Here is a 114071-nt window from a genome sequence, read left to right on the forward strand (position 1 = left end):
TTGTCCAGCGAGGGCGTCTCCTGCTTCTTCGGCGGAGGAGTGGCAGCCTCACGGAACTGGCGGCGTGGAGTCTGCAGATCCATCAGCTGGGTGGTGTCACGCCCGAAGACGAAACCGAGCACCCAGTTGCCCACTACGCGGGCCTTGCGCTCGAACATGGGCATTGCCATGCCGTGGTAGCCGCGGTGTGCAAGCCACGCGGGCAGTCCGCGCATGCCGAAGCCCATGATGTTGGCTACGCCCTTGTACTGGCCGAACCCGGCAACCGCACCGAGGTTCTTGTGCCTGTATTCACGGACGCGGCCCACGCCGTAGCGCTCAGCGTAGATGTTGTCGGCGAGAAGCTTGGCCTGCCGCACAGCGTGCTGCGCGTTCGGGACGCAGAAACCGCCCACGCCGCCGCCGGAGAGATCGGGCACTGCGGAAACGTCACCGGCCGCCCAGGCGCCGTCCAGCGGGCCATCGTCGCCGGTGATGCGCAGTTCAGCGCTGGCGCGGACGCGGCCGCGCTCGTCAATCGGGAAATCGGTGTTGCGGACCACGGGGTTGGCCTGCACGCCGGCAGTCCATACGAGGGTGTCTGTCTCGAATTCATCCGCCGGGGATTTGTCCGGCATATTGATGAGCTTCAGCTTGCCGTCCTTGGCGCTGGCCAGCGAGGTGTTCAGCTTGACCTGCACGCCGCGGGCCTGCAGGTGCTGCACAACCCATTTGGCCTGCTCTTCCGTGACCTCGGGCATGATGCGGCCCATGGCCTCCACCAGCACAAAGCGGATGTCAGAACGCTGAAGGCGCTTGTTCTTCTTGACGGCAGCGCGTGCGAGGTCTTCCATCTCTGCAAGCGCCTCGATGCCGGCGAACCCACCGCCGACGACGACGAAAGTCAGCGCGCGGTCACGCTCCGCACCCGGCTCCATCAGGGATCCGGTCTCGATGCGCTCGAGGAGCTGGTTGCGCAGGGCGACGGCCTCCTCGATGGTCTTGAGGCCGATCCCCTCCTCCGCCAGGCCCTCGATCGGGAACGTGCGGGTGATGGCGCCGGCCGCGATGACGATGTCACGGTAGTTCAGCTCAAAAGGCTCACTGCCGTCCGCGGGTTCAACGGTTGCCGTGCGCGAGGAGTGGTTGACGCCCGTGACCTTGCCCGAGATGAGCTCGGTGTCAGTCAGGTGCATGCGGTGGGAGACGACGGCGTGACGCGCCTCAATGTTGCCACCGGCCACCTCGGGGAGGAACGGCTGGTAGGTCATGTAGGGCAAAGGATCAACGAGCGTAACAATGCCACCGTGATCCTTCACCTTCTTCTGCAGCTTGTGGGCTACGTACAGACCGACGTAGCCGCCGCCGACAACAAGGATCCGGGGACGATCAGAAAAGTTGGAGGTTTGAGCCATGAAACCAGCGTACCGGACTTTGTGAAAATCTTCACTAACTGTTGTCGCCGTCCGTTTCCGCGCCACCCTGCCGGTACACCCGGATGACCTGATACGTTCCGCCGAGCAGGATACAGAGGATCAGCCCGCCGAATCCGAACACGATGAAAGCGGGCAGCGATGTGGCAGCTGACGCACGCTCAGCGGCAGCCGGCACGGTCGGTTCAGGGATGTCGGGCAGCGGCTCTTCGGCCGGTGCCGGTTCCGGCGGAGGAGGCGGCGGCACCTCGCCGCGCCGGTACGTCTCGATGTACTGCGCCATGCTCACCACACCGCCCGCCCCCAGCAACAGTTCTTCAGGAACTGTGAGGTCGGCATTCACCGCCGCGGCGGCGTCGAGAATCCCGTGACCGTAGATGGTGTCCTTGCCGGGTATGCCGGCATCGCGTGCGGTCATGATGATCCGGTTGATGACCTGCGGAGCTGTCAGGTCCGGGTACTTGGCACGGATCAGTGCCGCGACGCCGGAGACCAGCGGCGCAGCACCGGAGGTTCCGGACCACTTGCTTGCGTACAGCCCACCCGGCAGCGCCCCGACGAGGTTCTCGGCCGGCGCCGCAATGCCGATGCTGATGCCCTCGGATGATGACTCCCGACTCGCCGCACCCTCCGCATCCAGCCCGCCCACAGCGAGAACACCGGGCATGGTGGCCGGCGCACCTACCTGCACGGACCCGCCGGCGCGGTTGCCGGCGGCGGCGACAATGACGACGTCGTTCTGTTCGGCATAGAGGAATGCCTCGTCCCAGCTCTCCGGCCAGGTGGGAGACGTGCTGCCCAGCGACATGTTGATCACGGACGCCCCGTTGTCCACCGCCCACCGCACAGCGTTCGGGATCTGTTCGTCAATGCTGACCCCCGCGGGATTGGCGCCCGTGGACTCGCCGCCGATCCAGAGCGAGACGGCAAGCAGCTCTGACTCCGGTGCAACCCCGACGACGCCGTCCGGCCCCCGTCCGGCAGCCTTGACTGCAGATTCCCCGGCCTTGGCAGACGCCTCAGCAGATGCCTCAGCTTCAGCAGACGGCGGTGCGGAGCCCGACGGCTTAGCCGATGGCGATGCAGTGCCGGACGGTGTGGCGGACTGGTTTGGTTGAGGCTCTTCGGGCTCGTGCCCACGGCCGGCAATTAGGCTGGCCACCAGTGTGCCGTGCTCAGGCACCTCGCCGATACCGCGCTGCCCGTTGGGCGCTCCTGCTCCGGAAACATCGGTTCCGCCGGTGACAACGCCTTCCAGGTCCGGGTGGCTTCCATCCACCCCGCTGTCTATCACCGCGACCGTCACTCCGGCACCCTTTGTGTCCTCCCACGCCTCGGTGATTCCGTAATCTTCCAGCCAGTATTCACGCTCGCGGATCTCCCCGCCATGGGCCGCAGCGCCTCCCACCGGGATGATGACGCCGGCGGAAAGACCCACTGCAAGCACGACGGCGGCAATCGACCGGGGAACAAGGGCGCCGGACGGCACGGGACGCACTGTCATCCATGTTCCCTTCGGGAGACGGCGCTGAGGGCGATTCCGTCCAGAATGTCATGCTCACTCGCCACTGCGCTCTGCACGCGGCCTTCCGTGGCGTCGGCAACCCGCCGGACGATTGTCCGCCAGATCAGGGCGCCGGCTCCGATCACGTCCACGCGGCCGGGGTGCATGTAAGGCAGGGCCGCGCGTTCGGAACGCGACAGGTGGAGCAGCGAGGTGGTGGCGGTATCGATCTCGTCAACCGTCAGGGACGTGCCATGGATCCGCTCCGACTGGTACTCCGGAAGTTTTAACGCGTGCGCTGTCACGGTGGTGATGCTCCCTGCAACGCCGATGACGCCGTGGACGGAGGCAAGGTTGACGTCGGTGTTTGCCTCATCGATCATCCTGCCGATCTCTTCCTCGGCAGCGGCGATCTCCTGCTCCGTCGGCGGGTCCGAGCGCAGGAACCGCTCAGTGAAACGGACGCAGCCCATATCCGTGCTGCGCGCCGAAAGAACCTGGTTACCGGTGCCGACGACGAATTCGGTACTTCCGCCGCCGAGATCGACCACGAGGACAGGGGCGTCGTTCTCCCCTGCCAGCACGCTCGCGGCCCCGGAGAACGACAGCTCCGCTTCCTCGCCGCCGCTGACGACCTCCGGTTCGATGCCGAGCCGGTCCCGTACGCCGGAGACGAAGACGTCGCGGTTGCCCGCATCACGGGTAGCCGACGTCGCCACGAACCGGACGCTCCCGGCGTCGTGCTGCTTGATCAGTGCAGCGTACTCATCCACGGCCTCGAACGTCCGCTCCAGCGCTGCTTCGGAAAGCATGCCGGTGGCGTCAACTCCCTCGCCGAGGCGCACCACCCGCATCAGGCGGACGACGTCCGTCAGCCCGGTACCGCCGTCGACATCCGCGATCAGCAGGCGAATCGAGTTGGTTCCGCAATCAATGGCTGCAGTACGCATGTCAGCCCTTCCCTTCGCTCGTTCGACGTTCGGCACGTTTGGCATCCAGCTCTGCAGGGCTGAGGCCCTGGGTCTTCACATGCCGGCTGAGATCGCGGTTCGGCGCGTGTCCGCTGGTGTCCCACGCGCCTACGCAGCGGCACTGATCCGCAGTCCACCATTCCGCGATGGCAGCCAGCGCCTCATCTCCCAACGGATTCACACCCGGACCGGCCGCGAGGGAATGACCGACCAGAACGTGAAGGCACTTGACGCGTGAGGGCATGCCGCCGGCGGACACGCCGTCGATCTCCGGCACTGGACCGATGCCGCTGCGCTCCCCGATCTCGGACCGCGCGCGGAGGTACGCCTCGTGGGCCTGCCGGTAGCGGGCCGCGAGAGCGGTGTCCTGTTCGAGCCGCTCCGTCATTTCGGTCATGGTCCCGCCGGCTTCCAGGCGGGACACCGCCGCGGTGATGACCGGATGCGTGAGGTAGTAGGTCGTGGGGAAGGGGATGCCGTTACTGAGTCGCGGGGCGGTGGTCGCCACCAGCGGATTGCCGCAGACGCACCGGGCACCGATCTCGACGACGTCCCGCACCGGGCGGCCCAACTGCCGGCTGAGGGTCTCGAGATCAGCCGGTGTGGGGGCAAGCGGATTCGATTCCGTCACTGCGGTCCTTCCTGAACCTTGTCTACCTCCGGCGTTTTTGTCGCCTGGTTGCGGTTTCGGAGTGCCTTTGACAACAGATAGGCGACAAAAACTTCCGCATACCAAGGTTAGTCGGTGGCAGCCCGCTCCACAGATTCCCAAAGGGCGTCCGCCCACGGAAGATCCTCCGGCGCCGCGGCGGACTGCTGTTCCGCCGACGTCTCCACGCCCGTTCCGCCCTTGACCAGGTAGCGGGTTTCTCCGGGCATCACCAGGAAGAGGCGGTCGCGGGCCTGCTGCTTGATGTACGCCGGATCCTCCCAGCGGGCAATCTGCGTTTCGAGGACGCCCTGCTCCTGCTGCAGCGCCGCGATGCGATCCTGCAGGGCTTCGGTTTCCGACTGCTGCTGCAGGTAGGTGCGCACCGAGGGCGCCAGCAGCACGATGATGGTCACCAGCACGACGGCGAGCGCCAGCAGGCGGCCGGAGAAGGCTTTGGCGGGGATCGGTTCCGCGTCCTCCGCCGGCACAATCACTCGATCCGAGGGCTTGCGGAAGGGTGCGCTCGCGGTCCGGATGGCTCCCGCCAGTTGGGAGCGTTCCGCGGCCCTGGCTTCGGACGGGGAGGATTTTTTGCGCGGTTCGGGCGATGCCGGAGTACGCGCTGCCCTCTGCGGTGCCGGCGGCGTCTCCGTCTTGCGGCCCGCACCCGACGGCGTTGAACGCACTGAAGCGCCCTGGTTGCCAGGGCGCTTCAATTGCGGCGTCTGCTGCCTCTGCCCGTCAGTGCGCGCTCGCGTTGTACGCGGAACGCTGGGGCGTCGGGTGGACATCGGACTCCTCGCTCACGCTGTGTTCTGCCGTCAGGTCAGGGGAAATGCCCCGACAAAGACGGTTACCTGCTTAACGAGGGTAACGCCCCATGAAGGACCAATCAGGCAGTGAAACGCGGGAAGGCCGAACGTCCCGCGTAGCGCGCGGCGTCGTCCAGTTCTTCCTCGATGCGCAGCAGCTGGTTGTACTTGGCTACGCGCTCCGAACGGGCCGGTGCGCCCGTCTTGATCTGCCCGGCGTTGGTTGCCACGCAGATGTCAGCGATGGTGGTGTCTTCGGTCTCACCCGAGCGGTGGGAGGTGATCGTGGTGTACCCGGAACGCTGGGCCAGGGAAATGGCGTCCAGTGTTTCGGTGAGCGTGCCGATCTGGTTCACCTTTACGAGCAGCGAGTTGGCTGTGTCAGCCTTGATGCCGCGCTCTAGCCGGACCGGGTTGGTCACGAAGAGATCGTCGCCGACGAGCTGGACCTTGTCACCGATGGACTCGGTGAGTGCCTTCCAGCCGTCCCAGTCTTCCTCGTCCAGCGGATCCTCGATCGAGACCAGCGGATAGTCGCGTACCAGCTCCTCGTAGTAGGCGCGCATCGCCGCGGAATCGAGCGTCTTGCCCTCGAAGGTGTAGCTGCCGTCCTTGAAGAACTCGGACGCGGCAACGTCCAGCGCGAACGCGATGTCCGTGCCCGGGGTGTAGCCGGCGCGCTCGACCGCGGTGGTGATGAGGTCGAGGGCATCGCGGTTGGAGGGAAGGTTAGGAGCGAAGCCGCCCTCGTCGCCTAGGCCGGTTGCCAGGCCCTTCTCGTTCAGGACCTTCTTGAGCTCGTGGTAGACCTCGACGCCCCAGCGGAGCCCCTCGGAGTAGGACTCGGCTCCCAGGGGAACGATCATGAACTCCTGGATGTCGACGTCGGAATCGGCATGCGATCCACCGTTGAGGATGTTCATCAGGGGAACGGGCAGCACGTGCGCGTTGGGACCGCCCAGGTAGCGGTACAGGGGCAGTGCGGAGGATTCAGCGGCTGCGCGGGCAATCGCGAGGGAGACGCCGAGCATGGCGTTGGCGCCCAGGTTCGACTTGTTCTCGGTGCCGTCCAGGTCAATCATGGCCTGGTCGATGGCGCGCTGGTCTCCTGCATCGAAGCCGAGCAGTGCCGGCTGGATCTGCTCGATGACGGCTTCCACTGCCTGGAGTACGCCCTTGCCGAGGTAGCGGTCCTTGTCGCCGTCGCGGCGCTCGTTTGCCTCGAAGGCGCCCGTGGAGGCACCGGAGGGAACAGCCGCGCGGCCGAAAGTGTCGTCGTCGAGCAGTACCTCGACCTCAACCGTGGGGTTGCCGCGGGAGTCGAGGATTTCACGTGCGTGGATGGCGTCAATGATTGCCATGGAAATGCTCCTGTTCGTGTCTGTGGAGTTTCTTCGGACGGACAGCGCAACGTGCTCAGCTCTAAAAAGCTGATGCGTCTGCGCGGGGATTCGTACTCAGCCTAATTGAAAGCGGCCGTCGATGGCCGACCGTGACGGGCTCTTTTCACTTGGGGACGACGGGCACGGCCGAGCCAGACCGCGCGAGATGTTCATCCTGGTACCTGCGCACAGCAACGCGCAGCGCCCGCTCCGGATCCAGCCCCGCGTCAACTGCACGCCCGACGACGGCGAGCAGCACCCGGCCGACCTCGTCCTCCGACGCCGGGTCCGCTTCAACCGACGGCTCGACGACGCCGCCTTCCTCTCGCCCGGAGGTTCCGTTGCGGCGTGCGCGCTTCAGCGTCTTCGCCGCCGCTGCGAGCGCCGGAAGCCCCGCCGGGATGCTCGCAAACGGCGTGGAGTCGGGCTGTTCCTGCGCCTTGATGCTGTGCCACGACGCTTCGATCTCCGCAATCGAGGAGGCCGGTACGTCCCGGAGACCGCCGTCGGGAGTGAAAACGTGCGCGTTCCGCCGAATCATCTTTGCTGTGAGTCCGTCGATGACCTCCGCCAGGGCGAACGATCCGCTTTCCTCCTGCAGGCGTGCGTGAAGCACCACCTGCAGGAGGACGTCCCCGAGTTCGGAGCGCAGTTCAGCAACGCTGGCCGGCCCCTCAAGCACCTCCAAAAGCTCGTAGCACTCCTCAAGCAGGTACTCGGCGAGCGATTCGTGGGTCAGCGTACCCATCCAGGGGCAGCGCTCCCGGAGCTGCCCGATGACGTCGACCAACCGCTCGAGGGCCGCTCCCGCCCGCTGGGCGCTTTGGGTCATGCGCCGTTGGCGCCGTCATACCCCTGCGCGATGAGCTCCGCGAGAGCGGTGCGGCTGTCGAGGGGGATGAACGCGGCTTCCACGGCGTTGAGGGTCAACTCAAGCAGGTCATCGAGGTCATAGTCGAAGGTTTCAACGAGGAGCTCGAACTCCTCGGTGAGCGTGACACCGCTCATCAGGCGGTTGTCCGTGTTGACGGTGACGTTGAAACCGAGCTGGTACAGGAGGTCGATCGGATGGCTCGTGATGTCCTTGCCGAAGGCCTCGATCGCTCCGGTCTGCAGGTTCGACGACGGGCAGACCTCGAGGGGAATCCCGCGGTCGCGGACCCACGCGGCCACCTGGCCCAGGCTGGCCATGCCGACCGGGGCGTCCGAACCGCCGTCGTCATCGAATTCCACCGTGATGTCCTCAGCGATGCGCACGCCATGGCCCAGCCGCTGCGCGCGTCCGCTGACCAGCGCATCGACGATGCTGTCCACTCCGGCAGCCTCACCGGCGTGCACCGTTGCGGGGAACTGGTGCTGCGCTAGGTAGGTGAAGGCGTCCGCAAAGCGGGCGGCGGGGAAGCCGTCCTCGGCGCCGGCAATGTCGAAGCCCACGGCGCCGCGCTCGCGGTGGCGGACCGCCAGTTCGGCGATCTCCTGACCGCGGTCCGCGTGCCGCATGGCGGTGATCAGCTGTCCCACCTGGATGGTGCGGCCGCGTGCGGCAACTGCCTCCACGCCGGCGTCGAGACCTTCCTGGACCGCCTCGACAACCTCATCGAGGGACAATCCCCCGGTGAGGTGCTGCTCCGGTGCCCAGCGCACTTCTCCGTAGACCACGCCGTCGTCTGCCAGGTCTTCCACGAACTCCTGCGCCACGCGGGATAGACCGTCGCGGGTCTGCATGACCGCGATGGTGTGGTCAAACGTCTCCAGGTAGCGCACCAGGGAACCGGAGTCTGCGGAGTCACGGAACCACTGGCCCAGTGCAACCGGATCGGTCGAAGGAAGCTGGTGGCCTACCGCTTCGGCGAGTTCGATGATGGTCGCAGGCCGGAGTCCGCCATCCAGGTGATCGTGCAGCGAAACTTTCGGCAGGGCACGGATGTCGAAGGTGAGGTCAGGAGCAAGGGAAGTCATTGGTTCAGTCACAGGCCAAGACTACGCGAGGCCAGTGACTTCGCTGCGGGTTCCTCCAGGCTGTCCGGTTCAGGGGTGCGTGGGTGCAGCGGCTCCGGGCGCGGCCTCGTGGGGGTCGAGCCGCGCACAGCGCTGATGATGCGGTCAACGATGAAGCCGAGGACCACGGCGATCGCTATCGCAACAGTGACGCCCAGGAGGTGGTTGTCTTCGAACCACGCGCCGGCAAGGGCGCCGATCCCCACCGAGTAGCTCCCCCAGGCCAGGGCGGAAATACCCGTCAGCGCAACGAAGCGCCGTCGTGAGTAGCCGGTTGCGCCGGCCGTGAGATTGACCGCCACGCGTCCGAAGGGAATGAAGCGTGCAACCAGGATCAATGATGCCGCCCGCTTCTCAAGTTCGTAGCCGGCCCATTCGAACGCCTTCTGCGAGCGTGGACGGCGCATCCAGCGGAAGCGCTGGGTACCGACGCCCCTGCCCATCAGGTAGGCGATATTGTCACCGGCAAACGCCCCGAGGGCAGAGACAAGGATCAGGAGCCAGGCGTTGGGCACGCCCTCGGTGATAATCAGCGACGCGAGACCCACCACCACTGACTCGCTGGGGAACGGCGGAAAGAACCCGTCAACCGTGCAGCAGATGAACACCAGCAGGTAGACCCAGGGCTGCTCGGCGGTGCTGAGAATGAAATCACTCAGTCCATTCGTGACAGCATTAATCGCGTCCACTACCTGCGCTCCTTGGATTGTGCGGATCGGCTCCGGTTGCCGCCGCCCCAGGTGGGTCAGTGACCTTCTATAAGAACCATGCCAGCCGTGGATCAGGAGGGTCCATGGGGTATGCCCCTGTAGAACCCCTGATCCAGCCTTTTTCCAAGGTTATGGTTTGACCCGCTCCCGCCGCGTCGCCCAATGGGGTGATGTTCCCGGTACGGGACTCGTCCCCAGGTAGTAGGTGAGTACCCTGACAGGGGCCCCTGAGAGGGCCCCTGATGTCAGGCGGTTCGGCTCAGGCGATGCGGTCGATGATGAGCTGCTGCGCCGGGCGCGCACCGTCGGGTGCAATCACGACGGCGGTTTCCAGCGCTTCACGCGCGCGATCGAACTTTTCGGGGGTGTCAGTCAGGAGGGTCATCAGCGGCTCTCCCGCGCGGACCATAGCGCCGGGCTTGGCATGCAGCCGGATACCCGCTCCGGCCTGGACCGCATCTTCCTTGCGTGCGCGTCCGGCTCCCAGGCGCCAGGCAGCAACACCGACGGCCAGGGCATCGAGCCCGACGAGGACTCCGTCGGCCGGTGCATAGATGGTCTCGGACTCCCGGGCGGCGGGGAGCGCAGCGCGAGGGTCCCCGCCCTGCGCCTCGATCATGCGGTTCCAGACGTCCATCGCACGGCCGTCCCTGAGCGCCTGAGCGGGATCAGCATCGCGTACGCCGGCAGCAGTCAACATCTCCTCCGCCAGTCGGACAGTCAGTTCGACGACGTCCTGCGGCCCGCCGCCGGCAAGTACCTCAACAGATTCCTCAACCTCGATGGCGTTGCCCGCCGTCAGCCCGAGCGGGGTAGACATGTTGGTCAGGAGGGCAACGGTCTTCACCCCGGCGTCCGTACCGAGGGCCACCATGGTTTCGGCAAGCTCGCGGGCCTGGGCCTCGTCCTTCATGAACGCGCCGCTGCCCACCTTCACATCGAGGACCAGCGAACCCGTTCCCTCAGCGATCTTCTTGCTCATGATCGACGACGCGATCAGCGGAATGGCCTCCACTGTCCCGGTGACATCACGCAGCGCGTACAGCTTCTTGTCGGCAGGAGCCAGCCCTGCGCCCGCCGCGCAGATGACGGCGCCGACGTCGGCCAGCTGGGCCATCATCTCGTCGTTTGACAGCTGGGCGCGCCAGCCCGGAATGGACTCGAGCTTGTCAAGTGTGCCTCCGGTGTGGCCGAGGCCGCGCCCGGAAAGCTGCGGCACGGCGACGCCGAAGACGGCGACCAGCGGCGCGAGCGGGAGGGTGATCTTGTCTCCGACACCGCCTGTGGAGTGCTTGTCACTGGTCGGCTTGCCAAGGGCGGAGAAAACCATCCGCTCGCCGCTGGCGATCATCGCGGCCGTCCAGCGTGAGATTTCCGTGCGGTCCATGCCGTTGAGCAGGATCGCCATATTGAGCGCGGCCATCTGCTCGTCCGCGATCGCACCGCGGGTGTAGGCGTCAATGGTCCAGTCGATCTGGGCCGGGCTGAGAGTGCCCCTGTCACGCTTGGTGCGGATGATGTCAACGGCGTCGAACTGTTCGCTCATTCGGTGCTTCCTGTCTCTGTAGTGCCGGCGGCTGACCTGCCCGCGTCTGCGAGGTGCTGCGGGCCGAACGCGTCGGGCAGTACCTCGTCCATGGTCCGGATTCCGCTCACGGTCATCAGCTGCATGCCCGGCGCCCGGAATTCATAGAGCAACTGACGGCAGCGGCCGCACGGCATCAGTGCGTTGCCGTCCCCGTCCACACAGCTGAAGGCGACGAGCCTGCCACCGCCGGTCATCTGGAGCTGGCTGACCAGCGAGCACTCCGCGCAGAGGGTGAGCCCATAGGACGCGTTCTCCACGTTGCAGCCGGAAACAATCCGCCCGTCGTCCGTCAGGGCGGCAGCCCCCACCGGGAAGTTGGAGTACGGGACATATGCCTTCCGCATTGCAGCGGTTGCCGCTTCGGCGAGAGCCTCCCATGGGAGGTCAGCGGCAGAGCCGGCCGCCGTCGTCGTGCTTTCATCCATGGTTCCCATGGCTCTACTCCTTGACGTAGGGGATGCCGCCGGCTGCCGGCGGGCGGGACCGCCCCACCAGGCCTGCGACCGCCAGGATGGTCACGATATACGGCAGCATGGCCAGGAACTGGCTCGGGACGTCCGTCCCGATGATGGACAGGACAAAGCGCAGGTTGGTCGCGAAGCCGAACAGCAGGGCCGCGAAGAACGCGCCGATCGGGTTCCAGCGTCCGAAGATGAGCGCGGCGAGGGCAATATAGCCCTGACCCGCGGTCATGTCCCGGGTGAACGTGCTCACCGAAACCAGCGTGAAGAACGCACCTCCGAACCCGGCAACAGCACCGCCCAGGAGGACATTCCAGAACCGCGTGGCGTTGACCTTGATGCCCATGGTGTCCGCGGCCTGCGGGTGCTCGCCCACGGCCCGTACGCGCAGCCCCCACTTGGTGCGGTACAGCCCGAGCCAGATGATAATGACGGCGGCGTACATGAAGTAGCCGACGATGGTCTGCTGGAACAGGATCGGCCCGATGACCGGAATGTCCGCAAGCAGCGGGATGCGGATGTCCGGCAGGCTCGGCGGGGAGTTGAACGTTGCCGAGTCACGGCTCAGGAGCGTGGAAGCGAGGAAGCCGGTCAGTCCGGAAACCAGCACGTTCAGAACCACGCCGACAATGATCTGGTTCACCAGGTACTTGATGCTGAAGATCGCGAGGATCAGCGAGACCAGGACGCCGGCGAAGGCGGCGGCGATCAGTCCCACGTAGACGCTGCCGGACACCGATGCGGCAACGGCTGCGGCAAACGCTCCGGAGAGCAGCTGGCCCTCGATCGCGATGTTGACGACACCGACGCGCTCGCACAGTACCCCGGACAGCGATCCGAAGATCAGCGGGATGGCCAGCGTCACTGATCCTGCCACCAGGCCCGCTAGGGAGATGGTTGGGCGATCAGCAATCCCCACCACCCAGGTAAGGAATCCGACCACGAAGAGGAACGCGTAGGCGATGCCGGCCCAGCGGTTGATGCTCGCGCCGCGGCGCACCTGCAGGTATGAGTAGACCGTGATTGCGATGAGGGCGATGGCCACAACCCAGCCGACCACGTTCGCCGGCAGCGCGATGTCCGCGAGACGGAAGCGGTCGGAATCATCCGAGACCCGGAAGACAGCGGTGGTCGCCGGCCCGCCGAGTGCGAAGACGAACAACGCCAAAAGGGCTCCGACACCGAATCCGATCGGCGCCTTCCAGCTCCTGGTCGATGATCCCGTGACCCGTGAATCAGTCACCGATGCTGCGATGCTCATGCTGCACCTCCGGATGTGGTCGCCTTCTGGTTCTTGCGGGACGGCTTTTCCTTCCGGTCAATCCGGAAGATCGCCTTGACCAGCGGCGGCGCGGCGATGAAAAGGACAATGAGTGACTGCACCACGAGGACAATGTCGATCGGCGTGCCGGTGAGGGTCTGCATCTGCACGCCTCCCGCACGGAACGCACCGAACAGCACGCCCGCGAAGAACACACCCCACGGATGGGATCTGCCCAGCAGCGCAACGGTAATCGCATCGAACCCGAAGCTCGCCGCAATACCGCTGGTCAGCACCTGCTCGGTTCCTGCCACCTGCGCAACTCCGGCCAGGCCGGCGAGACCGCCGGCAAGCATCATGACGACGACGTAGCCTTTGGTCACGCTGATGCCCGCGGTGCGCGCAGCGAACGGGTTGGCGCCCACGGCGCGGAGTTCGAAGCCGACGGTGGACCGGTTCAGCAGCCACCAGACGCCGTAAGTTGCAGCGATCGCCACCAGGAAACCGAGGTGCAGGCGGAACTGCGGACCGAGGATCTGGGGGAACAGCGCCGTTTCGTCCAACCGCGGGCTGATCGGGTTAGCCGATCCCGGATTCTGGAAGGACGGGGTGGTCAGCAGATATCCGACCAGGTAGATGGCGATGTAGTTCAGCATGATGGTCACAATGACCTCGTGCGCACCGGTGCGCGCCTTGAGGATGCCGGGAATGAACCCCCAGAGGGCGCCGCCCACGAACCCAGCGAGGACAACGAAGACCAGATGCAGGCCGAAGGGCAGGTGCCAGGAGAATCCGATCCAGCCGGCAAACATGGCGCCGAGGATGATCTGCCCCTGTGCACCGATGTTGAACAGCCCGGCACGGAAGGCGACCGCCACGCCAAGGCCCGCGAGGATGAGCGGCGTTGCCACGGTGAAGGTCTCCGTGAGCGGGCGGAACATCAGGGCAAGGGAATCGGCGCGCGGGTTGAACACCGCACCCTGGAACAGCGCCACGTACGCGCTGCTTGCCGCTTCCCAGGCTGCCACGAGGGTGTCAGTAGGCCGGGTGAAGAAGTACGACGCAGCTGCGGCGACGTCCTCGTCCGTCAGCGCGATGAGAATCCCGCCGAGGACGATCGACAGCACGACGGCGAGAATCGCCACGAGCGAGGAGCCGGTGACAATGCTCTTCAGAATTCCGCGGCCGCGGTCCTCGGAGTCCTCGGGTGCCGGCGTTGTATCACCGGTGCCCGGTGCCGGCGGCGGCGCAGCAGTGTCCTCGGCCCCGGCTTCGGTACCCCTGTTCGCGGCGCTCATCGGTCTTCCTCCCCGGTTCCCCGGTGCTGGCCCTGTCCCAGGGCCTCTTCGGCCGTCATCCCGGCCATCATGAGTCCGAGCACGTCGCGCGACGTGTCGCCGGGCACCACGCCCATAAGTTCTCCTCCGTGCAGGACCGCAATGCGGTCCGCAAGTTCACTGATTTCATCGAGTTCGGTGGATACGATCATCACCGGTGTGCCGCTGTCGCGCTCTGTCACGATGCGTTTGTGCAGGAATTCGATCGAGCCGACGTCCACGCCGCGCGTGGGCTGGGAGGCAATAAAGAGGTTCAGCGGCCGTGACAGTTCCCGGGCCAGAACCACCTTCTGCTGGTTGCCGCCGGAGAGCGTGCTGACGGGCGCTTCGGCGCTCTGGGTCCGCACGTCGAACTCCGCGACTTTTTCCCGGGCATTCTTGAGGACCACTGACGGTTTCATGGCCAGTCCCTTGGCGAAGGGCGGCTCGTTGTACCAGTTCAGGATCATGTTCTCGGCGATCGAGAAACTGCCCACCAGGCCGTCCACCTTGCGGTCTTCAGGAACAAAACCCACGCCTTCGCGGATGATGTCCTTGACCTTCATTCCGAGCAGTTCCTTGCCGTTGAGCTGAATGGATCCCGAGGCATGCGGGTGCAGCCCGAGGATCGCTTCCGTGAGCTCCGTCTGGCCATTTCCCTGCACGCCGGCGACTGCCAGGATCTCGCCCTGTGAAATCTCGAAGCTGACGTTGTCCAGCAGATTTTGCCCACCGGGCCCGGGAACGGTGAGGTTGCGCACGGTGAAAGTGGTTTCACCGGGCTTGGCGGGCGCTTTGTTGAGGTTGAGACTGACCTGCCTGCCCACCATCATCGTGGCCAGTTCTCCGGTGCTGGCGGTGGGTTCAACCGTTCCGACGACGGCGCCCCTGCGGATCACCGTAATGACATCGGAGACTGCCTTCACTTCACGCAGCTTGTGCGAGATGAACACGATGGCCGTGCCTCCCGCCTTCAGCTCCTCGATGATCTGGATCAGTTCGTCGGTTTCCTGGGGAGTGAGCACGGCAGTGGGCTCATCCAGGATCAGCACCTCCGCCTTGCGGACCAATGCCTTGATGATCTCCACCCGCTGCTGCACGCCCACGGGGAGGTCTTCGACGAGGGCATCGGGATCAACGTCGAATCCGTAGCGGTCGGAGATCTCGCGGATGCGTGCGCGGGTCTTGTCGAGGTCGAGGATGCCGCCGGCCTTGGTGTGCTCATCGCCCAGCGCCACGTTCTCGGCGACCGTGAAGACCGGGATAAGCATGAAGTGCTGATGCACCATGCCGATACCGGCGGCCATGGCATCACCCGGCCCGCGGAAGGTGACCGGCTTTCCGTCCACCAGGATGCGCCCGTCACTGGGTTCATACAGTCCGTAGAGGACGTTCATGAGGGTCGACTTGCCGGCACCGTTCTCGCCGAGGAGGCAATGCACCTGGCCGGGGTTCACCACCAGATCGATATTGTCATTGGCAACAAGGGAGCCAAACCGTTTGGTGATTCCCTGCAGTTCGAGCTTCACAACCCCAACCAACCTGTCCTTTGTGGGAGCTGGGCAGCGACGGTGAGGAAACACCTCGTCCCGTCCGCCGGCGCCAGCATGCAGAATCAATTCAACCGTAACGCGAACGCGCCGCCCGCTCCTTGCAGGACCACAAGAACCATCCTGGGAGCGGGCGGCGCGTTTTCGAGCGGTGTTACTGGGGGCTTGCCTCGGACTCGACCGTGATCTCGCCGGAGATGATGCCTGCCTTAATCTCCTCAAGTTCAGCCTTCATCTCGTCGGAGACGGCTTCCTCCTGGTCGTGGAACGGGGCAAGTGCAACGCCGCCGTTCTCCAGGGTGCCGACGTACGGCTCGTTGCTGAAGTTGCCGTTGACGTCTTCGGTGATGACCTGCTCCACTGCTTCGCCCATGAGCTTCATGACGGAGCTGAGGATGTACTCGGTGCCGCTTTCAACGGTCTCGAAGCCGTCCGAGTCAACCCAGATCACCTTGTTGCTGCCGCCGTCTGCGTTGGCTTCCTCAACGGCCTCGATGGTGCCGAGGCCCACGGGTCCGGCCACCGGCATGATGATGTCCGCGCCCTCGTTGATGAAGTTCTGCGTGTTGGTCTTGCCTGCAGCCTGGTTGGAGAAGTCACCGATGAACGTGCCGGTCTGTGCTTCCTTGTCCCAGCCGAGGAGCTGGACGTCGGCGTCCTTCTGCTCGTTGTAGTAAGCAACACCTTCAGCAAACCCGTCCATGAAGATGGTCACGGTGGGGATCTGGATACCGCCGTAGGTGGCAACCTTGCCGGTCTCGGAGGTACCCGCGGCCAGGTAGCCAGCCATGAACGCGGCCTGCGCCGTGTCGTAGATGATCGGCTTGACGTTCGGCAGGTCGATCTGGTTGTCGTCAACGATGGCGAAGTTGGTCTCCGGGTTTGCTTCCGCTGCCTCGGCAGTGGTGGCAGACAGCAGGAAACCGACCGTGACGATCATGTCGCAACCCGAGGTGACCATGGAGTTCACGTTGGGAGTGAAGTCGGTCTCAGCCTGCGACTCTGCCTGCTGAATCTCGATGCCCAGCGATTCTTCGGCGGCCTTGATGCCCTCGTAGCTGGACTGGTTGAACGACTGATCGTCGAATCCGCCCGAGTCGGAAACGATGCAGCCGGTGTAGTCGGTTGCCTCGGCCGCGGGATCGGATCCGCCACCTTCGGTCTCGGCCGGCGGCGCGCCGCAGCCGGCCAGGAGAAGGGCCGCAGCCCCCAGTGCTGCAACGGACATGCCGGTGCGGCGCTGAATCAAGCTCCGTGAATTCTTCAATGTTCCTCCGATAAGAAGTAAGCCCACGAACAAGAGATCAATGAGTGTCCGTCTGCACTGCCCTGAAGCGGGGATACAAGCTCTGTTTTCATTGATGTTCGTGGCGCCGGTCCCGCCTCAAATTCGGGACTCGATGATGAAGCTTACTCTAACGCGGAGTGACCGGGCACACTACCAAAGCGCCGCCCGGTTTCTACATTGTTCAAGTTTTGTTACCAACGGGTAGGTAGACCTATCCGGCGGCTGGAGCTTGCGCCGGCACCCTGCCCCACACCTCCGCAATGGAAGTGAGGGAATCAATGCGGGAGTCGACGTCGTAGGTTGTTCCGGTGATCATGAGTTCCTGGACTCCCGTGAGTTCCACCAGCTCCTCCAGGCGCGCGGTCACCTGCTGGACAGTCCCGACCGCCTTGATTGCGGGCAGGTGATCGAGCATCATTTGCTCCTGGTCCGTGAAGGTGCGTTCGGCGGCCTCCTGGGGCGGTACGATCGGCGCCGGCCGGCCGGAACGCAGCGACAGCGCCATCACCCTCGCCGGTCCCGCAAGGTATTCGGCTTCTTCCGCGGTGGCGGCCGTCAGCGCCGACGTGGCCAGCATTGCGTACGGCTCCGCGAGGGCGGGCGAGGGTTGGAAGTTGGAGCGGTAGAGGCGCATGACCGCGGCCGGGTCCTCATTGCCAAAGTGGTGGGCGTAGCTGTAGCGCAGGCCGAGCATCCCCGCCAGCTGCGCGGAGTAGCCGCTCGAGCCGAGCAGCCACACATCGGGGAAGGACGACGCCGCCGGCGTGGCCGCCAGCCGCATTCCACGGTCAGGCGTCCGGTTGTCACCCAGGAGCGCGAGGACTTCGAGGACGTGCTGGGGGAACTCTTCGACGCCGAGCCCGTCGGTCTGGCGGCGCAGGGCCATGGCTGTCATCTGGTCCGTACCCGGTGCCCGGCCGATGCCGAGGTCGATCCTGCCGGGGTGCAGTGCCTCCAGCAGCGCGAACTGCTCTGCGACCACGAAGGGCGCATGGTTCGGCAGCATGACGCCGCCTGACCCCAGCCGGATCTGCGACGTCTTCGCTGCAAGGTGCGCAATCAGCACCGAAGGGCTCGTTGAGGCGACGGACGGCATGTTGTGGTGCTCGGCCACCCAGAAACGGGTCAGTCCCAGACGGTCTGCGGCCTGGGCAAGCCTCGTGCTGTCGGCAAGGGCATCGGAACTGGAACGACCGGATCCGACGGTAGCGAGGTCGAGGACGGACAGGGGCACGCGGGGACTGTTGGAGCTGCTCACGCTAGGTGGCAACCGCAGCGGGCCCGTGTGAATTCCCGGGCCCGATTCCCGGGCTTGGCCGACTAGCGCCGAAGACTAGTGCCGGAGACCGAGGACTGCCCGCATGGCGGCAGCTGCCATGACGCGCACGCCGCAGCCGATCGCCTGCTCATCAGGCCGGTAATCCCCGCGGTGCAGATCATAGGTTTCGCCGCCCGGGGTGCGGGTGCCGAGGCGCATCATGGCCCCGGGCACCTTCTGGGTCATCCAGGCGAAATCCTCCCCGCCCATTGACTGCGGGGTGAGGACCACTGAATCGGGGCCGAGTTCCGCGCGGGCGGCTGCCTCGATCAGCCCGGTCTCCGCCTCCGTGTTCACCACGGGCGGGACTCCCCTGGTGTGTTCGATCTTCACATCCACCCCGAACGGAGCAGCGAGTTGCCGCACGGTTTCATCCATGAGGTCGCCCGCCGCTTCCCAGGCCTCGCCGTCGAGGCACCGCATGGTGCCGGACATGAAGCCGTGCGCCGGGATGGCGTTGGGAGCGGAGCCGGCGTGCATCTGGCCCCACACCACTGAGACGGCGCTGCGCACATCGATACGCCGGGACAGGACGGCCGGGACATTGGCCGCGATATGCGCGAGGGCGAAGACGAGGTCCTCGGTGAGATGCGGCCGGGACGTGTGCCCGCCGCGTCCGCTGAGCTCCACGCGGACGGTATCCGACGCCGAGGTGATGGCGCCGATGCGGGTTCCCACCAGTCCGACGTCAATACGCGGATCGCAGTGCAGCGCAAGAATCCGGGGAACTTCGGAGAGGACTCCCTGGGCGATCACGTCCAGGGCTCCACCCGGCATGGTCTCTTCAGCGGGTTGAAAGATCACCCGCACCCGGCCGCCCAGCGGAGTTTCCGCGTCGATCTTCGCCAGCACCAACGCAACCCCCAGCATGACGGTGGTGTGGATGTCATGGCCGCACGAGTGGGCGATGCCCGTCGAGCCAGAGGCGTAGGGCAGCCCGGTCTCCTCAAGAATGGGCAGGGCGTCGATGTCTGCCCGCAGGCCGATCCGGATGTCACCTTCACCGATGTCCACGTACAGGCCAGTTTCCTCGAGGCGTTGCGGCCTCAGTCCGGCCGCCTCCAGCCGCTCAACGAGCCGGTCAGTGGTGCGGTACTCCTTGTGGGACAGTTCCGGATGGTTGTGGAGATCGCGCCGAAACCCCGTCAGCTCATCCAGCATCGGAGCGGTCCACACACCGATGTGTGGGACTACGGGAGCTTCAGTGGAAGTTTTCTGCACTTCACCAGCGTAACGAACCTGCGGACAGCCGCTTCAACCCCGCGTCATTGAGCGACTCGCAGCTCCGTTGACCGCGACCGTCCGAAGCGTGCAGTCAGAGGACGTCGACGTCACCGCTGGCGCGCAACGACTCCACCGCCTTCTTCACTTCCTGCGCGTGTTCCTTGGTTGTCACCAGAAGTGCGTCGGGAGTGTCCACAATAACGACGTCGTCAATTCCGATCAGCGCGATCACACGCTTGGTATCCGACACCACAATTCCCGACGCGTTCTCAGAGAAGACACGTGCACCCTCTCCCATGACGGTGAGTTCACTGTTCTCCATGGCCGGGTTGAGGCGGCCGATCGCGGCGAAGTCACCGACGTCATCCCAGCTGAAATTGCCGGGAATCATGGCTACATCTCCGGCCGCTGCAGCGGGTTCGGCAACGGCGTAGTCGATCGCGATCTTCGGCAGGGTGGGCCAGACGCGGGCTGCAACTTCGTTGCGGGACCGGGTGTCCCACGCGGCGGCGATTTCCATGAGGCCGGCGTAGAGCACGGGCTCATTCGCTTCTAAGTGCTTGAGCATGAGCGCCACCGGAGCCACGAACATGCCCGCGTTCCAGCTGTACTTACCGCTGTCGATGTACTCCCGGGCAACTGCCACCGAGGGCTTCTCCACGAACTCGATCACCGAATGGGCACTCGGCGCCGCGTCGATCTTCAGCGGCTCTCCGGCCCGGATATAGCCGAACCCCGTGGATGGATGGGTAGGCAGGATCCCGATGGTCACGATGTAGCCCTCAGCAGCGGTATGGACGGCTTCGCGGACCGCTGCCTGGAAATCTTCGGCGGGCGCGATCACTGCGTCCGCTGCGAAGGAGCCCATGATGATTTCCGGATCCCGGTGATAGAGAATTGCCGCGGCCAGGCCGATCGCGGCGGCCGAATCCTTTGGCTCACTCTCCAGGACGAGGTCCGGGTCCTTCAGCTCCGGCAGCTGCGCGCGCACAGCCCTGCGGTGCGCCTTGCCCGTGACGACCATGATCCGCTTGCCGCTGAGCGGCTGCAGCCTCTCGTAGGTTGCCCGGATCAGGGTGCTGCCGGAGCCGGTCAGGTCATGCAGGAATTTCGGTGCGGCCGCACGGGACAGCGGCCACAGCCGCGTGCCGGTTCCGCCTGCCGGGATTACACCGTGGAAGCGGTCCAGGGGGCTGTGCTCATGAGTACTCATCGCTCCCACATTAACCCAGCGGGAACACAGCGCTTCAACCGCCCCGCATATCACTTGTAACAACCCTCTGTTAACAAGGTCACAACGTAGGGCTGCCTAAATTGAACACCCCATCGGCCGGGCCTAGATTAGGCTTGTGGAAAGAGTGCTCTCGCGGGGCGACATTCCAGCGTTGAAGACGCGCTAACGCCCCTGCGACACAGGGAGGTTTTTCAGTGTCGAAGACACCAGCAGGCACCCTCTACCGCGGCCGTGAAGGCCAGTGGTCCTGGGTTGCGCATCGTATTACCGGCGTCGTGATCTTTTTCTTTCTACTCGTGCATGTGCTGGACACCTCTTTGGTGCGGGTTTCGCCCGAGGCCTATGACGCCGTTATCGAGTCGTACAAGAATCCCATCATGGGTCTCGGAGAACTGGGACTGGTAGGCGCCATTGTCTTCCACGCGTTCAATGGCCTCCGCGTTGTCCTGGTGGACTTCTGGAAGAAGGGCCCCCGGTACCAGCGCCAGATGCTGTGGGCCGTCGTCGGGCTCTGGGCAGTCACCATGATCGCCTTCTCCATCCGCCATCTCGCCGTTGTTTTCGGAGGTCACTAAGCCATGGCTGCTCCCGTCGTTGAATCTCCCCGTTCCGGACGCATTTCACCGCAGTACCGGCGCAGCGGCAGTTCCAAGGGAAACTTCGAGATGTTCGCATGGTTGTTCATGCGGCTCTCGGGTGTGGTCCTTGTGGTGCTGATCTTCGTCCACCTGTGGACCAGCCTCATCGCCGGAGACGGCATTGAGGGCGTTGACTTCGGCTTCGTCGCCGGCAAGTGGGCGGATCCGCTGTGGCAGGTCTGGGACCTCGTCATGCTCTGGCTCGCCATGCTCCACGGCACCAACGGTGTCCGCGTCATCATCAATGACTACGCGGAAAAGGACTCCACCCGGTTCTGGCTGAAGAACGTGCTGTACGTCTCCACGGTCGTCATCGTTGTGCTCGGCACCCTCGTGATCTTCACCTTCGATCCGTGCCCTGTGGTCAACGGAGTCCCGCACGTCGCCGACTACTGCCCGGCGCCGTAATTTTTCGGCCGCTGGTCGCCAAGGCACCAGGGCGGTCCGCTTCACCACCAGTTTCAACAGAAAGAGCACAGTATGCAGGTCCATAAGTACGACGTCGTTATTGTGGGCGCAGGTGGCGCCGGCATGCGCGCCGCGATTGAATCCGGCCAGCGCGCAAGGACGGCTGTACTGACCAAGCTCTACCCCACCCGTTCACACACGGGTGCGGCGCAGGGTGGCATGTGCGCCGCCCTCGCCAACGTCGAGGAAGACAACTGGGAATGGCACACCTTCGACACCGTGAAGGGCGGCGATTATCTGGTTGACCAGGACGCCGCTGAGGTCATGGCGAAGGAAGCAATCGACGCCGTGCTGGACCTCGAGAAGATGGGCCTGCCGTTCAACCGCACGCCCGAGGGCCGCATTGACCAGCGCCGCTTCGGAGGTCACACCCGGGACCACGGAAAGGCCCCTGTCCGGCGCTCCTGTTACGCCGCTGACCGCACGGGTCACATGATCCTGCAGACGCTGTACCAAAACTGCGTGAAGCACAACGTCGAGTTCTTCAATGAGTACTACGTACTCGACATGCTGACGGTGGACGAGGAGTTCACCGTAGACGGCGTAACACGCATCCGGAAGCGGGTTGCCGGCGTCGTCTCCTATGACCTCGCCACCGGTGAGCTGCACGTCTTCCAGGCCAAGTCGGTTGTCTTCGCGACCGGCGGTGTCGGCAAGGTCTACAAGACCACCTCCAACGCGCACACGCTGACCGGCGACGGCATGGGCATTGCCTTCCGCCGCGGTATCCCACTGGAGGACATGGAGTTCTTCCAGTTCCACCCCACCGGCCTGGCCGGGCTCGGGATCCTGCTCTCCGAGGCGGCCCGCGGCGAGGGCGCAATCCTTCGCAACTCCGAGGGTGAGCGTTTCATGGAGCGGTATGCTCCCACCATCAAGGACCTCGCACCCCGTGACATCGTGGCGCGTTCCATGGCCAACGAGGTGCGCGAGGGTCGCGGCGCCGGGCCCAACAAGGACTACGTCCTCCTGGACCTGACGCACCTCGAACCAGCGCACATCGACGCAAAGCTGCCGGACATCACGGAGTTTGCCCGTACCTACCTGGGCGTGGAACCGTACACCGAGCCGGTGCCCGTGTTCCCGACCGCGCACTATGCAATGGGCGGTATCCCCACCAACATCAAGGCTGAGGTTCTGCAGCACAATGACACCGTTGTCCCCGGCCTCTACGCCGCGGGTGAGGTTGCCTGCGTTTCCGTTCACGGCTCCAACCGCCTCGGGACCAACTCGCTGCTGGATATCAACGTCTTCGGCAAGCGTGCGGGAATCGCCGCGGCTGAGTACGCCGTCACAGCCGAGTTCGTTGAGATCCCGGACAACCCGCTGGTCGAGACCGAGCGTCTGCTGGACACCATGCGCAGCTCAGAGGGCGGCGAGCGCGTTGCCCAGATCCGCCAGGAACTGCAGGACATCATGGACGCCAACGTCCAGGTGTTCCGTACCGAACAGACCCTCAAGGAAGCCCTCGAGGTCATTGACAAACTTGAGGAGCGCTACACCCGCGTCACTGTCCAGGACAAGGGCAAGCGTTTCAACCTTGACCTGCTGGAAGCCGTTGAGCTCGGGTTCCTGCTGGATATGGCCAAGGTCATGACGGCAGCTGCCCTGCATCGCCAGGAATCCCGCGGCGGCCACTTCCGCGAGGACTACCCCGAGCGTGATGATGAGAATTTCATGACCCATTCCATGGCCTACAAGGATCCCTCCGCCACTGAAACCAGCGGGGTACGCCTTGAGACCAAACCGGTAGTCTTCACCCGTTACCAGCCCATGGAGCGTAAGTACTGATGAGCACCGAAACAGTCGAAAAAGAACCGGCCTCGAAGGTTGACCTGGCACCCGGAGTAGGTGGCGGAGGTGAGATTCCAACCTTCGACATCACCCTCAAGGTGCGGCGTTACAACCCCGAGGTCTCTGATGACGCGCACTGGGACGAGTGGAAGCTCACCATGTACGGCACGGACCGCGTCCTGGATGCTTTGCACAAGGTGAAGTGGGAGCATGACGGCACCGTTTCGTTCCGCCGTTCCTGCGCGCACGGCGTCTGCGGTTCCGATGCCATGCGCATCAACGGCCGCAACAGGCTGGCGTGCAAAACCCTGCTGAAGGATTTGGACACCTCCAAGCCCATCCTGGTCGAACCGATCAAGGGCCTGCCGGTGGAGAAGGACCTCATTGTCGACATGGAACCGTTCTTCCAGTCGTACCGCGAGATCATGCCCTTCCTCATCAACCGCGGCCACGAGCCAACCCGGGAGCGCCTGCAGTCGTCGGAGGAGCGCGAGCGGTTCGATGACACCACCAAGTGCATCCTCTGCGCAGCGTGCACTTCATCCTGCCCGGTCTTCTGGACAGACGGCCAGTACTTCGGGCCGGCGGCCATCGTCAACGCACACCGCTTCATCTTTGACTCACGCGACGACGCCGGCGACATGCGTCTGGAGATCCTCAATGACAAGGAAGGTGTGTGGCGCTGCCGCACCACCTTCAACTGCACAGAGGCGTGCCCGCGCGGCATTCAGGTCACGCAGGCGATCGCCGAGGTCAAGCAGGCCATCCTGTCCCGCAAGGTCTAAAAGCGCTTCTACTGCGGACGAAACGGCGCGGCTACCGAAAGGTGGCCGCGCCGTCGTCGTTCCCGGAAGTTTTGCGCAGCTCAGGCGACTTCGACGCCGGCCAAGTCGCTTTAGGTGCCCGAAAGTTCCGAGGTTTTAGCCGCCGCCGCCCTGCTGCGCTGGCGCAGGGACCGTGCGCGGCCGCCGCGTGCGCGGGAGCGGGCGGACTGGGCATCTGCCGCACCGATGGCGCCCCAAGCCGTTGCCAGCAGGTAGACCTGGCTCAGCAGGAAGAACCAGACAAACAGCCCGATGATGACGGCGAAGGGAGCGAGCAGCGGGTTGCGGTCCACTCCGGCCAGCAGGAGGGTGCTGAAGGTCCGCAGGACGGTGCTGCCCACTCCCGCGATGAGGGCAGACTGAAACAGGACGGCCCGGGGCATCTGGATGGCGGAGGCCGAGTGGAACAGGATGACTGCGACGAGGGTATCCAGCAGGAGCGTGACCGTCGTGCCTGCGATTTGCGTCAACGGTTTGGCAGCACTATCCAGGCCCAGCCATTGAAGGACCAGATCCAGGACGGTATTGGCAATCAGCCCGACAGCGGTGGTGACGATGAGCGCCACCGCAAGCACAAGCAGAATCCCAAGGTCCTTGAGCTTGACCAGGATGGGATTCGCCTGGACCGCGGGCAGGTCGAAGATACCGCGCATCCCCTCGCGTACGCCCCCGATCCAGCGCAGCGACGTGAAGAGCATGACAACCGTTGAGATGAGCAGGGCGAGGCTGAGCCCGGACTCCAGGTCGAAGAGCTCTTCGGTTGTGGCGAACCCGGTGCTGCTGGTGCCCTCCCCGTCAGTGTCGATGAGCCCGGGTGTGGTTCGGTCCACTGCACGGACGATCATCTGTTGCAATTCGGTGTTCCCGGCGACTACCAGCCCTGCGATTGAGAAACCAACAACCAGTAATGCGGCAATGGCGAAAAACATGTTGTAGGCGATCCCTGCGGCCATGAGCGGACCGTGGCGACTGGTGTAGAGCTGGAAAGCCCGCATGGGACGGAAAGCGTTCAGCTTGGCCAGCAGATACTGGAAGGTGGCCAGAAGAACGGGTGCTCCCCCGCCCTTTTCCCGCCGGGCCCGGCCGAGATCGCGGCGGGCTTGCAGAACCTTCAGCTTGAGCTTCATCCGCTCCGTTGGGAACGGGTTATCAGGCGCCCGGTTTTTCGCCGGCGGTAGCGTTCTGGCCAAAAGCGAGCTCTTCCCGTAGTTTCCACACGCCCGTGACGTCGTGCTCGTACAGTCCCATGGTACGTACCGTAAAGGATGCCTCGAAGTCGTCGAGCTGCACCTCGGCCGAATCCATGTTGGCTTCGCTTACGTCATGGGCCACGGTGACGTGTGGGTGGAAGGGGTACTCGAGGTCGCGGGCGAGGGGCCCGGCCTGTAGCCGCCGGTGCAGGTCAACGCAGGAATCAAAACCCTCGGTGACATTGATGAAGACCACAGGGGTGAGCGGACGGAACGTGCCGGTGCTTTTCAGGGTGACCGTGAAGGAACTTTGCGCGGAGGCCACCTCACGCACGTGGGCGATGGTCGACGGCCAGTCCGCGGCCGGGGTGGTGGTGATCAGCGTGATGTGCGGTGGGACGAGAGCAGCCATCGGATCGCCGAAGGAGGCCCGCCAGCGTTCGAGCTCGCCTGCAATGGGCTCCGGAAGGGCGATGACCACTCCCACGAGCTTGCCCTCCACAGCACGCCGGCCCACTACGTAGGTCGGTTGGTGCTGCTCGGTGTCGCTGAGGGGGTGGCTCATGATCCTAGAAGGCACCCGCCGGTCCGCGTCCGCGCGCAGGGAGGAAACCTACTTTGGAGAACACATCTGCCAGCGTAACCGACGCAATTTCCCGCGCCTTTTCCTCGCCTACCGCGAGCAGCCGGTCAAGCTCGCCCGGATCGCCGAGCAGCTCCAGCGCGCGTGCCCGCACAGGCTCAAGGCGATCAACCACCACGTCCGCAAGCTCCACCTTCAGGTGACCGTACATCCGGCCCTCAAAATGCCCGACGACGTCCTCCAGGCTCTTCCCCGTCATCAGTGAATAGATGGAGAGCAGGTTGGAGACGCCCGGCTTCTCCTCGCGATCGAAGCGAATTTCCGTGCCGTCATCCGTCACTGCCGATTTAATGCGCTTGGCGGTGACTTTCGGTTCATCCATGATGTTGATCAGTCCCGCCGCGGAGCTTGCGGACTTGGACATCTTGGCGGTCGGATTCTGCAGGTCATAAATTTTGGCCGACTCCTTCTGGATGAACGGCTTGGGAACCACGAACGTCTCTCCGAATCGCGTATTGAAGCGCTGCGCGAGGTCCCGGCTCAACTCAATATGCTGGCGCTGGTCCTCACCGACGGGAACGCCTTCCGGCTGGTACAGCAGGATGTCCGCGGCCTGCAGGATGGGGTAGGTGAACAGGCCTACCGACGTGGAATCGGTGCCCTGCTTGAGCGACTTGTCCTTGAACTGGGTCATGCGGGAGGCCTCGCCGAACCCGGTAATGCAGTTCAGCACCCAGGCCAGCTGCGCGTGTTCAGGCACGTGTGACTGCACGAAGAGCGTGCACTTGTCCACATCCACACCGCCGGCAATGTACTGCGCGGCGGTCAACCTGGTGCGTTCAGCGAGCTCCGCCGGATCCTGCGGCACGGTAATGGCGTGGAGGTCGGGAATGAAGTAGATCGCGTCATAGGAGTCCTGCATCCGAACCCACTGCACGAGGGCTCCGAGGTAGTTGCCCAGGTGGAGGGAACTGCCCGAGGGCTGCATACCGGACAGAACCCGCTGACGTGTCGCTGTGGAGGAGGTCATATCAGTCCTGTGGTTGTAAGAGCTTGTAGTCGACGACGAGCGGCGCGTGATCCGAAAAGCGCGCTTCCCAGGAGTGGGCTCGATCGACGACGGCGGTGGTGGCGGCTGTTGCCAGTTCAGGGGTGGCGAGGTGGTAGTCGATGCGCCAGCCGGCGTCGTTGTCGAAAGCCTTGCCGCGCCAGGACCACCAGGTGTAGGGGCCGTCAACGTCCCCGGCAAGGTCACGGTGGACATCAACCCAGCCCACCGCATCGCTGAAGAAATGATCGAAGTAGGCGCGTTCCTCCGGCAGGAAGCCTGCCTTCTTCAGGTTGCCCTTCCAGTTCCGGATATCCCGGGTGGTGTGTCCGACGTTGAGGTCTCCCACCACCAGGGCGTGGTCGCGGGTGCCGCGCAGCTCGGTGAGCCGCGCCGACATCAGGTCGAGGAACCGGTACTTGTCCTGCTGCTGCGGCGAGTCCGCCTCCCCTGAGTGCACGTAGGCGCTGACCACGCTGAGGGTGGTTCCGTCCAGGTCGAAATCAGCTTCCACCCAGCGACCAGCGGAGGCGAAGTACTCGTCACCGATGTGCTCGCGGGTCTCCGTGGGCTCCAGACGGGAAGCGACGGCGACGCCGGCACGGCCCTTGGCCGCGGCCTCAGAGTGCAGAATGTGCCAGGAGTCCCCAAGGAGCTCCCGCACCACCTTGTCCGGTGCACGAACCTCCTGGAGGCACAGGATGTCGATGTCCCTGTCCTCAAGCCACTCCTGCATTCCCCGTCGGTAGGCTGCGCGGATTCCGTTTACGTTCACGGTGGCAATACGAAGGGCTTCTGGGTGCTTGCTGCTTATCAGGGTTTGTGCCGAACTCACCCGATCAACCTTACCGGAGCGCTAGTCGACGACAGTGCCCTCAACCGGACCGTCGTCGTCGTTTTTCATCATGCTGCGGGCATTGTGGGAAGTGATCTCGATGGTTTCCAGCGCACGGTCCACCATGCCCTGGTCCGTGCCGAGATGATCGCGGATCACGCGGGCCTGGACCTGGACGATCTTGAAGCTGTGATCGAGCTTCTGATCCCTCATTGCGGCGCTTGTACCGGCCGGGCCTCCGCCCGCCATGCCCCCGCCGGCGGCCCTGTTGAACTCGTCGATCCGGGCGCTCGCCTTGCGTGCGGCAGAGCGCACCGTAAACACCACGAAGCTGAAAATCAGCAGCCACCCAAGGGAGATGATCACCACCAGCCAACCGACGACGTCGTTTTCGTTGGCCGCGAAGACCACAGCCACCAAAAACACCACCAACATGATGGCCATCCCCACGCCGCCCATACGCAGGCTCAGTCCCTTGCCCGCGGTTTTTCCAGAAGTTCCCAGTGGTTGCATGCCTCCATTGTCGCAAACCGGCAGCATGGGTATGGCTGCTTCCACCACTGGCGAAAAGGGAGTCCCGGCACCCGAAGGAGGCGGACAGAAATTTAATTCAGATCACACCCATCCGTGATGCAACCCACGCCGAACTAAGGTCATGCGCACCCCATTCGGTGCGCGCCCCATTCGCACCATGGAGGAATCATGAACAAGAAAGCTCTTTTCGCAGTCCCGACCCTCGCTATGGGTCTGTTGGCAATGGGCGGCGCACCCGCCATGGCTGCCCACGCCGATGGAACGTACACGTCCCAGCTGGGCCAGCTCAACGGCACAACCGGTACCGGCAACATCACGGTGACCATCAATGACAAGCAGGCAACGGTCAGCCTGCAGGTTTCCGGCCTCGCCGAGACCTTCATGGACGGACCCTACCCGCACGTCCAGCACATCCACGGCGGCGCCGAGGGCACCTGCCCCACGCCTGCTGCTGATGCTGACGGCAACGAGATCGTGGACACCACCGAAGGTGCTCCTTTCTACGGTGACATTCTGACCACGCTGGGCACCAGCGGAGACACCAGCCCGGCTGCAGGTCTTGACCTTGCACTGGGTGGCCAGGGCGGTACCTACACCATCGAGCGCACCTTCGAAATGAATGACGCAACCCTGGACGCGCTTGACGCCGGAACCGCTGTTGTAGTGGTTCACGGTCTGGATCCGGCAACGGCAACGGGAACCGAAGAAGCCTTCTCCTCCCCGAGCAACCTGAACCCGGACCTGCCGCTCGGCGCAACCTCGCCTGCTCTGTGTGGCACCCTGGTTGCTTCACAGATGGGCGCAATGCCTGAGGGTGGCGCTGACACCGGCGTTGCTCAGGAGACCGGCTCCAACCTGGGCATGATCGCCCTCGGTGGCGGCCTGGTTCTGGCAGCAGCAGCCGGCGGCACCTACGCTGTCCGTCGCTCAACCACCAAGTAAAGGACTGATCTGATCTCATGATCAGCTCCAACTCCGGCCGCCGCAGAAGCTTTGCAGTTTCTGCGGCGGCCGCCCTTTTGATACTCACCGGTTGCGGCACAGGCACCGGCAGCGAGGGTGCTCAGGCCCCAACGACGACGACGGCGCCGGCTACCTCCGTGCCGGCAACACCGGCCCCTTCCGCGAGCCCCGAAACGTCCCCCTCCGCGGAGCCTTCCCAGACACCCGCCCTTCCGCCGGTGCTGGAAGCTTCCGAACCGGTCTCCTTCTCGATACCCACCATCGAAGCGGGTTCCGAACTGCTCTCGCTTGGGCTACGGGAAAACGGGTCCCTGGAAGTGCCGCCGGACGGACCCGGAGCACCAGCCAGTTGGTACAACCAGTCCCCCACGCCCGGCGAGCGCGGACCGGCTGTCTTGCTGGGCCATGTCAACGCCACCGGCGGCGGCCCCGGCGTCTTTGCGGACCTCAGGGCGCTGAAGGCCGGCGACCTCATCGAGGTCAAGCGCAAGGATGGGTCCACCGCCACTTTCGCAGTGACCAAGGGCGAGCAGTACCCGAAGGACAACTTCCCGACCCAGAAGGTGTATGGGAACACCGAGGGCGCCGAGCTCCGGCTCATCACCTGTGACGGCTATGATCCGGAAACCGGGCTCTTCGACGACAACTACGTGGTGTACGCCGAACTGGTCACCTGAGGGTCCGTTAGCAAGCCGTGCCTACCAGCACACGAGGCAGAACGGGTGGCCTGCCGGGTCCAGATAGACCCGGTAGGTGCCCGTCCCCGACTCCAGACTGGTAGCCCCTAGCGCGAGCACCTTCTGCTCCGCGACGTCGAGGTCTTCCACCCGGATATCGAGATGCACCTGCTGCGGGATCTCCTGGCCCGGCCACCTCGGCGGCATGTATCCCTCAACCTGCTGGAAGGCCAGTGCCGGACGGTCCGGGGCATCACCGATGGTGATCCACCCGTTGTCATCATGCTGGACGCGGATCATGCCCAACAGGTCCTCGTAGAAGGACGCCAGCTGGTCCGTGTTTGAGCAGTCGAAGACGGTTGCGTGCCATTTCCCAATCATGGTCCCAGTATCTGCCGTCTCCACCGCGAATGGTAGGCAATCGCGGACACCTTCCGTCCTTACGCGTTCCTACTTCAGAAACAGCTTCCGGAGGCGCGTGGTGGTCAGGACCATCCCCACGAGGATCATCACCAGGTAATAGGTGATATGGACTGCCGTTGCAGGGGTGAAGATGCCAATACTGAGTTGACGCAGCAGTTCAACGCCGTGCCAGAGCGGCAGAGCCTGGATGAACCACTGGATCCCCTGCGGGTAAACACTCAATGGATAGAACGTCGCCGAGAACAGGAACATCGGCAGCATCACGAAATTGATCCAATCCATCTGCTGGAAGGTCTTCATGTAGCTGGTGATGCCCATGCCGAACGACGCGAAGCCAAAAGCAATCAGCACGGACGCCGGAACCATCAGCAGTGCCCACGGCGTGGTGATCAGCCCCATCAGCCCCATGACCGCGGTGAAGCCCGTGGCGTACAGGGCGCCCCGCAGGAGCGCGAGGAAAATCTCGCCGATCGCAACATCCAGCGGCCCCAGCGAGGTGTACAGCATGCCCTGGTAAAGCTTTGCGAAATTCATCTTGAAAAACACGTTCCAGGTGGAGTCATAGACCGCGCCGTTCATCGCGGAGACTGCAAGGAGCGCCGGCGCTATGTAGGCGGCGTAGCTGATTTCCTCTCCGCCGGGCCCGACGACGGTGCCCACCAGTGCGCCCAGGCCCACCCCCATGGAGATGAGGTAGAGCACCGGCTCGAAGAACCCGGACACCATGATCAGCCAGTTGCTGCTCTTGGTGGCCATGAGTCCGCGCGCAATCACTGCTTTGGCATTTCGTGCGTACAGCGCACTGAACGGGCGGTCCTTCACCTGGACCCGGTAGTCCTCTTCAGTGAGAATGTTGCTCACTTGCCCAGCCTCCGTTCATACATGCGGCGGGCCAGGACCCAGCCGAGCAGTGCCAGCGCCACCAGATAGAGGATGTGGATTGCCGAGAGCCAGAGCGGCTCGTCATACCCGTAGGTCAGCACCCGTCCCAGTTCCGTACCGTGCCACAGCGGGGAGATCCACCCGATCCAGCGTAGGAAGATGGGCAGCGTTTCGAGCGGGAAGAAGGTGCCGGAAAACAGGAACAACGGAGTCACGATGAAGCGCATGACCAGCGCGAACTGGCCCTTGTCCTCGGTGACGCTGGCCGAGTACGCCATGAGCGGGAGCCCGAACGAAAGCCCGCAGACAACGGCGACGATGATTGCCACCGACCCCCAGGCAGATGGCGATGCACCGAAGGCAGCAACGATCGCGAAGTAGATCGCGGACATCAGGAAGAGCCTCAGTGAGATCGCGATGATGTATCCGTTGACGATCTGGTGCACGGCCAGCGGCGAGGCATGCGGACCGTAGTAGACGCGCCGCCACTTGAAGCCGTCCATGACGGGATAGGTGAACTCCGTGGCGGCCGTCATGATCGTGGCGGAGGACAGGAGCGCCGGCGCAATGAACGCAAGATAGCTAACGCCGCCGAAAGCGCTCTCGGCGCTGTTGCTGTCCACGAGCGTGGCGAGGCCGACTCCCATTGCGAAGAGATACATCACGGGATTGCCCACGCTGTAGGCGAGCAGCGTCCAGCGGTAGCCGTTCATCACCTTAAGGGCGTGTTCGGCGTAATACCAGGAGCCGAACTTCCGGGCGCGTTCCGCCGCGACCATCGGGGAATGGGCAGCGCGGACGGCCTGCTCATTCTTCGTATTTCCCGTTTCCCGGCGGCCGCCCGGTGCGGGCTGATCCGGGGTGCCGGTGTGCTGGCTAGTCAACGAGGCTCCTACCGGTCAGTCGCAGGAAAACATCTTCAAGGGAGGACCGGCGCACAAGGGAGGTAATGGGATGAAGACCGCGGGCGGTGACCTGCTCAAGGGCAGACTCGCCGTCGTGCGTGTAGATCAGCACGCGGTCCGGCAGGGACTCGAGCCGTTCACCGATGCCGGCCAGATCCGCTGCCACCGTTGTGTTCCTTTCCGAGCCGAAGCGGAGCTCGAGCACCTCACGGGTGGAGTGCTCGCGGATGAGTGTGGCGGGAGATCCCTCAGCCATGATCTGCCCCTTGTCCACCACGACGAGGCGGTCGCAGAGCTGCTCCGCCTCATCCATGTAGTGGGTCGTGAGGATCAGGGTAACCCCGGACTCCTTCAGACGGAACAGCCGGTCCCAGAGAATATGCCGCGCCTGTGGATCGAGGCCGGTGGTGGGCTCGTCCAGCAGGAGGATCTTCGGCTCGTTGATGAGAGACCGGGCGATGGTCAGGCGCCGCTTCATGCCGCCTGACAGCGAGTCCACCTTCGCCTTTGCCTTGTCGGTGAGCTGGGCGAACTCAAGCAGCTCATCCGCCTTGGGTTTGAGGTAACTCATCGGCAGGCCGAAGTAGCGGCCGTAGACCAGCAGGTTGTCCCGGACGCGCAGTTCCTCGTCCAGATTGTCCTGCTGCGGCACGACGCCGAGGTGCGCCCGAACCTCCGGACCATGCTGCTCAGGATCCAGACCCATGATGGTCAGCTTCCCGGAGGTGCGCTGCGAGACGCCGCCGATCATCCTCATGGTGGTCGACTTGCCGGCGCCGTTGGGACCGAGCAGGCCGAAGGACTCCCCCGCTGGTACGTCGAATGAGATGCCGTCGACGGCAGCGAAATTCCCGTAGTGCTTGGTCAGCCGGTCAGCGGAGATGACGTAGTTCGGAATAGTTTGGTTGGGCACCAGAACAGCCTAGAGCCTACCCTGGGAGTTGTAACTAGCTGGTGACGCCCGCCTGACGTTCCGCAGCCTCGACAACGTTGGCCAGGAGCATCGCGCGCGTCATGGGGCCCACTCCCCCGGGGTTGGGCGAAAACCAGCCGGCGACGCCGGCTGCGTCCTTCGCGACGTCGCCGCGCAGGATGGCCTTGCCGGTCTCAGGATCAGTCACCCTCGTGACCCCCACGTCCAGGACGATAGCGCCGGGCTTCAGATGTTCAGCCGTGATCATCCCGGGCAGGCCCGCGGCCGCCACGACGACGTCGGCCTCGCTGAGGTGCCGCGGCAGGTCCACTGTGCCGGTATGCGCCAGCGTGACGGTCGCGTTGATCGCACGCCGGGTCAGCAGCAGGCCAAGCGGCCTACCTACAGTCACCCCACGTCCCACGACGAGCACGTTCTTGCCCTTGAGCTCGATGTCATGGCGCAGAAGCAGCTCGACGATGCCATGCGGGGTGCACGGCAGGGGCGAGTCCATAGGTCCGTTGACATTGAGGACGAGCTTCCCGAGATTGGTCGGGTGCAGTCCGTCGGCGTCCTTGCCCGGCGTCATCCGCTCCAGGATGGCATGTGCGTCGATGTGCGCAGGCAGAGGCAACTGGACGATGTAACCGGTGGTGGCGTCGTCGTCGTTCAGTTCGTCAATGACCTTTTCGAGGTCCTCCTGGCTGATGTCCCCCGGCAGGTCGCGGCGGATCGAGTTGATGCCCACCTGCTCACAGTCGCGGTGCTTTCCGGCGACGTAGGAATGGCTCCCAGGGTCATCTCCGACCAACACCGTACCCAGGCCGGGCGTGATGCCCTGGCCCTTCAGAGTGGTGACCCGCTCTGTGAGTTCGCTGCGGATTGCGGCCGCTGTTGCCTTGCCGTCAAGAATTTGTGCGCTCATCTACGCCGCTCCTTTGTTGAGCTGTTCCCTGTCCAATTCCTCGAGCAGGTACGCCTTGCCACGCTCACAGCACCCTGTGAAACAGCACTCCGCTGTGGGGATCTCGTACTCATCCGAGCGGGCTGCCGCCGAGTCCAACGCACCTGGGGGCAGGTCTTCTACCATTCCTCGTGCCCGGGGTAGAGCGGGAAATCGGCAGCGAGGCGGGATACGCGTGCACGCAGCCCCTCGACGTCAGCACCGGGCTTCAAAACTGCAGCGATGATTTCGCCCACCTCGGCGAACTCGGTGGAGCCGAATCCGCGGGTGGCGAGAGCGGGGGTGCCGATGCGGAGGCCGGAGGTGACCATGGGCGGGCGCGGATCATTGGGGACCGCGTTGCGGTTCACCGTGATGCCCACCGAGTGCAGGAGGTCCTCCGCCTGCTGACCGTCCAGCTCGGAGTGGCGGAGGTCCACCAGGACCAGATGCACGTCGGTTCCGCCGGTGAGGACCGACACTCCGTGCTCGGTGACGTCAGCGCCCATGAGCCGCTCTGCGATGATGCGGGCGCCCTCGAGGACGCGCTTCTGGCGCTCCTTGAATTCTTCCGTGCCGGCAATCTTGAAGGCCGTGGCTTTGGCCGCGATGACGTGCATGAGCGGGCCACCCTGCTGGCCCGGGAAAACGTTGGAGTTCAACTTCTTGGCCCACTCCTGCTTGGCCAGGATCACGCCTGAGCGCGGGCCGGAGAGGGTCTTGTGCACGGTGGAGGTGACCACGTCCGAGTGGGGAACGGGGCTCGGGTGCAGGCCGGCTGCCACGAGGCCTGCGAAGTGGGCCATGTCGGTCCAGAGCAGGGCGCCGACCTCGTCAGCGATGGACCGGAATGCTGCGAAATCGAGGTGACGGGGGTACGCGGACCAACCGGCGATGATGACCTGGGGCTTCTCAGCCAGGGCCTGCTCGCGGACGCGCTCCATGTCGAGGCGGTGCGTGTCATTCTCGACACCATATGCTGCGACTTCATAAAGCTTGCCGGAGAAGTTCAGCTTCATGCCGTGGGTCAGGTGGCCGCCGTGCGCCAGGGACAGGCCCATGATCTTCTCGCCGGGCTTGATCATCGCAGCGAGCGCGGCGGCGTTGGCCTGGGCTCCTGAGTGCGGCTGGACGTTGGCGTACTCCGCACCGAAGAGCGTCTTGACGCGCTCGATGGCCAGGCTTTCTGCGACGTCAACATGCTCGCAGCCGCCGTAGTAACGGCGGCCCGGGTAGCCCTCCGCGTACTTGTTGGTCAGGACCGAGCCCTGAGCTTCGAGGACCGATCGCGGCGCGAAGTTCTCGGAGGCGATCATCTCGAGGGTGTCGCGCTGGCGTGCGAGCTCATTGTTGAGGACCGCGGCGATTTCCGGGTCCACCTCGGACAGCGGCGCATTGGTCACGGACTGGGTCACAGAGGGAGAGGATGAAGTCACGGAAGGCTCCTGGTGAGATGAGGGTTCTACAGGTCAGGCTACCTGTTGACCGGGGTGCGCCCGAAAGTTCCAGCCAAACTGGCTCGAAGTGTTTCGGACGGTGACTCGCAGCGCTGCTGCGCCCCTGCCGTGCCCGGTAACCTTGGAGCGTGACTGAAGCTGTACAGGCCGGTGTTCCCGGCAGCGCGCCGTCGTCGTTCATTCTGACGCTCTCCTGTGATGACCGGCCGGGAATTGTCCATGCCGTTTCCGGGGCGTTGGTGGCTGCTGACTGCAATATCACCGAGTCCCAGCAGTACGGCAGCCCGGACTCGGGGACGTTCTTCATGCGGGTGGCGATCACCACGCGATCGGAACGGGGCGCCGTCGAAGCGCACCTGGCGCCGGTAGCCCAGGCGTTCGGGATGACGTGGGGGCTGCACGCCGAAGGCACACCGGCGCGCACGCTCATCATGGCCTCCAAATCCGCCCACTGCCTCAACGACCTGCTCTTCCAGCAGCGCGCGGGGATCCTGCCGATCGAGGTGCCCGTGATTGTTTCGAACCACACGGACCTGGCTGACCTTGCCGCATTCTATGGCGTGCCTTTTCACCATGTTCCCGTCACCGCTGACGGTAAGGCTTCGGCGGAGGAACGACTTTTGGAGCTCGTGGCCGAGCATCGGATTGAACTCGTGGTTCTTGCACGGTACATGCAGGTGCTCAGCGACTCCCTGTGCTCGCAGCTGGTGGGGCGTGCAATCAATATCCACCACTCGTTTCTGCCGTCGTTCAAGGGTGCGCGTCCCTATCACCAGGCGCACGCCCGCGGCGTGAAGCTGATCGGTGCAACTGCGCACTACGTGACCCCGGCTCTGGACGAGGGCCCCATCATCGAGCAGGAAGTCATCCGCGTGGATCACGCGCGGACGGCACCACAGCTGGCCGCGATGGGTGCGGACGTCGAAAGCCGGACGCTGGCACAGGCCGTGCAGTGGCATGCCGAGCACCGTGTGCTGCTCGATGGCACGCGGACTGTCGTCTTCAACTAGATTTCTCCAGGAGTAAACATGAGTGATGAGACGCCACTGCGCTACCGCGTACTGACCGGCCCCGACGACCGCGCGTTCTGCGCACGGGTGAGCGAGGCTCTGGAGAGTGGCTACCGGCTGCATGGCTCCCCCGCCGTGACGTTCAACGGCGAGCGCGTGATTGTTGCGCAGGCGGTAGTGCTGGAGGACTGAGCCGGCAGTTTCCCACCGCGTCCTCGGTCTGGAAATCTCACGGGGATAGGCTGGGCGGATGGGACACATCATTGAATTCGGCGGTAACACTCCCTCGATCCCGGAGACCGTGTTCGTAGCACCGACGGCTTCCGTCATCGGCAAGGCAACCTTCGGGGATAACGCCAGCGCGTTCTACGGCGTCAGTGTGCGCGCAGACACTGAGACCATCACCATCGGCGCGGGTACAAACCTGCAGGACAACGTGGTCGTGCATGCCGATCCGGGTTTCCCCGCCACCGTGGGAGACCGCGTGAGTGTGGGGCACAGCGCCGTCGTGCATGGGTGCACGATCGGGAACGACTGCCTGATCGGCATGAGCGCCACCATCATGAACGGCGCAACCATCGGAGAGGGATCCCTGGTTGCCGCCGGCGCCGTGGTGCTCGAAGGCATGCAGGTTCCGCCGCGTTCGCTGGTGGCCGGTGTCCCGGCGAAGGTCCGCCGGGAGCTGACCGACAACGAACTGCAGGACGTCCGGGACAACGCTTCCCGCTATCAGGAGTTGGCTGCTCTCCATCGAGTTGCGTTTACTTCTTGACGGCAACAACCTTCGTGTAGGAATCTGTAGGCATGTCCGTTGAGTCTGCCGCGCCGTCGAGGCCTGCCCCCAAGCCGAGCCTTCATAAGCCAGGTTCCCAGTCGGCTCTCCGGCAGCTCAATGAGCAAAGAATCGTCCAGGCGCTTGCGACCGGCGGTCCTCAGACCCAGGCTGAACTGGCCCGCCAGACCGGGCTTTCCACGGCGACGGTCTCCAACATTGTTCGCGGTATGTCGGACTCAGGCACAGTAACAACGAGCCCCACCACCAGCTCCGGGCGCAGGGCCCTGTCCGTTGCGCTCAATGACAACGGGTTAGTTGCTGTCGGCATCGACATCGGCCGAAGGCACGTGAGGGTAGTCCTTGCCGGCCCGGACTACCGTGTTCTTTGCGAGGAAGCCATCCCGCTGACAGCCGGCCACACCGCGGAGGAAGGGCTCGACGCCGCCGCGGAACTCCTTGAACGGCTGCTGACGGAATCGGGTACTCCCCGAAGCGCGCTACTCGGCGCCGGCATCGGAATCCCCGGCCCCATTGACCGTCGCACAGGAACCGTTGTGCAGGGCGCCATCCTGCCTGAATGGGTGGGAATCAACATCCTCGAGACGTTCAGTGAACGCCTCAGAATCCCTGTGTTCATTGACAATGACGCCAACCTCGGAGCGCTGGCGCAGGTCACCTGGGGGCCGCACAGTTCGGTGGAGAACCTGATCTTCGTGAAGATCGGCTCAGGCATCGGCGCCGGCCTGATCCTCAACGGTGCGCTGTACTACGGCAACGTCGGGATCACGGGAGAACTAGGCCACACCACCATCGACGAGCACGGCCTCATCTGTCGGTGCGGCAACCGCGGCTGCCTCGAAACCGTCGCCTCGACGGCAACCATGATCAGCCTGCTAGAGCGCACCAGCCACCGGCCGCTCACGGCGCCCGACATTGTGCAGCTCGCCCTCGGCGGAGACACCGCAACACTTCGCGTCCTCGACGATGCCGGCCTCGCGATCGGCCGCGCCATTGCCCATGTCGCCAACCTGATCAACCCCGAACTGATAGTTCTCGGCGGGTCCCTGACCGGCCTCGGCGATATCCTTCTTGACCCCGTCCGGCGCGGATTGCTTCGGCATGCAGTGCCGGTTGTCGGAGAATCGACAACTGTCAGCATGGGCTCCCTCGGGGACCGCGCCGAAGCACTCGGGGGCGTCGCCGTCGTCTTGTCCCAGCCCAGCCTTAGCTCAAGCTAAGTTCTGGTTTTCCAACAGTTCGACATTAATTGCGTTCAAGACTTGACGCCAACACCTTACTCAGAGTTTACTTTTTTGGCGGGCCTTTTCGGTCCAAGGACAGCGCAGTCAGTTGCGGGAAGGCCTCTATGGACAACCACACCATCCTCGAGATGCAGTCGATCACCAAGGAATTTCCCGGTGTGAAAGCACTCGATCATGTTTCCCTTTCCGTTACGGCCGGCGAGATTCACGCGATCTGCGGTGAAAACGGTGCTGGGAAATCCACCCTGATGAAGGTGCTCTCCGGGCTCTATCCTTACGGCGACTACCAGGGTCAGATTGTCTTCCAGGGGAAGGAGATGCAGTTCAAGGACATTCGTTCCAGCGAAGCCGCCGGAATCGTGATCATCCACCAGGAACTCGCCCTGATCCCCGAGCTGTCCATCGCCGAGAATATTTTCCTCGGCAATGAGCCCACACGCTTCGGAGTGATCGACTGGGACAAGGTCAACCTCTCCGCCGTCGAGCTCCTGGCCCGCGTCGGGCTGAGCGAAGACCCGACTACCAAGATCAAGGACATCGGTGTCGGCAAGCAGCAGCTGGTCGAAATCGCCAAGGCCCTCAGCAAGTCCGTTAAGCTGCTCATCCTCGATGAGCCCACAGCCGCACTCAACGAAGCTGACTCCCAGCATCTGCTGGATCTGATGTCCGGACTGCGCTCCAAGGGCATCTCCTGCATCATGATCTCCCACAAGCTCAACGAGATCGAGCAGATTGCGGACTCCATCACGATCATCCGTGACGGCAAGGCAATCGAAACCCTGCATATCAAGAACGACGGCGTGGACGAGGACCGCATCATTCGCGGCATGGTCGGACGCTCTCTCGAGTCCCGTTTCCCTGACCACACCCCGAAGATCGGCGAAACGTTCTTCGAGGTGCGCAACTGGACGGTCGGCCACCCCAACGTTGCCGACCGCCTGGTCTGCAAGAACTCAAGCTTCAAGGTGCGGCGCGGGGAGATCGTCGGCTTCGCCGGCCTGATGGGCGCCGGGCGCACGGAACTCGCCCGTTCCGTGTTCGGCCGCTCCTACGGCAACTTCAAGTCCGGCCGGATCTTCAAGGACGGCAAGGAAGTCACCTTCAAGTCCGTGCCGCAGGCAATCGACGCGGGCCTCGCCTACGTTACCGAGGACCGCAAATCGCTCGGGCTGAACCTCCTGGATGACATCAAGACCACCACCGTCTCCGCAAACCTCAAAAAGATCACCCACAACTTCGTGGTGGACAACGACGAGGAATACCGCGTGGCGGAGGAATACCGGAAGTCGCTGCGGACCAAGACACCGAGCGTCAACGAGGGCGTGGCCAAATTATCCGGCGGCAACCAGCAGAAGGTGGTGCTGTCGAAATGGATGTTCACCGATCCCGATCTGCTCATTCTTGACGAGCCGACCCGCGGCATCGACGTAGGCGCCAAATACGAGATCTACGGCATCATCCAGAAGCTCGCAGACCAGGGCAAGGGCGTGATCGTCATTTCCTCAGAGCTCCCGGAACTCCTCGGTCTCTCAGACCGCATCTACACCATCTTCGAAGGCTCCATCACCGGCGAGGTGACCCGTGAGCAAGCCAGCCAGGAATCCCTGATGAAACTCATGACCGCCAGCAGAAAATCTGCCTGACCGAATCCCTAGGACGCACCATGAATTCCCTCAAGCGAATGTTCGGCGGCAACACCCGGCAGTTCGGGATGATTTTCGCCCTGATCGCCCTGATTCTGTTTTTCCAATGGCAGACCGGTGGCAACACACTCACACCGACCAACGTCATCAACCTGTTCAACGGCAACGCGTACATCCTGATCCTGGCAATCGGCATGGTGCTGGTCATCATCGCGGGCCATATCGACCTCTCGGTCGGGTCCGTGGCAGCCTTCGCCGGCGTCGTCGTCGCCATCTCCATCCGCGACTGGGGCATTCCCTGGTACCTCGGGATCGTGCTCGGGCTTGTCCTCGGTGCACTGATCGGAGCGTGGCAGGGATTCTGGGTTGCCTACGTGGGCATACCGGCGTTCATCGTGACCCTGGCGGGCATGCTCCTGTTCCGTGGAGCGAACCAGTACGTGGGCGAATCAAACACCATTCCCGTACCTGAGGCGTTCCAGTTCATCGGGGCCGGCTACCTCCCCGAGGTGGGACCCGTCACGGGATATAACAACCTCACGGTGCTCCTGGGTCTGCTCGCTGTGGGCTTCTTCGTGTACCAGGAGTTCAGCAACCGCCGCCGCACCGCGCAGATCGGCTCAGAGGTGCAGCCGCTGTGGATCTCCGTGGCGAAACTCGTCCTCCTCGCCGCCGCCATCCTGTACGTCACGTCCCTGTTTGCCACCGGCCGCCCGGGAACGTCCTTCCCTATTCCCGGGCTCATCCTCGCTGTCCTGGTCATCATCTTTGCGTTCATCTCGAACAAGACCGTGGTCGGTCGCCATGTGTATGCCGTCGGTGGCAACCGCCACGCGGCCGAGCTCTCCGGCGTGCAGAGCAAGCGCGTGAACTTCCTGGTGATGATGAACATGTCCATCCTTGCGGCACTCGCCGGAATGATCTTCGTGGGCCGGTCCACAGCATCCGGCCCCTTCGACGGCGTGGGCTGGGAACTCGATGCGATCGCGGCAGTGTTCATTGGCGGTGCAGCAGTGACCGGTGGCGTGGGAACGGTGATCGGCTCCGTGATCGGCGGCCTCGTCATGGCCGTCCTGAACAACGGCCTGCAGCTGATGGGCATCGGCGCCGACATGACACAGATCATCAAGGGTCTCGTGCTGCTGATCGCAGTCGCGTTTGATGTGTACAACAAGAGCCAGGGGAAACCCTCCATCATCGGATTGCTCACCCGAAACTTCGGCGGCGGGCGAAACAAGCCCGATGCGCCGTCAGCGCCCGAGGAAAACCCCGCAGCCCGGGAGGCAGTGGGCACAAAGCAGGTCCTCTAGAACCGATCCGCCGGTTCTGGCCAAAACCTTTCACTGACAACCAAAGCAAGATGCTAAAGAAAGAGAAATCGAATGCGTAACTTCGCAAAATCACTTGCAGCACTCACTGCAATTTCAGCATTGGCGCTGACATCCTGTGGCCGCGAGGATCCCGGTACGGCAACCGGGACCGCCGGCGGCACCGAGACCGCCTGCGAAGGGTTCGAGGAAGGCGCCGCCATCGGTGTAGCGCTGCCCCAGAAGACCTCGGAGAACTGGGTCCTGGCGGAGCAGCTGTTCAACGATGGCCTGACCGAAGCCGGGTACGAGCCGTCCGTCCAGTTTGCCAATGGCGGCGTGGCGGAGCAGCAAGCCCAGATCAGCTCAATGATCACCAACGGCGTGGAGGTCCTCGTGGTCGGTGCGATCGACGGCGCACAACTGGGCAACCAGCTGCAGCAAGCCAAGGACGCCGGGATCACGGTCCTCGCCTATGACCGTCTGCTCACCAACACCGAAAACGTGGACTACTACGTGGCCTATGACAACTTCAAGGTCGGTGAGCTGCAGGGCCAGGCCCTCCTGGACGGGTTGGCTGAGCGCAAGGGTGAAGGTCCTTACAACATCGAACTGTTCGCGGGCTCTCCCGATGACGCGAACGCCCAGGTCTTCTTCGACGGCGCCATGAGCGTCCTTCAGCCGAAGATCGACGACGGCACGCTCAATGTCGTCTCAGGCCAGACCTCCTTTGACCAGGCAGTGACCCAGGGCTGGAAGGCCGAGAACGCGCAGCGTCGCATGGATACCCTCCTCAGCGGTAACTACGCCTCCGAGGAATTGCATGGCGTGCTCTCACCGAATGACACGCTGGCACGCGCCGTCCTCACCTCGGTTGCGGCTGCAGGAAAGGATACGCCGGTTGTCACCGGCCAGGACTCCGAGGTGGAATCGGTCAAGTCGATCATGGCAGGTGAGCAGTACTCCACCATCAACAAGGACACCAGCAATCTGGTGGAGCAGACCATCACGATGGTTGAAGCCATCGGCGCCTGTGAAGAGGTCGAGGTCAACGACACCGAGTCCTACGACAACGGCGTGAAGGTTGTCCCGGCCTACCTGCTGGAACCGCAGATCGTCACCCAGGAAAACGCGGCAGAAGCGTACGCCGATGACCCCACGCTCGCTGAGCTGGTCAAGTAGCCAACTCCAGGAAGATCCCCGGCCGCATTTCGCGACCGGGGATCTTTTTTCGTCGCATGCTAAAAGTGAGGCTCTCCCAGGTCGGCGCTTCGGAGCTCGCAATGCCCATGCGACGCCGGGTGAACGGGGCGGCGCTGGTCCTTGAAGCGGGTTGCGGACGTACCACTGCCGTAACGGGTGGACGTGCCCTCCTGCATTCGGAAGTATGAAGGAATGACGACGAACCTCCGCCTCCCTGTGCCCCCGTGCGTTGCGCCGGACGCGCCCTCGCCTTTCGCCGCTACCGGCGCGCCGCTGCGCTGGGGCGTGGTTGCCACGGGCGGGATCGCACGGAAAGTGACCGAGGATATCGCCCGCCTCGAGGACGCGGTGCTGCAGGCGGTGAGCTCGCGTAGGGAAGATCGGGCGCGCACCTTCGCCGATACGCACGGCTTCGCAACCGTGCATTACGACGACGGCGGCTCCCGCGGTTTCGAGCGGCTGGCTGAGGATCCGGACGTGGACGTCGTCTATGTAGCGACTCCGCATGGCCAGCACTACGAAGTATGCAAGGCACTGCTTGCCGCCGGCAAACACGTTCTGTGCGAGAAAGCCTTCACCGTCAACGCGCGTGAGGCGGAGGAGCTCATCAATCTGGCCCGGGAGAAGCGGGTGTTCCTCATGGAGGCGGTGTGGACGCGCTTCCTCCCCAGCGTGAACCGGGCGTGGGACATCATCCACTCGGGCGAACTCGGCGAAATCCGCTGGGTACAGGCGGACCTCGGTTTCCCAGCTGCCTATAACCCCGAAGCCCGCCTGTGGGACCCGCTCGCCGGTGGCGGAGCACTGCTGGACCTCACGGTTTACCCGTCCACGTGGGCGCTGGGATCGCTGGGCTTCCCCACTTCGGTTGCGGCCGAAGGCACACTGAATGACGACGGCGTGGACGCGCAGAACGCGCTGACCCTCACCTATGCAAGCGGCGCGCAGGCCCAGCTGTCGTCGTCGTTGTTGGCTTCCGGGCCGAGCCAGGCCACCGTCGCCGGCAGCAAAGGGTGGCTACGCACGTCCGCTCCGCTTCACAACCCGCGGGAACTGTACGTCCATCCGCACGGAGGCGAAGCACGGGTGGAGAAGTTCGAACAGGCAGGGAACGGGTACGCCTATGAGCTACGCGAAACCACGCGGTGCATTCAAGAGGGTCTCCTCGAAAGTCCCACCATGCCGCTTCAGCACACGCTCGACACCATGCGGATGTTCGATGGCGTCCGGGCCCAGCTGGGCCTTAGATATGCCAACGACGACCGGTAGCGGGCCCAAAAACCACCGTGAGTTGAATTAGCTCGCGAGGTTCGTTTCCGGCGCTGGCCGCTGCGTCTCTCCGGCTGCACCGCGGCGTCGCCAGTACGCTGCCAGAAGTGCGCCGGAGACGTTGTGCCAGACCGAGAATATTGCTGCGGGGAGGGCTGACTCCGGGGTCATATGTGTCCGGGCGAGGCCTGCTGCGAGGCCCGAGTTCTGCATTCCAACCTCGATCGCCGTGGTGCGCCGGGACGGAATCGGCAGCTTGAAGGCTCGTGCAGCTCCATAGCCGAGCGCATACCCGAGGCCGTTGTGCAGGACTACTGCCAGCAGCACAAGCAAGCCCGCCGAAAAGATTGCTTCGGCGCTCAGCCCGACTACAGCCATGACCACCAGCGTGATCGCGGCAACCGAGATCCAGGGCAGTACGGGAAGCGCCGCTGCCACAAGACGAGGCAGGAGCAGGCGTGCGGCCAGACCAAGTGCCACGGGAATCAGCACAATCTGGACGATGGACCATGCCATGGCGCCGGCGTCTACCGGTAGGTATTGTCCTGCCAGCCAGAGGGTGAGCAGAGGAGTCAGGAGCGGAGCAAGCAGTGTCGACACAGTGGTCATGGCGACTGACAGTGCTACATCACCCTTGGCCAGGTAAGACACCACGTTGGATGCTGTGCCGCCGGGGCAACATCCAACGAGGATCACACCGGCTGCAAGGGCGGCCGGCAGTCCGAGCACGGAAACCACCAGCAGCCCCAGCAGCGGCATCACTACGAATTGCGCAACGACGCCGATTACCACCGGAATCGGGCGCCAGGCAATCATTGCGAAATCCGGCGGTGTCAGCGTCAGGCCCATCCCGAACATGATGACTCCGAGAAGAGGATTGATCGCCGGTGCGAGGCCGGTGAACGCCGTCGGTATCATCAACGCGACGGCGCCGCCGCCCAGGACAAGCAGCGGGAAAATGGTAACTGCAATGCGTGCGTTGCGTTCCTCAGCGGACGCAGCTGAGTGTTGCGATTTCATGTTTCAAGAAGTAACACGAGCGTTTCACCGCCGTCGCATCCGGCCCGGAATTGTTACGAGTAGCACCTAACGCAGGCGTGGCGAATGGCCGGAGCCACGTGGGCTCCGGCCATCGCCGTGGTTAAACCTAGATGCGTGCGGTACGGGCCCGACGCGACACTAGGGCAACACCGCATCCCAGCAGCAGACCTCCTACCAGAAGCAGCACCGATGAATCGGTTCCTGTCTGCGCGAGGCTGCCACGGGTCGCGTTGCCCGAGGTGGCGTTCGTGTCCGCGGCAGCGCTTGTACCGGCACTGGTCATGACGCCGGTGCTTGCCAAAACCACCGTGGACTCGGCGGCGGGGATGCCGTTGTCCGAAGCAGGGTTGCTACCTTGAGCCCCGTTGCCGGGAGTACCACTCTGATCACCTGGAACAGCAGGGCCACCGTTAGCAGGAGAGTCGCCTTCACCGGGGGTTACTCCATCACCGGGCGTCATTTCATCACCGGGCGTCGTGGGGAAGCCAGGTTCAGCAGGCGAGCCCGGATTCTCAGGGTTGACCGGGGTCTCAGGATCAGTCGGATCCTCGGGGTTCACGGGAACAGAAGGACCATCCGCGGCAGATCCACAATCGGACGAGTTGCTGTCGCCAAGCACAGAAAGTGCATTGCAGCCAACGTTGACAGGAACGATTACACCGAGGTCAACTCCGATGTCACCAAGAAGCCCGCCATCCTCAGTGCCTTCAGCACCACCGCTGCTGGTGTCACCGGAGGTCGAACCCTCAGCACCAGAATCGGCACCGCTGGTCGAAGAATCACCAATCACCGACACCGCGTTACCGCTAACATTGACCGGCACAACCGCATCAACACCCGCGACAACGTCACCAAGAAGCCCGCCATCATCAGTGCCTTCAGCACCACCGCTGCTGGTGTCACCGGAGGTCGAACCCTCAGCACCAGAATCAGCACCGCTCGTCGAAGAATCACCAATCACCGACACTGCGTTACCACCAACGTTCACCGGCACAACCGCATCAACATCACCGACAACGTCACCAAGAAGCCCGCCATCATCAGTGCCTTCAACACCACCGCTGCTGGTGTCACCGGAGGTCGAACCCTCAGCACCAGAATCAGCACCACTGGTCGAAGAATCACCAATCACCGACACCGCGTTACCACCAACATTCACCGGCACAACCGCATCAACATCAGCAACAACGTCACCAAGCAAACCATCATCGTTGGTTCCCTCAGTACCACCGCTGCTGGTGTCGCCGGACGTCGAACCCTCAGCAGCAGAATCGGAGCCACTGGTCGAGGAATCACCAATCACCGACACCGCGTTACCGCCAACGTTCACCGGCACAACCGCATCAACACCCGCGACAACGTCACCAAGAAGCCCGCCATCATCAGTGCCCTCGGAACCACCCGTCGAGGTACCCCCCGACGTCGAACCCTCAGCACCAGAATCAGCACCACTGGTCGAAGAATCACCAATCACCGACACCGCGTTACCACCAACATTCACCGGCACAACCGCATCAACATCACCGACAACATCACCAAGAAGCCCGCCATCGTCAGTGCCTTCAGCGGCACCTGTCGAGGTATCCCCCGAGGATTCACCACCAGCAGCAGAATCGGAGCCACTGGTCGAAGAATCACCAATCACCGACACCGCGTTACCACCAACATTCACCGGTGCTACAGCGGCAACGCCGGCAGTGATACCACCGATATGCCCTTCCCCCACCGAAGCCTGGGCCTCGCCACCGCCGATGGTACCGCCGATGGTACCGCCGGCCGCTGCAGTAGAGCCAACGGTTGAGGAATCACCTATCAGTGAGATCGAGTTACCACTCAAATTCACTGGTACGGCTGCCTCGATAGCTGCGGTCACGCCACCGAGGAGGTTGCCTTCCGATCCGGTGGTGCCAGCAGGATCACTGCTATCGACGGCCACTCCATCCGATGACGACGTCGACCCCTCAGAGGAAGCGTCCCCAATCACCGAGACGGAATTGCCGCTGACATTTACGGGCGCTACGACGTCGCCAACTACCGCTATGCCGGTCTCATCGGCTGATGCCGCCCCGGCGCCAAGGACGAGGATGCCCCCGGCGAGGAGGAATACTTTGATTCCTCGTTGTATGCATGTTTGCATGATGTGTTTCTCCTGAATTGATGAGTATGGATAGCACGCAAGAGCGCGCCACAGTGACCGTCTGCCGCCCGCATGAGGGCAACCGACGGCTCATCAATCAGGAGTTGAACCGGGGTCGAAAGTTGGCCCAGAAGACAGCGCAGCAAGATAGCCGAACTGTGAAGCGCCAAGAGAAGAAATGCTGAAATCGAAAGAAAAATGGCTGTCAGCGGCGTATGAACTGCTCGCGCCTGCTGACCCTGCAGCAGCAGCGCCGGAAGCGGCATTACCCGCCGCGATGCCAACCGAACCGTCCGATTGCTGAAGATCAGCCACCGCAAGATCTGGAAGCCCCTGCAGTGCATACACCGCACCGTGTGGTGAGTCCGCTGGGTGGAAGTCAGTTGCCAGTGCGTCCACTGTCACAGATCCCGAAACAACAGTTGTTTCTGGGGCTTCTTGAGCAGCCGGCAGCGCTTCGCCAGGCAAACGGATGGGCGCCATAAGCGTTGCTACTTCCTCCTCCGCAGAGACCTGGGGGTCAGCAACCGACGGCTCAGTGGGAGCTTCGGGCAAGACAGGTGGGTCAACGCTCACAGGCTCAGGAAGGGGTGCCACAATCTCGTCAGGCGCAGTAGGACGAACAACCTCGATCACAGGATCGGTAACCGGTTCAAGAACCTCGACCACCGGATCGACCACAGGATGGACAACCTCGACCACGGGATCGAGTGTCTCTGCCACAGGGACAAGCACCTCTACGACCGGCGTCACGACTTCCTGGACCGGCGGCAGCACAGGTGCGGCTGCTGCATCAACGGCTTCCAGGACAGGCTGGGTAACGGCTGTGGTTGTTCCCGGCGGGACGATCACGTTCACCACAGGCAGTTCGGAAACAGCAGCGTCCACCAGGCTGGTGACCGGAGCAACCGTCTCGACCGCGCTGATGTTCGCGATAGCGGGTGGCACATTTTGAATGACGTCCGAGACCGCGGGCAGTGCAGAATTCTGGTTGGACGGGATCGGCGCAACTGCCTCAACAGGAACTGCCTCAACTACACCGCCGAGGGGTCCTGAAATATTCTGGACCACCGATTCCACGGGAGTCGTTACCGACTCAACCACGGAAGTGACGGACCCCAGCAGATTGCGCTCCCCGGCATCGACCGCCTGTGCTGCGCCCGCAGACAACGCCAGCAGACCGAAAGCGCCTCCGACACTGAGGAGGGAAATGCGCACAGAGGAGATGAGCGAACGGCGGTTTCGCCTGCTCATGCCATCACCCCCACGGTCAATGCTGAGCCTCAAGGAAAACATGCTTCTTACCCGGTGTAAACAGCTCATCGACTATTCGTCTTCAGCTTCTGCAAGCAAAAAGCCCCGCACCTGCGAGCGAATCGCGGGTGCGGGGCGTTCTGCATGCGGTCCTAGCCGAGGGTCGAGAGGACTTCAGTAAACTTCTGCGACGGCCGCATCGCGGCCACCACCTTGGTGATGTCCGGGTGGTAGTAGCCGCCGATATCCACCGGTGTTCCCTGGACTGCGAGCAGTTCCGACAGGATGGTGTCTTCGCTGGACGTCAGCTGTTCCGCCACTGCCGAGAATGCCGCTGCGAGCTCGGCGTCCTCGCTCTGGCTTGCGAGCTCTTTGGCCCAGAACTGGGCAAGGTAGAAGTGGCTTCCACGGTTGTCGAGTTCGCCGACCTTGCGGCTCGGTGATTTGTTCTCCAGGAGGAAGGTAGCCGTTGCACGGTCGAGCGTGTCCGCTAGGATCTGGGCACGCGCATTTCCTGCCGTGGTGGCAAGGTGCTCGAAGCTGACCGCAAGCGCAAGGAACTCGCCGAGGCTGTCCCAGCGCAGGTGATTCTCGCGGACGAGTTGCTGGACGTGCTTGGGAGCAGAACCACCCGCACCCGTCTCGAAGAGGCCGCCGCCGTTGATCAGGGGAACGATGGAGAGCATCTTGGCGCTGGTGCCCAGTTCAAGAATGGGGAACAGGTCGGTGAGGTAGTCCCGCAGTACGTTTCCTGTGACGGAAATGGTGTCTTCGCCCTTGCGGATTCGTTCGAGGGTGAATGCGGTTGCCTTCACCGGAGAGAGGATCTCCAGCTGGAGACCGTCGGTGTCGTGCTCCTCGAGGTACTCGTTCACCTTGGCGATCAGGTTGGCGTCATGCGCGCGCTCCTCATCAAGCCAGAACACGGCCGGCGTTGCTGATGCACGGGCTCGCGTGACCGCGAGCTTGACCCAGTCGCGGATGGCGACGTCCTTGGTCTGGCACGCACGCCAGATGTCACCCGGCTCGACATCGTGCTCGATCAGGACGTCACCGGAATTATCCACAATCTGGACCTTGCCCGGCGTTTCAATCTCGAAAGTCTTGTTGTGGCTGCCGTATTCCTCGGCGGCCTGGGCCATCAGGCCGACGTTCGGCACGGTGCCCATGGTGGTGGGATCGAAGGCACCGTTGGCGCGGCAGTCGTCAAGCACTACCTGATAGATGCCCGCGTACGAGCTGTCCGGCAGCACTGCGAGAGTGTCTGCTTCCTCTCCATCCGGGCCCCACATGTGACCGGAGGTTCGGATCATCGCGGGCATGGAAGCGTCGACGATGACGTCGCTCGGAACGTGCAGGTTGGTGATCCCCTTGTCCGAATCCACCATTGCCAGCTTCGGTCCGTTCTCGATGCCCTTGCGGACGGCAGCTTCCACCTCTTCGCGGGTGCCGGACGGCAGCTTCTCGAGGCCGCTCAGGATGGAGCCGAGCCCGTTGTTGGGGCTGAGCCCTGCTGCCTGGAGCTGGTCGCCGTAGGCGGCAAAGACCTCAGGCAGGAACGCGCGGACAATATGGCCGAAGATGATCGGGTCTGACACCTTCATCATGGTGGCCTTGAGGTGTGCGGAGAACAGCACACCGTCATTCTTTGCGCGCTCAACCTGGGCTGCAAGGAACTCGTCCAGGGCCGCCGCACGCATGACGGTTCCGTCGATAACCTCGCCGGCGAGGACCGGGAACGCCTTCTTCAGAACGTTCACCGTGCCGTCCTGTGTAACGTGCTGAATGGTCAGCGAGTCATCGGAGGACATGACAACGGACTTCTCATTCGAACGGAAGTCACCCTCGCTCATGGTCGCGACGTTGGTCTTCGAATCGGCTGACCACGCGCCCATGGTGTGCGGGTTCTTGCGGGCGTAGTTCTTCACCGACTGGGGCGCGCGGCGGTCCGAGTTGCCCTCGCGAAGCACCGGGTTGACGGCCGAGCCCTTGATCTTGTCATACCTCGCGCGGACGTCGGATTCCTCATCACTGGATGGGCTGTCCGGGTAGTCCGGCAGTGCGTAACCCTGGCCCTGAAGCTCCGCGATAGCTGCCTTCAGCTGCGGCACCGACGCGCTGATGTTCGGCAGCTTGATGATGTTCGCTTCGGGCTTGGTGGCCAGTTCTCCCAGCTCGGCGAGCGCGTCACCGATGCGCTGTTCCTCGGTCAGGTAGTCGCCGAACGTCGCAATGATGCGCCCGGCCAGCGAGATGTCGCGGGTCTCCACCTCTACCCCGGCGGTCGACGCGAAAGCCTCGATGATCGGGAGGAACGAATACGTGGCCAGCATCGGCGCTTCGTCGGTGTGGGTATAGATAATTTTAGCCATGGTGAGGCGTCTCCTGAGGGCTCTTTTTGTACTGAGTCTGTTGGTGCTTCAACTGTGTCTAACGTACCGGTTCAGTGGAAGAAGTGGCGTGCTCCGGTGAAGTACATGGTGATGCCCGCCGCATTCGCCGCATCGATGACTTCCTGGTCGCGTACCGACCCGCCAGGCTGAACGACGGCGCGAATACCCGCATCGATCAGGATCTGCAGACCATCGGCAAACGGGAAGAACGCGTCCGACGCCGCCACCGCACCGTGCGCGCGTTCTTTACCCTCACCCGCGAGCGAGTTTGCCCGCTCCACCGCGAGCTTGCAGGAATCCAGCCGGTTTACCTGTCCCATTCCGACGCCGACGGCGGCACCATCGCGGGCGAGCAGGATTGCGTTGGACTTCGCGGCCCGGCAGGCGGTCCAGGCAAATGCGAGGTCCGCCAACGTTGCGGTGTCCGCTGCCTCGCCCGCCGCGAGCGTCCAGTTCCCGGGGTCATCTCCGTCGGCGTTCACGGTGTCCGTGACCTGGATCAGGACGCCGCCGGACACCTGACGGATCTCGGTCGGGTAGCGATCGTAGCCCTCGGGCAGGGCGAGCAGGCGGATGTTCTTCTTTTGGGAAAGTATCTCAACCGCTTCGGCGTCGAAACCGGGGGCGATGACAACCTCGGTGAAAATTTCCTTCACCGTCCTTGCCATGCCGGCCGTCACAGTGCGGTTAGCTGCGATGACGCCGCCGAACGCGGATACGGGATCGCAGGCGTGCGCCTTGGCGTGGGCATCCGCGATGGGATCCGCTGCCGTTGATGAGCCAACTGCAACACCACAAGGGTTGGCGTGTTTGATGATGGCCACGGCCGGCTCACGGAAGTCGTAGGCGGCACGCAACGCGGCATCGGCGTCGACGAAGTTGTTGTAGCTCATTGCCTTGCCGTGCAACTGGTCCGCCTGCGCAATTCCCACAGGAGCGGCCTTGTCCACGTAGAGCGCTGCCTGCTGATGCGGGTTCTCGCCGTAGCGCAGTACCTCCGAGCGCTCCAGCGCCAGGCCGGCGTAGGCAGGCCAGTCAATCAGGCCGTCGTCGTCCTCGTCCTGGAACTGCGTTGCCGTCCAGGAGGCGACCGCGTTGTCATAGGCGGCAGTGTGAGCGAAGGCGCGTGCGGCCAGCCGACGGCGGGTCTTCAGGTCAAAGCCGCCCTCGCCGGCGGCGCGGACAACACTGCCGTAGAACGTCGGATCCACCACGATGCTGACGGCGGCATGATTCTTGGCTGCCGAGCGCACCATAGCGGGGCCGCCGATATCGATCTGCTCGACGACGTCGTCCGCTGAGGCGCCGGACTTCACCGTCTCAACGAACGGATAAAGGTTGACCACCACCAGATCGAACGCTTCGATCTCCATCTCGGCGAGTGTGTCCATATGGGCCGGGACACGGCGGTCAGCCAGAATCCCGCCATGCACGCGCGGGTGAAGCGTCTTCACCCGGCCGTCGAGCATTTCCGGTGAACCTGTGACTTCCTCGACCTGCTGCACCGGGATGCCTGCCGCCGCGATGGTCTTGGCAGTAGACCCGGTGGACACAATGCGGACGCCGGCGTTGTGCAGCCCCTGAGCAAGTTCCTCCAGACCGGTCTTGTCATAGACGGAAATCAGCGCTCGGCGGATGGGAACACGATCAAGGTTGGTCAAGGTCACGCAGGTCTCCAAGGGGGAATGAGTGCGGTGGGATCATCTCCAGTCTAAAAGGGCGGGAGTCCGGGCAGGAAATAACGCGCAAATAACGATCAGCGGCGTGAAACCTTAATGTTCGAAACCGTGCTTTCCCAACCGGACCTGCTCGCAGGCCTGCCATGACGCCTGTGTGGCCACCTTCCCCCGTTGCACAGGGTCCGCGGACGGCTGATAACAGACAGGTCTCATCGGTTGGAGTGAAGTACTAAGCACGCTTACGTAGATAGGGAACCGGCGCTTCGGCGCCACAATCCACCGATAGAGGAGGAATACCCAATGACTACGCACAAGCAGATGAGCCGCACCCGCAAGCTTGCCATGGCAGGCATCCTGCCGATCGCCGCACTGAGCCTGGCAGGGTGTAACAGCACCTCGGGCACAGAAGAGGGCGCTGACGTTGAAGATGTGGTCGAGGAAGAAGCTGTCGCTGATGACGGAGATCCCGTCGAGCCGTACGACGGCGTTTACGACACAGATTTCTACGAAGCCTACGACAGCTACGTCGGTGAGGAAGTAACGCTCTCGGCAGACGTCAACGAGATTGTCTCCGAGAAGTCCTTTACCATTGCCGGCACCGATGACACGACGGTTGAGGCACTCCTCGTCCTTGCCGATGGCCAGATGGAGGAAGTAACGCCCGGCCTGACCGTCTCGGTCACCGGCACAGTGATGGAGTCCTTCGACCTGCCCACGGTTGAGGAAGAGACAGGCCTGGACCTCGACGACGAAGCATTCGCTGACTTCGACGGCGAGAACTACGTCGTTGCGGAGAGCGTCGACACCTCCGTCGACGCCGACAGCTAACCACACCTCCCGGCCGGTCAACCACATGCGTTGGCCGGCCGGCCCCACGTAGAAGAGTCCCGATCCATAAAAGCCCGATCCATAAAAGGAGGAGTCATGGGAACCATGAGTAAACAGAGTTGGATGAAGAAGGCAGCGATGCTGTCGATTCTCCCTATTACCGCGTTCGGGGTTGCAGGCTGCAACAGCACCTCCGGGCCCGAGACAGGCACCGATGTCGAGGATATTGTCGAAGAAGATGAACTGATCGACGAGGAAGACGTCGCTGAGGAAGCGGATCCCGCCCTTGAACCGTACGACGGCGCCTACGATCAGGACTTCTACGACGATGCTGAGAATTACGTGGGCCAGGAAGTAACCGTCTCAGCGGACGTAACGGCGACGCTCACGGATGATTCCTTCGTGATCGCGGGCGGTCCGGACACCACCGTCGATCCGCTGCTGGTGATTGAGGAGCAGGAAATTCCTCCCCTCGATGTTGGTCAGGCCGTCAAGCTCACCGGAACTGTCGAGCAGGCCTTCGACGTCGCTGCCGTCGAGGAGGAGTTCGGAATTGATCTGGAGGATGAACTGTTCGCCGACTACGTCGGCGATCCCTACCTCGCCGTCACGAGCGCCGAAATCCTCGAAGAGCAATAATGCCGGCACGGCTTCTTCCGTGCACCACGATGCTTTCCCGGCACAGGGTACTGAGTGAAGGAGAACACCATGATCACCCAGAACGATATTTCCCGCATCCTCGATTCCAAGGGCAACGTCCTCGACTTCGACGGCAACAAGGTCGGCTCGGTCGGAGAAATTTACGTCGATGACCGTACCGGCAACCCGAGCTGGGTCACGGTCAACACGGGGCTCTTCGGATCGAAGGAGTCTTTTGCACCGCTTGACGGCGCAACGCTCGAGGGCGACGACGTACGAGTGGGCTACACGAAGGCCACTATTAAGGACGCCCCGCAGGTAGCTCCCGACGCGCACTTGAGCGAGCTGGAGGAAGCCGAGCTATACCGCTATTACGGCATAACGGACGGGGACTACGTTTCGGAGCCCAACTCCGTTGGTCGCGACACCTCGGGGCCGGTGACGGATGACTCAATGACTCGTTCTGAGGAGCAACTCCACGTAGGCACTGAGCGGCAGGAGACCGGACGGGCTCGTCTACGCAAGTTTGTCGTTACGGAGAATGTCACTAAAACAGTCCCGGTTCAGCGTGAAGAGGTGCGCGTCGAGCGAGAGCCGATCACCGAAGCCAACCGCGGTGATGCCCTCAGCGGCCAGGGCGTCAGTGAGGACGAGCATGAGGTGGTCCTCCACGAGGAGCGACCCGTCGTAGATAAGGAAGCTGTGCCGGTGGAGCGCGTCCGTCTGAACAAGGACACGGTCACCGAAGAGCAGACCGTGAATGAGGAAGTCCGCAAGGAACAAATCGACACCGACGACGTCGACCGTAACCGCCGCTGACCCGGCGTGCGGTGACGGTCGGCACCACAGACTCAGGAGGAATGATGAGCACCAGCGCAGGATCCGCCCACGATGGGATGGACGATTACGACCGCCGGCATATCCGGCACTCTGACATCGAGCTGGACCGGCGGGATCACCTGCTGGAGAGGGAGAAGGATAAATTCGGGGGCGTAAAAATCGGCTCTGCCTTCTTCGGCTGGCTCACCGCCACTGGAACCGCTGTCCTGCTGACTGCACTGGCCGCCGCAATATTCGGGGCGATCATCGTGGACTCGGCAAGCGCCAACGCTGACCCGCAGACGGTTGGCATCATCGGGGCGATCGTCCTGGCGGTGATCCTGTTGATCGCTTACTTCTGCGGTGGTTACGTCGCGGGACGGATGGCCCGGTTCAACGGTGTGAAGCAAGGCATCGCCGTGTGGATATGGGCAATCGTCATCGCGATCATCGTAGGAATTCTGGGCGCTATCGCCGGATCCCAGTTCAATATCCTCGCCCAGGTCAATACCTTCCCTCAGGTTCCAAACCTGCAGAATATGACCACGACGGGCATCATTTCCGCGATCATCGCAGTTGTCATAGCGCTCGTAGGTGCAATTCTCGGCGGTATGGCAGGCATGCGATTCCATCGCAAAGTCGATAAAGCCAACCTCATCGACTGATAGAGCCCGATCACGGCACTATCCGGCCCACTCTCCACGTGCTGTGGAGGTGGGCCGGAAGGAGAGCAACTCATGACCGATATGACTTCCTTTGACGGCACCCGGCTGGCGTTGTCGGTGCGGGGGCCCGTCGGAGCACCAGTAGTGATCCTTGTGCATGGCCTTGGTCTGTCTATGGAGGCGTGGGGAATCGTTCCAGACCTGCTCGCCCAGGATTATCGTGTCATCGCCTACGATCTGCGCGGGCACGGCCGCAGCGAGAACGCTCTCCACGGCGACTATTCCCTGAAGGCCCATGCGAATGACCTCCAGGTGATCCTGAGCAGTCCTTTATGCGGGGGCTCACAGGCAACCGTCGTCGGTAACAGCCTCGGCGGCGGCATTATCGTCGCGCACGCCCACCACTTCGGCGCCGGCCAGGTAGCCGGCGCCGTGTTCGCCGGATCTGGCGGTTCCGGGGTCACCTTCGCTGGCTTTCCCGCGAACAACCTTCCCGCTCCAGTCCGCAGGGCGCTCAGGCTGCTCTGGCTGTGCGTCTTGCGCGCCGGGACATCAGCTGGGAACAGAATCCGGGTGCTGAAGCCGCTCGGAGACAAGCTCATTCGTCGATACGCGTTCGCCCCCGGAGATCCCCAAGGCGCGGTTGCACGAGTCCGGGAGGATTTCCTTGGCAGCCGGCCTAGAGCATTGGCGCACACCATGTTGGCCAGCGTCAGCCACGACGGTACCCGGATGGCTCCAGACCTGACGGTACCAACTCTGGTGCTGCACGGAAGCGAAGACCCGGAAGTGACGGATGACGAGCTTTCGACGTTGATGCGGTCCTTGCCGCAGGGCAAACTGGTGAATTATCCCGGAGAGGGCCACATGCTCCCTTTGACGCGCCCGGACGTAGTCGCTGAAGAGACTTCGCGCTGGGTCCGGCATGTTCTCAACATCAGTGAAACCGCTTTGTGATTTACCTACTGGCGCATATCAATCCATAACCCGTGCATCGGGCCGTCCTGCCAGTGTCGGTTCTTGCACACGAAGGAGGAGCCATGAACAACGCACCTATGAATTCCTGGTGGAGGAAGATTGCAGTGGCGGCACTGTTGCCACTTTCCGCTATGGGAGTGGTCGGTTGTGATGAGCCAGCTGTGGAGGAAGAAGTAGTCGACGAGGAAGTCGTCGAAGAGGACGATTAGGAGGACCTACTGGCGGGAATCTTCCCTCAGAGAACATCATGAAAACGGCCGGCCGGAAAGCTACTCCCGGCCGGCCGCTTCCGCATCCGAACCCGGATCCGGGTCGGAGCTTCGATTGGACACATTGTGGGCGAAGTCACGGTTGGGTTGATAGCAGACCCAGGTCTGCCTGAAAAGATCATGCACCAGCTCAAGGGCAAACTCGCCAACGAACTGCGGCAGGGGACGGATGACTCAGAACCTTGGAAGGTACATACGAAGCGCGAGAAGCTGCCGCTTAATTCCGAGGGAGAAATTCCATTCTTCTCCCTGACGAAAAGGCTGAAGAACGAGAACGGCTGGGACTACCTCTTCTATCTGACTGACTTGCCAAGGGCCGCAGACGGAGAACCGATGCTTGTGGAGATAGACCACGAGATGCGCGGCGCACTGATCTCCCTTCCGGTGCTGGGCGCCGTTGGCGTTCAAGCTAAAGCGCGCAGACTCATCCTGGCGCTGGTCCATGCCCTGAGGGCAGAGCCATTGGCGACCGCTTTCCACCAACTCGATGGGGTGGGCCTGGGCAGGATTTCCTACCACCCCGGAGAGGAGCGGGACAAGCCGAGCTATCTCACGACGTCGGGCAGGTCCGGCCGCTTTCGATTACTGGTGGGGATGGTCCGCAACAATCGGCCAGGGCGGCTACTGCCGGCCCTGTCGAGTTGCATCGCAGCGGCGGCAGCTTCGGGAGCCTTCGGCATCTTCTATGCAGCCATCTGGAACATGGCCGACGCACTTTCCCCGCTCCGGTTGTTCATGATCAGCGTCTTGAGCATCGGCGCGCTGAGTGCCTGGCTGATCATGCACAACGGACTGTGGAGCAAGACGAGGCGGCACAGCAAATGGGACATCAACGAGGCCAGACGTGACAACGCATCCACCATCATCACAGTGTTCCTGAGCGTGACGATGATGTACCTGGTGCTGTACACCATCCTCCTGGGCGGTTCCATCGCAGTCATCTCCGCGGGCTACCTGCAGTCCCAATTAGGACACTCCGTGAGCTTCCTCGACTACGCCACCTTGTCCTGGTTGGCGGCATCACTCGGCACGATCGCCGGAGCATTGGGGTCGAATTTCGATAAGGACGAGGCAATCCGCGAAGCGACGTACAGCCGGCGGCAGCACGAACGCAGAAAGCTCGCCGAGTCATACGAGGACTGAAACAGCACTGATCCCTGCAACCGGTGTTGACCCCAACGTAACGCCGAAATAACGATCCCTGTTGCCCTTCCTTAATGTTCTTCGCAGGCATCCGACAGCAATCTTCCGCAGACGCTTGCGATGAAGCGGAACGGGCACCGTGGCTCCCGCCGGAAGAGTCCCGGAAGTCGTGATAACAGAACGGTCACGCTCGTTGAGGGCCAACTACTAAGCATGCTTACGTCGTAGATGAACGGGCGCACCAAGACTTCACAAGAGTCAAGGCGCCATCGTCCATCAACGAAGGAGGAAACCCAAATGACAACGCACAAGCAGATGAGCCGCACCCGCAAGCTTGCCATGGCAGGCATCCTGCCAATCGCTGCCTTGAGCCTGGCAGGGTGTAACAGCACTTCAGGCACAGAAGAGGGCGCTGACGTCGAAGATGTGGTTGAAGAGGAAGCTGTCGCCGAGGAGGAGGAAGCCGTTGACGCCGGCGCAGCCGTGGAACCCTACGAGGGTGCCTACGACACCGGGTTCTATGAGGACTATGAGAGCTACGTCGGTGAGGAAGTAACCCTTTCGGCGGACGTCAACGAGATTGTCTCGGAGAAGTCGTTCACCATCGCCGGCACGGATGACACCACGGTGGAGGCACTCCTGGTGATTGCCGAAGGCGAGATGGAAGAAGTCACACCCGGCCTGACCGTCTCAGTCACCGGCACAGTGATGGAGTCCTTCGACCTGCCCACGGTTGAGGAAGAGACAGGCCTGGATCTCGACGACGAAGCATTCGTTGACTTCGACGGCGAGAACTACGTCGTTGCAGAGAGCGTCGACACCTCAGTGGACGCAGACAGCTAGCAACACCTCCCGGCCGGCCGCACTTCTGCTGACCGGCCGGGAACGAATTGTCAGGTGGTCCGGCCTCGGGGGTGGGCCACCTGACTTTTCTCCACCTCGACTCTCGGAAGGAGGAAGACAGGTTATGAGAAAACCGATGAAACGGACCTGCCTCAAGAAGGTGATCGCGCTGTCGATAGCGACTGCTGCCGGTACAGGTCTCTGCGGGTGCGCGCTCGAGCCGGAGCCATACGACGGGGACTACGACCCTAACTTCTACGATGCGATCAACACGTATGTGGGTGAGGAAGTGAGCCTCTCCGCAGAGGTTCTGGATGTGCTCTCTCCCACCTCATTCACCATCATCAGCGGGGATGACCCCACCGCGGATCCCCTGCTGGTACTGAACGAATCCGATGCAGAAGAAGTCCTGCCCGGCATGCCCATCCAAGTCACCGGAGCCGTCAAGGAAGCATTCGACCCGAGCACCGCCGAAGAAGATCTCAGTATTGATCTCGAGGATGCGCTTTATGAGGGCTGGATCGGGGATTTCTATCTCGAAGTCACTGCCATCGACGCACCGGCCGAATAGGGCCGGAAAACAACCGATCAGAACGGTCGATGAGCCGGACCCGACCTACAGGTTCCACCAATGGAGGAAATGATGGGCTCGAAAACAAGAAAGACATGGGCAAAGAAAGCAGCGACGATTGCCGTACTGCCGGCTGCAGTGCTCGGAGTGGCCGGCTGCGGAGAGCAGAGCGTCTATGAAGCCGGGGTGGATCTTGAGGATCCGGACGCTGGTTTCATTGCCGGCGACGAGGAGTCCGACAACTCCCTCGACTCCGGACCCTACGACGAAGTGTATGACCAGAATTTCTGGGACGAGCTGACGATCTACTTCGGCGAAGAAGTGACATTATCCGCACAAGTCAAGCAACCACTCGACCCACGGGCGTTCACCATCGCGGGTATGGATGACACGACGGTGAACCCGCTACTGGTTGTTCACGACGGGGAGGTTCCACAGTTGGAGCCCGGGCAATCGCTGATCATCAACGGTACTGTTCACGAGTATCTGGACGTTGAGGCGGTCGAGGAGGAGTTGGGCGTCGACCTGGACGACACAGTCTACGAGCAGTGGGAGGATGACCCTTACCTGTTGGCCACATCGGTCAAGGTCGACGCCGCGTCTGCGCCCTGAGTATGGATTTCCTCTCGTGGTGGGGCTCCCCCGCCGGCCAGACCGTGACGTGGCTCGTCGTCGTGGATTTTCTGATCCGCGTCGCAGCCTTAGGTACTGTCCCCCACAATCGGCGCCCTTCCTCTGCCCTTGCCTGGCTCGCCCTGATCTTCTTTTTCCCAATCGCCGGTCTGCTGATCTTCCTGCTTTTTGGCAGACTCCGGCTGCGTGGCAGCCGTGCAGCCTTCGAGCACCGCCTGGCCGATGAGTTACGGGGGAACGATGATCCTGCCCGGAAGAAGGCGGAACTCGATGTGCGGCTCGCACGGATCCCACCGGCGGTCTCTGCTGCGGTCACGCTCAACCGGAATAACGGAGCGACCCCGCTGACGGCAGGAAACGAGCTGACCCTGCACACCGACTACGACGAAAGCCTTGAGGCAATGACGCGGTGTGTAAAGCAGGCGGTGTCCTTTGTGCATGCGCAGTTCTACATCGTCGCCGCCGATTCCACGACCGACCGCTTCTTTGTTGCCCTCGAAGAAGCACATGACCGCGGCGTCCAGGTGCGCGTTCTGCTCGATCATCTGGGCAGCAAAGGTTTCCCAGGTTACCGAGCTGCGGTGTCCAGACTGGATGCTGCAGGCATCAGCTGGCAGAAAATGCTACCCGTTGCACCGCCGCGCTTCCAATACCAGCGCCCGGACCTAAGGAATCACCGGAAGATCGTGGTCGTGGACAACCGGGTGGGTTTCACCGGTTCACAGAACATCATCGATGCGAGCTACAACAAGAAGCGAAACCGGCGAAAGAACTTCGAGTGGATCGACCTGATGGTCGAGGTCGAAGGCCCGGCGGTTGCCCAGTTGAATACCGTTTTCGTCGCGGACTGGTCAGCGGAAACGCATGAGATAGAAACGCGTGAAGATATCCAACTTCAGGCGGCAGCCCCATCGACAGGACCCGTCAGGAACGCGCTGGGCTCCCAACCCTTGCCCAGTTACTGCCAACTGGTTCCCAGCGGTCCGGGACTGGGTAACTCGAATAATCTACGTCTGTTCAATCACCTCATCTACGGGGCAGAGCAGCGCGTGGTCATCTGCAGCCCTTACCTGGTTCCGGACGAGTCGCTGCTGATTGCGTTGACATCGGCTGCTCAGCGCGGAATTGACGTGGATGTGCATCTGGGTGCTACCTCTGATCATGTACTGACCCATCACGCACAGCGTTCCTACTACGAAGAACTCCTGCGGGCGGGGGTCAACATTCACCTCTATCGACAGCCGTTTGTGCTTCATTCCAAGTTCGTCATCATTGACAGTTACACCTCCGTCATCGCCTCCTCGAACATGGACGTACGTTCCTTCGAGCTCAATCAGGAAATCAGCCTTCTGGTGCTGGACCGGCGCATTGTGGGCGAACTAGAAGAACTAGCGGCGCACTACGCCGCTGAAAGCAGCAGACTGGACTTATCCTCGTGGAGCAAACGACCCTTGCACCAGAGATTTTTCGACAACGCATGCCGGCTCACGGCGAACCTACAGTAAGCGCACAAGAAAGGCTGATCCAGTGCATACCCACAAGCACAGCAATGACGCCCATCACCGTTGGCGACGAATCGGCGACGTCGTCAGGATCGCCTCGATCATCAGCATTGTGCTCGCCGTGCTCTGGTATGGGATTCCCGAGATCCTCGCTTTTGCGGTAGTCAGCGCCGGATTGATCGGTCTGCGGCTCGCCCGCCTGGCCGGCCCTTTCGATGCGGCATTCGGCGCTACCATTCTCCTGGCTACGTGGAGCGGCGTAGCCGGTCTCTACGAGGCGATCACCTGGTGGGACATCCTGGTGCACTTCATTACGGCCGGCTCATCGGCAGCGGTGCTCTACCTCCTGCTGGCAAGCACCGAAGTCACTCCCGGTAGCCCCGTCGGCAAAGCCCTTCCGTCACGTTCGATTGTGGTCCTGACCTTCGCTTTCGGCATCACCGTGGCAGTGCTCTGGGAATTCGCGGAGTGGGCAGGCAACGCCTTCATCTCCAAGGGAATCCACGTCGGCTATATCGACACTCTGATCGATATAGCCGTGGGCGGAGCCGGCGCGATCATCGCCGGGATATTCCTGTCCATGTGGAAGGACCAAACCTCAACCATCCAGAGCTCGGCACGACAATGAGTGCCCACCAGCCCACTGGGAGAAGGAGCGTCTGGAGCACCGGTCTGGGGCACGCCGCGGTAAAGCTGCACGTGCTCATCTTCGGGGTCTTCGCAGCCGTCATAGCCGTCATGGCGCTGAGCGCTGTGAAGCTGGTTCTCATACCCGTCCTGATCGCCCTCCTGCTGACCGCCGCGATCAGCCCGCTGGTCCACCTCCTGCAGCGTCGCGGGCTACCCAAATCCGCGGCCACCTTCATCTCCCTCTTCGTCTGCCTGGCTGCCCTTCTCGGAACCGGTGCGGCGGTGGCCTATTCCATCTACACCCAGTGGGACAAACTCCGGGCCAATTCTGAAGCCGGGCTCAGCAGGCTTGCAGAGAATATCGCGCGAAGCCCGCTGCCCTTCTCGGAACAGGAATTGCGTCAAGCGCGTGAAAATGCAGTTCAATCCATCACCGAGGGCATGTCGTTGAGCGATGCATTTGCCGCACTCAACACCGTCGCCACGTTCCTGACCGCGCTGCTTCTCATGATTGTGGTTCTGTTCTTCTTCCTCAAGGATGGCCAGGCCATGTGGTCCTTCCTGATCCGCCCCCTTGAAGGTAAACGCCTGGAAAGGACGCGACGCGCGGGAAAGAACGCCGTGGAAACCATGGGAGCCTATGTCCGAGGCATTTCCATCATCGCTCTCATCGACGCAGCAGGGATTGGGCTGGCCATGGTTCTGCTCGGAGTTCCCCTTGCCCTGCCCCTGACAGCCATCGTCTTCCTCGGAGGATTCATCCCGGTCATCGGCGCAACCGTGACCGGACTTCTCGCCGTCCTCGTCGCTTTCGTCACCAATGGCGCCGGCACCGCGCTCGCCCTGGCAGTCGCCGTCGTCCTTGTTCAGCAGTTGGAGGGTAACCTTCTGCAGCCAATCATCATGGGCAAGAGCGTCAAACTTCATCCGTTGGTGGTCCTGCTCGCGCTAGCGGTGGGAGCGATCCTCGCCGGCGTCATCGGAGCGATCCTCGCCGTACCCGTCGCCGCCGTCATCTGGACCGTCGTCAAGACCTGGAACACCGAAAGGGATTCCGTATGGCAGCAGAGTTGAGTGATGGGCTGGGCCGGTTCCTCCTGCACAGCACCGTGGGGATGCTCGCGCTGGTCGGCATCGGCTTGGCCTACGAGGCGCTTGTGCCTCAGTCGCAGCTCAGCGAACCGCCCAGCAACGGTTTCCTGAGCGTGCTCGGCGGCGCCGTCGGCTATGTTGCCGAAATCGCTGCCCAGGCCGGATGGCTGATCCTGCCTGTAGTAGTTGTGTGCTTGCTGATCCGCCGTCTCTACCCGTTGGCGGTTTATCTGGGCGTTGTGACGGCAGGTGCGGCGATTCTGGTCGGCGCAGGAATTCTTCTGACGAACGCGCTCGCCGTGTCCAAGGGCGGAAGTACCTTGTTCTCGGTGGGTTCCGTTCACCTGGTTGTGACGTGCGGGGCGCTGCTACTGGTGTTCCTGCCGGTAATCCCAGGCCGGGGCAAAACCTGGACGATCATCGGAATCGTGGTGGCGGCGGCTGCCGTGGAAGCTATCCGAGCCATCACAGATGCGGTGTCCCTGTGGGCGGTTCTCGGTGGCTGGCTGATCGGCCTGACCTGGCTGTGCGTGAGCGCATGGGCCTTCCGACGCTGGCGCAGGCGGGACGGGCCCTTGCCGGTTCTTCATTCCGGTTTGCCGGTTGAGGACCGGCGCGCGTTAGTGCCGGTTCCAGTTCGGGAACCGCTCCTGGCTGGCGGGGGTCGCAGCGTCCTCATACTTTGCGGTACATGGCTGCTGCTCGCGTGCGCGGTCATCGGGTTGGGACTGCTCATTACAGGGGTGCTTTCTCCTGTCCGCTCCTTCGACCAGGCGGTGGTGGAGTGGTTCGCCGAGAATCGCACCGACACGTGGAATGCTCTTGCCACCATGGCCGGATCGTTCGGAACGACCGGGGGAATCATTGGAGCGCTGATTGTTACCGGAGCAATTTTCTCCGCAGCCACCCGGCGAGGCGCTCCAACGATCTTCCTGATCACTGCCGTGGTGGGAGAAACCGCCCTGTATCTGATCACCGGGGTGATCGTGGGACGACCCAGACCGGACGTTGACCACCTCTCCGAAGGAGTTCCGCCCACCTCCTCATTCCCGTCCGGGCACGTTGCCGCGGCAGTTGTGTTTTACGGCGGGTTGGCTCTGTTGCTGCGGGCCTGGACCCGATCCCGCCTGCGCGACCTCGGGCTGATCCTCGCGCCGCTCATCGTGCTCGGAGTGTTGCTGTCGCGGCTGTACTGGGGCGTGCACTACCCCTCCGACACGATCGTTAGCCTACTCTTCGCCACCGTCTGGGTTTGGGCTTGCTGGCGCTGCTTCGAACCGGCGCGCGGTGCATCGCGTGAAGAGTCCCAACCTGCACCCGGCACACGGCGGAATCATTCACAGCCAACCAGTCTCCAAAACCAGAAATGAAAGGTGACCCACAAAGCGCCATGCCCACAACTTTCCTCAGTTATGCCCGCCGTTTTCTGGCTACCGCAGTGCTTGCCACCGGAGCAGCTGTGCTCGCCCGCGGTTCATACGCGCGACATCTCCGGCAGGGCACCGTTGCAGGGCCCGGCAGTACCATCACGGTCGACGACGGAATTCAACTCCATACCGACGTTGAAGACCATGCCGACGCCCGGCTTACCATCGTCTTCGTGCATGGCTTCGCTGCCAGTTCCCAGGAATTCCATGAGCAGCGTGCTGCCCTCCGGGGTGCAGGGCGTCTGGTGCTTTTTGATCACCGCGGGCACGGCTCCAGTGGGTGGGGTCGTTACCGAAGGGCCACCATCGATCAGCTCGGCCATGACCTCGGGCAGGTCATCGATGCGCAGCCGGCCACCATCCCGATAGTCCTCGTTTCGCACTCCATGGGCGGCATGGCCACTCTTGCGCTGGCGAAACAACGTCCGGAACTCTTTACCGAGAGAATCGCCGCCGTAGCGCTTCTGTCGACTGCAGCAGGGCGCCTCCCGGCGACCAACATGCCCCGCCAGACGGCGCAGGCGATGGTCAGGACACACCTGGCTACCGTCGCTGCCTGGGCGCTTTGGCTGACCGCACCACTCATCGACGTGATCGCGCCGTTCCGGAGACAGTGGGGGCAGCGCTGGCTGCTCCACAAACTTTTCGGCGAGCAGGGCCCGCCGGAGAAAGCGGCCGGCATGGTGGAGGACATGTGGATCGGCACTCCCATGTCGATGGCTTCCGCGTTCTACCCCGCCTTTGTCAGCTACAACGTTCCCGCAGCACTGGATGTTCTGGATGACATTCCGGTTCTCGTCCTGGCCGGAACGAATGATCGCGTCATTCCGTCTGAACGCAGCGAAAACCTCGCACAGCAGATCGACTCTGCCGAGCTGGTCCTGGTGGAAGGAGCCGGCCACATGGTGAACCTCACCCATCCCGGGAAAGTGAATGAGGCTCTGCGTGAACTGGTGGATCGAGCCCAGCCCTGACGGCAGCGGTATGGTGTTCCAGACAGTCGCAGTGAGCGAGGAGCGCCGGGCGGCGCCGTCAGGACGGAACCGTGAGCACTTCAACCGAGCTTCCCACCGGCGACCAGGTGGTTCAGGACCTGCCATGGCGGTGGCGCGTACAGGGCAAGATTTTCCTCATCGGCGGTCTCGGGTTCATGTTCGACGCCTGGGACGTCACCCTCAACGGCTACCTCATCCCGCTGTTGTCCGACGAATGGGGGCTGACGCCCGGCCAAGCAGCCTGGGTTGGCACGTCCAACCTGATTGGAATGGCGGTTGGGGCGTTTGCCTGGGGGTCGATCGCCGACATCATCGGGCGGAAGAAGGCGTTCACCGCGACCCTGCTGATCTTCTCGCTCTTCACGGTCTTCGGAGCGTTGTCCGGTGACCTGGTCTGGTTCTGCATCTTCCGGTTCCTCGCCGGTTTCGGCCTGGGCGGCTGTATCCCCGTGGATTACGCGCTGGTCGGCGAGTTCACTCCGCGGAAGCACCGCGGCCGGGTGCTCACCGCCATGGACGGGTGGTGGCCTATTGGCGCTGCGCTGTGCGGTGTGGTGTCCGCGATCCTGATTGCCGCATTTGGAGATTGGCGCTACCTGATGCTGGTCATGGTGCTGCCGGCGCTTCTGGTCTTCTGGGTGCGCCGCTCAGTTCCGGAATCGCCGCTCTTCCTCGTGCAGCGGGGGCGCACCGGCGAGGCCAAAGCCGTCATCGACCAGCTGGTCAAGAGCACCGGTGGGGCTGTGCGCGAGTGGCGCCTACCACCGGCTGGAGACGATCCGCGCCTCACGCTCGGCGGCCTGACCGGCCAGTTCACTGCGCTCTGGCGCTTCAATTGGCGCATCACCCTTGCCGCCTGGGGTCTCTTCCTGTCGATCCTTTTGGTCTACTACGGTGCCCTCACCTGGATGCCGCAGATCCTCATCGCCTCCGGGTACCGCCAGTCAGTGGCCTTCCTGACCACGGCGGGCATGACCGGTATCGGGTTCCTCGGTGTGGTTGCGGCCGCACTCATGGTTGAGCGGGTGGGCAGGAAATGGATCCTCGCGGTATCAGGCCCGCTGTCCGCCGTCGTGCTGGTGATTTTTGCGCTCAACCTTGAGCTGCCGGCTGCGGCGACCGCGTGGCTCCTCGCGTTCGGTTTCACCATTCAGGTGGCGATTCCGGTCCTCTACACCTATGTGTCTGAGCTGTACCCAACTGAGCTGCGGGGGTCCGGGTTCGGCTGGGCGTCAACGGTCTCGCGGGTCGGCGCAGGGTTGGTTCCGCTGATCTTCGGATCCCTGCTGTGGCCGTATTTGGGGCTGCCGCTGACCTTTGCGGTGACGGGGCTGCTGGTCCTGCTCGCTGTGCTGTGGATGGCCTTCAATGCTCCGGAAACCAGAGGCACCCGCATTTGATTTGACACCTAAATGTGATCTGAGACACGCTATGAGGGTTCATTCCACTCTCCGGAGGTCTCATGATTGCCCGCAACGCCACTATTGTCGTGCTTGCATCCCTGCTCGCAGCGACCGGCACCGCCCTACCCGCGCAGGCCAAACCGGCCGGCCCCAACAGCCCAAGTCCCACAACCACTGCCGAAGCGCAGCACTCGCTGCGCGCGCCGGTGACGGATGAGAACTTCTACTTCGTGATGGCTGACCGCTTCGCGAACGGAACTACAGCGAACGACGACGGCGGCCTCGGTTCTGATCCGATGGTGTCCGGTTTCGATCCCACCAGGAAAGGCTTCTATAACGGTGGCGACCTCAAAGGACTGCTAAACAAGCTCGACTACATCGAGGGCCTGGGCACCACGTCCATCTGGCTGACCCCGAGCTTCAAGAACAAGGCTGTGCAGCCGGCAGATAACTCGGCCGGTTACCACGGCTATTGGATCACCGACTTCACGCAGATCGACCCGCACCTCGGATCGAATGATGATCTGAAAGCGCTCATCGACGAGGCGCATTCCCGTGGCATGAAGGTCTACTTCGACATCATCACCAACCACACCGCGGATGTCATCGGGTACAAGGACGCTACCCGGATGCCTTACGTTTCCAAGGATGAGGTGCCGTACCGGACCGCTGACGGCGTGCCGTTCGATGACCGCGATGTGGCGGGCAGCGAGGACTTCCCCGAGCTCGATGCGGAGACCTCCTTCCCATACGCACCGGTGCTCGAGGAGGGCGAGGAAAACCTCAAGGTTCCGGCCTGGCTCAACGATCCGACGCTCTACCACAACCGCGGCGACACGACCTTCGCCGGGGAGGACTCCTACTACGGCGACTTCTTCGGCCTGGATGACCTCTTCACCGAGCACCCCAGGGTGGTTGACGGCATGAAGGAGATCTACCAGACCTGGATCGCCGACTTCGGTGTGGACGGATTCCGCATCGACACCATGAAGCACGTCGATGACGGGTTCTGGCAGGAGTTCGGCCCGGACGTCCTGAAGTTCGCCCATGACCAGGGCAAGGACGAGTTCTTCATGTTCGGCGAGGTCTTCGACACCACGAAGGACTTCACCTCGCAGTACACCACCCGCAACTCCATGCAGGCCGTTTTGGACTTCCCGTTCCAGGAGGCAGCCCGCAGCTTCGCTTCCCGGGGTGCGGACGCACAGCAGCTTGAGCAGTTCTTCATCGGCGACGACTGGTACACCGACGCCGATTCCAACGCATACAGCCTGCCCACCTTCCTGGGCAATCACGACATGGGCCGCATCGGTGGGTTCGTGGCCGCTGACAACCCGGACGCCGGCGAGGGCGAGCTGCTTGCCCGCGACGAACTGGCGCACGAACTGATGTACTTCTCGCGCGGTAACCCCGTCATCTACTACGGCGACGAGCAGGGCTTCACCGGCCCGGGCGGCGATCAGGATGCCCGCCAGACCCTCTTCGCGAGCCAAGTGGCTGACTACCTCGATGATGATCTCCTCGGTACCGATGCGACCCACGCCGAGGACAACTTCAACCCGGAACACCCGCTGTACAAGACCATCGGCTCGCTCGCAGAGGTGACCGAAGAACACCCGGCTCTGCGCAACGGAGCCCACCAGCACCGTTACGCGTCCGAGGGAGCCGGGATCTACGCCTTCTCGCGAATCGACACGGAGCGTCAGCGCGAGTACGTCGTGGCACTGAACAACAGCGAGGAAGCGCAGACCGCCGAGGTGCCCACCTACCTGCCGTCCAGGACCTTCAAGTCCATCTACGGCGAGGGGGAAGACCGCGTGAAGTCAGCGCGCAACGGCACCATCACCATCACGGTGCCGCCGCTGTCCGCCGTCGTCTATGAGGCTTCCGGCCGCATTCCGGCTTCCAAAGCCGCTCCGGCCGTTCGTCTCACACAACCGACCCCGGCGGAAGGCGACAACGGGCGCATGCTCGTGGAGGCCGACCTCGACGGTTCCTCCTTCTACGAGGTGACCTTCGAAGCGCGCACGGCCGGCGGCGAGTGGACTCCGATCGGTACGGATGACAACGCGCCCTACCGCGTCTTCCATGATGTTGCCGCGCTCGATCCCGGTACACCGCTGGAGTACCGTGCGGTGGTGCTGGACAACAAGGGTCACACCGCCGGCAGCGGTGTGGTGAACGCGGAGGCGCCTGCGCCGATCGTGACGCTTCAGGCTCCTGCGGAAAACGCCTGGGTACGGGACGCCGTCAAGCTCAGCGCCGTGGCGGATCCGGAGAAGGCAACCAATGTGGTTTCCTTTGAGCGCAGTGTGAACGGCGGCGACTGGGAGCAGATCGGCACCGACAGCTCCTCACCGGCGTACACCCTGACCGACGACATCGCCGCCCTTGATCTGCCTGACAACACGCAACTGCAGTATCGGGCGGTGCTTGGAGAGTCAGTGAGCAACGTGCGCACGGTGATCATCGGTGACCCGGTGGTAGTCCAGCCGGATGCGGTATCAGTGCCGGGAAGCCTCAACTCGGAAATGGGCTGCCCGGGCGATTGGGACCCGGCGTGTGACCAGGCGCAGATGACGCTTGGCGATGACGGCCTCTGGCGGCTCACGGTGGACCTTCCGGCCGGTGACTACCTGTTCAAGGCCGCCATCAATAGGAGCTGGGATGAGAACTATGGTGCCGGCGGCGGGCTTGGCGGAGGCAATATTCCGCTGGCGCACGACGGCGGTTCGGTGACCTTCACGTACGACCACCGGACACACATCGTCACCGCGGAGTAAACCCCGGGCGGCTCGCCCCACGCCATCGAGTGGGCGCCTATGACGGCCTTTGTCCGCAAACGCCGTTATTCGCGCCCACTCGATGACGTTAAAGCGAGGTCTCGGAGGGTGTCGATGAGGAGTGCGCGCTCCTGGATCTTGATGCGTTCGTGGAGGGTTTCCTCGGTGTCACCCTCCAGAACCGGCACCGCGGCCTGGGCGAGGATGGGGCCGGTGTCAATCCCGGCGTCGGCAATCATCACCGTGCAGCCGGTGACCTTGACCCCGTACGCGAGTGCATCGCGGACCCCGTGAGCACCCGGGAAACTGGGCAGCAGGGCAGGGTGCGTGTTGAGGTACCGGTTGGGGAACGTATCGAGGAAGCGCTGGTCAACAATACGCATGAATCCGGATGAAATGACATAGTCCGGCTTGTAGGAGGCAGCCTGGGCCGTCAGTTCCGCGTTCCAGTCCGAGCGGTTGCCGTACTGCTTGAAGTCCGCCACAAAGGTGGGGATGCCGGCAGCCGCGGCGCGCTCAACCCCGTATGTGCCGGGCCGGTCTGCGCCGACGGCCGCAATTTCCACCGGCAGTTCACCGGCCTCCACCGCGTCGATCACCGCCTGCAGATTGGAGCCTGTACCGGACACGAGGACAACGATGCGCATGGGTTCAAGCGTAGTAGGTGGCGGCCCGCGCTGATGTGCCACGGTGTGTCCTAGGGTTGAAGCATGAACAAACCCGCGCCCTCCGACCCGGCAGCCAGGCCCGCAAAGCCGTCGGGCCAGCCTTCGCCGCCGCCGGACAAGGACATTGCATCAACCCGCGGCCTCCTGCGCGTCTTCATGCTGCTCCTGCTCGGGACCCTCCTTGGCACCAGCTTCCCACTCCCTTGGAAGGTGCTGGGCCTTGTTTTCGGGCTGGCTGCGGTGACCGTCGGCATCCTCGCGCTGGTTGGCCTGGTCCGCCAGAAAGCCCCGACGCTGCTACGGATTTCGACGACGATAGGTCTGGTCGCGTCGCTCTTCCTCACCCTCGGTGCCGGCGCCGCCATTCTGCTGTGGCCAGTCACCGCGCAGTATGAGGAATGTATGGCAACCGCACTCACATCGAAGGCCCAACGGGAGTGTGACGAGGATCTACGCAACCTCGGCGGACTGCTGGGATCCCGCTGAAGCTACCGCGAGTCCCGCTCCAGCAGCGGGCTGACTGCGTAGCCGATGACGACGCCGACTCCCACCTCCGCTGCGACGAAGAGCGCCGTCCATAAGGGATCGGGGCCGATCTCGACGAACCGGCCAACTCCGACCGATGCACGGGAGAGAAACGCGACAACCGCCGTGCCGGCTCCGGCCAACACGCCGATGAACAACCCGAGCGTGACGGTGGATGCCGTGGCGGTGAACCAGCGGGCCTCCACTTTCAGCTGCAGCCACTCGTCGAAGTGGTTTTCTCCCTCGCGAAAGAACCACCAGCCGGCCAGAATACCCGCAACAACCGGCAGGGCGAGGGCAGCCATCCCGTACTCGAGCTGTCCCGAAGGTACCGCGCCGAGGACGGGCAGCGCCGGCAGCGGCCCAGCCGTGGTTGCCAGCGGACTAATGGAGCTTCCGGTGCCCAGTGCGAACCCGGCGCCCGAGGACCAGGCAAGGGTCCAGACTGCGAGGTTGGGAATGAAGCCGAGCTGGCCGATGGTGACGACGGCGCCGCCCAGTATGCCGGCGTCGAGCCTCTCGTAGATGGTGGCGATGGCCGCCCAGTGAATCGCTAGCGTCACGGCGAGCAGCAGCGCCGACAGTCCGAGCGCGGAAAGGACCGCAAGGAACGCAGCACGCACCGCGGACCACACGTAGGACCCGGCCCAGCGGGAATGTTGGCTGGTGGTGGCAATCCACTCCGCGAGGTCCACACCGATCAGGCGCCCCCACGAGCCGGCCTCGCGGTACGCGCCGATGATCAGGCCCGCACCGGCTGCGATGAGCGGCACACACGCACCGGCCGCAAGCGGTGCCGAGGTAACGCCGTCGTCAGCCAGGTAGGCGGCGCCGAGACCGAAGAGTGCATACACCGCGAGGGCACCGAGCAGCGCCTGCCACAGCTGGTCGGTGTAGGAGGCGCGCGCCAACCGCCGCCCTGCGCGCCAGGCGAGGAGGAACGGGACGAGCGTCAGCGCAAGGGGAACTGCCCACAGCAGGCCGGTGCCGCCGTCGGGCCGTGCAAGTTCAAGGGGCGCACCATGCAGTACCAGCCAGGCCTGCGCGCCGAGGTGGAGTGTTCCGAGCGCATCGCGCCCGGCAAAACCGCCCGTCAACCACACTGCGCCGAGGGGAACCAGGACGATCAAAGCGGAGATCACCGCAGCCTGTCCCAGTTCAAAGGCGCCCTGCAGCCAGAGGGGCATCGGCAGCGCACGGGGCTTGGTGGGGAGTTTCATCCCTTCCATGGTGCCACCGGCGCGTGCATCAGCCCCTGAACGACTCGGCGGTGTAGGTCACGGTGACGCCGGTCGTTGGCTCTGCTGGAGCGTCAGGCGAGCAGGTCGGCAAGGCCCTTGATGAGCGCTGTTGCAGCACCGAGGAAGGCGATAACGATGACGGCGAAGCGCGCCTGGCGGTCGTGGATATATCGCGAGAGCCGCTCCCCCGTGAAGATCCCGAGGATGATCGAGACCGGGATCAGCGCCCACATCCAGGTGTCCAGCGGCGGCACCTGCCCTGGGTCGATGAGGAGCTTGACGATCACGGTGACGGATCCGATAACGGCGAAGAACGGCTGCAGCGTGGCGGCGAACGGTCGCTGCGGCCACCGGGAGAGCAACGCGTAGGCGCTCACCGCCGGCCCGCCGACGCCTGCCATGGAATTAGTCAGTCCCGCCGAAAACCCGGCGACCGCCTTGGACCGGTTTCCCGTGACCATCACCGACGAACGCTGCAGCACCAGCGACGCCGTCAGCCCTGCCAGCACGACGGCGGCAACGGTCACCGCCAGCGGCGCACTGGGCAGGTTCACTGCAGCAAAGGAGCCGCCGACCGAACCGAAAACGGCAGGGAACGTCAGCCACCGGAACATGCTCCAGTCGATGTCCTTCCACACCCGGGGCACGATGAGCGTTGAGGACACCACGCCGCAGATATTGATCAGGAGCACCCCCTCGTGCGGGCCGAGGATCAGCACGAGGAACGGTGAAACGAGCAGCGCGAATCCCAGCCCGGCAATGCGTTGGGCAACTGCGCCTAGCACGATGAGTCCGAGGACGAGGATGAACAGCGCTATTGTCACGCTGAATACAGTACGCGCAGGCAACAGTTAAGCTGGAGTTAGGCTGGCAGTATGACTCTCGAAGCGACGGCACTGAACACAGCGGACTGGCGTCGGGAGGTCTTCGCGCTGTATGCCGAAGTCCGTGATGCGGCAGCCGCCGGCTCCCCCGCGCTGGCACACGCTCACTGGCGCACCGGACGCGACCGGCTGTTTGCCGGGCACCCTGCGTCACCGCTCTCACCGGCGGCCCGGCAGGCCTTCGCCGGCCTGAACATCGCACCATATGACCCTGCCTTCCGTTTCGAAGCTGACATTGACGACGACGGCGCCGGCCAGCTGATGGAGGTTCCCACCGGTACCGACGGGGTGGTCCCTTTCGAACGGCTGGGGACGGTTTCCCTTGACGGCGGAGCCTCCGGCGGCGTTGGCCGGCTCGCACTGTGGCGGCTGAAGTCCTACGGCGGCGGGCTCTTCCTCCCGCTGAGGGACGGCTCGTCCGGTGTGGATGGCGGGAGTTACGGCGGCGGACGGTACGTGTTGGACACCATCAAGGGCGCACACCTCGGCGAGCGCGGCGGGCGACTGATCGTCGACCTGAACTTCGCCTACAACCCCTCCTGTGCCTATGACGAGGAGTGGGCGTGTCCGCTCCCCGGCCCGGACAACCGGCTGGACGTTGCGTTGCCGGTCGGCGAGCTGTACGCCGCCTACTGAGTTGTACACCGCCTCCTGAGGCAGAGTTCATTCACGCGCAACCTCCCGCTCGCCGGGTGCACAGAACCCGCTGCCACTATCGGGAGCGTGAGAGTCGCAGTGGTTGCCGAATCGTTCCTTCCACACATGAACGGGGTGACCCACTCCCTGCTGAAGGTGCTGGCCCACCTTCGTAGCCGGGGTGATGACGTGCTGGTGATCGCGCCGTCGTCGTCATGGTTGGACAGGCACTCCCGGGCCGTTTCCGAGGCGCCGGCTTCAGTGGAGGGCTATCCGGTGATCACACTGCCGTCGGTGCCGCTGACCGGGTACACCAACGTGCGGCTGGCGGCCGGTACGGTCTCCAGGGTGCGGCGGATTCTCGCAGCCTTCGCGCCGGACGTGGTCCATGTTGCTTCGCCGTTTGTGCTGGGGTGGCGTGCAGTCCAGGCTGCGGAGCAGCTCGGACTTCCCACCGTTTCCGTCTATCAGACCGAGATTCCCGCGTATGCGGCCCGGTACGGCGTTTCATGGGCCGAGAACCTGTTGTGGCAGCGGGTCGAGAACATTCATCAGGCGTCGACGCTTACGCTCGCGCCGTCGTCGTTCGCGTTGAAGCAGCTCGACTCTCGCGGTATTCCCCGGTTGCGGCTGTGGCGCCGCGGAGTCGATACCGCCCGCTTCAACCCCGTGAAGCGCGACGGCGGCTGGCGGCTTTCCGTGGCACCGGCCGGCACAAAGATCATTGGCTACGTTGGACGCCTCGCCGCCGAGAAACAGGTTGAGGACCTCGCGGGGCTTGACGCTATCCCGGGGACCAAACTGGTCATTGTCGGCTCCGGACCGGCGAAGGAATCCCTCCAACACAAGCTGCCCGGCGCACATTTCGCGGGTTTCCAATCCGGCGAGGACCTGGCAAGGATGATGGCGTCGTTCGACCTCTTTGTGCATCCGGGTGAATCGGAGACGTTCTGCCAGACCATCCAGGAGGCTATGGCATCAGGAGTTCCGGTGATTGCAGTAGGCCGCGGCGGTCCGCTGGACCTGGTTGATTCCTCCCGGACCGGCTGGCTCTACCCGCCGGGTGAGCTGGACCAGCTCCACGCGGGTGTGATGGACCTGCTCGGAGACGACACGAAGCGCCGGGCTTTCGGCCGTGCAGCGTATTCCGCGGTGCAGGGCCGCACCTGGCCCGTGTTGTGTGAGCAGCTCACGTCCTACTACATGGAGGCGATCGAGGTACACCGGTCGGCGCCGGTCAATACCCTTTCTTAGAAACGCACGTATGTTCAGTTGTCTTGTTCGGAACCCGTCCGGTTCATTACGTTACGAACACTGCTGCTAATTCAGACAAGCGGCTCAACGATCACAAGGGAGTAATCGTGCAAAGGTCTACTGGGGCGTCCATCGTGCTTTCGCTATCTCTGGCCGCAACAACTTTCGGGGCAGTGAGTATGCCTGCCGGCGCGGCCGAAGGCCGAGAGGATCGAGTGGCAAGTCACGCACTTGAGCGGCGAACTCCAATCCCGGATGTGGCGCTTTTGCCGACATCCGAGGAGTCCTATCCGTTCGGCGGTGCGGAGCATCAGCTGGTGCCCGAGGATCTGTCGAAGCAGGGCTATGTGGAAGAGGAATTCCTCGCCAGCGGTAAAGCCAACGTTTACAGCTGGCCGGCTCCGGGACCGGCTGTCGTTCAAACAACCGATGCGCCCTATACAACGCGTGTCCTGGTCAGGAAACCGGCTGACGATTCGCACTTCAGCGGCAACGTCGTTGTGGAGATGCTCAATCCTTCCAATCTCTTCGATCTCAATATCGGCTGGGCGATGACGAGCAGGCAGATTGTCGAGAATGGGGATGCCTGGGTTGGCATCACAGCCAAACCGATCTCCGTTGAAGCCCTCAAAAATTTTGATGCTGAACGGTACGGTTCATTGTCGTTCGCCAATCCGCTTCCGCTGAGCGATCCCCGCAACTGTCAACAGGTAGCCGCCGACAGCTCGAGAACGACCGAAAACGGTTTGGTGTGGGACATCTACAGCCAGGTCGGTGCATGGTTGCGCAGTGATGCCCCTACCAATCCCCTCGCCTATGGCGGGGAGGCCACGCTCGTCGAGAAAGCGTACGGTTTCGGCTATTCACAAACCGGCGGGTATTTGGCCAATTACATCAACGGCGTCCAGCCGCATGTGGTTGCGCAGGATGGTGCACCCATCTACGACGGCTACATCGTGGGCGTGGCCGGCGGTGCCTTTGCCGGCGCCTACCCGATGAACCAGTGTGAGAGTGCGCCGCCGGCAACTGATGAGCGCAGGCAATTTACCGATGTGGGTGTTCCGATTATGCGCATCATGTCGCAGTCGGACTACCTGTTCGGGATTGGTTCACGCAGGCCGGACAGCGATCTTCCCGGCGACAAATACCGCCACTACGAGATGGCCGGCGCTGGCCATGCCACCCCGGACGAGTTGTACTTCTCCGCGGCTCCCGAAGACATCATCGCGGCCGGCCGCACTGTTCCGCCGATGAATTGCAACGAAGGTCCACGCAGCCGTTTCCCGAGCTCCATCTTCTTCAACGCTGCGTTGAAGAACCTTGATCTGTGGGTACGGGAAGATATCGCCCCTCCCAGCGCGGATCCCATTCTCGTCGAGAACGGATCTCCTGTTCTGGACCAGTTCGGCAATGTTCAGGGCGGCCTGCGATCCCCGTTCCTGGACGTCCCAACCAGTACGTGGTTTGGCACAGCGACCGGTGCATCGTTTTGTTTCATAGCCGGCTACGAGCGCCCCTTCGATGAGGACACGATCAACAGCCTCTACCCGACTCACGGATCTTATGTGAAAGCGGTGAAGGAGAATGTGCGGGAGCTGGAATCACAAGGATTCCTGACCAAGGACGATGCGCGGTCCCTCCACCAGCAAGCCGCGCAGGCAGATATTCCATAGGCAGGGAATCATCGGGTAGGCAGCAGGTGACCGCGTTCAGCGATTGCACGCTCGCTGCCTACCCGGTTCCTTGATAGTCAGCACACTGAGCAAATATGGCACACTGGCCGCATGCAGACGTTCCTGCCCTACCCGGACTTCGCAGCCAGCGCCGCCGTGCTCGACCAGGCTCGGCTCGGCAAGCAGCGGGTTGAGACACTGCAGATCCTGCGCGCGCTGGTTCTGCCCGACTACGGTTGGCGCAGCCACCCGGTCACGAGGATGTGGATGGGCTACGTGCCCGCCCTCACCGTGTATGGCCTGGCGATGGTCCGCGAATGGGTTTCGCGCGGCCACGCGGACAGCACTGCGCCGCTGATCAGCGAGTTCGCCCCTGATTCCGCCGCAGCCTTCGAAGCGGGCACTGGCCCGGAACCTGCCATGCCGCCGTGGCTGGGCAGGCCGGAGATCCACGTCAGCCACCAGTCCAACCTGATCCAGAAGGCACCCGAGTTCTACCGCGAGCGCTTTCCCGGCGCACCGGAGGAACTGCCGTACTCGTGGCCGGAACCGGAGCTGGAACTTCTACCCGTCGAGCCGCTTGGTGAGCGCCTCTGGATCTGGCACGGTCCGATCGACACAGAGGACGGCGATGCGCTCCTGCTTCCCGGCCACCCGCCGGCTGGGCGGGCGGTACCCAAATGGTCCCGGCAGTACGCCGCGTTTACCGAGCTGGCGCGCGAGGGGGATGCTGCCGCCGTCGTAATGGAGGGTGGTGCCCGGTTGCAGCGGGGCACTCTGGGCCCGTTGTCCATTGACCGGGAGGACAGCAAAGACAACGACGACGGCGCGCCGGGCACCGCGCGGCGCCCCATCTCCCTGTCGGGTTGGCTTCGACGCAGCGACTTCGAGTATCCGGCGCTGCTGCAGGACCCGCGGCGGTTCTATGCGGTGGAAGCGTCAGCCGCATCAGCCGGTCCCGAATGACGCCGTCTTCGGGAGCGCTGTTATTTCCGCCCGGTCAATGGTGAATCGATCTGCCTACAGCCCGTACAACTCGAACCCCACCGCAGGGGTGCCGCTGTCCCCGGAGTTCCGGCTGGTGGCCCAGCGAACCTGTTCGGTTGCCTGCTCCTCAACGGGCCTGCTGTCCAGCGCCTGCAGATACCTTGAGTGTGCGGCGAGGGAGAGAATGGCCTTCTCGATGCTCTCTTCGCTGACCTGCACGGCGTGCGTGGGGTTCATGCTCAGGATCGCGGTCCATTTCACCTCGTGGCGGGGGCCTTCAAGGTCGGGGAAGATCCACTCGTTGGCGGCGTCGGCTACCGCGTTGAGCACTGACCGGCCGAGCGCCCGGTGATCCTCAGAGTTCCACTTGCCCGGGCCCCAGGTATCCCGGTGATTGAGTGTGACGATGCCGTCCGGCCGGTGTCTGCGGATTGCTGCAGCCAGGTCGCGTCGGAGGTCGAGGGATTCCGTCAGACGGCCGTCCGGGTAATCCAGAAATTCCAGCACGTCTACGCCGACCCGGCAGCATGCCGTGCGCTGTTCACCCTCACGCAGCGGGCCGCTTTCCTGCGGCGGGAGACCGGCGATCCCGGCCTCGCCCCGCGTTGCCAGCACATAGCTGACCTCTTTGCCCTGCGTGATCCATTCGGCCACTGCGGCGGAGGTGCCGTACTCGGGGTCATCCGGGTGAGCCATCAGCACCAGCGCGCGCTTCCAGTCGGTCGGGAACGGTTCCAGGGTCACAGTGCTCCTTTGCATGGGGTCCTTCCACTGCAGTGCATCCCTTCAGGGATTGCCACGGGCAAGCCGGGCTGCTTGTAGGCAGGCTTATCATTGGAGCAGCAGCCGTGCAACCAATCTGCGTATGCACCGGCAACACCGCACTTTGTTGAAACCGTTGGAGGATCCCATTACAGATACCGCCGCCCAGCATGATGTGTACTTTGGCGCCCCCGAAGTCGAGAATGACACCGAGCTGCTTGAGTCTGCCTCCAGCGCCGCCGTTGCCAGGCTGAATGACCGCGATGACATCACCACGGTCAAGCGACGGTTTGCGCTCATCAATACGGAAACAACACCGCACCAGGCAATGGTGGAGGACCTGCTGTTCATCCGCGAGGCGCTGGAACGCGCCGGCATTGAGTATCTGCTGGTGCGCGGTAATGATGAGCGGCCCGTCGTTGCCGTCGACCTCAAGCACCGCGAACGCCTAAGGGCGGCGCTCGTCGAGGCTTGCCGAAACGAGCCCTTCTACTCACGCACGGTGGACACAAAGCGCCGCACCACCCTGCTGGTGGCGGACGGCGCCCTGTCCCCGAGTGAGAAAGCCCGGATCTTCCGGCTGTTCCGTCCCCGCATTGAACCGATCGGCGGGCTCACGTTCGGCCCTTCGGCAGGTGTGCAGATAGAGCTGTGGTCCCTGGACGGAGACCGCATTGAGCTGCCCATGGAGAACTCACTGACTCGGCGCACCCTGCCGTCGAATGAAGTGGTGCGCGGCTCGGTCACCCGTCACGGCCTGGTCTGGCCGACCATCGACAACATGTTCGCAGACCACGCGACGGACATCGACTTCGAAATCGACCTCGTCTTCACCTGGGTGGACGGCAGTTCGCCGGAGTACCTCGCGGCCCGTGCTGCCCGTATGCAGAACGTTGTAGTAGGTGAGGGTGATGATCATGAGGCCCGCTACCGCCAGATCGACGAGCTGAAGTACGCGCTGCGCTCCGTCTACATGTTCGCTCCGTGGATTCGCCGCATCTTCATTGCCACGGATTCCGAGCGTCCCGGGTGGCTCGCTGACCACCCATCGGTCACGCTGGTTCCCTCCGTGGAGCACTTCAAGGATCCGTCCGTGCTGCCGACCTATAATTCGCAGGCCGTCGAGTGCCAGCTGCACCATATTCCGGATCTGTCCGAGCATTTTCTCTACTCGAATGACGACATGTTTTTTGGCCGCCCGGTGGGGCCGGACATGTTCTTCTCCCCCGGCGGAGTCACGAAGTTCATTCAGGCGGACACGCGCATCGGGCTGGGTGAGAATGATGCTGAACGCAGCGGCTTCGAGAATGCGGCACGCGTGAACCGCCGGCTTCTTCACGAGCGCTTCGGCCGCATCACCACCCGGCACCTGGAGCACACCGCGGCGCCCCTACGCAAAAGCGTCATGGAGGAGATGGAGAACGAATTCGCAGAGGAGTTCGCTGCCACGGCGGCGTCGAAGTTCCGCGCGAAAGACAACATCTCGGTCACCAATTCGCTGTACCACTACTACGCACTGCTGACCGGCCGGGCTGTGACGCAGGAATCAGCGAGGGTGAAGTACATCGACACCACCATGCGCTCCGGGTTGCGAAAGCTTCACAAGCTGCTGGACAAGCGCAACATGGACCTGTTCTGCCTCAATGACGGCAGCTTCCCGGAAATCCCGGCGGAAGAACGCGCCCGCGCTGTGACCGACTTCCTCGAGAAGTACTTCCCGGTGAAGGCGCCCTGGGAGAAGTAGGCCTGGGGAAGTAGGCCTGTGCGCCTTCAGACGCCGGTCAGCGTCCTGGCAGGTGCTGCCTCGGCAATCTGGACTCCGGCTGCCTCCAGGCGCCTGCGGGTCTCCTCGCGCGGAACGGTCTCGCCGACCGCTGTATGGGTGCCGATAGGCACCACTGAGTGCACCACCGTGTCCTCATACACGTGAACCAGATTGTAAGCCTGGGCTCCGTCGCGACCGCGGGTGCCGCCGTCGTCGTAGGTGAGGTCCTGGGTGTAACAGGTGGCGGACGCCACCGAGACCGGGATGCCCGCGAACAGCGCGTTGGTTGAGTAGTGCAGGTGCCCGGCCAGGATTGCGCGGACATCCGTACCGCGAATGACGTCGGCAAGCCGGTTTTGGTCGCGGAGTTCCACGAGGACCGAAAGGTCCTGGATGCACGGAACCGGTGGGTGATGCAGGGCCAGGATGGTGCCGTAGGGAGCCGGCGTGAGGAGTTCATTGGCCAGCCAGACGAGCTGTTCGTGGCTGATCTCGCCGTAGTGATGGCCCGGAACGGTGGAGTCCAGTGTGATGATGCGCAAGCCGTTGATCAGGTAGCTGCGGTCAAGCGGGGTTATGTCCGCGGGCTCGTTGAGCAGTTCGCTGCGGAGGGTGGCGCGGTCATCGTGGTTGCCCATCGCCCAGATGACCTCGGCGCCAAGCTTGTGGGCCGCCGGTTCGACGATGTTGCGGAGCTTCACATAAGCCTCGGCCTCGCCCTTGTCCGCCAGGTCTCCGGTGAAGACAATTGCCTCCGGCCGGGATCCGGACGCCTCCAGATCGGCGAAGATCTGGCGTAGCCGCGCTTCGCTGTCCACCGACCCGTAAAGGGGTTCCGGACCACCCACCAGATGGGTGTCGCTCATGTGCAGGATGAAATGTTGCGGCCGTGGGTGCTCGGCCGTCCGGAAGTTCATGATCGCCTTCTCGATAGAGCTCGACTAGCTTTCACTTCATTTAACCTTCATCAAAGCAGAGGCATTCCTACCTTGGGATGAACGTCACACGGCGAGTCCGTTAATACTTTCCCGTCCTGTGGTGAGAGGAATTCGGATCCGGTGCCTCGACGGATTGCTGCTTCCTCTCGTGATCCTCGCACTACCTTCCCAGCGCCGTCACGTAGCATTCCGCAGGTGGAATTATTGGCGCAGTGGTGGGATCGGATCGTTGCAGGCTTCAGCAGGAGCCAGCCACCCGAACTGACCTTGACCGAACTGCTGATCATTCTGCTGGCCGCCGCAGCCCTCTCCATTCCCAAGGCAACGTGGCGCTACTTCGGGCTGTTCAGCACCGTGGTGCATGAACTGGGACATGCGTTCGCCGCCCTGATGACCGGGAGCCGCGTGACCGGAATCCGGCTCAATTTCGACCATTCCGGACTGACCACGTCGCTCGGCCGTCCTGGCTGGCGCACAGCGTGGGCAACTTTTTGGGGGTACCCGGTTCCCGCCGTCGTCGGCGCAGTTCTGGTGTGGGCTGGATGCGCCGGCTGGGCGCCGGCCGCGCTTTCGGTAGGCGCCCTGGTGCTGCTGCTGTCACTGCTGTTCATCCGCAATGCCGGCGGCGTACTCATCCTGCTCGGAGCAGTGGCGGTGTCCACCGTGCTGGTGGTGGCCGTTCCCGCCGAATTCAGCGGCCACGCGGTCGTTGCCCTCGGAGTGGCGCTGCTGGTCGGCTCGGTCCGTGACCTCGGCAAAGTGGTCTCAGTCCATGCACGACGACGGCGGGACCGCGGACAGTCCGACGCCTACCTTCTATACCGCTCAACCGGAATCCTCAGCGCAGTGTGGCTCGCGCTGTTCGCCGTAGTCATCGCGGGATCACTCGCTTGGGCGTGGTTGGTCGTCAGCGCAACCGGGCGCCTGGCGATTTCGCTCTAACCCTCCCCGAGCGGCCCCTCCGGCTCGGTGATGAAGCCCTGCTCCACCATGAAATCAAAGGCAACGTCAGCGGGTTCTTCACCCTCAACGTCCACGCGCAGATTCATTGTCCGCAGTGCTTCGTCGGTGAGCGTGGGAGCAACCTGCGCGAACACCTCGGCGAGTTCCGGATGCTCCTCGAGCGTTTCCGTGTAGTAAACAGGAGCGGCGTTGTAGGCCGGGAAGAACCCGCGGTCGTCTTCGAGGATGGTCAGGTCGAGGGCATCGATCCGGCCGTCCGTGGAGAACACCTCACCGAAATTGCACGCCCCGTTATCGGTTGCGGCATAGATGGCTCCGGTGTCGTAGATGTCGATGTTGTCCTCCGGCACGCCGGTCGGAGTACCTCGGGCCATCCCGTAGTGCGCAAGCATCGGGGTGAGCCCGTCAGGACGCGAGTTGAACTCGGCCTCGACGCAGAACGTGCGTTCCTCGACGGGGATCTCGGCAATTTCCGAGATTGTGCTGATGCCGCCCAGTTCCTCGACCGCTTCGGAACGGATAGCCATCGCGTAAGTGTTGTTCAGCGGCGCCGGCTCGCCCCAGGTGAGTCCGTTCTCCAGATCCGCCTCATACACGGCCTGCCACTGCTCCTGCTGGTCAGGGATCCCCCGGTCCTTGCCGAGGTAAGTCAGCCAGGCGGTGCCGGTGTACTCCCACGTGACGTCGGCCTGGCCGGACAGCATCAGTTCCCGGACCGGCTGACTGCCCGGCACGTTGGTCAGGTCAGTCACGTCGAAGCCGGCAGCCTGCGCGGCGAGAACGCCGATTTTGCCGAGAATAAGCTGCTCCGTGAAGTTCTTGGACGTCACGGTGAGCGGTGCCCCGTCAACCACTTCGGTAATGCTGCCCGGTCCGGCCGCCGGTACATAGGACGTGGCCGGTTGCAGGCCGCACCCGGTTGCCAGCAGCCCGGCAGAAAGTACGACGGCGGTCGCCGCACTTTTGCGCGCAGCGGCCGGGAGAGAGAATGATTTCAACATCTAGAGTCCCTTCGGACGGGCGACATGTTCCACAACACGCCCGATCCAGTCGACAAGAAGTGCAAGCAGCGCCACCAGGATCGATCCTGCGATCAGCACATTGGTAAGGCTCAGGTTCACGCCGGTGACGATGAGGATGCCCATGCCTCCTCCATTGATGAAGGCGGCCAACGCTGCGCTACCGACCAGCAGTACAAGCGCCGTTCGGATTCCTGCGAGCATCACCGGCACCGCCAACGGGAGCTCCACTTTGAACAGCACAGCTACCGCGCTCATCCCCATCCCTTTGCCTGCTTCCACCAGCCGGGCGTCCACCTGGGTGATGCCCACCATGGTGTTCCGCAGAACGGGAAGGATCGCGTAGAGCACCAGCGCTATCACGGCTGCAGTAAAGCCGAAGCCGACAGCGATTGCCAAGAGCACAACGAGGCCGATGGCCGGCGCTGCCTGGCCAATGTTCGCGACGGCGAGCACCGGCCCCGTGAATTTCTTCAGCGGCGCACGTGTGAGCAGGATGCCGAGCGGGATGGCGATCAGCAGTGTGATGACTGCAGACACGGCGGTCAGCGCCAAGTGGTCGATCGCGTATCCGAAGAGTGCATCCGGAGCGAGGGTGATCAGCTCCGTTTCCGAAAGATCTGCAGTCAACAACCAAATGACCACCGCGGCAAACACTGCGGCGATACCTGCGAGCTGCAGGATCAACGGCCGCCATGATGGGCGCTTCACCTCGGAGTGGACGTTGGCGGCGTCCTCGGACAGAGGCTCCTGCGGCGCTTCCGGCTGAACTGTTGAGCTACTCAACGGGACGCTCCCCCGGGTTGGATGACGGGACGTTGGATGACGACGCAGTGGAGGTCGATGTGTGGGATGACGACACACGGACCGTGTCCAGCGTCCCCGTGTTGATCCCCACCGGACGTCCGTCTGAATGCGCCGTCATGGCGTGCTTATGCGCCCGGGTGATCGCGTCCATCACCGTTTCGACATCGATGACCCCAAGGAACGTATCCCGCCTCCCGGTCACCAGTGCAGCTCCGGCGCTGGACACGAGCATGGTGTCCAGCGCGTCATTGAGCGTGGCACGGTCACCGACCACGGGAAGCTTGGCGTCGACGTCGTCACTCACGGTTTCCAGCCGCGAAAGCTGGCGGCGCGTGAGCCACTGGATGGGCCGGCGTCGTCCGTCAACAACCACGGCGTGGTTGTGGCCGGCTTCATCCAGCCGGGACAGGACGTCGCTGCCGAGATCACCGACAGTAGCGACGACGGCGTCCGCCAGTTCCACTTCGTTGACACGGGTCAGCGTGAGCTGCTTCAAACCGGCTCCTGAACCGATAAAGTTTTCAACGAAATCGTTGGCCGGGTCAGCGAGAATCCGCTCAGGGGTGTCGTACTGGACGAGCTGCGCTCCCTCGGTGAAGATCGCAATCCAGTCCCCGAGCTTCACTGCCTCATCGAAGTCGTGCGTGACGCAGACAATGGTCTTCTGCAGTTCTTCCTGAATGTTCAGGAGCTCATCCTGGAGACGCTGACGGGTGATGGGGTCCACAGCCCCGAACGGCTCGTCCATAAGGAGGACCGGCGGGTCGGCGGCGAGCGCGCGTGCCACACCAATGCGTTGCTGCTGCCCACCGGAAAGCTCTTTGGGGAAGCGGTCGCGGTAGGTTGCCGGATCGAGGGATACAAGCTCCAGGAGTTCGTCGACGCGGGCAGCGATCTTCTCCTTGCTCCATCCAAGCATCTTCGGCACAATCCCGATGTTGGTGGCGACCGTCATATGGGGGAAGAGCCCGCCAGCCTGGATGACATAGCCGATCCGCCGTCGAAGTGCGTCGCCATCGATGTCCGTGACGTCGTCGTCGTCCAGGACAATCCGGCCCTCGGTAGGTTCGATGAGCCGGTTGATCATCTTCAGGGTGGTGGTCTTGCCGCAGCCGGATGGGCCCACCAGCATGACGATCTTGCCGGCCGGGATCTCCATGGTGAGTCCGTCAACGGCCGGCTTGGCCTGCCCGGGGTAACGCTTGGTCACCTTGTCGAGCAGAATGCTTGCACCGGTAACTGCATTTCCGTTTGCGGCGGTATTTTTGGGCTTTTCGATGGTGTCAGACACGGATACCTCGCGGGGTTGTGATGCGGCCGAGGCCGACGAGTAGAAGGTCAAGGATGAGGGCCAGAATGATGACGGCTACAACGCCGGTGATGACCGACTCGAGCGAATTTGCGCCGCCCAAACGGGACAGGCCGGAGAAAATGAAACCGCCGAGACCGGGCCCGAGGGCATAGGCGGTGATGGCGGCGATGCCCATCACCATTTGGGCGGAAACGCGGATCCCGGCAAGGATCACCGGCCAGGCCATAGGCAGCTCCACCTGAACCAGCGTTCGGAACCTGCTCATCCCAATCCCACGGGCGGATTCGATGACGGCCTTGTCGATTCCCGTCAGTCCTACGACGGCGTTGCGCAGTATGGGCAGGGCGGCAAAGAAGGTGACCACGATGACGGCCGGCGTGACACCGAAACCGAACGGCGCGATCAACAGGCCGATCAGCGCGAAGGACGGGATAGTGAGCCCGACGGCGGAAACGCTGTTGGCCAGTGACGTGAGCGCACCGCTACGGTACACAAGCGCCGCAATGACCACCGACAGTATGGTTGCGAGGATGAGGCACTGAACCACAAGGCTCATGTGTTGCCATCCCGAGAACAGGATCTGATTGAACCTGTCACCTAGAAATTCCAACACATCAAGACCTTCTTCACCGTAGTTACGTAGCTTTTATCCGCTGTTCGCAAGGGAACCGTCGACCACCATAAGCACGTGAAGGTCAAGATAACGTCACGCTGAGATCACGGAGCCATCACTATTGGAGGTGGAAACACTGGCGGCCGGTACCGCCCGGACGTAGGCTCAAAGGCAGTCAACCCAGTTCTTCGAAGGAGTTCCGATGAATCTCAGTCACATCCCCCTGCGACTCAGCACGGGAGCGTTTATTCTCAATTCCGGCATCACCAAGAGGGAACTCGATCGGGACACCGCAGCTTACTTGCAGGGCATGGCCGCGAACGCTTTTCCGCAGGTCAAGCAGCTGGAACCGGAGAAGTTCGGCAAGGTGATTTCCGCCGTCGAAATCGGTCTAGGCGCCGCGCTTCTGGTGCCGTTCGTTCCCAGCCGCCTGGTGGGGCTGGGTTTGGCCGCGTTCTCCGGCGGTCTGCTCGCGATGTACTTCCGCACTCCGGGAATGACCCAGGATGATGCCGTTCGTCCCAGCCAGGAGGGGACGCCCGTCGCGAAGGACGTGTGGATGTTCGGAATCGCGCTCTCCCTGATCATCGACGGCGGGCGGAAACGCTAGTCCCGGCGCCGCCGTTGGGCGCCGCTGACGCATCGCCATAGTCTTGCAGCTATGGAATCTCCAATTGAAAGCTACCTTGCGCGGATTCACCGGGAGATTGCGGACCTGAAGGACGGCAAGCCGTACAGCACCATTCCGGCGATGGCCAACGTCAATCCGGACAACTTTGGGATCTGCCTCACCACCGTGGACGGGTACATCTACGAGGTCGGTGATACGCGCGAAGAGTTCAGCATCCAGTCGATCTCAAAGCCTTTCACCTATGGTTTGGCGTTGGCGGATCTCGGGCTGGACGCGGTGGACGAGAAAGTTGACGTTGAGCCCTCCGGTGATTCGTTCAACGAGATATCTCTTGCCGAAGGTACCGGTCGCCCGGCAAACGCCATGATCAATGCCGGCGCGCTGACTGCCACCTCGCTGGTCAAGGGAGCGGGCGGCAATACCCGGATCAAGCGGATCGTCAACACGTATTCGGCATTTGCGGGGCGGCAGCTTTCCATTGATGAGGAAATTTTCGCATCGGAGCTCGAACATGGTCACCGGAACCGCGCGTTGGCCTATCTGTTGAGGTCCTTCAACATCATCGAGGATGATCCGACGCCGGTAATCGAGGACTACTTCCGCCAGTGTTCGGTGCTGGTGAACTGCCTGGACCTTTCGCTCATGGCGGCGACCCTGGCCAACAGCGGGCGGAATCCCATGACGGGGAATCAGGTGATGGACATAGTGCCGGTGGAGCGCGTGCTGTCCGTCATGACCACCTGCGGAATGTATGACGACGCCGGTTCGTGGATCAGTACCGTCGGGATGCCGGCCAAGAGCGGTGTGGGCGGTGGAACGATCTCTGTACTGCCGGGGCAGGTTGGGCTGGCGGTCTATTCACCGCCGCTCGATGAGCACGGCAGCAGCGTGCGCGGCATGGCGACTAGCCAGCGGCTCTCGCAGGACATGGAGTTGCACTTTGTCCGGGCAGCGCGTGTGGGCAAGTCTGCTATCCGCTCGACCTACGACATCACTGCCGCTCCGTCAGGGATCCGACGCGACGATGAGGCAATGGACCTCATCCGCGATCATGGGCATCGTGCACGCCTTGTCGAGCTGAATGGTGACCTGCTGTTTGCCGGTACCGAGTCGATGGTCCGCGAACTGAGCAACCTCCCGGACGAGGTGGAGCTCGTCATTCTGGACCTGCGTCGCGTCGATGAAGTTGCAGATGTTTCCCTCCGGCTCCTGGCTGAGGTCCGGGAAAACCTGGTCGATGAGGGTCGGGAGCTCGTGTTGATAGATGCGGAGGGAACGCTTGCCCATGCTTTCCGCGATGTCGACCGTGAGGTTCCGACTTTTGACACCCGGACCGCAGCGGTTGAGTGGTGCGAGAACCGACTGATCGCAACGTACGGGAGCGATCTCGATCTGCCGAGCAAGGTTGACATTTTCCAGTGTCCGGCTCTTGGTCCGCTCACGGCTGAAGACGTGCAGAAGCTCGCAGATCGGATGGAAGATCGAAGTTACGACGACGGCGATGTCATCCGCCGTATCGGTCAGTCGTTCGGTGGGGTGTTTTTCATTTTGTCTGGAGCGGTCACGACATCGGTGGTCGGTCCCACCGGCGATCGGGTGAAACTGACCACCCTTAGTGCCGGAATGACCTTTGGGGAACTTGCGCTCGGCAGTGACGATCGGCAGGAAACCACGGTCAAGGCGTCCGGAAACGTTGTCATCAAGCTCCTCACGGCGGACGCCATATCTCGCTTGGAGTCGGAGGATGAGCGGCTCGCTCTTGAGCTGTGGAAAGCCCTGACCAGGGACGCATACACCCGGGTGGATCTCTATCTCAGGGAGACTGCTGTCAGGATCCGCGACTGACCGGGCGCTGCGCACCCGCAGCACCGCCGGTTACCTGTTACACCCCAGATGAACGCAGGTCGTGTTCGTGATTCGCACCCAGTCCTGCAGGCGTAACCTCAAGGCCGCGGATCAGTCGCCAACATCCCCATCACCACGGCGTCAATCCACTCGCCGTTCCACCGCAGCGCATCCCGCAGCCGCCCCTCGACCCGGAATCCACACTTCTCGTAAGCCCGTTGTGCCCGCGGATTGAACGCGTACACCTCCAGGCTGATGCGGTGCACCCCGACAACATCGAACGCATGCCCGACGACGGCTCGCGTCGCCTCGGTGCCATAACCTAGACCGAACCTTGAATCAGCATTGAGTGCAATCCGGAACCCGAGCGATGAATTGTCTTCGTCGTAATCATTCAGCACCACTTCACCGATGTGGGACCCATCCGACGTAAGGATGATCGCCCAATCCGCCCGCCCGTCAGTCGCTGCAAGCCCCGCAAGCCACGACTCGATCTGCGGCCGCGTGAACTGCCCGTGGGTTCCGGTCAGACGCATCGACTCGGGGTTCTGCAGCCCAATCCAGGTTCCTTCCACATGCTCCGGGCCCAGCGGTTCAAGGCGCAACCTTGCTGTGGTCAGGACCGGCGGCGGGGTGAAATGAACCATCAGTCGAGTTTAATGTGCGGCCGAGCCTAATGTGCCAGCGGAGCGGCAGGTGCCTCCTCGCCGTCGTGCATTGACGACGACGGCGGCGGGCCGACCGGCGCTGCCGGCTTACGGACGAACAGCGCTGCGACCACCGCAAACAGGAAGATGACCGCTCCACACAGGAAGGCCATTCGGATGCCGCCTGCCAGAGCAGGCACCTCCGCGGTGCCGGCGGCCATGAGCGCGCCTGTCTGCAGCGTCATGACGGATACGAAAAGCGCGATGCCCGTAGCTCCTGCCAGTTGCTGGACGGTGCCGACAACCGCACTCGCGTGGGAGTAAAGCTGCGGCCGCACTGAGCCCAGAGCCGAGGTGAACAGAGGAGTGAACATACCGGCAAGCCCAATGCTCAAAGTCACGTGGCAGGCCAGCACCAACGGGATCGGGGTCGAAGCATCGATCAGGGTCAGCGCCCAGAACGCCGATGCGACAAGCAGCGCACCCGGAACCACCAGAACGCGAGGCCCGTGTTTGTCGAAGACACGCCCGACAACCGGTCCGAGAAGACCCATGGCGAGCCCGCCGGGCAGCAGCATCAGGCCGGCAGCCGCTGGTTCGAGACCGAGCACATCCTGCAGGTAGATGGGCAGCAGGATGACTGTTCCGAACAGCGCCATCATGCTGATGGCCAGCACGAGGATCGACACTGTGAAGGTACGCGATTGGAAGGTCCGCAGGTCAAGTAGCGCACGGTCGCGACGCTGCAGCACCAGTTGGCGTGCGATGAAGCAGGCCAGCCCGACGAATCCGACGGCGAGCGGCACCCAACCCGGAATACCCGATCCGGCTGCAGCCTCGCCGAATTGGCTCAGTCCATAGACGATCCCGCCGAACGCGAAGGCGGAGAGGATGACGGAGAGGACGTCGATCGGCGTGCGTCGCGGCGTGGTCACGTTCTGGATGCGGATGCCGCCAAGTATCAGCGAACCGAGGGCGATGGGAAGCACCAGCCAGAACATCCAGCGCCAGTCCAACACACTGAGAATGATCCCGGAAATGGTGGGGCCGATGGCGGGCGCCACTGAGATGACGATCGAGATGTTACCCATCGTCTTGCCGCGCGACGACGGCGGCACGAGAGTCATGACGGTGGTCATCAGCAGCGGCATCATGATCGCGGTTCCGCTGGCCTGGATCACCCGGCCGACGAGCAGCATCTCGAAACCGGGCGCCATCGCAGAGACCAGGGTGCCCAGGCTAAAGAGCGTCATGGCCGCGAGGAAGACCGGCCGAGTGTTGAAACGCTGGATGAGGAAGCCCGTGATGGGGATGACAACCGCCATGGTGAGCATGAACGCCGTCGTCAGCCATTGTCCGGCCGATGCGGTGATTCCCAGATCATCCATAAGGCGCGGCAGCGCCACTCCCATGATGGTCTCGTTAAGGATGACAACGAAGGCCGAGACGAGGAGCAGGGAGATGACCAGCCGGTCACGAGGAGAGACCTCGCTGACCTCGTCGATCTGGTTCGTGCCGCCGTCGGCCTGAGTGCGTTTGTTGGTCGTTTGCGACACGGAAGGGTCCCCCTGAAGATACTGAACGGCGCGCAGGAGTGTGCGCAGCCAGAAGTAACAAGCACGGCCGGCCGCCGCTTATTCCCCGAGTACCGTCTCCGGCGTACTGTTATTTCTGAGCGCACCGCTGACGGAGAGAAGGTCCTTCTGATGTCCATCCCACCGCCTCATGAGCCGCATCCCGATCCGTCCCAGCCACGGCCGCCGGGGGAACCGGCGCCGGAGCCGCAGCCCGCTCCTACCCCGTACCCCTTTCCTGATCCGGCACCCGACACCCCTGGCGTGCCGCCGGAGCCCGGGCCCGGCCCCTCACCGGACAGGCCTATTCCGGAACCGGGGCCGTCAATACCCCCGCTGCCTTGACCCGCGATTGATCAGCTACCTGATTGTTGCTACGATTCCATCAGCTTGAGCAATGGGCACAGTGACAACTCCTGTGGAGATCCCGTGGAAGACAAGCTTCGCATCCTGGACCTGCCAGCCGAGGAACTCCCATCGGCTCGATTTGATGCATCCTTGCTCAGCACCAGCGAGCTGAAACTCAGATGCAACGAGTACTTTGCCCTGCTTGACCAGCTCAACCCTCCCGAGTGCCTGCTGGCCGACTATGAAGCGGCGTGCGACGAGCTGAGGCAGCGCCTTGCTGCCGCATCCCCCTCGCTGGAGACGGTCTGATCCGCGCACAGCACCGGATGGAAACAAGGTCCGGCGCGTTGAGCTGGCAGGACACGCCGTAAATGGTGAGCCTGAAGGGGTGTGTCCTGCACACTCAACGGTAGAAACACAGCCAACCGTTCGGAGATCGTTCCGCAGTGACTGACCTCGCCGACATCGCGTCCGAGCTCTACTCGCAACCCCTAGACGAGTTCACCGCTGCCCGCAATACCCGCGCGAAGGCCCTCGATGACAAGTCGCTCGCCAAGGAAGTCCGCGCGCTGCGCAAGCCGTCGGCGTCTGCCTGGCTGCTGAACATGATGGCTATCCACCGCGGCGACCAGTTGCGGCAGGCGCTGACACTGGGTGCGGCGATGCGCGAGGCACAGGAACAGCTGGACCGCAGTGAGTTGAAGAAACTCGGAACGCAACGCCAGCAACTTATTGCAGCGCTGGTCAAGGACGGCGTCGCCCTGTCTGAAGAACTTGGTCACCCGGCAAGTTCAGCTGCGGCCCTCGAAGTGGAGCAGACCCTGCGGGCAGCAATGGCCGACGCCGGTGCTGCCGCTGCCGTTGCTACCGGCCGCCTGATCCGGCCGCTGGAGGCGACGGGCTGGGAAGCGGTGGATCTCGCCGGAGCAGTGGGCGGGCCCTTCGACGCAGGCGGCGCGGTGAACAGCGGCGACGCGAGCGCTGATGCAGCTGATTCCGCTGATTCCGCAGATGCGACGAAGGCCGATGCGGCGAAGAAGGCGGAAGACGACCGCGCTTCCGACGCACGCGCTGACCTTGAGGACGCAGAAGATCACTTTGAGGAAGCCGGGTCTGCGTTGAAGCGTGCACGCGAGCGAGTCGATCAACTCGACCGCGACCGTGACGCGCTAGTGGCTCAGGTAAGGGACCTGAGAAAGCGGATTCGCGCCCTGGAACAGGACATCGACGTCATTGATGATGCTGCCGATGATGCGGTCCGCGAGCGCACGGAGGCTGATCGTGCAGCAAAGGAGTCAGCCCGCGAGGTGGAGCGCGCCCGCAAAGCGCTCGAGAAGCTCACCCGGTAAAAGCTCACGCGGCAAAAGCTCACCCGGTAACGTCGGAATAACGATCGCCGCCGCCCACAAGGTGACGCTCTTCACCTCGTAGGCTCCGCCGTCGCTCGCGTTTCCCGAACCCGCGCCGTTCGGGTAGAAGTTCTGTCTGAGCACTAGCGGGTCACGCCTCAGACCGTACGGTCACGAACCGGTCAAGACCGGTTGAATACGTTAGCAAGCGTGCTTAGTGTCATAGATGGCGCTGGCAGCTACGGCTGCCAGGCGCCGCCACCCTCACCAGAAAAAGGAGAACGATATGAACACGCGCAAGCACATGTCACGGACCCGAACTCTGGCTCTTGCAGGAATCCTCCCGCTGGCCGCACTCGGCCTGACGGGTTGCAACGGCACATCCGGTTCGGAAGAAGGTGCCGACGTCGAGGATGTGGTGGAGGAAGACAACGAAACTGCTCCCTACAACGGCGCCCTCGATTCCGAATTCTACGATGCCTACCAGAGCTACATCGGCGAGGAAGTAACTGTCTCCGCCGACGTCAACGAGATCGTGTCCGACACGTCCTTCACGATTGCAGGGACGGATGACACCACCGTCGAGGCGCTGCTGGTGGTTCTGGAGGAAGGCACGGTCGAAGTTGAGCCGGGCGCGGCAGTGTCGGTGACCGGAACCGTCATGGAATCCTTCGACCTGCCCACCGTCGAGGATGACACCGGATTGGACCTCGAAGAGGACGCCTATGCCGACTACGACGGGGAAAATTACATCGTGGCCAGCGAAGTGGATGTCGAGGAGAGCTGACGCTCGGCAGGAGTACCGTAACGGGATCGTGAGGTCAGTCAGCACACTGAAAAGTCAAGAATGGGAGACATGGCAGAGATGAGAGCAGACAAGCGCAGGTATCTGAAAGCAACCGAGCACGACGACGCCCCATCCCGGCGGCGCAGTGCCTGGCTGATCATCGCCGCGGCTGTCATTTCGGTGGTCTCGCTCGCACTGGGCGCGCTGCAGTTGCAGTCTGTGCAGCGCGCCATCGGTATCCCGCTTCCGGAAATGATGGTCGGTGGGTACGACGTCGACTACGTCGAGGCAGTCCGTGACCTCCTGGACGCTGCGGTCATCGAGCGCTACCAGAGCGTGCATTACCTCTGGTTCCTGCTGTTTCCCGTGGCGTTCGCCGCGCTGATCATCCTGCTGGTCCGCCGGTTCAGCCGCTCACCGCTCCGCTGGCTCTTCTACGCCGTCGCCTTACTCTATGCCGCCGTGCATATCGCCGAGAACCTTGTGCTCGAAGCTGCTCTCGCCTCCGTAGAAATCACATCCTCCGAAGTGGCCTTCGCGAGTTTCCTGACGACGGCGAAGTTCATACTCTTCGCCGCCGCCATCCTTGCCTTTGCCCTGTCCTTCACCCTGAACCGGACGACCAGCCGGCGGCAAACCCGCCGCTAGCCGTTCTCGACGGGCCGCTCGCCGAGGGTGATCTCCACCTCCGAGGTTTCGCCTTCGCGCATCAGCTCCGCTGTCACCGTCTCCCCCGGATTCAAAGAGCGCAGTGCGGCCAGGAGCTGTTCCGAGCTGGCGAGCGGCTCACCGTTGAGGGACACCAGAATGTCTCCCGCTTGAATCCCGGCCTCGCCGGCCGGTCCGCCTTCTTCCACCGCGAGCACCGCAACGCCCTGCTCAACGCTGACGCCGAGCTGCTGGGCAATCTGCGGCGTGATGGTGCGAGGAGCCAGGCCGAGGAACGCGTGTTCAGCCGAACCGTCCTCGAGGAGTTCCTCCACCACTTCGACGGCGGTGCCGGCCGGGATCGCAAACCCCAGCGAGACCGCGCCCGCCTGCGGCGGAATATAGGCCTCGCTGATTCCCACGACCTGGCCCTGACCGTTGACCAGTGCTCCGCCGGAATTGCCCGGACTGATGGCCGCGTCTGTCTGCACCAGATCCACAAGTGACTGGCTGTTGGTTGCCGAGCCCGGAATCTCCCGATGCAACCCGGAAATGATTCCTGCGGTTGCCGTGTTCTCAAAGCCCAACGGGCTGCCAATGACAACGGCCAGCTCTCCCACCTCCGGCAGCTCCGTCTGGAACTCGGCGGGCGGAAGTCCAGTGCGGTCAGCCTGCACAAGTGCGAGGTCGGTGACGGCATCGGTGGCAACCACAGTGCCGGTGACGCGCTGTCCGTCGGCAAAGGCAACCTGCACTTCCTCCGCACCGCGCACCACGTGTTCGTTGGTGAGGATCAGCCCGTCCTCGGTGTAGATCACACCACTGCCCAGCCCTCCGTTGTCCAGGAAAATGGTCACCACGGATGGCTGGACGTCATCGATGATTTCCGGAATGTCCGCCACCGTGGCGGCCGGGGAGTCAGCGGCGTCGCCGCTTCCCTCAGCCGTTTCACCCGATGTTGCACCCGCCGTTTCACCTGCCGTCCCGGATTCCGTCTCCGGTTCATCCGCGGCCGTGCACCCCGCCAGGGCAAGGGAAGCAAAAACAGCGACAGCGGCGAGGCGCTTCATTCCCGGCGGCTGATTCTGTGGATCGTTCACGGCAGACTCCTTGCAGTTGGCGATTGTCTACCCTCATTCCTACCAACTATGGAAACTGACCAAAAGGCACTAACCCTGGAGTCGCCCGGATGACCGGGCCGGAATGGAACGCAGGCGCACCTCGCTGAGGACGCCGTCGTCCGCTTGTGCAGTAAGGAAAGTGCAGTTGGGTTGCCTGCGCCGGTCCGTCGGCGAGCCGGGATTGAGCAGCCGCATACCGTTCGGTGTGGTGGTGTCCCAGGGGATATGACTGTGGCCGAAGACCAGCACGTCAACATCGCTGAACATGGCATCCATGCGCTTCTCCCGGTTAGTTGCCGCTCCGGTTTCGTGGATCACTGCGAACCGGATGCCCTCGATGTCCGCCCGGGCAATTTCGGGTAGCCGCGCGCGAAGATCAGCACCGTCATTGTTCCCGTAAACACCGATGAGGCGCTGCGTGCGGTGCTCCAGTTCGTCGAGTAGCTCCACGTTCACCCAGTCACCGGCATGGACGACGACGTCGGCAGCCTCCGCCTCCTCCCACACCTCTGGTGGGAGCCGGCGGGCGCGCTTGGGCACATGGGTATCGGCAATGATGAGCAACCGGGAGGCCATGTGCCCAGTCTGGCACGTGCGTCCGACGGTCCAGCCCGTGTGGGAAGCTCAGGGGATGACTGTATTGATTGCCGGATGCGGCGACCTGGGTACGCAGGCGGGACTCTATTTTGCGGAAGCAGGGCAACGGGTTGTCGGGTGGCGGCGGTCCGCAGACAAGCTGCCGGCCCGGATTGAGGGTACCTCGGTTGACCTCACAGGCAAGCTGCCGGCCATCCCGGCGGACACCGACGTCGTGGTCATCGCACTGACTGCGGACGGGCGGACCGAAGCTGCCTACCGCGCTACCTACTATGAGGGCACCGCAAACCTGCTCGGGGCACTCGCCCGCGACGGGGTTGAGCCGCGGCGGATCATTTTCGTTTCCTCGACCGCCGTATACGGCAATGACGACGGCGGCTGGATCGGGGAGAGCACGCCGCCTGCGCCGTCCACCGCCACTGGCACGGTCCTGCGTGAAACGGAGGAACTGCTCACCGAACGTGCGCCCCAGTCGGTACTGTTGCGGCTTTCGGGTATCTACGGACCGGGACGCACCCGGTTGATCGATCAGGTGCGGAACGGCACGGCGCACGCGGGCGGCGCTCCGCACTGGACCAACAGGATCCACCGCGACGATGCCGCGGCGGCCATCGTACACCTCGCAGGACTCGAGGCGCCGGCCACGGCGTACCTTGGCACCGACCAGGAACCGGCGCTGCTGGCTGAGGTCCGGCAGTTCATCGCGGAGGAGCTGGGATTACCCGTGCCCCCTATCGAAGCCCCCACTGAAGAGCGCGAGGTCACCGGCAAGCGCTGCAGCAACGTGCTGCTCACGTCAACCGGTTTCACCTTTACGTATCCGACCTACCGGGAGGGGTACCGGGCAGTTCTGAAGGGCGTAGGCGTTCGACACCTCTGACGCGAGTAGCCTGGTCCCCAAAGACAATAATAAGTACCCTTTCTATTTTGCCTGAGTGTGCCTACTCTTGGAAACGTGCACACCGGTGGGGCAGCCGTTCCACCGATCTGGAAGCTCCATGAAGCCAAACAGAGAAGGTCCCGATGGAAGAAACATTGAGAAGCGGTCTCGCGACCGTGGTCGAGTTCGTGCCGAAGCTGTTGCTGTTCCTCGTCATCCTGATCGTCGGGCTGCTGATCGCCAAAGCGATTTCCAAGGCGCTGGACAAACTGCTCGAACGTGTGGGATTTGACCGCGTCGTGGAACGCGGCGGCGTCAAGAAGGCGCTCGCGAAGTCATCACTGGATGCCAGCGACATCATCGCCAAGATTGTCTACTACGCGCTGGTGCTGTTTGTACTTCAGTTTGCTTTTGGAGTCTTCGGGCCGAATCCGGTCAGCGATCTGCTTGAAGGCATCATTGCCTTCCTGCCGAAGATCATCGTCGCAATCATCATCGTCATCGTCGCAGCCGCCATTGCCGCGGCGGTCAAGAACCTCATCCAGGGCACCCTGGGAGGGCTTTCCTACGGGAAGGTCCTGGCGAATATCGCAAGCGTCTTCATTCTCGGCATCGGCATCATCGCGGCTCTCAACCAGGTTGAAATTGCCACCACGGTGACCACACCGATCCTGATTGCCGTACTGGCCGCAATTGTCGGCGTCATTGTGGTCGGCGTCGGCGGCGGGCTCATCAAACCCATGTCGCAGCGCTGGGAGCACTACCTCAACCGGGCTGAGGAGGAAGCACCGCGGGTGAAAGCTGAGGCCCAGTCATCGCCGCCGGCCTCCCAGCAGCTCAAGGGCCAGGCACAGAAAGCCAAAGCACAAAGCCAGACCGCGGACACCTCCGGTAGCCACCAGGTGAACCAGACGGATGACCCGAACGCTCCTCGATTCCGTTAGGTTCCGGCTCCTCCGAAGCACTTCCCGTTCCAGAAACCCAGAGAGATAAGGAAAAATAATGAACATCGACAAGCAGCAGATCATTGACCTTCTGAAGAATCAGGGCAACCAGGACAAGGCGCAGCAGGCTGACCAGGAACTGCCCGACCAGGTGGACACCGAGCGTGATTCCGGCCTTCTGGAAAAGCTCGGCATCAACCCACAGGACCTGCTCGGGAAGCTCGGCGGCGGCGGTGGAATCGGCGGCCTGCTCGGCTAGTCACCTGGCAAGGAAGCAGTCCACGAGGGGGAGGGTGCGCAGTGCGTACCCTCCCCCTCCTCTTGTACTGGCTACCACATGAGAGTGTCATGAGAACCGGAGGAAGAACCTTGAGCTCCTCCCAACTCTGCGCTTTCATGGAAGGACGACGACGGCGGACAATGAGGAGGTGCCTGACATGCAGCTCCCACCTCCGCCCGGCAGAACGCCCGCGGCCGCGCCTTCCGCACGGCCGGAGCCACGGAGGCGCATCGGTGACCCGACGGGCGAAGTGCTGGATGGCCGCTACACCGTCGGTGCCCTGCTTGGCAGCGGTGGGATGGCCGAGGTCCACAGAGGCCACGATCGGGTACTGGACCGGGACGTCGCTATCAAGCTCTTCCATGGTCAGCCGGACGCGCAGCTCTCCGACCGTGAGCGTGTAGAGGCGCAGTTGCTGGCCGGGCTGGATCACCCGGGCCTGGTCAAGGTGCATGATGTCGGAAACTCCCCTTTAGCCGGTTGGGTGGTCATGGACCTGATCGATGGCCCGGACCTGCACCGGCTCCTGCGCGACGGCCCGCTGGGACCGGAACAAACGTGGGCTATCGGCCACGACGTTGCCCGGGCACTCGCGTATGTGCACGCGAAAGGAATTACCCACCGGGACGTCAAACCTTCCAATGTGCTGACCCGCGACGCCGAACCGTCATCCGGGCGTTTCGGGTATGTTCTGACGGACTTCGGCATAGCCCGCAGGGTGGACAGCGACCGGCTCACCGCGACCGGCGAGACAATCGGCACTGCAGCGTATTTCAGTCCCGAACAGGCCCGCGGTGAAGCGGTTGACAGTGCGACCGACATCTACGCGCTGGGCCTTGTGCTGCTCGAATGCCTCACCGGCGAACCTGCCTTCGAAGGCCGAGGGCTGGAGACTGCGCTTGCCCGCTTGCACCGCGCCCCCGAAATCCCGGCAACGGTCAACCCCGCCTGGCGTGAGCTTATTTCACGCATGACGGCGGAAACCGGAAGCGCGCGGCCAACGGCGGCCGAGGTCGCGAATGCCCTGGCCGCTCAGCGGAACGCTTTCCTCGCTGACGCGCGCGCCGCCGCTGCTGATACCGCGGGCGAAGATGCCGGGCCTGCAACCAGAGTCCTTCCCGGCGCAACCCACGGTTCGCCTCCGGTGCAGGATCCGCACTCCACGCGCAGGGCCTTTGTCCTTGGACTGAACGAACACTCAACTCAGCGCCCGGAACCCAACGAACGACCCAGCACTTCGGGTAACCGGAAGCCCGCCCCACGGAACCGGCGCTGGTGGGTGGCGGGCGCCGTCGTCGTCGTTCTGGTTCTGGTGGTGTTGGGAGCAGCGCTGGCGGGGCTGTTCAATCAGGCGCCCGCCGTGGAACCTTTGCCGTCAGTTCCCGGTGTTCCCGGCGAGAGACTGTCTGAACTCTACGAAAGTGTGCAGCCATGAGGTCGAAGCGATACATGATTGTCCTCGCGTTGGCCTTGCCGGTGCTTGGAGGATGCGGAGGCGCTGAAGCTCTTGACCCGGGTGCGGCGCAGTCGCTTCAGCAGCAGGTGAGGGAACTTGCCGTTGTTACGCAGGAGGGCAACCTTGAACTTGCGGTGGACCGTGCGGAGGCCCTCAAAGCCGCGGTTCAGCAAGCAGAGGATTCCGGCGCCGTGACACCGGGACGGGCGGAGCGGATTCAACAGAACATCGAGGCCTTCATCAACTCGGTGCAACCAGCCGAGGTCCCTGCGCCAACCGCACCGGCCGTACCTTCCACTGAACCGGCCCCCGTTCCCCCGCCCCCAACTTTTACAGCGCCGGCCAAGGGCCTGTTGGAAGACAGCAGGGATCCCGGAGAGACCCAGACGGACCGCGACAGGGAGCGGGCGGAGGAGGTCGCCGAGGAACTCCAGGAACAAGCCGAGAAGCAGGAGAAGGAAAGACAGAAGCAGGAAGAAGAGAACAGCGGGGAAGACTAGCATGCGCACCATCTCAGGAAACTGCTACCAACTGCAGCGTTCGAAAGGAGCCAACGGCTACCTTGTGCGCACGCCAAGCCACACCGCCCTCGTTGATCCCGGAATGGCCAGCGGGTATGACGCCCTGCTTGGCGAGTTGCGCGATGCTGCTCCCATTGTTGGGCAGGTGACCGACATCCTGCTCACCCATTACGATGCCGACCACGCCCAGACCGCCCGGCGCCTTCAGCATGACCTGGACGCAACGGTATGGCTCGGCGCAGCGGATGCCGCCATTCTGCGCCGGGAAATTGCGCCTCCCACCCGCGTGCGCCGGACGCTTTTCCGCCTGGCTCGGGTTGAACTCCCTGCGACGGTGACCGAGCTCGACGGCGACCGCGAACTTTTCGAGGGCCTCACCACCTTCCCCATTCCCGGTCACACTCCCGGTCAGATGGCCTTTCAGCTCGACGACGTACTGTTCACGGGCGACGCGGTCCGGGTTGAGCGCAACGGGACCATCAAACGCTTTTATAGCGCCCTGAACAGTGATAATCCGCTCGCTGCACGCACTACCGCGGACTTGCAGCGCAGAATCAATGCCGGTGGTGTCAGCTGGGTGTGCCCCGGACATAACCCGCCGGCACGGGTGAACGTTTCCTAGTTGGCAGAAGGCCAGTATCGGTCCGGTACATCGAGGACTAAGCTCATCTCACACTGAAAACTCTCAGTGAACTGCAGGGCCGGTAACCGGTCAGCTGAGAAGGGCGGGACCCATGGCAGAGCGAAGCACGTCCGAGCGTTCAGAGGACGCCTCACTGCTGAAGGTTCTGGGTAACTGGGATGCCCTCGCGCTGGGGTTCGGAGCGATGATCGGATTCGGTTGGGTGGTGCTCACCGGCGGCTGGATCGGATCCGCTGGGACCCTCGGTGCGGTCCTGGCCATGGTGGCAGGCGGCGTCATCATGGGCGTCGTGGGGCTCACCTACGCGGAACTGACTGCCGCCATGCCCAAAGCGGGCGGAGAACACAATTTCCTCCTCCGCGGCATGGGTCCCCGCTGGTCATTCATCGGATCCTGGGCAATCACCGGCGGGTACGTCACCATTGTGGCGTTCGAGGCTGTGGCGCTTCCCCGCACCGCTCTCTACCTTTTTCCCGGCCTGAACCAGGTGCCGCTCTGGGAGATCGCGGGAAGCCAGGTGCACCTGACCTGGGCGCTTGTGGGCGCGATTGCCGCCGTCGTCATCACGTTCATCAACATCCGCGGTGTGAAACTTGCCGGTGTAGCCCAAACCTTTGTGGTGCTCTTTCTCCTGATCATCGGTGCGGTCCTTGTGCTCGGGTCCTTCACCGGCGGATCCACAGAAAATATGCAGCCGCTCTTCACCGGCGGATCGGCGGGGTTCTTCGCTGTCCTGGTGGTGGTGCCGTTCCTGTTCGTCGGGTTCGACGTGATTCCGCAATCCGCAGAGGAAGTGAAGATCCCCGCCCGCCAGATCGGCCGGCTGGTTGTCATCGCCGTGATACTCGCAACCATCTGGTATGTCATGACTATCCTGACGACGTCGTCAGCCATGCCTGCTGGAGAAATCGCGCAGGCGGACATCGCCACTGCGGATGCGATGGGCGCCCTCTTCGGGAGCGATTTGATGGCCAAGGTGCTGATCGCCGGTGGAATCGCCGGAATTCTGACCTCCTGGAACTCGCTGCTGCTGGGGGCATCCCGGTTGATGTATTCCATGGCACGCTCAGGAATGCTGCCGGGCTGGTTCGGGAAGCTGCACCCGACCTACCGGACACCGGCGAACGCACTGCTGTTCATCGGTGCCCTGTCCTTCCTCGCGCCCTTCTTCGGAGAGGCGATGCTGGTCTGGCTGGTTGACTCGGGTGCGCCCAGCATCGTGATCGCCTACACCCTGGTCGCCGTAGTTTTCCTGATTCTTCGCCTGAAGGAACCTGCAATGGAACGACCGCTGCGGGTCGGTGGTGTTGGTAACGGCGGCCAGGCGATTGGGATCGCAGCAGTGGTGCTGTGCCTGGCCCTACTCAGCCTGTACCTGCCGGGGATGCCTGCGGCTCTGACTCCTCCGCCGTGGATACTGTTCGGGCTGTGGTGGGTGCTTGGCCTGTTCTTCCTTCTTCGTATCCCGCGTGGCATCAAACCCGGTGAAGATGCGGAGCACCGGCTGCTGGCGGCCCTGAACAAGCGCTAGCAGCGAGGGCGTCCGTCAAGCCACCGGCAGCCCGCCCCGCTTCGCCCGGCAGGCTCCTGCGGCCACTAGGCTTGAGCCCATGCGCACCTTCCGCCGCCTTCAATTGTTTGCCCTTACCCGTTCGCTGGTTGCGCGGGCGGCCATGGCGTTCGCCGCCGTGCAGGCGCTGGTCATCGCCGCCATCGTGATTATTGATGCAGTGGAAAAGAAGCTGCGCAGCAAGCGTCCGGGCTTTCCGCACCCCGGAACATTTGAATCAGAAGTGGCGGGATCGAAAACCGCCGTCATTACCTACGGGCATGACCTGTACGAGGACATGCTGGCCTCTATCCGGAACGCCCGGCACACCATCATGCTGGAGACCTACATCTGGAAGGGCGACGCCATTGGACGCCAGTTCAAGGACGCGCTGAATGAAGCGGCGGCCCGTGGTGTGAAGGTGTACGTAATCTATGACGGGTTCGCCAACCTCGTTGTTCCGTTCACGTTCTACCGGTTCCACCCGAATGTGCAGGTCTTCCGGTTCCCGGTACTGCGCCCGTCGATCGTCTTCACGAATATCCGGGGTACAGGCTTCGATCACCGCAAAATCATGGTGGTGGATGATTCCATCGGGTACGTCGGAGGCTACAACATCGGGTCGCTATACGCCTCGAAGTGGCGTGACACGCACCTGAAAATCGAAGGAAGGTCCGTCTGGGAGTTGCGCCAGGCGTTTGTCGCTTTCTGGAATTCCGCTCCGACACAGCGCCATCGCGCGTTGGAGGAAACCAGTGCGGAGTTCTGGGAACCGCGTCTGCGCGCGGTCAACAACATTCCGGCCAACCTCGTTTTCCCGATCCGCGGGGTCTATCTGGACGCCATCAATCGCGCCCACAGCCACATCTACATGACCACGGCCTACTTCATCCCTGACCAGCAGATCCTTGAGGCGCTCCTGCGCGCCAGTAAACGCGGGGTGGATGTCCGGGTCATTCTGCCGGAGGACTCCAACCATGTGGTCTCCGACTGGCTGTCCCGCGGGTTCTACTCGGCTCTGCTGCGCGACGGCGTGAAGATCCTGCTGTACCAGAACGCGATGATTCACGCGAAGACCGCAACTGTGGACGGCGAATGGTCCACGGTCGGAACCGCCAACATCGACCGGTTGAGCTTGACCGGTAATTACGAAATCAATATCGAACTGTTCGATGAAAAGCTCGCCTCCACCATGGAGCGAATCTTCGAGATTGACAGCAGCAATTGCCGGGAACTCTCACTCGAGGAATGGGAAGGCCGCCATATCGTGGCACGCGTCAGCGAAGCGATCCTCGCTCCTCTGCGGCCATTCCTCTAGCATGCATCACGGAGCAAAGGTGGGCCCGGGAGATAGAGCCGAGTTTTTATCGACGCAGAAGCGGTCCAGGTACCCGACTTTGGACTGATGCACGTGATCGGCCATCAGCTGCTGTGCATCCGCGGAGTTGCCGGAGTCGATCGCCGCAAGAATGCTCCTGTGCTCGCTCCAGGACTCCTTGCCGCGGTGGTCGACGTCCGTTGCGTAGAGCCATTCGATCTTGCCTGCGATCTGGCGCAGCAGCGCCGTCAGCGAGGCGCTGCCGCTCAATTCCGCCACACCCAGGTGGAACCGGATGTTGAGTTCGGGCAGAAGTTCGAGCCGGTTCTGCGCGACGGCGGCATCCCCCTCATCGAGCACTGCTGCCAGTGCTTTCCGGGCCTGCCACCACTCAACGCTGGGCGCACCTGAATCGAACTGCGCAGCAGCCCGGTGCGCTGCGCGCCGAGCCGTCGCTGACTCTAGCGCTTCGCGGACAAAAAACAGGTCCTCGGCGTCGTCAGCCGGGATCTTCGACACTGTGGAGCCGGCATAGGGCTTGGACTCGACGAAACCCTCGGCCTCCAACGTGCGGAGCGCTTCCCGTACCGGAACCCGCGAGATCCCATACTTGCTGGCGAGCGCTGCCTCAGTCACGCGGGTGCCCGGCGGCAACGCGCCGAAGATGATATCCCTCCGGATTTCGTCCTGAATTCGCTGCTTCGGTGCGGCGTCTTCGCTATCGGCCGGCTGCATAGCCCTGCGCTCCGCGCGGGTTGGCCGCAGCCATCAAAACTCCGGTCGCCGGGTCGCTGACAACAGCGGACAGTCGGCCGAGCGCCCACTCTCCAGCACGGGTGACGACGTGACCGCGTTGTTCCAGGTCGGCGATGACCTCCTCACCCAGCCGGTCTTCGACCACGGCGCCGCCAGGCTCCCAGGTGCGTGGGAAGAATGAGCCGGGTATCGACGTCGTATGCAGGGACGGCGCGTCGATGGCCTGCTGCGGTGAGTAGGCGCCGACAATCGTGCGCAGGATATAGACCAGCTGCCACTGGTCCTGCTGGTCGCCGCCGGGCGAGCCGAGTGCAACAACGGGCTTGCCGTCTTTGAGGATCAAGGTTGGTGTCAGCGTGGTGCGCGGCCGCTTTCCCGGCTCCAACGAGGACGGTGAGCCCTCCTCGAGCCAGGTCATCTGCAGTCGGGATCCCAGGCAGAATCCTAGTTCGGGGATGGTAGGAGATGATTGCAGCCAGCCGCCCGACGGCGTCGCGGAAATCATGTTCCCCCACTGGTCAACCACGTCGATGTGGCAGGTGTCGCCGCGTGTCTCGCCGTCGCGGGAGACTGTGGGCTCCCCTACCCCCGCGAAGCCGTCCTTACCCGTGAGCGCCGGCGGGGTGTATTCCGTCCGCAGCGGCGGTGTGAACGGCGTATGCCCGGGGACAGTCCCGGGGCGGAACTCGGTGGAAGCCTGATCGGTGATAAGCGCCCTGCGCTCGGCTGCATATTCTTCGGATAGCAGGTATTCCATCGGCACGTCGGAATCACCGTAGTATGCCTCGCGGTCTGCGATGGCCAGCTTCTGCGCTTCCAGGATGGTGTGCGCGCCGAGGGCTGTGGACGGGTCCAGGTGATCGTCCCCGAATCCGTTCAGGATGGCGAGGGTCTGCAGCAGGGCCGGACCCTGGCCCCAGGGCCCGGTCTTGGCAATGGTGTAGCCGCGGAAGTCGAGAGTGGTGGGCTCCTCGTAGCCGGCCTGGAAGTTCGCGAAGTCCTCAAGGCTCATCACTCCCGCGTGATCCTGACCCGACGAGTGGCGGTGCGGTGTACTGATGAAGTCGACTGCAGCCCGGGCGACGAAACCTTCGCTCCACTCGCGCCGGGCGGCGTCGATGCGTTCCTCTCGGGAGCCTGCACCGCTCCCTGCAGCAATGAGTCGGTCAAGGACTGAGGCGTAAGCCTCGTTTTTCACGATGTCCCCTTCTGCCGGGATCTTCCCTTCCGGCATCCAGAGCGCTGCGGAAGTGGGCCAGTGTTCGGTGAAAAGCTCCTTGACGGCGTTGATCGTTGCACCGACCCTGCCCAGCACCGGGTGCCCGTGACGGGCGTAGCGGCAGGCGAAAGCCAGGACGTCGGCAAGTTCCCAGCTGCCATGGTCCCGGAGCAGCAGGAACCAGGCGTCGACGGCGGCCGGGACGGCGGCTGCGAGCGCTCCGGCGCCTGGAACCAGCTCGAGTCCTTCGGAGAGGTAGTGCTCCCGGGTTGCACCGGCGGGAGCCGGTCCCTGTCCCATCAGGACCACGGGCTTTGAGGGGTCTTCCGCGGTGGCGAAGACGCCGGTCATGTCGCCGCCGGGACCGTTGAGGTGCGGTTCAACGACATGGAGCACGAAAGCTCCGGCGACAGCAGCATCGAAAGCATTGCCGCCGCGTTCCAGGACGGCCTGCGCAGATGCCGTTGCCAGCCAATGCGTTGAGGCGCTCATGCCGAAGTTGCCTTGGAGCGTGGGGCGGGTGGTGAAGGAATCCGGGGCGACAAAAGCGGGCATCGTTGTCCGTTCGGGGAGGCGTTATTGTGTAGTTTCGTATACAAACTATCGTGTCGACCGACCTTCGTATACCTTTTTGGGGAACCGCGGTTGCTGGCGGGAACAGCCTGCCGGTGCTGAGGCCGCGTCCCGCGGCGAAGAACCGGCTACGGTGTCCTAGGCCTCAAAGTGGGTGGTTGCGCTCGCGTTGTTCACCGACTCGACAACAGCCGCAGCAACCGCATGAAGCTTCACGTTTCGTGCGTTGGAGGCGGCTTTCAAAATATTCACCGCTTCATCCTGGCTGCAGCGGTTCTGGCCCATAATGATGCCCACTGCAAGGTCTATGGTGGTGCGGTTCTCCATTGCGACACTCATGTGCTGACTGTGCTCCATTAAAGTGGCCACCCGGACAGCTATCTGCAGTGAACGGGAAGCCCTGCGCGCGAACTGCTCTGCGGCGTCGATGCTTTCGGCATTGAACGCGAGCGGTTCACGGCAATACAGATCCAGGCCTGCATTGGCGTCGCCCTCAAGGAGGATCGGCACTCCGAGCGCTGAGCGGATCCCATGCCCCGCAACAGCTCCCGTGTACTCGCCAAAACGTTCCTCTTCCTTGAAGTCCTGAACAACGACCGTGGTGTGCTCACGCGCCGCGCGCAAACAGGGGCCGTCATCGAATGCGTATTGGACCTCGTCCATGTTGCGGGCTTCCGGGCTGCTGCTGGCAACCGTCGCCGCACGCTTCGGGCGCAGGAGGGTTACGGCCGAGTACATCGTCTTACCGGTGATCTCCCCGAGTTCACGAGCGGCGATCTTCACCATCCCATCAAGAAATTCGTCGATCTGCGCGCTCTCCAGCACGAGGTCCTGCAGCTCGCCGCGGATCGAATTTTCCTCAACTTCACCCGTCACGTTCAAACCCGCCTCTACTCAATGGTGATGCACCTGCACGATAGCAGGACGGCTCGGGGGGGTTGTGGGGCTGAATGGACACCCGTAGCCTGAATTCAATAAACAGTCTACTTACTATTGGAGGCCGGTTGTGAAGATCAGCGACGTCACCTGGAACGAACAGGCCCGGGAAAAGATTCTTGTCGATGCAGACAAAGCTCTGCAGGAAGCGGTGAAAGAGGCGGCGGCTGCGCACTCCGGCGGTGACCGGGATCAGGTGTACAAGTTCCTGTTCGAGAAGCTGCAGCCCCAATTCGTTGACTTCGAGCCGGGGCCGGACCTCAGCGAATACGCGGACGCGATTGCCAACGGCGAGTTCAACGAGGAGTAGCTCATGGCTGCTGAGGTGCAGGTAGAGAACAATTCCGACGCCGGGAAATATGAGGTCACTCTCGACGGCAAACCGGCCGGCTTCGCGGCGTACCGCCTCAAGGACCAGCAGGTCGTTTTCACCCACACCGAGGTGGATTCGGCCTTCGAGGGTCACGGGCTCGGAAGCGCCCTCGCACGGTTTGCCCTGGACGATGTCCGGGAACGCGGGTTACACGCCGTGCCCCGCTGCCCGTTCATCGCTGCGTACATCGAGCGGCATCCCGAGTATCAGGACCTGGTGGCCAGCTGAGAAGCTAACGACGACGGCGCCACCACGGTGAACGCTTCGCTGCCTTCTGTTGGGCTGCTTCCCGATCAACCCCTCCCTTTTGCGCGGCCGTTTCGTTCTGCTCAACCTGCGCATGGCGTGCTGCGCGGCGGTCACGCCAGCGCTCAATTTCCTGCTCAACGTCCCGCGTCCTGGTCACCACGGGCGGTCCACCCAGGAGCTGTCTGCGGGCATCAACGACCTGCCGGTTAAAGTCCTCGAGTAGCTCGCGGACCTTGCTCTCCATGTACTGCTGATCCAGCTTTCCGTCGAGTTCAGCATCCTCTGTGCGCAGGCGAAACGGCGCGGGTGCAAGGCCGGAAAGCTGCTCCCTCTCGATCAATCCTTTGACCCACCAGTCTGGGTCAAGGGTTGTGCCTAGACCCGGAATCGGCTTGCCGGCGTACTTCAGATTGTCGAAATCACCGCGGGCGGTTGCCTGCCGGATCTCGAAATCCGCCTTGGCAGCAAAGTCCGTGATCGGCGCTTGCTCTTCTTCGTCGTCGTCGACCTGCTCGATTGCCTCTGCGCCGCTGCTTCCCGAGCGGCGCGCGGCTCGATACTCCGAAACGCGCTGCATGCGTCTGGTGCGTTCGCTTCTGTTGTTCATCGGTACCCGCTTCCGCTGCTTCACTTCAAGTATTCCGGCAGTGCGGAATTCGAGGCAAGCCGCCGGAGCCGCGGCTCCTGCCCTAGGTACGGACTGGGCTGGCGCGGCGCAGGGAACTTCATCCGGCTTCGGCCCCTCAGTCTCGGAGTTTTCTGAGACGGTAGGTCAGCTTGGCGCGTCTGTTGCGGTCGTGGCCAAGGGCCTGCGTCTTGTCGATGTGCTCCTGGCCGTAGCGGACAAGCAGCAGATCATCGGCGGCGCGGACGTGGCCGGGAGCGAACTTGTACTGCACTTTGCGGGAGATGGCATCCCAATCGGCGGAAGCGACCAGTTCGGAGGCTTGCGCTACCGTGGTGACGCCGTGAATTTCGAGCAGTTCGCGCAGCCACTCGTACTGTTCGACGCGGCTGCGCGGGTTGCTTGGCAGCGCCTGTTCGAGAATGCTTTCGAGGGCCTCACCCGTGAGGGCAACCGGAAGGAGCAGGACCGCTTCGCCGGGGTTGGCTTTTTCGGCGGCGACCACACTGCTGATGGTGCTGAACTGGTTATCGGCCAGTTCGATTAGACCGGACGCCAGGGTGAACGCCCGGTTGACCTCCGGCGGCACTGGGCCTGCGCTCTTGTAGCGGATGTCATGCTCAAACTCCGCCCAGGCGTGCTGCAGGATGGTCCGGAACTGCACCTCAAAGCGTTCGCCGATGTGATTGCGGCACCCGTTCGGTGCGGTTGCCTCACTGACTCTGAGCACGAGGTGCTGACCCGAGTAGCCGAACTCCCCCTTTTCCCGCTGTTCGGCAGTCTTGTCGACGTGGGCAATGACGTCGAAGGAGTTGCGAAGCGCAGTCATTGCCCTCTCCACGTCGAGCTGAAGGAAGGTGATGACCCGGATGCCGATGATGTCATCGATGCCGCGCAACCCGTCCGCGTACTTCAGGTTTCCATCCGGATTACAGCGCCTCAGTTTCTGCTCCAGGGACTGGTGATCCTTCACCCGGTATTCGATCGCGTGATAGTTGAGGCCGTCGTCGTCGAGGCGGGCGGCGATGGCATCCTGGATAGCGTTGGCGGCTGCGCGCTTCTCGTGCTGGGACGCAGCATATTCCTCGAGCCACTGTTCGATGAGCCGGTCATGGGTGAGATCCGGGTCCATACGCCTCCCTACGCTGCGCCGGGTGAACCCAAGCTACTCCCTTTACCGGCTCACCATCAGGTCAGGACGGGCGACCATGTTGCTTTCGCTGAATTTCGATCAGGAATTCCCGGCCGGTATCGGTCACCTTTTTGTCTCCGGATAGGACGTCTTCGGACTTCGCCAGAACGTTCAGGCACTCCAGTGTCCGAATGACGTCACGCACCAGAGCCCGCCCTTCCCTTTCGGTGATAGGACCGTCGTCTTAAGCGAAGCCGCGGGCTGTCAGGATTTCGGCCATTATTTTTCCGCGCAGGTCATAGGACGCTGCAGAAGCCACTGGACAGGATGGACGACGGCGGCAATCACCTCGGGTGACAACGCCGGGCGCCAGAAGAACCTTGCGAGCTCCGTGAGCTGCTGATTAATCGCCTTCACGTCGACGTGTGCCGCATCAAACGCGGTTGCGGCCTCCCCCGACACTGACTCCAACCAATCGACGGCATCGGCGGAGTCCTGCTGCTGACCCTTCAGCGCCTCGATCAGCTTGTAGTAGCCGTGGATGCCGCCGCAATCCTCTACCGGACCTCTCCTACTGGCGGCAATGCATTCGAGGTGGGCAGGCAGCACCGGATCGTTGCCGACGAGGGTGACGAGATGGTCCCACGCATCGCCGAAGTCGTACTCGTATGCCAGCACTGCGCCCGTCCAGCCGGCAACCGCCACGAGCTCTGTGTGGGATGCGTCTTCTGCCTCGAGCTCAGCAGCCGACTCAGCTGCAGTGAAGTCTCGTTGGCCCCGGAAGGTGTCACTCACAGAGAACTGGTAAAGGTGACGATCCTGCCAGCCGAAAGCTGTCTGAATGACTTGGTGCAGGTCGCTCAGGAGGATGTCCGCCGGGACGGACAGGGTTCGTTCGATTGGTGGCGACGATTCGTCGATCACAACGTGCAGTTGCAGGCCGGGCACACGATCGGTCATAGCCGTGATCCTCGCCGGGCGTCTTCCTGCTTTGGGCGGCGCGTGGCATTCCTCCTCACGAACGACGACGGCGGCAATCACCAATCCGTTCCGCGCCGAGCTGCGACGGGGTTCTTCCCAAAACGTGCATGCACTGCATGCACTGCATGCACTGCATGCACGTTTTGGGAGACGCCCACCTCTCCGACAGTCGGACGAGCCAAACGGCGCAGTGCCGCTTATTCGCAGCCGACGCCGTCGCCGTTTCGGTCGAGGTGAGCAGCGTACCCCGGCTGCCACGCGTAGACGGGGGCAGCGCCAGCGGCTCGGGCTGCATCACAGTTCTTGTAGTACACGTTCGCCGGCGCAGGTGCGGGTGCCGGCGCAGGGGCGGGTGCCGGTGCGGGTGCGGGTGCCGGGGCAGGCGCCGGGGCGGGCGCCGGTGCGGGTGCGGGTGCGGTCTGCCCGACAGCCGGTTCCGGCTCAGGGGTAGGTGTGGGCGAAGGCTCGTTGGTGGGCGCCATCGTGTCTGCACAATCCGACAGGACCCGCGCCATTGCGTCATGCTCGGCCTGCGTCACCCACAGGTTGTAGGTTGCCTTCACGGAGATCTGACGAGCAACGTATTCGCAGCGGTATCCGCGGTTCGGCGGAAGCCAGGTTGCAGCGTCGCCCGCGCCCTTCTGTGCGTTGGTCGGGCCGTCCGTGGACTGCAGGTTCAGCGGGTCGTTGGCGAAGGCCACCCGTTGTTCGTAAGTGAGTTGCTGGGCGCCCTTCTGCCACGCGTCGGCGAGCGCAACCATGTGATCGATCTGCACGTCAATGCTGGTCTCCTGCCCGCGGAGGAAGGGGATCGTCGTTGCCGTGTAGGGGTCATCCAGGGTGCCGGAACGGACTTTGCAGGGAACGGAGTTCGCGTGCACGATGTCGCGAAGGTCGCGGTTCAGCATGTCATTGCGGGTGTCGCAGCCGTTGCGGTCGACATCGAGCCAGGCCTGACCAAACTCATCCCGGTCATAACCCGTCTTCGGTGCGCGCCCCTTGATCGGCAGCGTCTCAAGCAGCGCGAGCGCCTTAACGCCATATTGGGGCTGATCGCTGGGAGCATTCGGGTCTCCTTGAGCGTCGACAACGGTGTCCCCGTCTATCGGCGCAACATCGGGACTCGGCGTAGGTGAGGGCTTCGGCGTGGGAGATTTGGTTGGCTCCGGCGTCGCAGTCTGTGACGGTTCAACAGTGGCGGTCTCGGTTTGCTCGGCCAAGGCCGCGGGAACCGTATCCTCCGCGGAGGGCGTGATGGACCCGCCGACCAGGAGCGCAACAACGCTTGCCGCCGCGACGATGAATCCTGCCTTGCGGCCAGCGAGCCGTGCCCAGGAGCTGCGCCCCGTGAGCACCGTGTAGAGCCCGGTGAGGAGCGCGAGGAGACCCGCCATGACAAGAGCTCCCCCAATTCCGCCCGAGATCAGACCGATAGCCAGAAGGAACAGACCAAACCCCGCAACAATGAGCGTCGATGCCCTTGCCTTGCTCCTGGTCCGAGTCTGCATCCGGTCAGGATTTTGGGCGGGAGGTAGCGACGGAAGATTCAAGAGTGCCCCAAAAGTACGAGTGAAGGTTGAGCTACGAGTGACGGTCCAATCATCGTATCGGGGACCCGGTAACACAGCCGAGCAAATTCGTGCAGTCCTTGGATAAAAATGTGGATAACCTTGACGGTTCATAAGCTGGCTGTCTAGTCTCGTGTGACCCGCGTCTCATCACTCGCGGCATCAACATGAGGGGAAATCATGAAGAAAACAACAGCAGGTTTTGCAGTTGCAGCAGCGGCAGGGTTGGTGGCGCTGTCAGCGACGCCGGCGGCGGCGGCACACCTACCATTCCCGAACTGCGACGCTGCAGCGGCGTTGGGCGTATATAACATTCCAGCAGGCACACCGGGCTACGCTCTCCATCTGGATGCCGACCGTGACGGCTCCGGTTGCGACGCAGCAGGAACTCCTGCGTACAACCCCGCGTTGCTTGGAGAGCATATGCAGCCCACTCCGTCACCCGCACCTCCGATGGGTAATCAGGTCACTCAAATGCCTATGGGCGGCGCAGCCACCGGTGTCGAAGTGACGCAAACCGATAACACCGCGGCTCTTGCGCTGGGCGGCGGACTTGTCCTCGCTTTGGCAGCGGGTGGAACGTACGTGGTCCGTCGTCGCGCGGCATAGGGAGCAAGTCGTCGAAAGCGTCGAGTGATCGGATACTTTCCTACAGATGACTAGCCGATTCCGGGACCGTTGCGGGAGCCTCCTGGCTGCTGCAACGGTCCCACTGCTGCTCCTCACGGGTTGTGCTTCACCGAACCCGTCCGACGCCGTCGGGGCCCAGCCAACTTTCACGGTAGCGGCGCCGTCGTCCCTTCCGGCGGAAGGCCCGACAACCGCGCCCGGGCCTCCTCCCACAAATTCGGAGGCGCTCACTGAACCGGCGCCGGCGAGTCCCGCCGCATCGGGTGTGCCCGCGGAGAATGCATCACCCGCAGCACCCGCGCCTGCACCAGCGCCCGTTGATGCAACTCCACAGGTATTCGGCCGTTCGTTGCCGGTGTCACTCTCGATGCCCACGCACGGAGTTAAGTCAGGCCTGCTGTACCTGGGGCTTCAACGGAACGGGTCTCTCGAGGTGCCTCCGGGCCATCCTGGGGCGCCCGCATCGTGGTACCGGAACTCTCCCACACCGGGCGAAACCGGGCCGTCAATCTTTCTCGGGCACGTGAACGCCAGCGATGGCGGGCCCGGAGTCTTCGCCTGGATCAAGCAGCTGAATCCGGGCGACACCATTGAGATTGCACGCGAGGACGGCACCGTGGCGACATTCGCCGTCGAACGCGGTGAGCAGTATTCGAAGGACGCTTTCCCAACGCAGGCTGTCTACGGAAATACCGAAGGTCCTGAGCTCCGCCTCATCACGTGTGACGGCTACGATCCCGCTACCGGCACGTTCAATGACAACTACGTCGTGTACGCGAAACTCATTCCCCAGGGTTCCTCCTGAAGTCCATGGAAGACCGCTAAGGGAATACTCTCCTCGCAGATCGGTTGTACTCGCCATGGAAAATAACCTGACAACCATCGGCTTCATCGGCAGCGGCAACATCGGCTCACAACTTGCCCGTCTTGCCATCCAAAACGGATACGGCGTTGTGATGAGCAACTCGCGGGGGCCGGAGACGCTGATCGACCTCATCGACGAGCTGGGCGACCGCGCCCGGGCGGCAACGCCGGAGGAGGCAGCGGAAGCGGGGGACGTCGTCGTCGTGAGCGTTCCTCTCAAGGCGATCGATGCGGTGCCGGCGGCTCCGCTCAGGGGCAAAACGGTGATCGACACCAACAACTACTACCCCGAGCGCGACGGCAACATCCCAGAGCTCGACGACGAATCGACCACCACCAGCGAACTCCTTGCCGATCGCCTACCGGACGCGCACATCGTCAAGGCGTTCAACAACATTTATGCCGATCACCTGACCAGCAAGGCGACCGCGCCCGGCACGCCGGGCCGCCGAGCGCTTCCTATTGCTGGAGATGACGACGACGCCAAGCAGACAGTTGCGTCGCTGATCGACCAGTTCGGGTTCGATGTGGTCGACGCCGGTCCCCTCGCTGAAGGATGGCGGTTCCAGCGGGATACACCGGTGTACGGGCCGGAATTCAACGCCGACCAGGTACGCGAAGGACTCCCCCAGGCGAAGCGCTACGCGGAGATGGACTGACGCCGGGCACCGGCATCACCAGTCGTGAATTGTGCCGTCCTTCAACCGGTTGAACGGCAGGTACGCGGGTTCGTAGGGGTGGGCAGCCGCGGCCTCGAGGTTCAGTTCGACGCCGAGGCCCGGCTTATCCCCCGGGTGCAGGTAGCCGTCCACGAAGGTGAAGGACTGCTCGAATACCTCGTTGGTGAGGTCCCCATGCCGCATGTACTCCTGAATACCGAAGTTGTGAATGGCAAGGTCGAGGTGCAGCGCGGCCGCCATGCCCACCGGTGAGATATCGGTGGGCCCATGGATGCCGGACTTGATCTGGTACTGCGCCGCGTAGTCGAGGATCTTCTTCATGGCGCTGATGCCGCCGGTATGCGTCACT

The 114071-nt window shown here is 63.1% G+C and carries 112 protein-coding genes and 1 pseudogene (1 of these 113 only partly in view); 58 read left to right on the plus strand and 55 right to left on the minus strand.

Annotation, left to right across the window (positions count from 1 at the left end):
• The 18 genes from ABFX19_RS12540 to ABFX19_RS12625 form a co-directional block, all read right to left on the minus strand.
• Positions 1–1394 (minus strand): NAD(P)/FAD-dependent oxidoreductase (locus ABFX19_RS12540; protein ID WP_346028469.1); only part of this gene is annotated, 1394 nt, incomplete at its 3' end.
• 34 nt (positions 1395–1428) lie between these two features.
• Complete coding sequence (locus ABFX19_RS12545; RefSeq protein ID WP_346028470.1) at positions 1429–2916, minus strand: S8 family serine peptidase; 1488 nt, start codon at positions 2914–2916, stop codon at positions 1429–1431.
• Positions 2913–3866 carry a Ppx/GppA phosphatase family protein gene (locus tag ABFX19_RS12550; RefSeq protein ID WP_346028471.1) on the minus strand — a complete coding sequence of 318 codons (954 nt, stop codon included), beginning with the start codon at positions 3864–3866 and terminating at the stop codon, positions 2913–2915. Before ABFX19_RS12550 ends, ABFX19_RS12545 begins: the two co-directional genes overlap by 4 nt.
• Position 3867: 1 nt before the next feature.
• A complete protein-coding gene (locus ABFX19_RS12555; protein ID WP_056548892.1) occupies positions 3868–4518 on the minus strand; it encodes a DUF501 domain-containing protein in 651 nt (216 codons plus the stop codon).
• A gap of 107 nt (positions 4519–4625) precedes the next feature.
• Entirely contained in the window at positions 4626–5330 is a 705-nt protein-coding gene (locus ABFX19_RS12560) for an FtsB family cell division protein (protein WP_277359830.1), read from the minus strand.
• 101 nt (positions 5331–5431) lie between these two features.
• Complete coding sequence (eno, locus tag ABFX19_RS12565) at positions 5432–6712, minus strand: phosphopyruvate hydratase (RefSeq protein WP_056548894.1); 1281 nt, start codon at positions 6710–6712, stop codon at positions 5432–5434.
• Between the two features lie 145 nt (positions 6713–6857).
• On the minus strand, positions 6858–7565 hold the full coding sequence (locus ABFX19_RS12570; protein WP_277359829.1) for a MazG nucleotide pyrophosphohydrolase domain-containing protein: 708 nt from the start codon (positions 7563–7565) through the stop codon (positions 6858–6860).
• Positions 7562–8704 (minus strand): adenosine deaminase, encoded by a 1143-nt coding sequence (locus ABFX19_RS12575; RefSeq protein ID WP_056548898.1) that lies wholly within the window; start codon positions 8702–8704, stop codon positions 7562–7564. Before ABFX19_RS12575 ends, ABFX19_RS12570 begins: the two co-directional genes overlap by 4 nt.
• A complete protein-coding gene (locus tag ABFX19_RS12580) occupies positions 8701–9420 on the minus strand; it encodes a DedA family protein (RefSeq protein WP_277358175.1) in 720 nt (239 codons plus the stop codon). The genes ABFX19_RS12575 and ABFX19_RS12580 overlap by 4 nt, the downstream gene beginning before the upstream one ends.
• Positions 9421–9700: 280 nt before the next feature.
• The gene (locus ABFX19_RS12585) at positions 9701–10987 is read right to left on the minus strand and encodes a thymidine phosphorylase (protein ID WP_346028472.1); all 1287 of its coding nucleotides are present in this window, start codon (positions 10985–10987) and stop codon (positions 9701–9703) included.
• On the minus strand, positions 10984–11454 hold the full coding sequence (locus ABFX19_RS12590; RefSeq protein WP_346028737.1) for a cytidine deaminase: 471 nt from the start codon (positions 11452–11454) through the stop codon (positions 10984–10986). The genes ABFX19_RS12585 and ABFX19_RS12590 overlap by 4 nt, the downstream gene beginning before the upstream one ends.
• 13 nt (positions 11455–11467) lie before the next feature.
• Positions 11468–12751: an ABC transporter permease gene (locus tag ABFX19_RS12595; RefSeq protein WP_277358177.1), complete on the minus strand. Its 1284-nt coding sequence runs from the start codon at positions 12749–12751 to the stop codon at positions 11468–11470.
• A complete protein-coding gene (locus ABFX19_RS12600) occupies positions 12748–14049 on the minus strand; it encodes an ABC transporter permease (RefSeq protein WP_277358178.1) in 1302 nt (433 codons plus the stop codon). Before ABFX19_RS12600 ends, ABFX19_RS12595 begins: the two co-directional genes overlap by 4 nt.
• Positions 14046–15596, minus strand: a complete 1551-nt coding sequence (locus ABFX19_RS12605; RefSeq protein WP_346028473.1) for an ABC transporter ATP-binding protein — start codon at positions 15594–15596, stop codon at positions 14046–14048. The genes ABFX19_RS12600 and ABFX19_RS12605 overlap by 4 nt, the downstream gene beginning before the upstream one ends.
• 175 nt (positions 15597–15771) lie before the next feature.
• Positions 15772–16845, minus strand: a complete 1074-nt coding sequence (locus ABFX19_RS12610) for a BMP family lipoprotein (protein WP_428831052.1) — start codon at positions 16843–16845, stop codon at positions 15772–15774.
• Between the two features lie 271 nt (positions 16846–17116).
• Positions 17117–18139 carry an LLM class flavin-dependent oxidoreductase gene (locus tag ABFX19_RS12615; RefSeq protein WP_346028475.1) on the minus strand — a complete coding sequence of 341 codons (1023 nt, stop codon included), beginning with the start codon at positions 18137–18139 and terminating at the stop codon, positions 17117–17119.
• Positions 18140–18238: 99 nt separating this feature from the next.
• Positions 18239–19384 carry an amidohydrolase gene (locus ABFX19_RS12620; RefSeq protein WP_277358229.1) on the minus strand — a complete coding sequence of 382 codons (1146 nt, stop codon included), beginning with the start codon at positions 19382–19384 and terminating at the stop codon, positions 18239–18241.
• A gap of 154 nt (positions 19385–19538) precedes the next feature.
• Positions 19539–20660, minus strand: coding sequence for a mannose-1-phosphate guanylyltransferase (locus ABFX19_RS12625; protein WP_277358182.1), 1122 nt, complete (start codon positions 20658–20660; stop codon positions 19539–19541).
• A 215-nt stretch (positions 20661–20875) separates the two neighbouring features.
• Between ABFX19_RS12625 and sdhC the strand changes: the two genes are divergently transcribed.
• The 4 genes from sdhC (at position 20876) to ABFX19_RS12645 (ending at position 24366) form a co-directional block, all read left to right on the plus strand.
• Positions 20876–21256: a succinate dehydrogenase, cytochrome b556 subunit gene (gene sdhC, locus ABFX19_RS12630; RefSeq protein ID WP_056548914.1), complete on the plus strand. Its 381-nt coding sequence runs from the start codon at positions 20876–20878 to the stop codon at positions 21254–21256.
• A 3-nt stretch (positions 21257–21259) separates the two neighbouring features.
• A complete protein-coding gene (locus ABFX19_RS12635; protein ID WP_277358183.1) occupies positions 21260–21727 on the plus strand; it encodes a succinate dehydrogenase hydrophobic membrane anchor subunit in 468 nt (155 codons plus the stop codon).
• 72 nt (positions 21728–21799) lie between these two features.
• The gene (gene sdhA, locus ABFX19_RS12640) at positions 21800–23578 is read left to right on the plus strand and encodes a succinate dehydrogenase flavoprotein subunit (protein WP_346028476.1); all 1779 of its coding nucleotides are present in this window, start codon (positions 21800–21802) and stop codon (positions 23576–23578) included.
• Positions 23578–24366 carry a succinate dehydrogenase iron-sulfur subunit gene (locus ABFX19_RS12645; protein ID WP_056548921.1) on the plus strand — a complete coding sequence of 263 codons (789 nt, stop codon included), beginning with the start codon at positions 23578–23580 and terminating at the stop codon, positions 24364–24366. The genes sdhA and ABFX19_RS12645 overlap by 1 nt, the downstream gene beginning before the upstream one ends.
• Before the next feature lie 110 nt (positions 24367–24476).
• Here ABFX19_RS12645 and ABFX19_RS12650 read toward each other — a convergent pair whose 3' ends face one another.
• Genes ABFX19_RS12650 through ABFX19_RS12670 form a run of 5 tightly spaced genes read right to left on the minus strand, consistent with a single transcriptional unit; the run spans position 24477 to position 28574 of the window.
• Positions 24477–25532 carry a YihY/virulence factor BrkB family protein gene (locus ABFX19_RS12650; protein ID WP_346028477.1) on the minus strand — a complete coding sequence of 352 codons (1056 nt, stop codon included), beginning with the start codon at positions 25530–25532 and terminating at the stop codon, positions 24477–24479.
• Between the two features lie 22 nt (positions 25533–25554).
• Positions 25555–26160, minus strand: coding sequence for a 2'-5' RNA ligase family protein (locus ABFX19_RS12655; RefSeq protein WP_277358185.1), 606 nt, complete (start codon positions 26158–26160; stop codon positions 25555–25557).
• A 4-nt stretch (positions 26161–26164) separates the two neighbouring features.
• Complete coding sequence (gene trpS / locus ABFX19_RS12660) at positions 26165–27208, minus strand: tryptophan--tRNA ligase (RefSeq protein ID WP_277358186.1); 1044 nt, start codon at positions 27206–27208, stop codon at positions 26165–26167.
• A 1-nt stretch (position 27209) separates the two neighbouring features.
• Complete coding sequence (locus ABFX19_RS12665; RefSeq protein WP_277358187.1) at positions 27210–28061, minus strand: exodeoxyribonuclease III; 852 nt, start codon at positions 28059–28061, stop codon at positions 27210–27212.
• A gap of 21 nt (positions 28062–28082) precedes the next feature.
• The gene (locus tag ABFX19_RS12670; protein ID WP_277358188.1) at positions 28083–28574 is read right to left on the minus strand and encodes a hypothetical protein; all 492 of its coding nucleotides are present in this window, start codon (positions 28572–28574) and stop codon (positions 28083–28085) included.
• Between the two features lie 189 nt (positions 28575–28763).
• Between ABFX19_RS12670 and ABFX19_RS12675 the strand changes: the two genes are divergently transcribed.
• Both ABFX19_RS12675 and ABFX19_RS12680 read left to right on the plus strand, forming a co-directional pair.
• Positions 28764–29537, plus strand: coding sequence for a hypothetical protein (locus ABFX19_RS12675; RefSeq protein WP_346028478.1), 774 nt, complete (start codon positions 28764–28766; stop codon positions 29535–29537).
• Positions 29538–29554: 17 nt separating this feature from the next.
• A complete protein-coding gene (locus ABFX19_RS12680) occupies positions 29555–30235 on the plus strand; it encodes a class F sortase (protein ID WP_346028479.1) in 681 nt (226 codons plus the stop codon).
• Positions 30236–30256: 21 nt separating this feature from the next.
• On the opposite strand, the gene ABFX19_RS12685 is transcribed toward ABFX19_RS12680, so the two are convergent.
• The 6 genes from ABFX19_RS12685 to glyA all read right to left on the minus strand — a co-directional run bounded on the left by ABFX19_RS12685 (position 30257) and on the right by glyA (position 35737).
• Complete coding sequence (locus ABFX19_RS12685) at positions 30257–30616, minus strand: VOC family protein (protein ID WP_056549309.1); 360 nt, start codon at positions 30614–30616, stop codon at positions 30257–30259.
• Positions 30617–30685: 69 nt separating this feature from the next.
• Complete coding sequence (locus tag ABFX19_RS12690) at positions 30686–31510, minus strand: ABC transporter permease (protein ID WP_346028738.1); 825 nt, start codon at positions 31508–31510, stop codon at positions 30686–30688.
• Positions 31511–31515: 5 nt separating this feature from the next.
• On the minus strand, positions 31516–32319 hold the full coding sequence (locus ABFX19_RS12695; RefSeq protein WP_056549313.1) for an ABC transporter permease: 804 nt from the start codon (positions 32317–32319) through the stop codon (positions 31516–31518).
• Positions 32320–32416: 97 nt separating this feature from the next.
• Positions 32417–33358 (minus strand): ABC transporter ATP-binding protein, encoded by a 942-nt coding sequence (locus ABFX19_RS12700; RefSeq protein ID WP_277358191.1) that lies wholly within the window; start codon positions 33356–33358, stop codon positions 32417–32419.
• Positions 33359–33392: 34 nt separating this feature from the next.
• A complete protein-coding gene (locus tag ABFX19_RS12705) occupies positions 33393–34283 on the minus strand; it encodes a bifunctional methylenetetrahydrofolate dehydrogenase/methenyltetrahydrofolate cyclohydrolase (protein ID WP_346028480.1) in 891 nt (296 codons plus the stop codon).
• A gap of 158 nt (positions 34284–34441) precedes the next feature.
• Positions 34442–35737: a serine hydroxymethyltransferase gene (glyA, locus tag ABFX19_RS12710; protein WP_277358193.1), complete on the minus strand. Its 1296-nt coding sequence runs from the start codon at positions 35735–35737 to the stop codon at positions 34442–34444.
• 149 nt (positions 35738–35886) lie between these two features.
• Between glyA and purU the strand changes: the two genes are divergently transcribed.
• From purU to ABFX19_RS12750, 8 genes and pseudogenes are all read left to right on the plus strand, one after another.
• Positions 35887–36768 (plus strand): formyltetrahydrofolate deformylase, encoded by an 882-nt coding sequence (gene purU, locus ABFX19_RS12715; protein WP_277358194.1) that lies wholly within the window; start codon positions 35887–35889, stop codon positions 36766–36768.
• Between the two features lie 18 nt (positions 36769–36786).
• Positions 36787–36951, plus strand: a pseudogene (locus ABFX19_RS12720) (DUF1737 domain-containing protein); the annotation flags it as partial.
• A 67-nt stretch (positions 36952–37018) separates the two neighbouring features.
• The gene (locus ABFX19_RS12725) at positions 37019–37540 is read left to right on the plus strand and encodes a gamma carbonic anhydrase family protein (RefSeq protein ID WP_277358197.1); all 522 of its coding nucleotides are present in this window, start codon (positions 37019–37021) and stop codon (positions 37538–37540) included.
• A gap of 32 nt (positions 37541–37572) precedes the next feature.
• Complete coding sequence (locus ABFX19_RS12730; protein ID WP_277358198.1) at positions 37573–38781, plus strand: ROK family transcriptional regulator; 1209 nt, start codon at positions 37573–37575, stop codon at positions 38779–38781.
• Positions 38782–38909: 128 nt separating this feature from the next.
• Positions 38910–40448, plus strand: a complete 1539-nt coding sequence (mmsA, locus tag ABFX19_RS12735; protein WP_277358199.1) for a multiple monosaccharide ABC transporter ATP-binding protein — start codon at positions 38910–38912, stop codon at positions 40446–40448.
• A 20-nt stretch (positions 40449–40468) separates the two neighbouring features.
• Positions 40469–41758, plus strand: a complete 1290-nt coding sequence (gene mmsB, locus ABFX19_RS12740) for a multiple monosaccharide ABC transporter permease (RefSeq protein WP_056548945.1) — start codon at positions 40469–40471, stop codon at positions 41756–41758.
• 72 nt (positions 41759–41830) lie between these two features.
• Complete coding sequence (locus tag ABFX19_RS12745; protein WP_277358200.1) at positions 41831–42937, plus strand: substrate-binding domain-containing protein; 1107 nt, start codon at positions 41831–41833, stop codon at positions 42935–42937.
• 213 nt (positions 42938–43150) lie between these two features.
• Complete coding sequence (locus ABFX19_RS12750; RefSeq protein ID WP_277358201.1) at positions 43151–44227, plus strand: Gfo/Idh/MocA family protein; 1077 nt, start codon at positions 43151–43153, stop codon at positions 44225–44227.
• A 27-nt stretch (positions 44228–44254) separates the two neighbouring features.
• Here ABFX19_RS12750 and ABFX19_RS12755 read toward each other — a convergent pair whose 3' ends face one another.
• The 5 genes from ABFX19_RS12755 to purH all read right to left on the minus strand — a co-directional run bounded on the left by ABFX19_RS12755 (position 44255) and on the right by purH (position 52719).
• A complete protein-coding gene (locus ABFX19_RS12755; protein ID WP_346028481.1) occupies positions 44255–45247 on the minus strand; it encodes a bile acid:sodium symporter family protein in 993 nt (330 codons plus the stop codon).
• Positions 45248–45374: 127 nt separating this feature from the next.
• Positions 45375–47405: a beta strand repeat-containing protein gene (locus ABFX19_RS12760; protein ID WP_346028482.1), complete on the minus strand. Its 2031-nt coding sequence runs from the start codon at positions 47403–47405 to the stop codon at positions 45375–45377.
• Positions 47406–47498: 93 nt separating this feature from the next.
• Entirely contained in the window at positions 47499–48659 is a 1161-nt protein-coding gene (locus tag ABFX19_RS12765) for a hypothetical protein (RefSeq protein WP_346028483.1), read from the minus strand.
• Positions 48660–48811: 152 nt separating this feature from the next.
• A complete protein-coding gene (locus tag ABFX19_RS12770; RefSeq protein WP_346028484.1) occupies positions 48812–51031 on the minus strand; it encodes an NADP-dependent isocitrate dehydrogenase in 2220 nt (739 codons plus the stop codon).
• Between the two features lie 71 nt (positions 51032–51102).
• Positions 51103–52719, minus strand: a complete 1617-nt coding sequence (purH, locus tag ABFX19_RS12775; RefSeq protein ID WP_277358207.1) for a bifunctional phosphoribosylaminoimidazolecarboxamide formyltransferase/IMP cyclohydrolase — start codon at positions 52717–52719, stop codon at positions 51103–51105.
• Positions 52720–53031: 312 nt separating this feature from the next.
• On the opposite strand from purH, the gene ABFX19_RS12780 reads away from it, so the two are divergent.
• From ABFX19_RS12780 to ABFX19_RS12860, 17 genes are all read left to right on the plus strand, one after another.
• Positions 53032–53559: a hypothetical protein gene (locus ABFX19_RS12780; protein WP_346028485.1), complete on the plus strand. Its 528-nt coding sequence runs from the start codon at positions 53032–53034 to the stop codon at positions 53557–53559.
• Between the two features lie 105 nt (positions 53560–53664).
• Complete coding sequence (locus ABFX19_RS12785) at positions 53665–54198, plus strand: hypothetical protein (protein WP_346028486.1); 534 nt, start codon at positions 53665–53667, stop codon at positions 54196–54198.
• 69 nt (positions 54199–54267) lie between these two features.
• Complete coding sequence (locus ABFX19_RS12790; RefSeq protein WP_346028487.1) at positions 54268–55017, plus strand: YsnF/AvaK domain-containing protein; 750 nt, start codon at positions 54268–54270, stop codon at positions 55015–55017.
• Between the two features lie 44 nt (positions 55018–55061).
• Positions 55062–55682 (plus strand): hypothetical protein, encoded by a 621-nt coding sequence (locus ABFX19_RS12795; protein ID WP_277358211.1) that lies wholly within the window; start codon positions 55062–55064, stop codon positions 55680–55682.
• A 72-nt stretch (positions 55683–55754) separates the two neighbouring features.
• Positions 55755–56639 carry an alpha/beta fold hydrolase gene (locus tag ABFX19_RS12800; protein WP_277358212.1) on the plus strand — a complete coding sequence of 295 codons (885 nt, stop codon included), beginning with the start codon at positions 55755–55757 and terminating at the stop codon, positions 56637–56639.
• Between the two features lie 83 nt (positions 56640–56722).
• Positions 56723–56869, plus strand: a complete 147-nt coding sequence (locus ABFX19_RS12805; RefSeq protein ID WP_277358213.1) for a hypothetical protein — start codon at positions 56723–56725, stop codon at positions 56867–56869.
• A gap of 126 nt (positions 56870–56995) precedes the next feature.
• Positions 56996–58072, plus strand: coding sequence for a hypothetical protein (locus tag ABFX19_RS12810; protein WP_277358214.1), 1077 nt, complete (start codon positions 56996–56998; stop codon positions 58070–58072).
• A 297-nt stretch (positions 58073–58369) separates the two neighbouring features.
• Complete coding sequence (locus tag ABFX19_RS12815; RefSeq protein ID WP_277358215.1) at positions 58370–58915, plus strand: hypothetical protein; 546 nt, start codon at positions 58370–58372, stop codon at positions 58913–58915.
• 124 nt (positions 58916–59039) lie between these two features.
• Positions 59040–59486 (plus strand): hypothetical protein, encoded by a 447-nt coding sequence (locus tag ABFX19_RS12820; RefSeq protein ID WP_346028488.1) that lies wholly within the window; start codon positions 59040–59042, stop codon positions 59484–59486.
• 72 nt (positions 59487–59558) lie between these two features.
• Positions 59559–60098, plus strand: a complete 540-nt coding sequence (locus tag ABFX19_RS12825) for a hypothetical protein (protein ID WP_346028489.1) — start codon at positions 59559–59561, stop codon at positions 60096–60098.
• A 2-nt stretch (positions 60099–60100) separates the two neighbouring features.
• Positions 60101–61624 (plus strand): cardiolipin synthase, encoded by a 1524-nt coding sequence (gene cls / locus ABFX19_RS12830; RefSeq protein ID WP_277358218.1) that lies wholly within the window; start codon positions 60101–60103, stop codon positions 61622–61624.
• 22 nt (positions 61625–61646) lie between these two features.
• The gene (locus ABFX19_RS12835) at positions 61647–62249 is read left to right on the plus strand and encodes a DUF2238 domain-containing protein (protein WP_277358219.1); all 603 of its coding nucleotides are present in this window, start codon (positions 61647–61649) and stop codon (positions 62247–62249) included.
• On the plus strand, positions 62246–63325 hold the full coding sequence (locus tag ABFX19_RS12840; RefSeq protein WP_346028490.1) for an AI-2E family transporter: 1080 nt from the start codon (positions 62246–62248) through the stop codon (positions 63323–63325). The genes ABFX19_RS12835 and ABFX19_RS12840 overlap by 4 nt, the downstream gene beginning before the upstream one ends.
• Complete coding sequence (locus ABFX19_RS12845; protein WP_346028491.1) at positions 63310–64713, plus strand: phosphatase PAP2 family protein; 1404 nt, start codon at positions 63310–63312, stop codon at positions 64711–64713. The genes ABFX19_RS12840 and ABFX19_RS12845 overlap by 16 nt, the downstream gene beginning before the upstream one ends.
• A gap of 20 nt (positions 64714–64733) precedes the next feature.
• Positions 64734–65744 (plus strand): alpha/beta fold hydrolase, encoded by a 1011-nt coding sequence (locus ABFX19_RS12850; RefSeq protein WP_277358222.1) that lies wholly within the window; start codon positions 64734–64736, stop codon positions 65742–65744.
• Between the two features lie 71 nt (positions 65745–65815).
• Positions 65816–67165, plus strand: coding sequence for an MFS transporter (locus ABFX19_RS12855; protein ID WP_346028492.1), 1350 nt, complete (start codon positions 65816–65818; stop codon positions 67163–67165).
• Positions 67166–67227: 62 nt separating this feature from the next.
• Positions 67228–69951: an alpha-amylase family glycosyl hydrolase gene (locus ABFX19_RS12860; protein WP_346028493.1), complete on the plus strand. Its 2724-nt coding sequence runs from the start codon at positions 67228–67230 to the stop codon at positions 69949–69951.
• 65 nt (positions 69952–70016) lie between these two features.
• Here the strand turns inward: ABFX19_RS12860 and purN are convergent, their stop codons facing one another.
• Entirely contained in the window at positions 70017–70598 is a 582-nt protein-coding gene (gene purN, locus ABFX19_RS12865; RefSeq protein ID WP_346028494.1) for a phosphoribosylglycinamide formyltransferase, read from the minus strand.
• A 63-nt stretch (positions 70599–70661) separates the two neighbouring features.
• Here purN and ABFX19_RS12870 point away from each other — a divergent pair, with 63 nt between their 5' ends.
• The gene (locus ABFX19_RS12870; RefSeq protein ID WP_277358226.1) at positions 70662–71105 is read left to right on the plus strand and encodes a hypothetical protein; all 444 of its coding nucleotides are present in this window, start codon (positions 70662–70664) and stop codon (positions 71103–71105) included.
• Between the two features lie 2 nt (positions 71106–71107).
• Here the strand turns inward: ABFX19_RS12870 and ABFX19_RS12875 are convergent, their stop codons facing one another.
• Together ABFX19_RS12875 and ABFX19_RS12880 are read right to left on the minus strand one after the other, a co-directional pair.
• Positions 71108–72364, minus strand: a complete 1257-nt coding sequence (locus tag ABFX19_RS12875; RefSeq protein WP_346028495.1) for a cell division protein PerM — start codon at positions 72362–72364, stop codon at positions 71108–71110.
• Positions 72365–72456: 92 nt separating this feature from the next.
• Complete coding sequence (locus tag ABFX19_RS12880) at positions 72457–73209, minus strand: sulfite exporter TauE/SafE family protein (protein ID WP_277358616.1); 753 nt, start codon at positions 73207–73209, stop codon at positions 72457–72459.
• 51 nt (positions 73210–73260) lie between these two features.
• On the opposite strand from ABFX19_RS12880, the gene ABFX19_RS12885 reads away from it, so the two are divergent.
• The 4 genes from ABFX19_RS12885 to ABFX19_RS12900 all read left to right on the plus strand — a co-directional run bounded on the left by ABFX19_RS12885 (position 73261) and on the right by ABFX19_RS12900 (position 77798).
• Positions 73261–73905: a DUF1684 domain-containing protein gene (locus ABFX19_RS12885; protein WP_346028496.1), complete on the plus strand. Its 645-nt coding sequence runs from the start codon at positions 73261–73263 to the stop codon at positions 73903–73905.
• Between the two features lie 87 nt (positions 73906–73992).
• A complete protein-coding gene (locus tag ABFX19_RS12890) occupies positions 73993–75159 on the plus strand; it encodes a glycosyltransferase family 4 protein (protein ID WP_346028497.1) in 1167 nt (388 codons plus the stop codon).
• Positions 75160–75374: 215 nt separating this feature from the next.
• Positions 75375–76832 carry an alpha/beta hydrolase domain-containing protein gene (locus ABFX19_RS12895; RefSeq protein ID WP_346028498.1) on the plus strand — a complete coding sequence of 486 codons (1458 nt, stop codon included), beginning with the start codon at positions 75375–75377 and terminating at the stop codon, positions 76830–76832.
• A 111-nt stretch (positions 76833–76943) separates the two neighbouring features.
• Positions 76944–77798 carry an MSMEG_6728 family protein gene (locus ABFX19_RS12900; RefSeq protein ID WP_277358620.1) on the plus strand — a complete coding sequence of 285 codons (855 nt, stop codon included), beginning with the start codon at positions 76944–76946 and terminating at the stop codon, positions 77796–77798.
• 54 nt (positions 77799–77852) lie between these two features.
• On the opposite strand, the gene ABFX19_RS12905 is transcribed toward ABFX19_RS12900, so the two are convergent.
• On the minus strand, positions 77853–78563 hold the full coding sequence (locus ABFX19_RS12905; protein WP_346028499.1) for a PIG-L deacetylase family protein: 711 nt from the start codon (positions 78561–78563) through the stop codon (positions 77853–77855).
• A gap of 121 nt (positions 78564–78684) precedes the next feature.
• Here ABFX19_RS12905 and ABFX19_RS12910 point away from each other — a divergent pair, with 121 nt between their 5' ends.
• Positions 78685–80325 (plus strand): stealth conserved region 3 domain-containing protein, encoded by a 1641-nt coding sequence (locus tag ABFX19_RS12910; protein WP_277358622.1) that lies wholly within the window; start codon positions 78685–78687, stop codon positions 80323–80325.
• A gap of 26 nt (positions 80326–80351) precedes the next feature.
• On the opposite strand, the gene ABFX19_RS12915 is transcribed toward ABFX19_RS12910, so the two are convergent.
• Positions 80352–81263: a phosphodiesterase gene (locus tag ABFX19_RS12915; protein ID WP_404800720.1), complete on the minus strand. Its 912-nt coding sequence runs from the start codon at positions 81261–81263 to the stop codon at positions 80352–80354.
• A 216-nt stretch (positions 81264–81479) separates the two neighbouring features.
• Here ABFX19_RS12915 and ABFX19_RS12920 point away from each other — a divergent pair, with 216 nt between their 5' ends.
• Entirely contained in the window at positions 81480–82226 is a 747-nt protein-coding gene (locus ABFX19_RS12920; RefSeq protein ID WP_346028500.1) for a M50 family metallopeptidase, read from the plus strand.
• Here the strand turns inward: ABFX19_RS12920 and ABFX19_RS12925 are convergent.
• Genes ABFX19_RS12925 through ABFX19_RS12940 form a run of 4 tightly spaced genes read right to left on the minus strand, consistent with a single transcriptional unit; the run spans position 82223 to position 85941 of the window.
• Entirely contained in the window at positions 82223–83248 is a 1026-nt protein-coding gene (locus ABFX19_RS12925) for a glycine betaine ABC transporter substrate-binding protein (RefSeq protein WP_277358625.1), read from the minus strand. The two genes, ABFX19_RS12920 and ABFX19_RS12925, sit on opposite strands and share 4 nt — an antisense overlap.
• The gene (locus tag ABFX19_RS12930) at positions 83249–84010 is read right to left on the minus strand and encodes an ABC transporter permease (RefSeq protein ID WP_428831053.1); all 762 of its coding nucleotides are present in this window, start codon (positions 84008–84010) and stop codon (positions 83249–83251) included.
• A gap of 34 nt (positions 84011–84044) precedes the next feature.
• Positions 84045–85364 carry an ATP-binding cassette domain-containing protein gene (locus ABFX19_RS12935; RefSeq protein ID WP_346028501.1) on the minus strand — a complete coding sequence of 440 codons (1320 nt, stop codon included), beginning with the start codon at positions 85362–85364 and terminating at the stop codon, positions 84045–84047.
• Complete coding sequence (locus ABFX19_RS12940; protein ID WP_428831039.1) at positions 85357–85941, minus strand: ABC transporter permease; 585 nt, start codon at positions 85939–85941, stop codon at positions 85357–85359. Before ABFX19_RS12940 ends, ABFX19_RS12935 begins: the two co-directional genes overlap by 8 nt.
• Positions 85942–86200: 259 nt before the next feature.
• On the opposite strand from ABFX19_RS12940, the gene ABFX19_RS12945 reads away from it, so the two are divergent.
• Positions 86201–86608, plus strand: a complete 408-nt coding sequence (locus tag ABFX19_RS12945) for a hypothetical protein (RefSeq protein WP_277358628.1) — start codon at positions 86201–86203, stop codon at positions 86606–86608.
• Positions 86609–86659: 51 nt separating this feature from the next.
• Positions 86660–88474, plus strand: coding sequence for a glutaminase A (gene glsA, locus ABFX19_RS12950; RefSeq protein ID WP_346028502.1), 1815 nt, complete (start codon positions 86660–86662; stop codon positions 88472–88474).
• A 98-nt stretch (positions 88475–88572) separates the two neighbouring features.
• Here glsA and ABFX19_RS12955 read toward each other — a convergent pair whose 3' ends face one another.
• Positions 88573–89121 (minus strand): GNAT family N-acetyltransferase, encoded by a 549-nt coding sequence (locus ABFX19_RS12955; protein ID WP_346028503.1) that lies wholly within the window; start codon positions 89119–89121, stop codon positions 88573–88575.
• Positions 89122–89147: 26 nt separating this feature from the next.
• Positions 89148–90626: an MDR family MFS transporter gene (locus ABFX19_RS12960; RefSeq protein ID WP_346028740.1), complete on the minus strand. Its 1479-nt coding sequence runs from the start codon at positions 90624–90626 to the stop codon at positions 89148–89150.
• A 498-nt stretch (positions 90627–91124) separates the two neighbouring features.
• Between ABFX19_RS12960 and ABFX19_RS12965 the strand changes: the two genes are divergently transcribed.
• The 4 genes from ABFX19_RS12965 to ABFX19_RS12980 all read left to right on the plus strand — a co-directional run bounded on the left by ABFX19_RS12965 (position 91125) and on the right by ABFX19_RS12980 (position 93827).
• Positions 91125–91352 (plus strand): hypothetical protein, encoded by a 228-nt coding sequence (locus ABFX19_RS12965; RefSeq protein WP_056549018.1) that lies wholly within the window; start codon positions 91125–91127, stop codon positions 91350–91352.
• A 137-nt stretch (positions 91353–91489) separates the two neighbouring features.
• Positions 91490–92392 (plus strand): transposase, encoded by a 903-nt coding sequence (locus ABFX19_RS12970; RefSeq protein ID WP_277358631.1) that lies wholly within the window; start codon positions 91490–91492, stop codon positions 92390–92392.
• Between the two features lie 286 nt (positions 92393–92678).
• Positions 92679–93179 (plus strand): hypothetical protein, encoded by a 501-nt coding sequence (locus ABFX19_RS12975; RefSeq protein WP_277358632.1) that lies wholly within the window; start codon positions 92679–92681, stop codon positions 93177–93179.
• Between the two features lie 69 nt (positions 93180–93248).
• A complete protein-coding gene (locus ABFX19_RS12980; RefSeq protein ID WP_346028504.1) occupies positions 93249–93827 on the plus strand; it encodes a hypothetical protein in 579 nt (192 codons plus the stop codon).
• Here the strand turns inward: ABFX19_RS12980 and ABFX19_RS12985 are convergent.
• Together ABFX19_RS12985 and ABFX19_RS12990 are read right to left on the minus strand one after the other, a co-directional pair.
• Positions 93824–94927 carry a trypsin-like peptidase domain-containing protein gene (locus tag ABFX19_RS12985; RefSeq protein WP_346028505.1) on the minus strand — a complete coding sequence of 368 codons (1104 nt, stop codon included), beginning with the start codon at positions 94925–94927 and terminating at the stop codon, positions 93824–93826. The genes ABFX19_RS12980 and ABFX19_RS12985 overlap by 4 nt on opposite strands.
• Before the next feature lie 69 nt (positions 94928–94996).
• The gene (locus tag ABFX19_RS12990) at positions 94997–95524 is read right to left on the minus strand and encodes a metallophosphoesterase family protein (protein WP_346028506.1); all 528 of its coding nucleotides are present in this window, start codon (positions 95522–95524) and stop codon (positions 94997–94999) included.
• A gap of 55 nt (positions 95525–95579) precedes the next feature.
• On the opposite strand from ABFX19_RS12990, the gene ABFX19_RS12995 reads away from it, so the two are divergent.
• The 8 genes from ABFX19_RS12995 to ABFX19_RS13030 all read left to right on the plus strand — a co-directional run bounded on the left by ABFX19_RS12995 (position 95580) and on the right by ABFX19_RS13030 (position 103136).
• Positions 95580–96425: an SDR family oxidoreductase gene (locus ABFX19_RS12995; RefSeq protein ID WP_346028507.1), complete on the plus strand. Its 846-nt coding sequence runs from the start codon at positions 95580–95582 to the stop codon at positions 96423–96425.
• 143 nt (positions 96426–96568) lie between these two features.
• The gene (locus tag ABFX19_RS13000) at positions 96569–97369 is read left to right on the plus strand and encodes a mechanosensitive ion channel family protein (RefSeq protein ID WP_277358635.1); all 801 of its coding nucleotides are present in this window, start codon (positions 96569–96571) and stop codon (positions 97367–97369) included.
• A 58-nt stretch (positions 97370–97427) separates the two neighbouring features.
• On the plus strand, positions 97428–97628 hold the full coding sequence (locus ABFX19_RS13005) for a hypothetical protein (RefSeq protein ID WP_056549029.1): 201 nt from the start codon (positions 97428–97430) through the stop codon (positions 97626–97628).
• Positions 97629–97806: 178 nt separating this feature from the next.
• Positions 97807–99084 carry a serine/threonine-protein kinase gene (locus tag ABFX19_RS13010; protein ID WP_346028508.1) on the plus strand — a complete coding sequence of 426 codons (1278 nt, stop codon included), beginning with the start codon at positions 97807–97809 and terminating at the stop codon, positions 99082–99084.
• Positions 99081–99605, plus strand: coding sequence for a hypothetical protein (locus ABFX19_RS13015; protein ID WP_157359118.1), 525 nt, complete (start codon positions 99081–99083; stop codon positions 99603–99605). The genes ABFX19_RS13010 and ABFX19_RS13015 overlap by 4 nt, the downstream gene beginning before the upstream one ends.
• A 1-nt stretch (position 99606) precedes the next feature.
• A complete protein-coding gene (locus ABFX19_RS13020) occupies positions 99607–100248 on the plus strand; it encodes an MBL fold metallo-hydrolase (protein ID WP_277358637.1) in 642 nt (213 codons plus the stop codon).
• 112 nt (positions 100249–100360) lie between these two features.
• On the plus strand, positions 100361–101800 hold the full coding sequence (locus tag ABFX19_RS13025) for an APC family permease (RefSeq protein WP_277358638.1): 1440 nt from the start codon (positions 100361–100363) through the stop codon (positions 101798–101800).
• Positions 101801–101879: 79 nt separating this feature from the next.
• Entirely contained in the window at positions 101880–103136 is a 1257-nt protein-coding gene (locus ABFX19_RS13030) for a phospholipase D-like domain-containing protein (protein ID WP_277358644.1), read from the plus strand.
• A 6-nt stretch (positions 103137–103142) separates the two neighbouring features.
• On the opposite strand, the gene ABFX19_RS13035 is transcribed toward ABFX19_RS13030, so the two are convergent.
• From ABFX19_RS13035 to ABFX19_RS13045, 3 genes are all read right to left on the minus strand, one after another.
• Complete coding sequence (locus tag ABFX19_RS13035; RefSeq protein WP_277358645.1) at positions 103143–103871, minus strand: GntR family transcriptional regulator; 729 nt, start codon at positions 103869–103871, stop codon at positions 103143–103145.
• Entirely contained in the window at positions 103855–105666 is a 1812-nt protein-coding gene (locus tag ABFX19_RS13040) for a gamma-glutamyltransferase family protein (protein WP_346028509.1), read from the minus strand. Before ABFX19_RS13040 ends, ABFX19_RS13035 begins: the two co-directional genes overlap by 17 nt.
• Before the next feature lie 156 nt (positions 105667–105822).
• Positions 105823–106560 (minus strand): GAF and ANTAR domain-containing protein, encoded by a 738-nt coding sequence (locus tag ABFX19_RS13045; protein WP_346028510.1) that lies wholly within the window; start codon positions 106558–106560, stop codon positions 105823–105825.
• 130 nt (positions 106561–106690) lie between these two features.
• Here ABFX19_RS13045 and ABFX19_RS13050 point away from each other — a divergent pair, with 130 nt between their 5' ends.
• Both ABFX19_RS13050 and ABFX19_RS13055 read left to right on the plus strand, forming a co-directional pair.
• A complete protein-coding gene (locus ABFX19_RS13050; protein ID WP_277358648.1) occupies positions 106691–106930 on the plus strand; it encodes a hypothetical protein in 240 nt (79 codons plus the stop codon).
• 3 nt (positions 106931–106933) lie between these two features.
• Positions 106934–107221, plus strand: coding sequence for a GNAT family N-acetyltransferase (locus ABFX19_RS13055; RefSeq protein ID WP_346028511.1), 288 nt, complete (start codon positions 106934–106936; stop codon positions 107219–107221).
• Positions 107222–107225: 4 nt separating this feature from the next.
• Here the strand turns inward: ABFX19_RS13055 and ABFX19_RS13060 are convergent, their stop codons facing one another.
• Together ABFX19_RS13060 and ABFX19_RS13065 are read right to left on the minus strand one after the other, a co-directional pair.
• Positions 107226–107849, minus strand: a complete 624-nt coding sequence (locus ABFX19_RS13060) for a DnaJ family domain-containing protein (protein WP_346028512.1) — start codon at positions 107847–107849, stop codon at positions 107226–107228.
• 136 nt (positions 107850–107985) lie between these two features.
• Positions 107986–108999, minus strand: coding sequence for a GTP pyrophosphokinase (locus tag ABFX19_RS13065; RefSeq protein ID WP_346028513.1), 1014 nt, complete (start codon positions 108997–108999; stop codon positions 107986–107988).
• Between the two features lie 22 nt (positions 109000–109021).
• On the opposite strand from ABFX19_RS13065, the gene ABFX19_RS13070 reads away from it, so the two are divergent.
• Positions 109022–109144: a hypothetical protein gene (locus ABFX19_RS13070; protein ID WP_346028514.1), complete on the plus strand. Its 123-nt coding sequence runs from the start codon at positions 109022–109024 to the stop codon at positions 109142–109144.
• 134 nt (positions 109145–109278) lie between these two features.
• Here the strand turns inward: ABFX19_RS13070 and ABFX19_RS13075 are convergent, their stop codons facing one another.
• Together ABFX19_RS13075 and ABFX19_RS13080 are read right to left on the minus strand one after the other, a co-directional pair.
• The gene (locus ABFX19_RS13075; RefSeq protein ID WP_346028515.1) at positions 109279–109959 is read right to left on the minus strand and encodes a plasmid pRiA4b ORF-3 family protein; all 681 of its coding nucleotides are present in this window, start codon (positions 109957–109959) and stop codon (positions 109279–109281) included.
• 218 nt (positions 109960–110177) lie between these two features.
• Positions 110178–111488 (minus strand): GmrSD restriction endonuclease domain-containing protein, encoded by a 1311-nt coding sequence (locus ABFX19_RS13080; RefSeq protein ID WP_346028516.1) that lies wholly within the window; start codon positions 111486–111488, stop codon positions 110178–110180.
• 240 nt (positions 111489–111728) lie between these two features.
• Between ABFX19_RS13080 and ABFX19_RS13085 the strand changes: the two genes are divergently transcribed.
• From ABFX19_RS13085 to ABFX19_RS13095, 3 genes are all read left to right on the plus strand, one after another.
• On the plus strand, positions 111729–112157 hold the full coding sequence (locus ABFX19_RS13085; RefSeq protein ID WP_277359747.1) for an excalibur calcium-binding domain-containing protein: 429 nt from the start codon (positions 111729–111731) through the stop codon (positions 112155–112157).
• Between the two features lie 46 nt (positions 112158–112203).
• Positions 112204–112983, plus strand: a complete 780-nt coding sequence (locus ABFX19_RS13090; protein WP_346028517.1) for a class F sortase — start codon at positions 112204–112206, stop codon at positions 112981–112983.
• A 67-nt stretch (positions 112984–113050) separates the two neighbouring features.
• The gene (locus ABFX19_RS13095; protein ID WP_346028741.1) at positions 113051–113701 is read left to right on the plus strand and encodes an NADPH-dependent F420 reductase; all 651 of its coding nucleotides are present in this window, start codon (positions 113051–113053) and stop codon (positions 113699–113701) included.
• Between the two features lie 15 nt (positions 113702–113716).
• Here ABFX19_RS13095 and manD read toward each other — a convergent pair whose 3' ends face one another.
• On the minus strand, positions 113717–114071 hold the end of the coding sequence (gene manD, locus ABFX19_RS13100; RefSeq protein ID WP_346028518.1) for a D-mannonate dehydratase ManD. 875 nt of this gene lie beyond the right edge of the window; only the last 355 of its 1230 coding nucleotides appear in the window; its start codon lies off the right edge, out of view; the stop codon is at positions 113717–113719.

This window comes from Arthrobacter parietis (assembly GCF_039530425.1).
In the GTDB taxonomy this organism is placed as follows: domain Bacteria; phylum Actinomycetota; class Actinomycetes; order Actinomycetales; family Micrococcaceae; genus Arthrobacter_D; species Arthrobacter_D parietis.

What these genes read in the sequence shown, in the direction of transcription:
- ABFX19_RS12545 (WP_346028470.1), bottom strand. Translation starts at nt 2,916, where the DNA reads ATGACAGTGCGTCCCGTGCCGTCCGGCGCCCTTGTTCCCCGGTCGATT.
- ABFX19_RS12550 (WP_346028471.1), bottom strand. Translation starts at nt 3,866, where the DNA reads ATGCGTACTGCAGCCATTGATTGCGGAACCAACTCGATTCGCCTGCTG.
- ABFX19_RS12560 (WP_277359830.1), bottom strand. Translation starts at nt 5,330, where the DNA reads ATGTCCACCCGACGCCCCAGCGTTCCGCGTACAACGCGAGCGCGCACT.
- eno (WP_056548894.1), bottom strand. Translation starts at nt 6,712, where the DNA reads ATGGCAATCATTGACGCCATCCACGCACGTGAAATCCTCGACTCCCGC.
- ABFX19_RS12570 (WP_277359829.1), bottom strand. Translation starts at nt 7,565, where the DNA reads ATGACCCAAAGCGCCCAGCGGGCGGGAGCGGCCCTCGAGCGGTTGGTC.
- ABFX19_RS12585 (WP_346028472.1), bottom strand. Translation starts at nt 10,987, where the DNA reads ATGAGCGAACAGTTCGACGCCGTTGACATCATCCGCACCAAGCGTGAC.
- ABFX19_RS12590 (WP_346028737.1), bottom strand. Translation starts at nt 11,454, where the DNA reads ATGGATGAAAGCACGACGACGGCGGCCGGCTCTGCCGCTGACCTCCCA.
- ABFX19_RS12595 (WP_277358177.1), bottom strand. Translation starts at nt 12,751, where the DNA reads ATGAGCATCGCAGCATCGGTGACTGATTCACGGGTCACGGGATCATCG.
- ABFX19_RS12600 (WP_277358178.1), bottom strand. Translation starts at nt 14,049, where the DNA reads ATGAGCGCCGCGAACAGGGGTACCGAAGCCGGGGCCGAGGACACTGCT.
- ABFX19_RS12610 (WP_428831052.1), bottom strand. Translation starts at nt 16,845, where the DNA reads ATGTCCGTTGCAGCACTGGGGGCTGCGGCCCTTCTCCTGGCCGGCTGC.
- ABFX19_RS12620 (WP_277358229.1), bottom strand. Translation starts at nt 19,384, where the DNA reads ATGCTGGATGAGCTGACGGGGTTTCGGCGCGATCTCCACAACCATCCG.
- ABFX19_RS12625 (WP_277358182.1), bottom strand. Translation starts at nt 20,660, where the DNA reads ATGAGTACTCATGAGCACAGCCCCCTGGACCGCTTCCACGGTGTAATC.
- ABFX19_RS12635 (WP_277358183.1), top strand. Translation starts at nt 21,260, where the DNA reads ATGGCTGCTCCCGTCGTTGAATCTCCCCGTTCCGGACGCATTTCACCG.
- sdhA (WP_346028476.1), top strand. Translation starts at nt 21,800, where the DNA reads ATGCAGGTCCATAAGTACGACGTCGTTATTGTGGGCGCAGGTGGCGCC.
- ABFX19_RS12645 (WP_056548921.1), top strand. Translation starts at nt 23,578, where the DNA reads ATGAGCACCGAAACAGTCGAAAAAGAACCGGCCTCGAAGGTTGACCTG.
- ABFX19_RS12650 (WP_346028477.1), bottom strand. Translation starts at nt 25,532, where the DNA reads ATGAAGCTCAAGCTGAAGGTTCTGCAAGCCCGCCGCGATCTCGGCCGG.
- ABFX19_RS12655 (WP_277358185.1), bottom strand. Translation starts at nt 26,160, where the DNA reads ATGAGCCACCCCCTCAGCGACACCGAGCAGCACCAACCGACCTACGTA.
- trpS (WP_277358186.1), bottom strand. Translation starts at nt 27,208, where the DNA reads ATGACCTCCTCCACAGCGACACGTCAGCGGGTTCTGTCCGGTATGCAG.
- ABFX19_RS12670 (WP_277358188.1), bottom strand. Translation starts at nt 28,574, where the DNA reads ATGCAACCACTGGGAACTTCTGGAAAAACCGCGGGCAAGGGACTGAGC.
- ABFX19_RS12675 (WP_346028478.1), top strand. Translation starts at nt 28,764, where the DNA reads ATGAACAAGAAAGCTCTTTTCGCAGTCCCGACCCTCGCTATGGGTCTG.
- ABFX19_RS12680 (WP_346028479.1), top strand. Translation starts at nt 29,555, where the DNA reads ATGATCAGCTCCAACTCCGGCCGCCGCAGAAGCTTTGCAGTTTCTGCG.
- ABFX19_RS12685 (WP_056549309.1), bottom strand. Translation starts at nt 30,616, where the DNA reads ATGATTGGGAAATGGCACGCAACCGTCTTCGACTGCTCAAACACGGAC.
- ABFX19_RS12695 (WP_056549313.1), bottom strand. Translation starts at nt 32,319, where the DNA reads ATGGTCGCGGCGGAACGCGCCCGGAAGTTCGGCTCCTGGTATTACGCC.
- ABFX19_RS12705 (WP_346028480.1), bottom strand. Translation starts at nt 34,283, where the DNA reads ATGAGCGCACAAATTCTTGACGGCAAGGCAACAGCGGCCGCAATCCGC.
- ABFX19_RS12725 (WP_277358197.1), top strand. Translation starts at nt 37,019, where the DNA reads ATGGGACACATCATTGAATTCGGCGGTAACACTCCCTCGATCCCGGAG.
- ABFX19_RS12730 (WP_277358198.1), top strand. Translation starts at nt 37,573, where the DNA reads ATGTCCGTTGAGTCTGCCGCGCCGTCGAGGCCTGCCCCCAAGCCGAGC.
- mmsA (WP_277358199.1), top strand. Translation starts at nt 38,910, where the DNA reads ATGGACAACCACACCATCCTCGAGATGCAGTCGATCACCAAGGAATTT.
- mmsB (WP_056548945.1), top strand. Translation starts at nt 40,469, where the DNA reads ATGAATTCCCTCAAGCGAATGTTCGGCGGCAACACCCGGCAGTTCGGG.
- ABFX19_RS12745 (WP_277358200.1), top strand. Translation starts at nt 41,831, where the DNA reads ATGCGTAACTTCGCAAAATCACTTGCAGCACTCACTGCAATTTCAGCA.
- ABFX19_RS12750 (WP_277358201.1), top strand. Translation starts at nt 43,151, where the DNA reads ATGACGACGAACCTCCGCCTCCCTGTGCCCCCGTGCGTTGCGCCGGAC.
- ABFX19_RS12755 (WP_346028481.1), bottom strand. Translation starts at nt 45,247, where the DNA reads ATGAAATCGCAACACTCAGCTGCGTCCGCTGAGGAACGCAACGCACGC.
- ABFX19_RS12760 (WP_346028482.1), bottom strand. Translation starts at nt 47,405, where the DNA reads ATGCAAACATGCATACAACGAGGAATCAAAGTATTCCTCCTCGCCGGG.
- ABFX19_RS12765 (WP_346028483.1), bottom strand. Translation starts at nt 48,659, where the DNA reads ATGAGCAGGCGAAACCGCCGTTCGCTCATCTCCTCTGTGCGCATTTCC.
- ABFX19_RS12770 (WP_346028484.1), bottom strand. Translation starts at nt 51,031, where the DNA reads ATGGCTAAAATTATCTATACCCACACCGACGAAGCGCCGATGCTGGCC.
- ABFX19_RS12780 (WP_346028485.1), top strand. Translation starts at nt 53,032, where the DNA reads ATGACTACGCACAAGCAGATGAGCCGCACCCGCAAGCTTGCCATGGCA.
- ABFX19_RS12785 (WP_346028486.1), top strand. Translation starts at nt 53,665, where the DNA reads ATGAGTAAACAGAGTTGGATGAAGAAGGCAGCGATGCTGTCGATTCTC.
- ABFX19_RS12790 (WP_346028487.1), top strand. Translation starts at nt 54,268, where the DNA reads ATGATCACCCAGAACGATATTTCCCGCATCCTCGATTCCAAGGGCAAC.
- ABFX19_RS12795 (WP_277358211.1), top strand. Translation starts at nt 55,062, where the DNA reads ATGAGCACCAGCGCAGGATCCGCCCACGATGGGATGGACGATTACGAC.
- ABFX19_RS12800 (WP_277358212.1), top strand. Translation starts at nt 55,755, where the DNA reads ATGACCGATATGACTTCCTTTGACGGCACCCGGCTGGCGTTGTCGGTG.
- ABFX19_RS12805 (WP_277358213.1), top strand. Translation starts at nt 56,723, where the DNA reads ATGAACAACGCACCTATGAATTCCTGGTGGAGGAAGATTGCAGTGGCG.
- ABFX19_RS12815 (WP_277358215.1), top strand. Translation starts at nt 58,370, where the DNA reads ATGACAACGCACAAGCAGATGAGCCGCACCCGCAAGCTTGCCATGGCA.
- ABFX19_RS12820 (WP_346028488.1), top strand. Translation starts at nt 59,040, where the DNA reads ATGAGAAAACCGATGAAACGGACCTGCCTCAAGAAGGTGATCGCGCTG.
- ABFX19_RS12825 (WP_346028489.1), top strand. Translation starts at nt 59,559, where the DNA reads ATGGGCTCGAAAACAAGAAAGACATGGGCAAAGAAAGCAGCGACGATT.
- cls (WP_277358218.1), top strand. Translation starts at nt 60,101, where the DNA reads ATGGATTTCCTCTCGTGGTGGGGCTCCCCCGCCGGCCAGACCGTGACG.
- ABFX19_RS12840 (WP_346028490.1), top strand. Translation starts at nt 62,246, where the DNA reads ATGAGTGCCCACCAGCCCACTGGGAGAAGGAGCGTCTGGAGCACCGGT.
- ABFX19_RS12845 (WP_346028491.1), top strand. Translation starts at nt 63,310, where the DNA reads ATGGCAGCAGAGTTGAGTGATGGGCTGGGCCGGTTCCTCCTGCACAGC.
- ABFX19_RS12850 (WP_277358222.1), top strand. Translation starts at nt 64,734, where the DNA reads ATGCCCACAACTTTCCTCAGTTATGCCCGCCGTTTTCTGGCTACCGCA.
- ABFX19_RS12860 (WP_346028493.1), top strand. Translation starts at nt 67,228, where the DNA reads ATGATTGCCCGCAACGCCACTATTGTCGTGCTTGCATCCCTGCTCGCA.
- purN (WP_346028494.1), bottom strand. Translation starts at nt 70,598, where the DNA reads ATGCGCATCGTTGTCCTCGTGTCCGGTACAGGCTCCAATCTGCAGGCG.
- ABFX19_RS12870 (WP_277358226.1), top strand. Translation starts at nt 70,662, where the DNA reads ATGAACAAACCCGCGCCCTCCGACCCGGCAGCCAGGCCCGCAAAGCCG.
- ABFX19_RS12875 (WP_346028495.1), bottom strand. Translation starts at nt 72,364, where the DNA reads ATGAAACTCCCCACCAAGCCCCGTGCGCTGCCGATGCCCCTCTGGCTG.
- ABFX19_RS12885 (WP_346028496.1), top strand. Translation starts at nt 73,261, where the DNA reads ATGACTCTCGAAGCGACGGCACTGAACACAGCGGACTGGCGTCGGGAG.
- ABFX19_RS12900 (WP_277358620.1), top strand. Translation starts at nt 76,944, where the DNA reads ATGCAGACGTTCCTGCCCTACCCGGACTTCGCAGCCAGCGCCGCCGTG.
- ABFX19_RS12910 (WP_277358622.1), top strand. Translation starts at nt 78,685, where the DNA reads ATGCACCGGCAACACCGCACTTTGTTGAAACCGTTGGAGGATCCCATT.
- ABFX19_RS12915 (WP_404800720.1), bottom strand. Translation starts at nt 81,263, where the DNA reads ATGAACTTCCGGACGGCCGAGCACCCACGGCCGCAACATTTCATCCTG.
- ABFX19_RS12925 (WP_277358625.1), bottom strand. Translation starts at nt 83,248, where the DNA reads ATGTTGAAATCATTCTCTCTCCCGGCCGCTGCGCGCAAAAGTGCGGCG.
- ABFX19_RS12940 (WP_428831039.1), bottom strand. Translation starts at nt 85,941, where the DNA reads ATGAGCCTTGTGGTTCAGTGCCTCATCCTCGCAACCATACTGTCGGTG.
- ABFX19_RS12945 (WP_277358628.1), top strand. Translation starts at nt 86,201, where the DNA reads ATGAATCTCAGTCACATCCCCCTGCGACTCAGCACGGGAGCGTTTATT.
- glsA (WP_346028502.1), top strand. Translation starts at nt 86,660, where the DNA reads ATGGAATCTCCAATTGAAAGCTACCTTGCGCGGATTCACCGGGAGATT.
- ABFX19_RS12955 (WP_346028503.1), bottom strand. Translation starts at nt 89,121, where the DNA reads ATGGTTCATTTCACCCCGCCGCCGGTCCTGACCACAGCAAGGTTGCGC.
- ABFX19_RS12975 (WP_277358632.1), top strand. Translation starts at nt 92,679, where the DNA reads ATGAACACGCGCAAGCACATGTCACGGACCCGAACTCTGGCTCTTGCA.
- ABFX19_RS12980 (WP_346028504.1), top strand. Translation starts at nt 93,249, where the DNA reads ATGGCAGAGATGAGAGCAGACAAGCGCAGGTATCTGAAAGCAACCGAG.
- ABFX19_RS12990 (WP_346028506.1), bottom strand. Translation starts at nt 95,524, where the DNA reads ATGGCCTCCCGGTTGCTCATCATTGCCGATACCCATGTGCCCAAGCGC.
- ABFX19_RS12995 (WP_346028507.1), top strand. Translation starts at nt 95,580, where the DNA reads ATGACTGTATTGATTGCCGGATGCGGCGACCTGGGTACGCAGGCGGGA.
- ABFX19_RS13000 (WP_277358635.1), top strand. Translation starts at nt 96,569, where the DNA reads ATGGAAGAAACATTGAGAAGCGGTCTCGCGACCGTGGTCGAGTTCGTG.
- ABFX19_RS13005 (WP_056549029.1), top strand. Translation starts at nt 97,428, where the DNA reads ATGAACATCGACAAGCAGCAGATCATTGACCTTCTGAAGAATCAGGGC.
- ABFX19_RS13010 (WP_346028508.1), top strand. Translation starts at nt 97,807, where the DNA reads ATGCAGCTCCCACCTCCGCCCGGCAGAACGCCCGCGGCCGCGCCTTCC.
- ABFX19_RS13015 (WP_157359118.1), top strand. Translation starts at nt 99,081, where the DNA reads ATGAGGTCGAAGCGATACATGATTGTCCTCGCGTTGGCCTTGCCGGTG.
- ABFX19_RS13020 (WP_277358637.1), top strand. Translation starts at nt 99,607, where the DNA reads ATGCGCACCATCTCAGGAAACTGCTACCAACTGCAGCGTTCGAAAGGA.
- ABFX19_RS13025 (WP_277358638.1), top strand. Translation starts at nt 100,361, where the DNA reads ATGGCAGAGCGAAGCACGTCCGAGCGTTCAGAGGACGCCTCACTGCTG.
- ABFX19_RS13030 (WP_277358644.1), top strand. Translation starts at nt 101,880, where the DNA reads ATGCGCACCTTCCGCCGCCTTCAATTGTTTGCCCTTACCCGTTCGCTG.
- ABFX19_RS13035 (WP_277358645.1), bottom strand. Translation starts at nt 103,871, where the DNA reads ATGCAGCCGGCCGATAGCGAAGACGCCGCACCGAAGCAGCGAATTCAG.
- ABFX19_RS13040 (WP_346028509.1), bottom strand. Translation starts at nt 105,666, where the DNA reads ATGCCCGCTTTTGTCGCCCCGGATTCCTTCACCACCCGCCCCACGCTC.
- ABFX19_RS13055 (WP_346028511.1), top strand. Translation starts at nt 106,934, where the DNA reads ATGGCTGCTGAGGTGCAGGTAGAGAACAATTCCGACGCCGGGAAATAT.
- ABFX19_RS13060 (WP_346028512.1), bottom strand. Translation starts at nt 107,849, where the DNA reads ATGAACAACAGAAGCGAACGCACCAGACGCATGCAGCGCGTTTCGGAG.
- ABFX19_RS13065 (WP_346028513.1), bottom strand. Translation starts at nt 108,999, where the DNA reads ATGGACCCGGATCTCACCCATGACCGGCTCATCGAACAGTGGCTCGAG.
- ABFX19_RS13075 (WP_346028515.1), bottom strand. Translation starts at nt 109,959, where the DNA reads ATGACCGATCGTGTGCCCGGCCTGCAACTGCACGTTGTGATCGACGAA.
- ABFX19_RS13080 (WP_346028516.1), bottom strand. Translation starts at nt 111,488, where the DNA reads ATGCAGACTCGGACCAGGAGCAAGGCAAGGGCATCGACGCTCATTGTT.
- ABFX19_RS13085 (WP_277359747.1), top strand. Translation starts at nt 111,729, where the DNA reads ATGAAGAAAACAACAGCAGGTTTTGCAGTTGCAGCAGCGGCAGGGTTG.
- ABFX19_RS13090 (WP_346028517.1), top strand. Translation starts at nt 112,204, where the DNA reads ATGACTAGCCGATTCCGGGACCGTTGCGGGAGCCTCCTGGCTGCTGCA.